Origin of the sequence: Erwinia aeris (genome assembly GCF_041224955.1) — a bacterium.
GTDB lineage: Bacteria > Pseudomonadota > Gammaproteobacteria > Enterobacterales > Enterobacteriaceae > Erwinia > Erwinia aeris.
The window spans coordinates 55,161-136,386 of sequence record NZ_JBGFFX010000015.1; the positions used below are offsets into that span (position 1 = coordinate 55,161).

Below are 81,226 nucleotides of genomic sequence, written 5' to 3' on the forward strand. Positions count from 1 at the left end.
TGACGCAGGTTCAGACTCGCCCAGACCAGTCTGAGCCAGACCGGATCATCAATAACGCGGGGGCTCACGCCCTGACGAAACAGCGGTGTATCAGGCGTGGACAGATGGCGGGCCGGACTGAACTTTAATCGCCCCCATCCCCAGCTTTCATAATCAAGCATAAAACGGCGAATGGCATAAACAAACCGGCTGCGGGAATGCGGCATCAGGGGTTCTCCTGAGCGTTTTGATTGTCTGCCCCCTTTCTTTGTATCCAGTGACAGCTCGTCTACTTTCAGTCTGCCGACCATTGCAATAAAGCTGGCGCAGGTTTCCATTGTCCAGTCAGAGGGCTCGCATATTTCCGGCTTTTCCCGGGCAAGCCACAGGCCACAGCGGAGAATAAAACTGTACTGAGTTTCTCTGGAGCGGGGGCGGAGTACCGACGTTTCCCGCCACATCCGGCACCACCGCGCCCAGTCAGGTGCGATACCTTGTGTTGGCTTTTCATGCCATTCCTGATAGTTACGCATTCTCAGGGGGCTCTCTATAATTCCCATAGCAGCAAGCGCACAGGATATTTTCCCCGTAGCTCTTGCGATTCCCCGGTCGTGGCAGTTCTGCCCCCGCCACAGGAGGTCTGTCGTAAAAGTTTCAAGACGCGGGTCGTTGTTCATCAGCATCAGTACACCCAGCATACCGGACATATTGTGCTTCTGATTCTGCCCGGCATATCCCATTGAGATCAGAACGTCTGTCAGCCGGTTAATTTCATGACTGACAATACTCCGGCCATATATAGCACTGGCGTACAACGACGGTGCGCCATGCACTGGCAGGCTGAGCGGAGAAGAAAACGGACCGAGATGAAAGGCAAAAGCAGCAAGCAGGGGCCTGCCGGAACAGTGTTGCTCACAGAGCGTTAACCATCTTTCCTGCGTCCACTGCCAGCAGGGCTGACCCGACCGGTGCGTTTCTGCAAGAACGGCAAGGAGGGTAATTCTGGCAAGTCTGACACTGATACTGCTTCGTGAGGCAATGTCCTGCAGAGGCAGCAGCAAATATGGCAGGGAATCTGGCCGATCGAGCGCAGCAGACCGCCGGTAGCCTGTACGTATCGCGTCTTTTTCCTCAGGACTCAGCGCATCGCTCAGCTGATAATCTGTGCGTTTGAAAGGTATATAAGTGACTGTGTTTTTTTTTCCACTCATCAGTAAGCCCCCGCCTGAAAAATAAGGCCAGCGATTTTCCTGTCGGTTTCAGCTACGGCTGCGGTTATCCGGCCAGACAGATCGGACCCTGACAGATGGATATAAATCTGTGTGGTGCGCGGATCTCTGTGTCCAGCATAAGTCGCCAGCTCATGCAGCTTCCAGCCGGCCCGAGCCAGATGGGTCAGGCGAAGATGGCGAAAGGTGTGGGTTGTAATCTGTGGAAGCCCCGTATCCAGAGCCCATCTGCGCACGGTTTTACTCCAGCTCCACACAGAAAGAGGAGTGCCGTAATTACGATCAGAAAATGAACGGAACAACGCCCCCTGTGTCCGGCCAGCCCGCTTCAGCTGCCGGAAAAGGTTTGCCAGTACCGGCGTAATGTCCGGACCATAGCACACAACCCTTTCACGCCGGCTTTTCGTTGTTTCCGGGCGGATACGGATCAGGCGATGAGCAGGGTCGATATCCTCAAGCGTCAGGGCTGTCACCTCTGCACGGCGGAGTGCACCAAAATAGGCCAGTGCGAGCATCAGCCGGTCCCGCAGGGAAGCAGCTGAAACATGTTTAAGAAATCTCAGCCATTGTTCATTGTCAGGTATTACAGGTAAGCGGGTGATACGCGGGACAAGCCCCCGCCCGGTATAAATGGCACCCGGTAAACCCGCGCGGGGTAGCGGATTGAGACTGCATATATCCTGATAAACAAGAAAGTCATACCAGAGACGGATAGCAGACAGGCGCAGCTGGAGCGTGGCACTGGCCGCAGGGTAAGGCATGCCAGGCAGCTGAGGGCGGATGTAGGCGGCGAGGTCTTCAAACCGGGCTTTTTCAGGTTCAATTTCGTTCTCGCTGCAGAACGAAAAGTAATGATGAAGGGCGCTACGGTAGGCGGTGAGTGTGCCCTGCGCCCGCCCGAGATCGGATAACAGTTTCAGCCAGCGCTCTGCCAGCAATAGGCTTTGTTCATTCGGTGGGATCAGCATCGTGTTCTCCTCTGACAGCAATATCGCTGCTCAAAGTTTACTCACTCAATGTTGCATTCCACTTAACTTACTAAAGAGCATAATTACTGGAGAATATATGAACACCTTTCTCCCGGAAAAAACGCTCATTTTTGAAAAGTGGATCGCCCATCTTGATGCCTAAAGCCTTCGCTTCTGCGGAACGGGCTATCACGCAGCCGTCATTGTTTGAGACCACACAGATGGGTTTCCCGCGCAAATCTGGCCTGAAGATCGTTTCACAAGAGGCATAAAAGTTATTGGCATCAGCAAGTGCAAACATAGTTAGATTCAAATTCATACTGTTTATAATTACAGTATTTATCGAACCACCTTTCTTTGCAAGTTACTCGTTTGGTAGATCCATGGCTGCAGACTCAATCTGAGAGAAACCTAATCCAGCCAAGTCAGTCAATGCATAGGCTATAACGCCCCAGATTGGCGACTCATTGCCTTCTTTGATGGGAATGATCGTACTTTGACCTGTAAGGGTCTGTAGAGCTGGATCTGGCGTTAGAATGAGCCTTCGGATTACTAATTCATCATCCACACTTGCAATGACTAAATTGCCATGTTTAGGTTTCAAGCTGCGATCTACCGCAAGCAAAGATCCTTTTAAGATCCCGCATGCTGGATAATCGCTTGTGCATTCCCAAACGTACGCAGAGTTGGGTGAAAGTGAAACGAGATTTGTGAAATCGATACGCTTTTCAGCATAGTTTGTGGCAGGAGATTGAAATGCCATAGCCTCCTCCAATATCTATAATTTATCTTTATTTATTGCGTACTTAGATGCTAACTCTTTGACTCGCTCAGCTTCTTTTTTTGGAAGCCATAAATTAACCAGTTCTAAGTCTTCGCCATCATTGAGAGTAAATTGCTGGTATAACTCCCAGATCCTTTTTACAGCATTCGCTACGTTTTGCTTTGTACGGTCAACACGGACAGCAACATCAGCTTGCCGTTCTCCTTTAACCAGAACCGCATAACCAATTTCTGTGGTGATATGTGCAAAAGTAGACATTATGGGTGAAAGTCGATCCCATTCCTGTTGCGTCATTTGTCTTTTCTGCGCCATAACTCACCTAAGTATCTACATATTTTGAAGGCTAAGTGTAATGCTGAATCTGGTCAACACAAGTATAAAGTAACTGTACTTGAATGTTTTCACTAGACGGCCTTTAGCGAAAACCTCTCGGCAGTACAAAACTTGTTTTGTGCTGCCGAGAGGTTGACCGACAGAGCAAAGCGGCGTCGGTTTCAATGCCAAGGTGACTTATCCACTTATCCACAGCCCTAAATTTTAAAAGCTTTTTAAATGGTATTTTAAAGCTTTTTTAAAGCTTTTTAGAGATAGTTAAGCCATTGAATCTAAATAGGAAATAAGAGGTAATTCTGGGAATTACCCCTACTTTATATGGGAATCAGCCCTACATCTTATGGGAATCAACCCTATTAGTTATGGGAAACAGCCCTACTAGTTATGGGAATCGGCCCTAGTTCACATTGAAGTTAATAATTAGTTGACTTGTGTGTACTGACTGGTATTGTGGGGGTCATAAATTAACCCACAGAAGGCAACGGATATGGCTAACGCTCTGAAAAAAAAGATAAATGTTAAACAGTCTAACGAGCTAACCGAGGCTGCTTATCATTTATCTTTGAAAGCAAAGCGGGTTTTGTGGCTCTGCCTTATGCAGACTTATTTCACAGATGAAGACGAGTCTGCTAACCCTGTTTTTACCGTTGCCGTCTCGGATTATGAAGATATTTTCAACGTAACCCGAAACCAAGCAAGCCGTGATGTTAAAGAGGGTGTGTTTGAACTATCACGTTCTTCCATCATTTTTTATCCTAAAAGCGGTCGTCATGATGTTATCGCGCGCCCTTGGCTGACTGAAGCTGGCGGAAGATCGAGTAAAGGTTTATGGGAGATCGAGTTTAACCATAAAGTTTTGCCTTACCTATATGTTCTTGGCAATCAATTCACAACCTATTCCTTAAGAGATTGTGGAAGTCTCAAGAACCCACGGACCGTTCGGCTTTATGAAAGCTTATGTCAGTTCAGAAGCTCTCAGATATGGGTTACTTCACATGATTGGTTATCTGAAAGGTTCATGTTACCTGACTCTCAGAAAGCAAATCTTGCAGAGCTTAAGCGTACGTTCCTTGAGCCAGCTTTAAGGCAGATAAATGATAAAACTCCTTTGCGCGTATCTTATCAAGCTGACTCTAACGGTAAGTTGATATTTAATATTCATCAAAAACAATGAGTTAACATTAATTCTTGGCCTTGATGCATTAACTCTGTTCTCCTCCTGACTAATTAAGTCCTGCTCAAAAAGTAGGGCTGTTCCCCATAATGGCACCAACATGCCAGCTGCAGCGCTAGATGTTTTGTTAACTAGGGTTGTTTTCCATACTAGGTGCCTGCGCATCAGCTGCAGCACCATCCGGCCCGCGATGTAGGGCTGTTTCCCACATCAGGTGCCCGCGCATCAGCTGCGTCGCCAGGCGGCCCGTAATGTAGGGCTGTTTCCCACACCGGATGCCGGCGCGTCAGCTGCGTCGCCAGCCGGCCCGTGATGTAGGGCTGTTTCCCACACCGGGTGCCGGCGCGCCCACTGCGACACCAGGCAACCCAGAATGTAGGGCTGTTTCCCACCTCGGGTGCCTGTGCATCAGCTGCGGCGCCAGGCGGGCCGCGATGTAGGGCTGTTTCCCACCTCGGGTGCCGGCGCCCCCGCTGCGGCGCCAGGCGGCCGCAATGTAGGGCTGTTTCCCACATGGGGCGACTGCGCGTCTGCTGCGGCGCCAGGCAGCCGGAATGTAGGGCTGTTTCCCACATGGGGCATCGGCGAACTCGTTGCGGCGCCAGGCGGCCGGAATGTAGGGCTGTTTCCCACATGGGGCACCGGCGAACCCGCTGCGGCGCCAGGCGGCCGGAATGTAGGGCTGTTTCCCACATGGGGCCCCTGCGTGTCCGCTGCGACGCCAGGCGGCCGCGATGTAGGGCTGTTTCCCACATGGGGCGGCTGCACGTCCGCTACGACGCCAGGCGGGCCGCGATGTAGGGCTGTTTCCCACATGGGGCGGCTACACGTCCGCTGCGACGCCAGGCGGGCCGCGATGTAGGGCTGTTTCCCATATGGGGCGGCTGCACGTCCGCTGCGACGCCAGGCGGGCCGCGATGTAGGGCTGTTTCCCACATGGGGCGGCTGCACGTCCGCTGCGACGCCAGATGATCCGGAATATAGAGCTTTTTCCCACTTGGAGAGCAAGGCGGCCCGGAATTTAGGGTTGTTTCCCACATGTGGAGCCGGCGAAGTAGGGCTGTTTCCCACACTAGGTGCCGGCGCGCCCGCCACGGTGCCAGGAGATGCGGAGTGTAGGGCCGTTACGCACACCGGGTGCCAGCACGCCCGCTACGGTGCCTGACGATGCGGAGTGTAGGGACGTTTCCCACATCGGGCGCCGGGCGGGCCACGAAGTAGGGGTGTTTCCCATACCGGGCGCTGGCGCCCCGCTGCGGTGCCAGGCGGACCGGAATGTAGGGCTGTTTCCCACATGGAGCACCGGCGCGCCCGCTGCGATGCTTGGCGGGCCGGAATGTAGGGCTGTTTCCCACATGGAGCACCGGCGCGCGCGCTGCGGTACCAGGCGGCACGCGAAGTAGGGCTATTTCCCACATGGGGCACCGGCGAACCCGCTGCGGCGCCCAGCGATCCTAAATGTATGGTTGTTTTTTTATTCGGACATTATTGCGCGCTGCGCTGCTTCCCTATGAGATAAATATGGCTATTTCTCATGTTAAGGGCTGTCACGCCTACTAAATATAGCTGACATATTTAAATGCCAGCTTATGGCTTATAAGGTGATGTTTGCAGGTAAGTAAGATATAAATTTATGTAATATAGGAATCAATTTTTTCTAATTCTTTAGATGTTTTTTCATGTATTGAATCGTTTATAACTTTAGATAGCTCATTAACTTTATTAACCTGCCAAGGCCAGATCCAACATGTATCTATAACAGCCAATACAATAATCGCCACAATGCTTAATATTGAAGATAAAGAAGCAGATAAATAGTCAGTATCTACAAAGTTTTTTATCAGAGTGTATAGCATGAATACTATCGCTCCAATCAGTAATGTGAACAAAGTACATTTAAGGTAAGACGAGTCTTTCAGTTGTTCTGTATTTACTACTATGTCAGTGTGTCTATGATTGACCGCTGTCTGATCTGTTGGGTTGGTATCTACATTTTCATTTTCATTTTCATTTTCATTTTCATTTTTATTTTCGATAATAACTTCTTCTTTTTCATCCTTTGCTAATGACATTGCCAATAAAGACTTTTTGATCAAAATTAGTTGTTTTGCCTCTAAGTTTGTAGATGAAACTATCTGGAGGAAAATTTCTGCTTCTTTTTTTTCCTTTATTCCTGTTAAATCATGTAATACAGCGAGGCGCATTTCATTACTTACAGCTTCCTTTATATATTTTTCATTAGAAATAGATGCTGGGAGCGATTGTATATCCTTGAGGGTAGATATTCTCTCGTTAGAGAAACGCTTTTTTCGAGCGCGAGTGGTTATTATAAATCCACTTATTCCTATAGTTAAAGTAACTAAAGGTGCCAGCCATGTCTTCATATCTTTTAATTGAGCAAGGTCAAATTCCATTGTTTTACCTTTATGAATTTATATTGTTAGGTTAAAGATATCATTATGAAATCATTTTGACATGTTCCTCAATAAATTGCTAAGCTCATAAGTGAAGTAAGTCGTCATTGACGACCACCAATGGTCCATTAGCTTGAGAGGATCGCCTTCGGGTAGCTACAAAAACACTCCCGTAGCCTGCAAGGGAGAACGCAAAAGCGTGGTAAATCTGCTCACCTTTGGAAGCGGATATCGTCATTAACAGCGCACCTATGTCGCGGCGATGAAGGTTTATTTACACATCTTAGCTAGGGCTTTTACAGACGCCAGGCATCTTACGAACGGCATAGCTTATGCTGTTTCGCACACTTCCGTTATGAAGCTTTTCAGGGATATGCCCTGAGCTGCATCCGACTTTTGCTATGACGCATAAGCCCATTTGGAACATTTGGGCGCTTGCGGAAGACGCATTAGGAGCATGAAGCTGCGCGGCGTCACTTTGGTTCGAGTGAAACGAGAACAAAGTGACGCGCGCAGCGCATAACGTCCAAACCCACGTACAGTGCGGTTTTCAACAGGCCGGTACAATATGACGTGCACGTAGTACGTGTTTTCAGAACAATTCTGGCTATTTATTAACCACAACGCGGCGCTGACGAACGAAACGTCAGGGGCGTTTAACTAGAAGGAGAATGATCGACTCGGTATCGATGGCGACATCAGGAAACTGGTGTACGGAGGCAGACTGACTCACGTCAGCACGGCGAAAGCCGCAAACAGGTCAGAGACCTGGGGAAGCCTCGCAAGAACTCAACATTTCGCCGCCCCGATGCACAGATACCAATTGAGCCGCATGAAGCGCAAAGGCAACCATGCCGTCGGGGAAGAGATGTAAGCGTGCAGAGTGACAGAACGATCAGCACGTGCGTGCTGAATGTTCTGGATTCTGACAGAGGTGAATATGTCCAATAAACTAAGTAAACAACTCGTGACACTGGCACGTCAGGGCGGAGGAAGTTTTAAAACTGTTTCAAATCGTTCAAAGATTGCCAGCCGCTTTTCGGAGCGACTGGCAACCCTGAATATTCAGATTCGGGACGTAAGTCATATTAAAACAAAACACATCGAGAATTACATAAGAAGTCGGCAGGAAGAAAATATCTCTTCTCGAACGTTGCAGAATGAAATGGCCGCTATTCGTTCAGTGCTTTCACAGGGAGGCAGAAATATCCTTGCTAATCCCTCACATGAAAAGTTAAGCAACGAGGCGTTGAAAATTTCAGGGGCGAGCAGGGAAGGAAAGAAGATTGCAATTACTGATGAAAGGCTGGCCGAAGTCGTTGCTGCAGTCTCGCTCAAAGATGAAGGGGTTGCGCTCGGTATCCAGCTTGCAAGATATATAGGTCTTCGTGCAGAAGAAGTTGTTCAGTCAGCAAAATCATTGAAAACATGGAAGCAAAATTTAGCTGCCGGTGAAAATAAAATCAGCGTTGTTTTTGGATCAAAAGGTGGAAGAGCAAGAGACGTCACAATCTTTGAGCCAGAAAAAGTTATGTACTTATTGAATCAGGCCATTTCTTATACGAACGAAAATAATGGAAAGCTGATTAACAAGCCCACTCTTCACCAGTCCCTTGACCGTTTTCATAACGTTCTGAGAGAAAATGGTATGACCGGCGTTAACTCCCCCCACAGCCTGCGATATGCTTATTCCCGTGACGCTGTTAATTTTCATGTTGAAAATGGAATGAGTCGTAAGGAGGCTGAGGCGCTTGTATCAATGGATCTCGGGCATGGTGACGGGCGGGGCGCATATGTCGCCCGAGTTTATAATCGCATGATCAATGATGAATAATATTCTCTTGAACTAAAAGTACAATAAACGTTATTATTAACCTGTTTCTTACGTTGTCTTCGGGCAACCACCAATGGTCTCGTAGCTTGAGATGACCGCCTTCGGGTAGCTGCAAACAACACTCCTGTAGCCTGAAAGGGAGAACACATCAGTGTGGTAAATCTGCTCACCTTTGGAAGCAGATATCGTCAATTACGGCTCCTACTGCTTGGCGATGAAGGTTCATTTAACCATTCGGCTTCGGCCTTTGTCCTTCGGGTAAACATTCCCGACAGGGCTAATGTTTCTCGATTTTTCTGGAGAAACTATGTCCATCATCCGCTCGTTCCTGACTGAGCTGCGTACGCCATTCGATCTGGCCCTTTCCGTTGCAACCCGTGTTGCATCTGAATGTCCTGACCTTAAGGCTGCACTCAGGAGAACATTGTGGCTCGCTTCACCTTCCGGTCATTATGAATTTCGCGCCCGTGTCTGGTTTGACGATCAACGTTATCACGCCATTGTCATGGCAAGAACGATGATCAACGGCCAGCCAGGTGATGAGTTCATTTTCAGCCGGCACGGTAAGCATTTTACACATAAAGCTGCTGCGAAAGCCGCTCAGCTTGCTGCGTCTGACGCTGCGACTTTCAGGGTGTTCACCGCTCAGAAGTAACAGCACAGAGTTCTGAACCATACATTCGCTCTGCGAATGCCCACCGGGAAACATCTTCCCGACAGGGCAGGTGTTTCCCTCTTAACCGGAGAAACACCATGTATTCCCTTTCATTACCAACTTCACTTTCCATAAAAGGCCTTTTTTCTTTGTCCTCCTCTGCCGTTCTGTCCCTGTTGGATCGAATTGCAGCCAGGAACAGGAAAGAGGAGTGGATAACAAACCGTGCCGGCTCAATGAGCTTTAAGGTTCAGGTTCATCAGTTATCTTGCGGAAAATGGACGTCCGGCATACTTACACGATCCGGCACCTTTTACGGCAATCATCGCTTTAGTTCGCTGAAACATCCTGCTGAAGTGTTCCGCTCGTACCGGCAGGCCCGCCGCTTTGCACTAAAGCTGGCGAACCAGATGGCAACACTGCGTTATGCTTACAAGTGAGGAGAAGCGAATTATGGCCTTATCAACCAACATAAGAGATTTGTTCAATTTAGCTGATTTTGAAAGCGAAATGCTCGTGGCATTAGCTTACAAAAAACTTGGTTTAGTCGAGCTTGAAGATGAGCGTGATGTTGATGTCCAGATCACTAGAGAAGTTGCTATGTTCACCCTCGAATACGGTATGGATTTGGGACATTATCTCAATTCCAACTGTGCAGCGATGGTGTACTCAATACGAACAATTGAGCTGGAAATTGCACGATTAGAATCTCTCTAATCTGACTTAACCCTATGGGGATTTATTCCCCATCAGGAGGATAAATCCCCTTTTAAAGAGGATTTATCATGACACCTATTTCTGTACAGCCTCAGCACGTCACCTATAACGTGAAGCAGATTGAATGGATCTCCCTGAGCCAGTGGCAGAGTTTTACCCTGGCAGTCACTGAAGCATTCTGGCTGCTACCGGTACATCTTCGCCCGTGCTCGCCAACAAATGGCGCGCGTATGGAACGCGCTTCTATGATGTTTCCTTCTCCACGAATATTTTCATTCGGAGGAAAAGATGAAGGAAATTACGTATCTAAAGGCGTGATGTTCAATCAGGATCTGAGTATCGCATTTTGTATTGAAACTGAGGGGCAACCCATAGATTTCTTCACGCGCATCGTACTGATACTCCTTTATCAACATTGTGAAGGCTGCTTTGAGATAACGTCCTCTGCAGGCGGCGTCAGTTGGTCACTACCGGTTCGCTGGGCAATACGGCACCACCTGATCGCTGACAGTGGTTCACCTCAGCCCTTTAGCACCGAAGGTTTCATTACCGGCGCAGCTGATGAACTGCTTATCAGAAGCGTTTCCGGCGCTGAACGACCCTTTACGTCGGCTGACTGGGGACTGGTTTCAGAACTTGAGTTCGCACTTGAAGAACTTAAAACCGGAAAATGATGATCCTGCGATCGTTTTAACTTAACCCAACGGGGATTTACCTCCCTGTGGGCGGTAAATCCCCTCTGAAATGGAGATTTACCATGTCACATACCTCAACCGATCCTCTGGCCTTTCCGGGCGTTTACCAGCTGGAGCAGGGAGCATCCATAAATTCTGAACAGTGGTTCAGATTTACCGACGCGGTTAAAGAAGCCTTTTGGCTTCTACCCGCTCAGCTCCGGCCTTATAAGCAGCTGGGTTTCGATATGAATCGCGCTTCAGAGCTGTTTGACGAAGAGGGTTCGGTAACGTTCAACCATAAGGACAGCGCGGGCTACTGCTGTAATCCGTTCTATCTCAGGCAGACGCTTTCGGATAATTTTCAGACATATCGCAAAGTGGAGAGCCAGCGATGCAGACAGGATCTGTTTGTACGCATCGTACTGGTACTTCTGCATAACATATGCCCCGGCAGCTATCACATAACCAGTTCCTGTCCGCAGAGCTGGCGTTTCGCGCAGCGATGGCTGGCGTGGAACATGGACATGTTTACCAAAGCACCTGAAGACATTCCGGCATCGTTCGTTATACCCGGCGCGGTTGAACACCTGTTGCTGGTCAAAACATCCGGTCCCGGTAAGCAGATCACCACTGAAGAGTGGGAGGCAATATCAGGTATCGAGCTCTGGCTTGTCCAACAGCACGACGACTGATGTAGGTTGCGGCTTAACAGCATAACCGCCGGCGGAAAAATCATTTCTTCGGTTCGTTAATCACTTCCCCCTGACGGGCGTATTTCTCGCCCATCAGGGGAGGGATGCGCCCTTTTTTTACCTGAGGAGCATCCCATGACTAAACCAACGAAAAACCGTCGTACTAAAAAAACTGAGAGCGTTGATCTGTACCAAAAGGTGACAGACCGCATCGTTGAGGCACTGGAAAACGGCGAGGCGCCCTGGAAAAAACCGTGGCGTACCGTCGGCAGGTGTGCCGCTTCGGGTCCGTTGCCGGTCAACGCGTTAACGGGTCGGCCTTACAGCGGCATAAACGTACTGCTACTGTGGCTGGCCGCCGAGGAAAGAGGGTACAGCACCGATCGCTGGGTAACGTATCGACAGGCGCAGGAACTGGGTGGTCAGGTCCGCAAAGGTGAAACCTCATCAGAGGCCATAATCTTCAAGCCTTTTGAAAAGCAGGCTGAAGATCTCAGTGGAAACAAGCTGTTCGATGCTGAGGGCAAGCCCCTGATGGAATCACGGGCCATGATAAAGTCTAACTTCCTGTTTAACGTCGAGCAGTGTGACGGATTACCGGACAGTGTTGCTGCCATACCGCATGAATCTCCTGTAACCGAACACCCCGGCACGATCGACTGGCCGACGGAAAAACGGATATGTGAGATTGTGCATATGGCGGGCGTTAAGGTGGAGTTCAAATTGCAGAACCGCGCCTGTTACGCCAGACACACTGATTCGATACTGATGCCAACGGCTGAACAGTTTTTCACCCACGCTGACTACTTCAGCACGCTGCTACATGAAGTGGTACATGCCACCGGCCATGAGTCACGTCTGAACCGCGAAGGCATAACCAAACCAGCGAAGAAGTTTGGCGATCCAGTTTATGCCTTTGAAGAGCTGATAGCGGAGATGGGCAGCGCGTTTCTGTGCGCCCAGCTCGGTGTATTAGGTGAAGTTCAGCACGACAGCTACATAAAATCGTGGCTTGAGGTGTTGAAGTCCGACAAAAAGGCGCTTTTCCGTGCCTGCCGGCACGCAAGAGAAGCCTCTGAATTTTTACTGCAATTAACAGACAGCGCGGCGAAAGCTGCGTAAGACACTAACCCGGCAGCGTTAAATAAACGCGCTGCCGCCCCGTGAGGGCATTGTTCCTCACGGGACAGTGCCCTCTTTTTTTACGTAAAGAGAGGAATTAACTATGTCAGACTGGTGCCGTAACCGTTTAGAAATCACCGGAAAATCCGCGCTTATCAGCATTATGGAAGAGTGGATCACTGGCGAAGCTGTACCGCTTTATCGTCACGCCGTTATGCGCAGCATAAAGCTGTTTCTGGCAGGATGTGGCGGCCTGTTGCGCCCGGTAAAAACGGAGTCATTTGCGCCGTTTCCTGAGCTGATGCAGAGCGGAACGGGACAGGGTACGCCGGCAAATCTGGCGTTTGACCAGTGGCTCGGTTTGCTTCGCAGCGATGTACCGCTTGACGGTGAGCATCTGCGAAAGATCGAGCGGCTTTACCATCAGTCCGGTATCGACGCGATCCGCTGGGACAGCATTCCGGACGTTTCGCGCAGGCATATCGCGCGACTCATTGAGGAGCGCTATGCAGACTGGTTTGGCGTTGCCACGCTTTCCCGGGAAATTGATCCGGGCCAGTGCTGGGAACGGCTTAGCCAGCTGCCTGAGCGGGCCCAGCCCTGCGATATGCTGCAGATAATCCCCAGTCGTCTGGCCGCCGAGCTGAACGGCACGGGAGGTTTGCTTACCGGGATGTCAACGATCAGCAGTCTTTACTGTCGTCAGTACGGCATGGAGTGGCCGGCAGGTCACAACGTCAGCTGGCAGCGTGAAGGTCTGAGCAGCATAAAGCTGACGTTTGATTCTACCTGGTTCCCTCCGGCAGGAGAGATCATTGCGGCGTTGTCATCCATGTTTGACTGTGAAATTCGTCACTGGTACAGCGAGCCCGTCCACGACCTTGATGGTTACGACTGTTACGATCGGGGCGAGCACGTCTGCAGCGCAGAGGCGATTATTGACGAGTTGGACGACGGCAGGCCCGGGCTTCACTTGGTGCCGTCTGTTGAGCCCGGCGAATCACAAACTGCAACAGCCGCACACCAGGTGGTGCAGGCATGAGTGACAACCGGGAGTATCCTCGCTGCCGCGCTGTTTCAACGGCTCATCTCAGTGCTGACGACAATGCGCTGCTGGATGAAATCACGACCCGTGAAGTCGATATCGGTGAGTGGATCCACTATATCGGCGGGGGCTATCTTCTGCGGTTAACCGCGTGCTCCGCACCGGTTCTGCGGCTGAAAGAGGCCGGGTTATCGAAAGAGGCCCGCCGCGTGATCGCTTCTGTGATGCGTTTGGATGCCGTGGAAATCCTGATTTTCGAATCAGGAGCTCCTGATGCTGAAGGATTCACCACGTACAGCTGGTAACTAAATAAGGCGAGCCGCCAGGCTTGCCTTACACCCTGAGGGGAACACCTCCTCAGGGGCGTGTTCCCTTTTTTTATGGAGAACACGCATGACTTTTACCAACCATCGCAACGCATTCCTTAAAATTTTCAACGCCACGGCCCGTTATCATCACAGGCATAAGGTGTTTGAAGACTTTGTCAGCTGCGCGGCCATTGCGCTGCACAATGGCGTTATGCACGATGCAGAGCTTGAAAAGCAGTATCTGAGCATAATTGCCGGCTACGAGAAGCAAGACGCCATTCAGATGGCTGAGTTACTGGGTCACGTCGTGATGGCGCTCGACGAGGAACGTTGTGATTTCCTTGGCAGCGTTTTTATGGAGCTTGAGCTGGGAGATAAGTATCGCGGCCAGTTTTTCACGCCGTGGGACGTATCGCGAATGATGGCATCATTGCAGCTGTCCGGCATCGATGCGCTGATGCAGGGAAAAGACTTTATTACCCTGCAGGAGCCGGCCAGCGGCGCGGGCTGCATGGTCATCGCCTTTGCCGAAGAGTTCGCTCAGCGCGGTTATACGGTTTCAGAACAGCTGTGGGTGTCGGTGACGGATGTTGATCCACTCGCCGCCAATATGTCCTATATACAGCTCTCGCTCTGCGGCATTGCGGCAGAGGTTGTAACCGGAAACGCACTGACGCTTGAGCGGCGCCGCACACTTTACACCCCGCTGCATTACACCGCCAGGTGGGCAGCAAAACTCGGCAGCGCAAACCAACGCGCCGCCTGACCATGACGCCTCTCCGGAGGCGTTTTTTTTTTGCCGGTCGGTATAGAGTTTGCGATAGATACCTCATCCCTGACAGGGCATGGTTCATGGCATGACATGACGGAGGTACTTCATACATGCAACCCACACAAGAGCAGGCACAGATAATTGCCTGGAAAGGCACGAAACTTGTCGTTACGGCATTTGCCGGTACGGGTAAGACGTCCACGCTTGAAGCCTACGCGCTGGCAAACCCCCGGGAACGTATGCTGTATCTTGCCTACAATCGCGCGATCAGGGAGGAGTCTGAGCGGCGTTTTCCTTTTAACGTGGAGTGTAAGACGTTTCATCAGCTTGCGTGGCCGACGTTCGGGCGGCACTTTCAGGCGCGTCTCACCACGTCTCTTCGGGTAACAGATATCGCGCAGCTGCTCAATACTCGTCACTGGCTGCTGGCACGGACTGCGCTGAGCACGCTTAACACTTTTCTCTACAGCGCTGATGAAGAAATCTCACCTCTGCATCTACCTGACGAAAGCGATCGGGGCGGGCTGGATGTAGGTAAAATATTCGGAGCGGCACAGGTCGTATGGCATGAAATGACCCGGATGAATTCACATTTTCCGGTGACGCATGACACCTATCTTAAACTTTATCAACTGTCAGTTCCGGAGCTGAACAAGAGATGGGACGTTATTCTGTTCGATGAGGCGCAGGATGCGAATCCGGTTACCAGTCAGTTTGTTCTCAGCCAGCCCTGCCGCATCATCCTTGTCGGCGACCGTTATCAACAAATTTATCGCTTCAGGGGAGCGGAAAACGCACTCGTTGCCCCGCAACTGGAGGCTGCAGACAGGCTCTGGCTGACGAACAGCTTCCGGTTTGGTCCGGCGATTGCAGACGTTGCGAATGCGCTGCTTTCCGAGGCAGGCGAATCCCGACGGATCTGCGGTCTCGGCGGAGAGGATCAGGTTACACCCGAAATGCCCGCCGGGACCACGCACTACTGTGTTATCAGCCGGACGGTAGCGGGCGTGATTGGTGCTGCCCTGATGGCGAGTCTGACAGGGAAAAAGGTGTACTGGGTAGGCGGCATGGAAGGATACCGCATTGGCGAACTGGAAGATTTGTACTGGCTATCGGTTGATATGCCTGACCGCATTCAGTCGCCCCAGCTGACGCGCGATTACCGTGACTTTGAAGAGTACCGGTCGATCGCCAAAGCAACGAAAGATCCGGAAATGGGGCAGGGCATCAGACTGCTGGACATGTACTTTCCACTTCCAATGCTGCTGGCTGTACTGAAAAAACAGGTCGTAACGCGCGAAAGTGAAGCTGACGTGACAGTAGTGACCGCGCACCGCAGTAAAGGGCTTGAGTGGAACACGGTCGGTCTCAGCGACGATTTTGTTGATATTACCGACCCGCTTTTGAACCCGCGTGAAAAAGAAGATGAGCTGAATCTTCTGTACGTATCGGTTACGCGCGCGCGTAAAGTTCTGGTGCCAAACGAGCTGGTCGGTATCGTGACCGGCTGCCTCGGAGAGTTGAGTGAATCCACTGAAACACGACGATACTGACTCACTGAGTGCAGGAACAGCCCTTAACGACAGCAACAGTTCAAAATTATCAGGAAGTTAAAATGTTCAGTAGGCTCATTACCATGATATCCGGGGGACCAGTCTCCGCAAAGCCCGCGCAGGCTGGCGGAAAGATTCCGCCAGGATATTTCGTACCGCAATCTGCCGCGCAGCTACTCTCTTCGCCGCAACGCAAGCTGCTGTTGAGGCAGATCTGGGATAACACCTCTTTGCCGGAGGAAGTCTATAACCGGCTTTATCTGGCACCGCTGAAAATACTCGCTGAGAGCGTGCAAAATGTACCGGCCAGCGCTGATGGTGAGTGGAGTAAAGAAGGCGGGTACATTGATCTTACTCTGAAATTTACAGCCTGCAGCGTCAGGCTGGCAAAAGGTCATATGTTTCCTCCGGGCGCGGCACCCGAAGAACAGGCCGCAAAGAATACCCTCTGGAACGCGATCGTTTTCTGGACAGCGCTCACCGCGCATCTGCCGCAACTTACGCAAATCGAGGGTGAATTGCTGGACGGACGATGCTGGATGCCCGGCATGATGCAGCCGGCTGCGCCATATCGATTCCGGATAAGCAATGCAGTCCATTCTGGTGCTGCGCGAATGATTGCCGCGAGGCTGTTACCTGATGACGGCGTTACATGGCTCAGCGGTGACCGCGAGGCCATGCAGATGATGGCTTCACTGGCTGGCGGGGACGCAGCGGCCATGCCGCTCATTAAAGAGATTCTCGACAAAGCGCGAGGCATCAGCGGTTCGCCCGCCAGTTCTCCGCAGGCGGGCTTGCCAGCAGTGGCCGCTGATGTGCCGGCACCGGCTACCGAACAGCCGGTGCTGGCTCTCCCTGACGAAATCATTAGTGCCGGCCCTGCACTCGCCGGTATCGGATCGGAAGGTGTAACAGAGCTGGCCTCGGGGCTCGCGCCAGTGAACGCTGAACCTCCATTAACCGCGGCCGACGAAACCGTATCTTTGTCCTCTGCATTTTCAGAAAACAGCGGCGCAATGCCTGAGCAGAAAGAGGTCGCAAAAGCGGCAGATGATGATACAGCCGTCCTTCTCAGCATGTTTGCTGCAGCTGAACCGGCGGCCATCGATGTGGATGATCAGGCGCAAAGAGCTGATAAATCTGTTTCAGATAACTGTCCACCTGTTAAGGATGTTTATGAACAAATAATCGCGGTTCCGGATGAATGTGTTCAGTTCACTCCCGACTCAAAGCCTGATGACGCATTACCCGTCATTGATTCGAGGCTGGATAAGGTCAATGATGAGGACAGCCCCTGTGAAAAAACAGTTATTACCGCTGCGCCTGAAGAGAGTGAGGGAAATAACCTCGGGGAGCAGTTCTTATCATGGCTTAAGATGTCTGTTAATAATAAAATGCTTAGCGTGAACGAGAAAGACAGTCTGCTTCATGCAGTGAGCGGTTTTATGTTTATATCCCTGCCGGGAGCGGCTTTTAAGTTCATTGAAGCGACAGGAATAGATAAAGACCGCAAAGCTGTGCAGGCATCATTTGAAAAGAGTGGGATATTGCATATGCGTAATGATAAGCGGTTTTTCAAAGTCCGTATATATGAAAGTGAAGGGTTAGAAGGGAAGTATCAGAAGCGCAGCGGATATTTAGTTAGGCTATCTTTATTTTATCAACCAGGTAAGGCTAAAGTTAAGGACAGTCCTTATATTTTTATTGAAAACTAATGCGGGAACCCTGAAGGGTTCCCTTAGTACCTTTAGGCTGGAATAGCATTTTTCACAGCGTCAGGAACTGTAGGTCTGCCGTTAGCTATGCAGGTGGCTGTAAATACGGCTTCTGCATACACGGTATCGTTGACCAATATCTGCTGAACAAAATTGACGCGGCTACGTTTCTCGTTCGCTTGTAGGCCGCATGTTACCTGCATTTCATCCCCTTTCTGCAGACTCTTTTTAAAGCGCAGCGTGTATTCCAGGATCATGTGAAGGCGTCCTTCAGCAAACTCCTGTTCCAGGTCCAGCCCCAGTTCTTCTTTCATAAACGCGTGGCGCGTCCATTCCATATAGAAGGGATAATACAGGCCATCCACAACACCCTGAAAATCAACGTGATTTTCGTCTACGGAATAGGTTTTGGTAAACATCATAAGTCCTTAAAGTAGTTCAGAAGCGCAAATCGCATAGGGAGCATAAGGTTCTCAAACTCCTTTTGGGATGTGTCCTCTCCAGTGCAGACATTGAGAGCCATACTCATATTATCCTCAATGCCGTATATAAAACTAATGCCATGATAAATATTATGCGCGCGGCGCTGTTTGTCAATGATGTTATTTTTGTCTATTTTTAACGCCTCATCCCATATTACCGTACTTACATCGCCTTTCCTCATTTTAGTGAGTTCAATCCCAATTTTTATGAGAAGACTGTCTTTGTACTTCCCTTCATAATAAAACTTATTATCCCAATCTGCATAGCCATTGCTTTGATGGGCTGAGATAACATTGTCTTCTACAAGCAAGGTAGAGATGTACGTGGTTTTCTCAAATTTATCTAAAAAATTAATAACCTCATTACTGAATCGATGGAAATTAATTTTTATTTCTTTTGAATCCACTTTATTCTCCGACACTCTAAAATATTATCTTTTTTTATAGTTATAAGTTCTTTGCCATGAATCTGAATGGTATTTTCATCCAAAACTAAGACAACCCCTATCTTAATGCCATCATCATATCTGATATAACATAGTTTACCATTATTAGGGTCGATAGTTATCTCATTAGATACAATACAGAACTCTCCGAAATTGACGTACGGTTCGCCATATACACCGCCAATCTGGATCAGCTCGACATTAGGCATCTGCCTGCTGGCAAGTATGAATAAGGTGTCTTCATCGAGCATCGTATACTCGGTAAACTGAGGCGGAAATCCCTGCCCAGTCAGAATCCAATTTGTCTCTACGTGAAGACCATGCTTGTTGAAAAATTCAACAATGGTATTGAGCGCCTGGAGTTTTTTTACCGGAAAAGCACTACCAGCTTCCCAGCGCGTGTAGGAGGTGTAGGACAGGTCCATGTTTTTTTCATGAACGTAGGCTACTAGCTCTTGAGGTGAAGTACCTGTAGCGGCTCTGCAGCATTTTAGCCGCTTCCCAATCGTATCTAACATAAATACACCCTGAGGCAAATTAATCTGATGATTCTAAAGGAAATTCTTAAGCTATGAAGGTAAATAAAAAACTATCAACGCAAATAAATTGCGTTTTTTTCATCAGAAGTGTTAATATGTAAACACTAAAGTTATTTATTGTTAAACATTACCATAACTTAGCTCTTTCTAGACACCATGCTGTTTTAGTGAGGGTTGGTAGCGGCCACGTGGACGCGCATTGAAGATTTTCAGGGGCTCAATTCGTTTTCATAGGGAATTTCACTTAAGTGAGATTCCACAATAAAACTTATCATGGAGTTAGTAGCTATGCCCTCGCAAGAAAACGATAAAAAATTAGCCCCTCTCGTGTATATAGGCCCGGCAAGGCGTGCCAGGACAGAACAAGCAGCTATGTCAGCTGGCTGTGTTATCGGGAGAGTCATGACCTCGTCAAAGATCGTACAAGGACTCATTGACTGTTATTTGGACATTTACCTTAACGAAATAACGGCCCACAAAACTAAATAATCGTCTGCTCAATTTTTTACATCCACCTAACGGTGGAGGGGATTTTTCATGCCTGAAAAAGTCGCTGACGTTCCTTTTTCTGCTGAAGCAGAACAGTGCGTGCTGGGGGCGTTGATGCTTGATAACGATCGATGGGATGAAGTTAATTTGCTTTTACAGGAGGATGATTTTTTCCTGGCGGTACACCGCATTATTTATAAAGCAATGTCTCTGTTATCGGCATCTTCGCAGCCTTTAGATCTGATTACTCTTACTGAGAAGCTTGAGAGCAGCGGTGATATTAAACGCTGCGGTGGGTTCGCTTATCTCGCTGAATTGTCAAAAAATACTCCATCTGCTGCCAATGTCATGGGATACGCCGCCGTTATGGTGGAGAAAAGCCGCTTACGGGCTCTGCTGGTTGTCAGCAATGCCATTGTGGCCGATGTTCATCGTCACCGGCTTAGCGCGCTAGAAGTTGCACAGCATGCTGAAAATGCCCTTTTTAAACTTAGTGAGCGAGGCAGCAGCCAGCACGCGCAGGAAATCGAGGTAACAGAAGCGCTGGGGTTACTTCTCAGTAAGCTTGAGGTTTCTACGGCTTCAGACAATTTTATAACCGGCACGCCGACAGGAATGGAAGCACTGGATTACATGTCCTGCGGACTTCAGCCTGGTGACCTGATTTTGCTCGCCGCCAGGCCATCAATGGGTAAAACCTCTATGGCGCTAAGCTGGTGCATTGGCGCATTACTGGGACGTCCGCAAAAAAGCGTCTTTATCTTCAGTATTGAGATGCCTACCGAACAACTGATGATGCGGTTACTTTCCATGCGTAGCCGGGTTGAGCTTAGTCGTCTGCGCAGTGGAGACCTTGGTGATCTGGAATGGGATCTTATCAGCAAAGGGGCACATGAACTTACTGAATGGCGTAATCGCCTCATCATTGATGACAACAGTGCTCAGACCCCGGCCACACTGCGTACCCGTGCACGCCGCTATATTCGCAAATACGGACAGCCTTCTCTCATTATGGTCGATTACTTACAACTGGTCCGCTGTCCTGGCATGGAGAATCGTACGCAGGAGATTGCTGAAATTTCACGTTCGCTAAAAGCATTAGGTAAAGAGCTCGGCTGTCCTGTGCTCGCGCTCTCCCAGCTCAATCGTCAGGTAGAACAGCGCGCCGATAAACGCCCTAATAATGGCGATCTGCGTGATTCAGGCGCACTTGAGCAGGACGCGGACCTGATTAGCTTCATCTACAGGGATGAGGTTTATAACGCGGACACCAACTATCCAGGACAGGCAGAAATTATTATCAGCAAACAGCGTCAGGGTCCAACCGGCACCCTGAAAGTGCAGTTTGATGGCAAATACACACTGTTTTCTGAATACCCTGAAGGCAGTTATGACCTCGGATACGATGACAGGAAACAGTCCCGATGAATAAAAACTTTCCTGAGAGCTCACTTGCTGGCGTAGAAAGCACTGTTACTCGGTCGTTTACGCTGGATCAGTTACGGCCTAACCCTGATAACCCGCGCACGACGCGCAATCCGCGCTTCGACTATATCAAGGAATCAATCCGGGCTCGCGGGCTAGCTTCTGTGCCGATTGTGACCCTTGATCCCCGCCTTCCTGAGGGTATATGGACTTTCAGCGATGGAGGAAATACCCGGTACGCAATCCTTACAGAGCTCTGGGAAGAAACAGGGGAAAGCCGTTTTTATGAAATTTTATGCGTCGTTAAGCCCTGGCCTGGCAGGCTGAACTGCCTTGTTGGCCATCTGGCTGAAAATGAAGGTCGCGGCTCGCTAACCTTTATTGATAAAGCGCTTGGCGTACAGAATGTACGGAAAATTCACGAAGAAACGTCCGGGAAAAAAGTCTCGCTACGGGAGCTGTCAGCTATTCTGGCGAAGGAAGGTCTGCCCGTTCACTATTCCACAATAAGTCGAATGGAAGATACTCTGAAGTATCTTTTTCCCTGGATGCCGACACTGCTGACATCCGGATTCAAACGAGAAAGTATTAACCGGCTTCTGTCTCTAAGGCAAAGTGCCGAAAAAGTCTGGGACAACTGCTGCCTTAATAATGGCATTGAGCCCGTAAAAACCTTCGAAGAGGTATTCGGCGGCTGTTGCCAGAAATTCGACGAGCCTGAAAGCTGGTCTCAGGACATGTTCCTTGACGAGCTTATTGGTGATCTGACTGATGCGCTGCCAGATGATGAAATGGACTATGACCGCTGGCTGCTGGAACTTCGGGATGCAAGAAAACCAATGTTGCACCCTGAGGATATCGAGCAGGATGTGTCGCCTCAACCTCAAGTGTCAGTCATGCCACTTGTTGACGCTAACGATAAGGCAGTAGCAGAGAAAAAGATTATTGCTGCAGATATACAGCAAGAAAATGGTCTGCACATTGCAGCAGAAGCAGAAAATGCGCCCACTCAAAACACTGACTTGGTGGATAATTTTCAGGATGAGCTACCTTCTGTTACGCACTCAGAAGCTGCCTTATCAGAGAGCGAAACGCACACGTCGGCTGATTCTTCATCCTCTCAATCCGCTGAATTGGCTGGTAAAGACGAGCCAGAGGCCGCTTTCTGGCAAATAAATACCCTTCAGGATGATATTGAGCATCTGCAAAGCATAGCCTATCGACTGTGCTGGAATATCAGCGAAGCGTTGGGCTGTGCTGAAGGTTTCGAGCCGGCCTGCGAAGACGAAAACGCGTGCGGTTATCGTCTGGCCTCTGCAGAAGCTTCACATCCGGCTGCACTGTTTCTGGCTGCGCTCGCTGGCACCGGAGCGGATACAGTGAATATGGAGCTCGCTGTTGATCTGCTGATCGGGACATCAGAATCTCATGCCCCTCTACTTAATGACGATATGACCCTGACGTTATTTCGCCTGGTCAGGGTGCTTCGGCGCCTCCGCGAACTGCAGCGACAGGCCGCTGCTCCGGCTTCTGCCTTAACAACTGAAGGGTTGCACAATGAATACTAATTTATCCCGCGCTGCTAACGGTTTTCTGCTCGATCTCGTTATGGAGCTAAAAAATGGTTTCATTCGTCGCTGCGACAAAATGGGGTTGACCGGGGAGGAAATCGCCGCGCTCAAGGATATGACCATCGAGGATATTCACTACATCTGTAACAGTGAGGTTTCTGTGCTGTCGTTTCAGATAAATCATGAAAACCTCAGCCGGCTGTTAAACCAGGCACGGGCAGAGCAGACCCGGCTTAAACGGCTCGATCGTGCCCTGGCTCTGGGAGGATCCATTGCGCTGCTGTCACACTTCTTTGGCCTTCCAAGCAGCGAAGTCGCTACCCGCCGCCGCATTGCCGGCATAAAAGTTCGTGCCGGTCGTGGAATGGTCATATCTGACGATGAGAGCGCCCGGCTCTGGTCAATTTGGGATAACAGCGGCAAGACGGTCTCCTGCGACACGGAGGAAGGTCTTGAAATCATGCTGCTTGCGGCTGAGGAAATGAACATTCCGCTGACCGCCGTCTGGAATACGATCCGTAAGTGGGAAAGTGAAAGGCTGACCGCTGCGAGTCGAAAAATGGCATAAGAGCCTGCCCGCGGCTTGAGGCAGAGCGGGCATGAATATTCACTGTAATAAGTTGAGGAGATTCACCGTGAAGCTAAATGAAATTATTCCGGGTCTGAAAGCCCCGGTTACAGCTCCATCTGCCATTTGCAATAAGGCCGCCAGAGCCGTACACGGTTTCTATAAGGGAGAACGTAACTTTAAGCGCCTCAACGAAAATCGGACCGGTTATTACAAAATAGATATTGGTTCGTTCTGGCGCTTACTCAGCAGGGATGAAGGGCAGACCTGGATAATGATGAATCATGAAAGATACAACACTGCGATTCGTAACTGAATGCGAGAGGGAGAATGCTTAGCTGTACGCTTCAAGGCATAGCGCTAAGTGTTTTTTATAGCCACGATCCGCATAAGGGAGAGCAATGAAGCTTCCGGATGACAGCCTGATTAGCCATGCTGTCAAAAAAATGAATGACCGCCTGCAGGCGCGTGAGTCGGGAGAGCAAAGTAACTTTGCACGCGGCGGACTGCTGTTCATGGGTAACGTGCATGATGCACTTCCCCGGCGACTGTTGCTGGATACACGTCTATCTCCTCTCGATAAGATGGCCTGGATAATTATTCGCCTGCACGCCCAGCATAACGGCGGTGCAGTATTTCCTTCTTATGACGATCTGCAGCTTCAGCTGGCAACGCCGGGTAAAGGTAAAGCCTCCAGAGAGACCATTAGCCGGGTACTGCTTATGCTGCGCATTACCGGCTGGCTGAGCCTGTGTAAGCGTGTCCGTGATGAAAAGGGGCGGATAAGAGGAAACATTTATGCGCAGCATGACGAACCGCTGACATTTGCCGATGCAGAGTTACTTGATCCTCGCTGGCTTCAAACGGTAGCGGAGGCGTGCTTTAGCGGCAATAAGACGATAAGCCAGACGGCGCAAACTGTCATCAACGATGTCTGCCTTGATCCCGCCATGCGGCATCACCGAAGCCACCTGGCCGTCATAGAAGGGCGCCTGGGCGCAGTGCAGAATCCCTCTGACATGAAAAATCGCATGCAGGTAATGCACCCGGGTTCGGAATCCGAACTTGGTGAAGAGAGGCAAAAATTCTTACCGGATTCGGATTCCGAATCCGGTAAGAAAGCCTCTGGAAACAACAGAGTTCGGGAACCGAACGGTTACGTACGTATTGTTAATAACAATATTAAAAATACATACGTAGAACGCGCATCTGTTTTGCCGGAGAAGTTTGCCAGCCTGCTGAGCGAGCAGGACCGTAAGATGCTGAGCGAACAGCTTCAGGCACTTCAGACAGATCAGGCTCAGCTGGTTTTACAAAACCTCGCTAGGGCCATGAAAGAGGGCAGTCTGCAGAATCCGGTGGGGTGGATGCTGACCGTGCTCAAGAAAGCCCGAAAGGGCGAGCTTTACCAGCCGCAGAAGGAACCAATCGTTAAACCCGTACCCGCCCGCCCTGAGTACCGGCCAGTTCAGCCCGGACGGCCTTTGCGCCGGCAGGTCACAAATGACGCCCGCGTGCGGGACATTATTCAGCGTGTGCGCTCTCACATTCACTCTGACAGATCTGACAATGACTAAGGTCGCTTACGAAGGTACGCATAAAGCGCTCAGTGTGATGCATCGCAGAATAGTACAGAAAGCGAGCAGTGTTGCAGTCTGCAACAAAGTACAAAAAGTGAGCGGCATTACAGTTTACAGCACCTGCTCCTGCGGAAATTTTCTATTTCTGAAAACTGATTTTGAATTGTTCATTCGCTCCTCAGGAATGAGGATGCCCCTTCAGCATAATCGATGCCTTTGCCTATCAGGAGACAGCTATGGCCGAACAAACTACGCCTCAGGCCGCACCACGCCGCTCGGGAGCCCTGCAGTCCTCACTTTCCATCGACCTGCATTCACACTACGCCATCCGCCTGTGGGAAGGCCGGCGCCGGGATGAAATACCGAAGCAGGGTAAAAAAAGACCGGAGATTATCGGCATGCCTCAGGCTATCGCCCGCGCAGGTTTGGCCGGGCGTGATTCTGCAGCCGGCAACCCTTATGCCGATCAGGTTCTCGTACGTCTTGAGGATGCGCTGAAAGCCGCTACCACCCGGGTAAGGGAAACTATTGAAAAGGTTGAACGCGTATTGACGGCGATCCCGGCAGGTATCAATCTGTCTGATGTCTCATCCGTTGAGCCTCTGAATCTGGATGTCTTCAGCCGATCGCCCCTTGGCTACCGCTGCGTGTGGCTCCTGGTGCATTTTGACCAGCTGGCCCTTAAGGTTTTTCAGGCATTTCATTACGGGCTGATTTCCCTGTCAGAACGCGACCAGTACCTGAACGTTGGTGGTCACGCCGTGCGTCAGGTTTACGGCGTCATTCAGGGATACAAAACCGTGCCGGTGACCTATGACGATATCCGCAATAACACCGCCCGGGGCATGGCCGCCACTGAAAAGCTTGGCGAAATCGATCCGGCCATTCTTTCCGGTGAAAAGCGATCCTCTTTTTCCCCACTTCTGACAACCCCTGCTGAGAAAGTCTGACATGAAAAATATACTTATTACCGGCGCTGTTTGCGCACTTCTTACCGGCTGTGCCGGCACCGACCTGGCCGCCATAAACAAGAACATCAGCGATACCGCCTTCAGCGTCAGTAAAACTCTGCGTGGCGGTGGCGGAGATTCAGGCAATGGCATGCCTGTAATGACAAAAGCTTCCACAGGGGCAACAGAAAGTGTCAACCGCGAATTCAGCCTGCCGGTTGACATCGATACCGCCGCCTCCCGTCTTAAGCGACATTACGGCTATGTCACCCCTGATGAGATCGCCCATATTCGCAATAAAGACCGTAACAGCCGCTGGGCGGCCGCCGCGATAGAAGACAGCCATCCGGTCTGGGAAGCCGTGCAGGGCAGCTCTTACCGCATGGGCAGTGATGTGGGTGATAACGACCATATGGAGATTGAGCTGGAGAAAAACGGGTCCGGCACACGCGCTTATGTCACGTACCGGTCGCCGTCGCCATCGCATCTGACCGGCAGCGCATTTGAACAATTGATGACGGAAGTTAAGCAGGTCGCATCAGGCAAGGTCAGTTAATCCGGGGGGTCAGCTGTGCAGCTTTATCTTTGTGAAAAACCGTCGCAGGCAAAGGATATCGCCAGAGTGCTGGGCGTCAGCCAGCGCGGGCAGGGATATATTTCAGGCGAGAACGTCACCGTCACCTGGGCGGTGGGGCATCTGCTGGAAACGGCCACGCCCGAGGCTTACGGAGAACAGTTCGGGCGGCCATGGCGGGCAAACGTGCTGCCGGTGATCCCCGAAACCTGGCAAATGGTGGTTAAGAAAGAAACAGCCGATCAGTTTGCCGTGATTAAAAAGCTGATGAAAAAAGCCCGCGAGGTGGTGATCGCCACTGACGCAGATCGCGAAGGCGAAGTGATTGCCCGGGAGCTGATGACGTACTGTGGTTACCGCGGCGCCATTCGCCGCCTGTGGCTGTCCGCGCTGGACGAGGGCAGCATCCGGAAGGCGCTGCAGAACATGCTGCCCGGCGAGAAAACCGAAAAACTGTATCAGGCGGGTGTCGGCCGTTCGCAGGCCGACTGGCTTATCGGGATGAACCTGACGCGCCTGTACACCCTGAAGGCTGGCGAGGCCGGTCACGCGGAAATGTTTTCCGTGGGGCGCGTACAGACGCCGACGCTCGCTATAGTGGTCAACCGCGACAATGAGATCGCGAACTTCACTCCCAAACCCTGGTGGCAGGTCAGGGCACAGCTGGAAAAAGACGGCGTGACGTTTCACGCCGAGTGGGTCGGCGCAGAACAATACTGCGACGAGGAAAAGCGCTGCATCAATCAGCCGATTGCCCATGCCGTTCTGCAGCTCTGCCAGAAAGCCGGATCGGCTACCGTTCTGACCGCGGAGAAGAAGCGGGAAAAAACGCCCGCGCCGCTGTGCTTCGATCTCGGCACGCTGCAACAGGTATGCTCCCGAAAGTGGGGAATGGGGGCAAGCCAGGTGCTGACCATCGCGCAGGCGCTTTATGAAACACATAAGGCGACAACCTATCCGCGTACCGACTGCGGCTACCTGCCGCTGTCCATGCGGGACGAGGTGGAGGACGTTCTCCGGGCCGTTCAGGCATCCGATCCTGCGGTTGTCCCTGCGCTGGCACGCCTGGACAGAGCCTTTATGTCCCGGGTGTGGAACGATAAAAAAATCACCGCGCACCACGCCATCATTCCCACGCGCCAGGCATGTGACCTGGCGCGCCTCAGCGCCGACGAGCTGAAGGTTTATCAGCTTATTCGTCAGCACTATCTGGCGCAGTTTCTGCCGCTGCAGGAGTCTGACGTCACCGAGGCAACGTTTAACCTGGGCAACCAGCTGTTCCGGACGCGCGGACGCGTTACCGTGGCGCCCGGCTGGAAAGCGCTGTTTGGCGGCCAGCAGGACGATGACGAGGCGGAAGGCGGGGAGGACGCGCCGGCCAGCCTGCCGCCGCTCGATAAGGGCGACGCGTGCCGCGTGACGGGCGGGGCCGTAAAGGACAACGTGACGAAAGCGCCCGCGCACATGACCGAGGGCACGCTGATTGCGGCCATGAAAAATGCCGCCAGCCTGGTCAGCGATCCCCAGCTCAAAAAGGTGCTGCGGGAAAACGCCGGGCTGGGCACGGAGGCCACGCGCAGCGGCGTGCTGGAAACGCTTTTCAAGCGCCGATACCTGGAGAAAAAAGGGAAACACATTCACTCCACGCAGATGGCCCGCGAGCTTATCGCCGCCCTGCCGGAAACGCTGACCAGCCCCGGCATGACCGCGCTGTGGGAGCAGGCGCTGGACGATATCGCGCAGGGGAAATCAGATCTGCACAGCTTTATGCAAAAACAGGCGCAGTGGACGCGTCACCTGATTGAAAAGGGGCGCACACAGCCTTTTCACGTCACGGTGCCGGTCGGGCCCGACTGTCCGCTCTGCGGCAAGCCGATGCGTCAGCGAACGGGTAAAGAGGGCACATTCTGGGGCTGCGTCCAGTACCCGGAATGCAAGGGGATCGTTGGTGAGGCCAACCGCAAAACAAAACGCCGGGCCGCCGGGAAGCGCAGAGGCAGCGGGCCAAAAGCCCCGGGCGTTTTAGCGGTGGACGGTTGACATTGCGGGCGCACGGCTTAAAAATAAAAGGGCTTATCCGTCGTCTCTGACGACCACCAATGATTCATCAGCCTGAGAGAATCGCCTTCGGGTGGCTGAACAGAAAGCTCCTGTAGCCTGAAAGGGAGCGCACATCGTGTGGTACATCTGCGCACCTTTGGAAGCAGATATCGTCAACATACGGCACCTACTGCCTGACGATCAGGGTTTATTCAACTAACCAGACAGTCAGACTCACCTGAATCTGACTCCCCGACGGGAAGACTTCTCCCGTCCGGGCCGAAGTTTTCTCCGTCGATTTTTTTTGACCCCCGGAGATAACATCATGTCTGTAAACAACGCGCAGTCCGTCACCACCACGTCCGCCGCCAGCCGCAACGATTACTTTAACCTGACCATAAAAGGCCTGGGTTACCTGAGTAACGTCCGGCAGGTTAACGCGCAGTCAGGCACCTTCATCAGCTGCGTGATCAACGCGCTGTCAGGCCCGAGCGAAAGCCCTTCCTACGTGCGTTTTGACGTAACGGTTGCCGGCAAAGAGGCCAGCAGCCTGATTAACCGCTGCCAGAAGGCGGTTGATGAGGATAAGAAGGTGCTGATTGGGTTTTCCCTGAGCAACCCGTCTACCGACATTTTTCAGCTGAAAAACGGTGAGCACGCCGGCGAAAGCCGCGTCAGCCTGAAGGCCCGACTAATCAAGGTTGACTGGATCAAAATTGGTCAGGAAATGGTCTACAAACCGGAACGCAGCGATGCGCTGCCGGCACAGAGTGGCTCAGTGCAGGCGCCGTCCTACGCTGACAACTCGTTCTGATTTTATCTTTCCCAATCTGCCCTTTCATGGGCAGTTTTGCAGCGTTTGCAGGGTTTTGACTGCCGCTGTAATCTCCACCATAATCCCCTAAAGGTTACTGACGATGCCTGTCATACTTCGGCTGAACGGTTTTCGGTTCTTTTTCTATTCCAACGAAGGCAATCCGCTTGAGCCCGCACATATCCACGTTTCTAAAGCCGGCGCTGAAGCTAAATTCTGGCTTGATCCCGTGGTGGCGCTGGCAAGAAATGATGGATTTGACTCACGGATCCTGAAAGAGCTGTTCATACTGGTAAAGCTACACAAAACGACACTTCTGGAGGCCTGGAATGACTATTTCAGCTAGAGACGTCCGGTTCGATGACTCCACGATGTGGGTAGAACTCACGGACGATCGCACGCTTGGCGTACCGTTGTCCTGGTTTCCGCGGCTGCTTGACGCCACGCCCGAGCAGCGCAACGAGTATGAACTTTCTCCCCGTGGCATACACTGGGACGCCCTTGACGAAGATATCTCCGTTGAGGGGCTGATACAGGGGCGCGGTGACATTACGCACCCTCCTCATCAGGTCGCCTGACGCGCCCTCCCTGAACGCTGACTCCGGTCGGCGTTTTTTTTTGGATCCGGAAAAAGAGTTGTTCGTGGAAGCCCGCTGAAGAGTTCCGCACAGTGATGCCTGTTCTGTCACCTACAGGAATCCTCAGATGAAACTATACGCCCTCGCCGCCGTTCTGCCCTTCGTGCTGCTGACGGGATGCGCCACGCCGCCCCAGAAACTGCAGGAGCGAGCGCCCGCCCAGCCGACGCCGTCGGTCAGCGTTTCCCGCAACGTCCAGACTCCTGCCGATGACCCCTACGGGCGCGCGCCGGAGGTGGTGCGCTACGACCGCTACCTGCTGGTCAGCACCGATCCGCTTGCCGCCCAGCAGGATCCGCTTTCCCAGATTATCGATATCCGCATTCCCCCGTCCGTACAGCCTACGGTCGCCGACGCCATGCGCTATGCCCTGAAGCAGTCCGGCTACTCGCTCTGCCAGACCGGCCCGGCCAACGGCGTGCTGTACTGGCAACCTCTGCCGGCGGTGCAGTACCAGCTCGGCCCGATGCGCCTGCGCACCGCGCTGCAGGTGATGGCCGGCGCGGCCTGGCAGCTTGAGGTGGACGATGTACAGCGCGTGGTGTGCCACAGCCTGCGCGCCGGCTATCAGCTTCCGGCCACCCAACTGTCGCCGCACACCGCCGCACTATCTGAGGCGTCCGCCGGCACCATTGCCCCGTCGGCAATCCAGGGTCAGCCCGTACACGGAGGGTTTCTGACAAAATGAGTAATCCCACCCTTGATGAAGACGATTTCGCCGGTGAACCGCAGCAGAAGCCACGCAAAGGCACGGCGATCCTGCGCCGGCTGCCGCTTTACGGCGGCGGCGCGGTGGCGCTGGCCGTGGCCGGCCTGATGTTTATCTCCCTGAAAAGCGTCAGCGCGCTCGATCAGCGGCTCACCCACGTCGAAAAACAGCAAAATGTGGTGTATTCGCAGGCGCTGGCCCGCTCCGATCTGACCCCCCTGCAGGACAGCCTGAAGGCATACGGCGGGGAGCTGAAGCAGCAGCAGATCGCCGCCCTTCAGGCAGCACTGAAGGCAGCGCAGAGCAGCCCGGCGCTGGCCACCCTGCAGCAGGCCGTCGGCGATCTCAGCGCCGCCCGGCAGAGCATGCAGGCGCAGCTTTCCGGGCTCGACGCTCAGCTGAACGCGCTGCAGGCCACGTCGAAAAAGACGCCCGAGGCCGACACCACGCCAGCCGTAAAAAAGCCGGCGCCCGCTAAGCCACACCGTGCCGCCATGAAAGTGGCCCGCAGCGCGCCGTTTGTGCTGACCGGCGTGGAAAAGCGGGGCACCACGTCTTTTGCCGCCGTAGCCCCGCAGGGCTTTAGCGACCTGTCGCAGATCCGCCTTATCGGCGAAGGTCAGTCCGTGCAGGGGTGGACGCTGATCAGTGCCGGATACGGACAGGCGCAATTTCGGGTAAACGGGCATTTAACCACCGTTAACGTTCACTAACGGAGTCGAAATGAAAATAAAAACACTGATTCTGTTGCTGCTTACTTGCGGCGGCACCGCGTACGCGAGCGTCCAGACCACTGACACCCAGGGCCAGGCCACGGACGCGCAGCGCACCGGGCAAAGCGCGGTTCAGGATCTGCAGCAGCAGGCGGGGCAATGGGGGCTGAACCAGCAGGACTATCAGCGTTATCAGCAGCTGATGAACGGCCCCCGGGGCACGCAGTCGCCCGGCCTCGATCCGCTCTCCACGCTCGGCATCGAGGCGCGTAGCGCTGAAGAGCGCCGTCAGTACGCCGAAAAGTGGGTGAAACAAGAGTTTGCCCGTACGCAGAAAGAAATGGAGTTTCAGCGCGAGGTGAACAGCGCTTGGCAGCGCCTGTATCCCGACACACTGGCCGTTAACATGGGCAACGCCGCAGGCATTGCTCACGACACAGGCGGGCGGCTGGCTTTATTCGTGAAGTCCGTCGGGTGCGCGCAGTGCGACGCCCGGCTGTCAGCCGTGCTGGCGGATAACCGCCCGGTCGATATCTATCTGGTTGACAGCCAGGGTGACGACGACACGCTGCGCTCCTGGGCCAAAGCGCATCACATCCCGCTGGACAGGGTGCGGAGCCATCAGATCACGCTTAATCATGACGGCGGCCGCTGGATACGGTTCGGCAGCGGCCTGATGCCCGTGGTGCTACAGCAGGGGGAAAACGGATGGCAAATCGCGGCGTACTGACCGGCGCGGTCCTGCTTCTGCTCACGTCGGCAAACGTCTGGGCATCCGGCATGCAGATCGTTCCCGAAGGCTATACGAAGGTGGCGCGCGAGCACGACGTGCCGCCTGAAGCGCTGTATTCGCTTGCCCTGCAGGAGTCCTCCCGCAAGCTGTCCAGCGGGGTACGTCCCTGGCCGTGGACGCTGAATGTGGCGGGCAAAGGATATCGCTACAAAACCCGGCTTGAAGCCTGGCAGGCACTGCAGACCTTCATGAAAACCTATTCTCTTAAGCGGATCGACGTGGGCCTTATGCAGGTTAACCTGGGCTGGAACGGAGCTTACTTTTCATCCACCTGGGAAGCGCTGGATCCTTATACTAACCTCAACGCCGCCGCGGTCATCCTGCGTGAATGCTGGAACCGCAAGCCCGGCAGCTGGCTGGATGCAGCCGGGTGCTATCACCATCCCGCCGGCGGACAAGCCGCCGCGCGCTACCGGTCCTTTATCAGAACAAAACTTGCCACGCTGCAGCCGCCGTCTTCGCTGCCGGCAGCGGCCCCCGTGCAGCTGGCTGACAACGCCCCGGCGCCTGCCGCCACCTCCAACACCGAATTCGTCTGGATTGAACCCAGGAGCACGCGACCATGAAAAACGCACGCTTTCTTGTCATGCCCATCATGCTGTTGGCGCTCTCGTCCCACGCAGAACTGAACGTTCTGGCCGACCTCGGCGGACAGAGCACGCAGGCCATCTTTGACGCGGTAAACCGGCAGGACTCGCCGGCGGTCGCACTCTCGCCGCCCGGGCAAGGCGAGGCGGCCATGCTGCCCGTCACCACGCCGGAAATGTCGCCGGGCGCGGTCAGCCCCCGTGACCTGCAGCTGCCTGGCATTGGCGCGCTGTTTATCGTTGGAGACGATGATTTTTCCCGGACCTGGCTGCGGCACAACGCGCAGCGGCTGGCCGCCCTGCGCGCCGTGGGCCTGGTCGTGAACGTGGACAGCCAGGACGCCCTTGAGGGACTGCGCAGCATGGCGTCCGGCATGACCCTTGCCCCGGCCTCCGGATCGGATCTGGCGCGGCGCCTGCAGCTGACGCATTACCCCGTGCTGATCACCGACGGCGGACTGACTCAGGAGCCCGCGCCATGATGGGTACGCCACAAACCGTTGCCCTGCTGCTGTCGATCAATCCGCTGCTGGCCGTAGGGCTTGTCGTCCTGCTCGTCGTCGTCGTGTGGCTGCTTCGCAAGGAGACGGCCAGCGCCCGCCGGCACCGTCGCTATCGTGCCACCGCGGCGCGCGTGTATCAGCGCCTGCGGGAGCTGAACGGCGACGGCCAGCGGATGAGCTACCTGCGCAAGATTAATCCTTACGTCTTTGAGGAGTTGCTGCTGCTGGCTTTTGAGCAGCAGGGGCTTAAGGTCGAACGTAACACGTCCTATAGCGGCGACGGCGGGCTGGACGGTAAAGTGTTTATCAACGGCGAGTGCTGGCTGATACAGGCTAAGCGCTACAGCCGGGCCATTTCCCCCGGGCACGTCCGGGATTTTGATGCGCTACTCTCCCGCGCCGGCCAGCGCGGCTTTTTCATCCACACCGGCAGAACCGGGAAGATGAGCCAGGCCGTCTGCCATACCTCTTCCCGGCTCCGGATCATCAGCGGTCAAAACCTGCTGAGGCTGCTGTCCGGCATTTCACTGAAGGAATGGTCCCATAAATAACCGCTACGTTATTGAGGCGCTGCTGCGCCCGCCCGTGCAGCTGAACAAGGCAGCTGTACAGAAAGACTGCAACGGCACTATGGCATTGTCATGTGCATACGGAATAAGGATGGCAGAGACAACTGATGGGGTTGTGTGAAAAGGGAACTTTGAGGACTCAAAACTCCCTTTCTGAAAGAAGCGAGACACTAATTTATGACATTCACCTCGGTGACTTTAAAACTGTCTGGCTTGATTTCAATGCTGTTGAAAGGAGCCTGAATTTTAAAGCTCTGGCCGGGTTCAAGGTTTTCAACCATGGCAATGGTTTGACCAATAACAGTATCATTTTCAAGTAAATTGAACTTTACGAAAACGTGTTTCAACGTTTTCCCTGTGGTATTAGTACCAATTCCTTCAATATCTCTTAATCCATTAGGTGTGTTTTTAAACTGCAAATCAGACAGAGAAACTTGCTGGTTATCACTTGCGGCTAAGGCAAGGCCTGAAAAAGATAAAGTAAGAATTAATGATGCAACGAGCTTTTTAGTCATACCGATCCCTTTTTCCTATATTGAAACACCATGATACATCAAGTCCGCTAATGTTTTAACCTCGAAAACTATTATTCATTAAATTTCTATCTTCCAAAATGAGTTATGTATATCGCCAGCCTTCGGCTGCTAATAAGCTGTGAGTGTTAGCTCAGATATAACTATCCATAAACCTTCTTTGAAAATTTCACTTTAAGACAGAATAAGTATCAGGATAAAGCCCATGAGTAACCGCTACGTTATTGAGGCGCTGCTGCGCCCGGCTGTAGAACTGAACACGGCCGCCGTGGCCGGCACTGCCGCCGTGGTGTGCGTTACCGCGCCTTGGGCGGTGGCACTCGCGCCCTCCGTCAGCTACGTCACGGCAGGTGGCTTTGCCGTGCTGTCCATCATGCGCGCGCGTCAGGGCATGCAGGTGATCCGCTACCGGCGCAACCTGCGCCGGCTGCCGCGTTACGTGATGACATCCCGGCAGATCCCGTTGAGCAAACGACGGCTCTTTCTCGGCAGGGGGTTTCGCTGGACGCAGACGCACACCCAGCGCCTGCGCGACACACTGCGCCCCGAGGTAGCCCACTACCTGCAGCCGTCCAGGTTGTACCAGCTGGCACGCCGGGCAGAGGAGGCAACGGAAAATCGCCTGCCGGCGCTGAGCAAAGTGCTGAACGCCGATTCCGTTCTGAATCCGTTCCGCCCGCTGCCGCCGGTCGGCGGCAACCCGGCCATACACGGCATCGAACCCGACGAAGCTGATGTCACTCTGGATCTGCGCGAGCGCGTGGGGCACACGGTGGTGTACGGCACGACGCGCGTGGGCAAAACCCGTCTGGCCGAGCTGCTGATCACCCAGGACATCCGGCGTGGCGACACGACGATCGTGTTTGACCCTAAAGGGGACGCCGACCTGCTGAAGCGCGTGTGGGCGGAGGCGCACCGCGCCGGACGCGGCGACGAGCTGACCATCTTCCACCTCGGCTGGCCCGACATATCGGCCCGCTATAACGCGGTGGGGCGATTCGGGCGCGTTTCTGAGGTAGCGTCGCGCGTGGCCGGCCAGCTGAGCGGCGAAGGCAACAACGCTGCGTTCCGGGAGTTCGCCTGGCGGTTTGTGAACATCGTGGCGCGGGCGCTGGTTGCCCTGGGCGAACGTCCTGACTACACGCTGATCACGCGCTATGTGAACAACATCGCTGACTTGTATCTGCGCTACGCGGTGAAAGTCATTGCAGACAAACTTCCCGACCTGAATAAGCAGATCGAAAACAACCTTAAACTTTTCGGTGAAGAGGACGTGCCCCGTAACATGCAGGGACAGGCAGACGCCGTGCGCATCTGGGCGTATGAGGTGGCGCTGAGCTCCGAGAAGGGGCAGCAGCTGTACGATCCCATACTGGATGGTCTGCGCTCCGCCGTACGCTACGACCGGACCTACTTCGACAAGATAGTGGCGTCCCTTCTGCCGCTGCTGGAGAAGCTGACGACGGGCAAAACCGCCGAGCTGCTGTCGCCTGATTACCTGAACATGGACGACCCGCGTCCGATCTTTGACTGGGAGCAGGTGATCCGTAAAAAAGGCGTGGTGTACATCGGCCTCGATGCGCTCAGCGACAGCGAAGTGGGCAGCGCAGTGGGCAACAGCATGTTTGCCGACCTGGTGAGCGTGGCCGGCCACATTTACAAGCACGGCATCAATGCAGGCCTGCCGGGTGCGGACGAGCGTAAAAATCCGATTAACCTTCACTGTGATGAGTTCAACGAGCTGATGGGCGATGAGTTTATTCCCCTGATCAACAAGGGCGGCGGCGCCGGGATGCAGGTCACGGCCTACACGCAGACGTCCTCTGACATTGAGGCGCGTATCGGCAGCGCGGCCAAAACTTCCCAGGTGCAGGGCAACTTTAACAACCTCATCATGCTGCGCGTGCGTGAGAACCGGACGGCAGAGCTGCTTACAACCCAGCTGCCGCAGGTTGAAATCTACAGCAAAACGCTGGTCTCCGGGCACCAGGATTCAGCAGACGTTACCGTTAATCAAGACTTTACTTCCAGCACACAGGACCGCGTGGGCACCATCAAGGTGCCGCTGCTGGAGCCGTCGGATATCGTGTCGCTGCCGAAGGGCCAGGCATTCGCCCTGCTTGAGGGCGGGCAGCTCTGGAAGATCCGCATGCCGTTGCCCGCCGGCGACGCCGCTGACGAGCACATGCCAGACGATATCACCCGCCTGGCAGAAGAGATGCGCAGGAACTATCACAGTAGCGAAGGGTGGTGGAACGGCGGCGCGGCCGGTCACGGTGCCCTGAAAGGAGAGAAAAATGGCTGAGCCTCGTCGCAACGTCACGCCACAGAATCCGCAGCAGCAGCCGGTTCCGCCGCGCGAGCACGGCCTGATTTACAATCTGGTCTGGGGCTGGCCCTGGAAGCTGGTCGGCATGATCCTGGCCTCCCTTTTCCTGAGCCTGATTGTGGAATACATCGGAATTGCGTTCTTCTGGCCGGAAATGGGCGCGGCGCATAGCCAGCAGGTGATGACCACGGAAATGGGCTACCTGTCGTCGGATTTTACCCGCAGCTTGCTGCTCTCGGAGCCTTCCGTCACCGTCACGCACTGGATCACGTTCGCCTATCAGTGGGCCTTTGTTGACAGCGGTTTTGTTGGCTGGGTGCAGTCGATGTATGAATCGGAGATGAACAGTGGTAACGAAATTTCCCGCCAGCTGAAGTCGGCCAGTGGCTGGCTCGCCGGCTATCTGCAGCAGTATCTGCTTGCCAGTGTCTGGGTGGCCGTCGTGACGCTTATCCGGGTCACGATACTGACGCTCTCCATTCCGTTGTTTGTGCTGGTCATTGCCGTGGCCGTGGTGGAGGGACTGGGGCGCCGTGATCTGCGTCGCTACGGCGCCGGCTACGAGTCGTCGTTTTTATATCACCGGGCGAAAAGGCTGATTAAGCCGGCGGTATACATACCGGCAATGGCGTACCTGTCGTGGCCGTCGGCAGTTTATCCCAACCTGCTGCTGCTGCCCGCAGCCATCATGCTGGGGTTTGCCATTACGGTAACCACCGCATCGTTTAAAAAGTACCTCTGATTTCCCCAGGCCCGCTTCTGCGGGCCTTTCAATTGCTTCTGGTCACTGGCCTTCTTCTTTCTGATAGACCGGGTCAGTCCCCCGTGGATACTGCTGTCCTATTTTTCTGTAGTGCTGAAGTCGTTCATTAAAATATTCCCTGAGATCAGCCGGCTGTTGCTGCTCCACCTCTCGCGGGATCACCGGCTGGTTCAGGCGCTCTTTGTAAGCCACGCCTGAAGCAGCTAAATCCACATTAATACGCTCACGTTCTTCTTTGGTACGTGCAGCCACGTTATGCGACATGGATGTGTCCTGTTTTAGCTACTAAATGTATCCCAGTGAATGCCTCAACAGCTTACCACTGCTTTTACCAGGCTGGACGACGTTACCTGAACTCGTTTCGGGTAACGTCGTCAGCGGGCAAGCCGCGCAGCGGTGCGACAGCAGGAGCTAATAGTTACAACACTCTAAAGTATTTAGACCACTTCACTCCACATCAGCACCTCCAATTAATTTTCATTTTCGGGTAATGAGTTAACGGCTGACCCGTCCGACCGAATTCCGCATCCTTACCGCACCAAACAACCACTGGAGGTGCATATGAAATCTTTTCGCCCGGTAGCCCGAATTTTTCTGTACGGCGGCGTGCTGGGCCTTTCATCTCTCACGGCCCTGCCCGCTCAGGCATCTGAAAAGGATGAGCTGGCGTCCGCCCAGCGCATGATCGTTCAGGTGCAGGCGTCTCTGGAGCGCGCCCGGGTCGCCGCCGCCCAGGAAGACGGCGCAGAGCGTGGCCGCTATTTCTTTGACTACCCGCGCGCGGCGGCCGACCTGCGCACCATCAGCGCCGGTATCGATCGTTACATTGAGCCGTCCCGGGCACAGCCTCGCGATCTGTCGGGCGTGGCGGGAAATTACCGTCGGGAGCGCCCCTGATGGCAATGACTCAGGCGCAGGTGACGGCCTTTAAGGCAGCTTCGGGCGATCTTGACCCCGCAGCGATGCATCTCTTATGGATTGGTCTGCTGTTCGCCACGCTGTTTTCCTGGGTCGCCTGGGCCGCCGTTGACCTCTACTCGGGCTGGGCCAACCAGCGGGTAAGGGAATCAGCAGTAAAAAGCCTTTTTATACGGGGCATCGTTTTAGTCGTAATCAGTATCTGGATGTTCGGAAGTTAATTTAATCAATCACTTAAACAGGAAATATCATGTCAAACATTGCTTCTTTAGTTTCCCTCACGCGTTCCGGCGTTCGTAAAAGCTGGGCCCGCACCACCACGCTGATCACCCTGAGTGCCCTGTCGGTCGGCAACGCCATGGCGGATCTGCCTACGGTTGAACAGCCTACCTCAGGCGGCGGCGGCGGGCTGATGGATACCATTAAGGGCTATTTCCAGGACGGCATCACCCTGATTGGCCTCGTTATCGCCGCAGTGTGCTTTCTGAAGGTGGCGGAAGCTGCCATTACTACCTTCAGCGAGGTTCGTGAGGGCCGCGCAACTTGGGGTAAATTCGGCGGGATCGTTATCGTGGGCATTGTGTTGCTGGTTATGGTCATCTGGCTGCTCGGCAAATCTGCCGAAATTGTTACCTGATAAGGAGCGGTGTGAATGGCGACTATCCGAGATATGCCGGATCGTCTCAATTCAGAGCCTGTCGTATTCCGGGGGTTCACCACCCCCGAGTTATTTATGGCGGCCGGTATTGGGGTCGTGCTGGGCTTGATCATCTCACTGCCTTTTTCACTGTTTTTCAGCTGGCTGATTATCCCCACGGGAAGCCTGCTTTTTCCCCTGGTGTTTATCAGTTTTGGCGGAAAGTGGCTTGCCCGGAAAAAACGTGGCAAGCCCGAGAACTATATCTGGCAGATGTTCGCGCTCAGAAAGCGCCGCATGGGGATCGGTGATCCACAGTTGATCATCGATTCCCGGTGCTGGTCTGTGCGCCGGAGTATACCAATCAGGAGTACCAAATGAGTCGTTTTCGCCACGCGGTTAAGGGCCGCGATCAGCATATTTTTACCCTGAGGGCGGCCTGCGTCGTGTTGCTGATACTGCTGATGACCGCCCTAGGTGGCTGGATGCGCGCCCCGGAAATGCTGACCATTCATATTCCGCCCGATCTCCGTAAGGGCAGCACGCGTCCCGTGTGGGAGGTGCCGCCCCCGACCGTTTACAGCTTTGCTTATTATATTTTTCAGCAGCTTAACGCCTGGCCTAAAAACGGTAAGGTGGACTATCCCGCCCGTATCGAGGCGCTTTCACCGTACCTGACGCCGCAGTGCAAGGCATTTCTTAAAGAGGATTCAAACCAGCGGGATAAAAAAAGTGAGCTGATTGACCGCGTGCGCGTGGTTTATGAAATTCCCGGCCGGGGTTACACCACCAAAAGCGTGGAAGTCGTCGACCGGGATAACTGGGTCGTCAGCCTCGATCTGATTGCGGATGAATACTACCTCACCGAGCCGGTCAAACGCGCAACGGTGCGCTATCCGCTGAAGGTCGTCCGCTGGGAAGGCGATTCCGAAACCAACCCCTTCGGGCTGGCACTGGACTGCTACGAGGGTATCCCGCAGCGGCTCTCAAAGGCAGAAAATAAGGGAACATTGTGATGATTTGCTCAAAGATGACCTTCAGCTCGCGCGCCTGCCTGGTGGCGCTGTCGCTCACACTGCTGCCCGCTGTCATTCTCAGCGCCGCGCCCGCCCGGGCCGACGAGCTGATGAAGTGGGAGCGAGTGCCCCTGCAGATCCCGCTGAAAACCGGCGCCGAGCGCGTCATTTTTGCCGACAAAAACGTGCGCGTCGGCTTTCCGCCCGCGCTGAACGGTAAGCTGCGCGTGCAGAGCACCGGCGGCGCTGTCTACCTCAAGGCTGACAGCGACTTTCCGGCAACCCGACTGCAGCTGCAGGATATGGAATCGGGCGAGGTCATTCTGCTGGACGTCCGCGCCGCCGGCACGGGCCCGACCGAGCCGGTCAAAATCATCTACAGCGGCGACGTCAGCACAGCCAACAGCGCCGCACCGGCATCCGACGCAGACGCCGGTAAGCAGCCGGCCCGGCGTAAAAAAGTAAGCTACAAGGCGCCCATTCCTGTACTGCTGACGCGTTACGCCGCGCAAAATCTGTACGCCCCCGTACGCACGGTTGAAGGCGTTCCAGGTATTCATCCGGTTAATCCGCACCTGCCGTCGCGTATCACTACGCTTTATCCCTCGGCACCCGTGACCGTGTCACCCGTAGCGGGCTGGGGCGTGGCCGGGCGTACCGTGGTGGCGCTGCGGGTGCGCAACGACTCCTCGCAAAAGATCGTGCTCGATCCGCGCGAGCTGCAGGGCCAGTTCGTCGCCGCCACCTTCCAGCACCGCTGGCTGGGCGCCGCTGGCACGCCTGAGGACACCACCACGCTGTACCTGGTTACTGCCGGCCGCGCCGATGAGGCATTCGTGCGCGAGCCCTCCACCGCCCGCAAGGCCGCCCGTTCTGCCCAGAAGGTGATCCGCTATGAAGATTAAATCAAACGGCCTGGTCAAGGTCCTGGTGCCGGCTGTACTGATTGCCGGCGTCTTTGTGGTCGTTAAAGGCCACAACAGCAGGCCGTCCGAAACGGCGCAGACACCGGCGCAGACCGCGCCGGCGCTGGCGAACCTGACGCCGCAGGAGCTCAAGGCCATCGGAGTTGAGGGCGACACGCCGCAGGACACGCTGCGAACCATCGTGGGTTCGCTTAACGCCGTGCGCCAGCAGCAGGCCACGCTGAATAAACAGAACGCCGACCTGATGGAAGAAAACCGCAAGTTGCGCGATCGCAACCAGAACGTGTCCGGCCAGGTCAATGAGGCGGTGCAGGGCATACAGAAAGGGTTCAGCGAGCGCGAAAAACAGCTGCGCCAGCAGCAGAATACGCTGACGTCAAAAATCAATGACCTCACCTCCCAGCTACAGAGCACCGGCAAGGGGCTGGCGGACAAGGCTACCGGCCAGGATGGTGACATACCGTTAGGCCTCGGGCTAGACGGCATGGGAAGCGGCAGCGGCAGCCCTGCGGCGGCGGGCAACGACGGTCTGATGTGGGTGACCCCGCAGGACGGCAAAAGCGCCGCATCCGGGCAGGGCAGCGGCAGTAACAGTGCCAGCACGGGCGGCACCACGGCCTTCCCGACTTCATTCATGAGTGACAATGCCATCACAAAGCAGAAGGCCAGCTACGAGCAGCAGGGGAAAGGATCGACCAGCGAAAAGGGCGAGGAAGACGAGGCCGAGCCGGTCTATACACTGCCCGAAAACTCCACGCTTATCGGCAGCCGCGCTATGACCGCCCTGCTGGGCCGCGTGCCGATTAATGGCACCGTGACCGATCCCTATCCCTTCAAGGTACTTATCGGCAGGGACAACCTGACCGCCAACGGTATCGAGCTTCCGGACGTGGAGGGCGCGATCGTGTCCGGCACGGCCTCGGGCGACTGGACCCTGTCCTGCGTCAGGGGCCAGGTCAGCAGCATTACCTTTGTGTTTACCGACGGCACGGTGCGCACCCTGCCGAAGCCCGAGCGCAGCGGGCGCGCCGGCAACGGTCAGAACGCCCGTAACGGCGACAAGGATACCGGTACAAACGGCGGCATCGGCTGGATCTCTGACGAGAATGGTATTCCGTGCATTTCTGGCACGCGCAAATCAAACGCGTCCACGTACCTGCCGACGCTGGGCCTGTTGGGCGCTGCAGGCGCCGCAGGCGATGCGGTGGGTCAGAACCAGCAGACCAGTCAGACCAATGCCTATGGCGGCGTCACCTCCATGCTGACCGGCGACGCCGGACAGGCCGTGCTCGGCAAGGCGATTTCCGGCAGTTCCGACGAGATAACCGAGTGGGTGAAGCAGCGCTACGGCCAGACCTTTGACGCCATTTACGTTCAGCCGGGTGCGCACCTCGCCGTGCACATCACCCGCGAGCTGGCAATTGACTATGAAGACAAGGGCCGCAAGGTGCGTTACGACTTCACCCTTCCCGGGGAAGACGGCAGCACCGGCGGGCTCGACTGAGGAGAAATGACATGCAGATTTCAGTAACACTCGGTGTTTTTGTGCTGGTCGCGGCCTCCACCCTCGCGGGCTGCTCCACGTCAAAAGATGAGATGTTGCCTGCGGGCAACAGCAACATGCTGGAGCTGTGGAAGGGCACAGACGGCGAAAGCGGCCCGGCGCGCGGCGTGGAGGAGCGCGCCGCCTTGCGCCGCGCCCTGACCGATGGCGAACAACAGGCGGCCGCCAGCGACGATCGCAGCTATAGCCGCACCCAAGAATCGGAAATAAGTCAGCAGTTTCCGCGCCTGCCGAATCCCGACATGGTGATGTACGTTTTCCCGCACCTGGCACAGGGCAACACGCCTGTGCCTGGCTACAGCACCGTTTTCCCTTTCTATGACCAGACTCAGTACGCGATGCCTGGCGAACGCACGGAGGCGCTGTGATGTTCGGACTCTTTAAAAAAAGCCGGTCTGCGCGGCAAGACTCACCTGAAAAAAGCGGCCCAGATCCTCTGACGCGTCCGGGAAATATGACGCAGGACGACGAAAGGCGTGTTTACGCGCATAACCCGTCCGTCGTGGACTACCTGCCGTGGGCGGAATTTCTGGACGAAGAGCAGTGCCTGCTGCTGGACGACGGCGTTTCGGTTGGGGCAGTGTACGACATCACCCCGGTTGCAACTGAAGGACGCCCCGACGCACGCCTGGAGCAGATCCGGGATGTGGTTGAGGACGCCCTGCAGGACAGTTTTGATGACATCGAGGCCAACCCCTGGATCGTGCAGTTTTTCTGCCAGGACGAAAACAATGTGGACGCCTATCTGGACAAGCTGCGCGGTTACGTAAAGCCGCACGCGCAGCACACCGAATTTACCGAGGCGTGGCTGAAGGAAACCGAAAGTCACCTGCGCGGCATCGCCCGGCCGCAGGGACTTTTTGAGGACAAGCTGATCACCGGCCAGCCCTGGCGCGGCCAGCAGCGGCGGACCCGCATGGTCGTGTACCGCTGGGTGGATAAAAACAGCCGCGACCTGATGCCGCCCGTCAGCATGCTGAACCAGGCGTGCGAAAGGCTGTGCGGCGCGCTATCCAGCGTCAACATCGGCTGCACGCGACAGAACGGCCTGCAGGTTCACGCCTGGCTGCTGCGCCTGTTTAACCCGGCGCCGGAGGGCATGGACAGGGAAAGCTTTTACCGTGCGGCGGCTTACGAGGACAGCCGCAACACGCCGGACGGCACGATCCCCGTGGAAAACGACTTCTCCGAAACGCTGCTGTTCACGCCGCCGCGTTCGGACGTGGAAAACGGCGTGTGGTGGTTTGACGATTTAGCGCATTCCGCGCTGTCGGTTGAGCGGCTGCGTAAGCCGCCCGAGCCCGGCACGCTGACCGGGGAGAAAAGCCGGGGTGAGAAAAAGGTCAACGCCCTGATGGATATGTTTCCCGAAGGCACCATGCTGTGCATGACCATCATCGCGGAGCCGCAGGACACGCTGGAGGAGAAATTTAACCGGCTGGCAAAGAACGCTATCGGGGAAAACACCGAGTCGGGGCGCGTGCGCCAGGACGTGGCCGCCGTGAAGGAGCTGCTGGGCAGCCGACACAAGCTGTACCGCTCCGCCATCACGTTCCTGCTGCGCGCAAAAGACATGTACGACATGAACCGCAAGCGCATTGAGCTGTCCACGGTGCTGCTCAACGAGGGACTGCAGCCCGTCCGCTCCGAGCACGAAGTCGGCCCGCTGAACGCCTGGCTGCGCGCGCTGCCGATGTGCTTTAACCCCCAGAGCGATAAAAAGCACTGGTACACCCGCCTGACGTGGGTTCAGCACCTGGCCGGCCTGCTGCCCGTCACCGGACGGGAAACCGGCACCGGCAACCCGGGCTTCAGCTTTTTTAACCGGGGTGGCGACGTGCTTAACTTCGATCCGCTCAACAAACACGACCGTTCGCAGAACGCACATATGCTGTTGTTCGGGCCAACCGGGGCGGGCAAATCGGCCACCCTGTGCTCGATGCTCTGCCAGCTGATGGCTGTACAGCGCCCGCGCCTGTTTATCGCCGAGGCCGGCAACAGCTTCGGCCTGACGGCGGACTACTTTGAAAGCCTTGGCCTCACGGTGAACAAGGTCAGCGTCAAGCCTGGCAGCGGCGTATCGCTGCCGCCGTTCGCCGACGCGCACAAGCTGTTTGAGGTAGACGCCCCGGCGCCGGCGGTGAATGAAAGCGATCTGCCGGAGATCGACGAGGACGACGGGGACGACGGGGACGATGAGGGGGACGGCAACGAGAAGCGCGACATCCTGGGTGAAATGGAAATCTCTGCCCGCATGATGATCACCGGCGGCGACCCAAAGGAAGACGCCGCGCTCAGGCGCGCCGATCGCGCAATGATCCGCGAAGCGCTGCTGATGGCCGCCCGCCAGAGCCTGAATGAAAAGCGCCAGATGCTGCCGGGCGACCTGCAAAACGCCCTGAACCGCATCTCCGTGGATGAGGCCGGCGAAGGCGGCCAGATCCGCAACGAGTCGCGTCGGGCAAAGGCGGCTGAAATGGCGGAGTCGCTGGGCATGTTTACCCAGCCCGGCAGCTTTGAGGCTGAGCTTTTCAATCAGGAGGGCGCGCTGTGGCCGGAGGCGGACGTGACGCTCATTGACCTGGGCCACCTTGCCCGCGAGGGGTATGAGGCCCAGATGGCGCTGACCATGGTGTCCCTGACCAATACCGTTAACAACATTGCGGAACGCGACCAGTACCGTGAGCGCGACATCGTGTTTACGGTGGATGAGGCGCATATTGTGACCGTCAACCCGCTTCTCGCGCCGTACATGACCAAAGTAGTCAAAATGTGGCGTAAGCTAGGGGCGTGGCTCTGGCTTGCCACCCAGAACCTGGAAGATTATCCGGCGGCGGCAGGCAAAATGCTGAACATGGCCGAATGGTGGATCTGCCTGACCATGCCGAAGAAAGAGGTGGAGGACATCGCCCGCTTCCGCACACTTTCCGAGGAGGAAAAGGCCGTGCTGCTTTCAGCCAGCAAACTTTCCGGGTGCTACACCGAGGGTGTTGTGCTGTCGAAAAAAATGCAGGCGCTCTTCCGGGCCGTGCCACCCAGTTTGTTTCTGGCACTGGGCATGACGGAGAAGGAAGAAAAAGCCGAGCGCAAGGCACTGATGCGTAAACATAACTGTTCAGAGCTCGATGCTGCTATTCTCGTGGCAAGAAAACTGGATCGTCTGCGTGGACTGATGACGGCTGAGTCGGCTGGGATGCCGGAATACAACGATAAAAGAGAGAAGCTGACCGCATGATTAAGCTTAAATTCGCGTGCCCTTTAACACAAACTCCCGCGGCTGACGAAACGCCTACGCCGACGCTTTTCGGCCTGTATCCTCAGGGTGAACCTGTCGCCACGCAGAGTACCCAGGAGCGGCTTGAGGCGATGAAAGGCGCGCTGAAGGACCGCCTGCAGCCCCCGGTCGCCATTACCTGTAACCCGCACCGGATCGGGAAAAACAGCTGTGTGGCCATTCATCTGGAGGATGGCCGGGGAAAGCGCGCGGACATTCTTCTGACCCAGGAGGGCCGCGCCAGCCTGCCGCTGGACAATGAATTTGACTCGCCCCGCTGGTACGTCAACGTGCCCGACGCGGCGGATATGGTGTATATGACGCTCTGGGTTAACAGCGTATTTGAGGACTAATGCCTGTTGTTATCTGATAAAAATACCGGCCTGCAGGGCCGGTTTTTATTAACCATTAAAGCCAATGGCTGACAGTTACCAACTGCCTTATTCAGAAACTGAAATGTCCTCTAAGAGCGAAAAGCGGACATCGTTCTCATGTTGGTTATCCCCAGCAGCTTTAAGAGATCATATTTTTAGCCATAGCCAGCAGGAAAGCGGTAACTGAGGTGGCGTCAGTGATTTGGCCGTCACGTATTAATTGAGTGAAAGCGCTGATTTTAATTTTTTTCACCGTCAGGCCGTACTCTTCCTCCTCCAGTTGCTGGCCGGTAAATGTCAGTTCCGTGGCAAGGAAAATATGATAACCCTGGGCTGAATAGCCCTGCGCGAGCTTCTGATAACCGACATACACCATTTTTCCGGCGCTCAGTCCGGTTTCTTCTTTAAGCTCGCCTCTGGCAACGTCTTCAGGTGCAACCTCGTGAGAACATTCCCAGCTTCCCTGTGGCAGTTCCGTGGTTCTGTGGCCCAGTGGGTAACGGTATTGCTCAACCAGGTAGACTTCATCATTCTCAACCGGAATGACCACCACAAAATCCTCTTTTTCAATAACGGAATAGAGCCCCTCGCTGCCATCGGCTCTCAGAATCCGGTCTTCCTTAAGCGACATCCAGCGGTTACGGTAAATTTGTCTGGATTCCAGTGTTTTTATCTCTCTCTTCACGCTAAACCCCTTATTTCTTTGCCTGTTACCCTGCAACAATCACGTTAACGCCTTCGCCCCTGAACAGCGAAATATAGTCAGCGGGTGCATCGCCATCGGTGATGATGTCGCTGATTTCTGCTGGTGATGCATAAGAAAAGGGGGAATGCTTTCCTATTTTTTCTCCCGAAATAACGCACACGCTGCGCTCAGCAGCTTGTGCCAGGCCGCGCTTAACCTGAGTTTCGTCATAGTCGATACTGCTGAAGCCGGTTTTGATATTCGCCGCCGCCGCACCGATAAAGCAAATATCAAAAGCCATGGTGCGTAACTCTTCACACACTTTATGACCCGTCATATCCATTGCGGGCTTAAATAATTTACCGCCCAGTACAATGACTTCCACATCCGCATGATCGGCCAGCGCCATAGCGGCGGGCAGGTTGTTTGTGACGACGGTGCAACGCAATCCGGGCGGGATAGCCTGTGCAATGGCAAGCGTGGTGGTTCCTCCATCCAGTCCGACGACATCATCCTGTTGAATAAGAGAGACTGCCATCGAAGCGATTGCGCTTTTTGACGCGCCCGTTCTGCCCAGCCTTTCCTGGTGATGAAGCGGTACCTGTGTACGCGGAATCGCGCCGCCACGGACGCGACGTAGCAGGCCAATAGACTCGAGTCGTATTAAATCGCGGCGAACCGTATCCTCTGATATCCCCAGCTTTTCAGCCAGTGCAGAGGCCTGTAACTCCCCATGATGGCTTAATAAATCGAGAATTTTCTGCCGCCTTGCATCAGGTAATTTCATATCAATGCGCCACGTTGCAATATTTGTTGCGTTAATATGCATAATTTTGCAGAGTAATGCAATGTTATGACAAGCTGCGAGGCGCAGAATGAGAGCAGAGCTTTTCAACCAGAAGGGCAGGACTGTTATCCCGGCATGCTGGCGAATTGTGCCAGCCGTAGCGTGGATAAAACGCATCGCTGATGAAACCTCTGACGGCGTATACAAGTTCAACAGCCAGGAGGCCAGATATCATGATTAAGGCATTATCTGTCCTGGCCGCAGGCGCGTTTGTTTCGCAGACAACTGAATATTTGCCAGTCGGGCTGTTAAATCAGATAGCAGAGCATCTGAGGATTGGTGGGGCGAAGGCTGGCTTGCTGATTACCCTATATGCATGGGTAATAACCCTGTCCGTCATCCCCGTCACGTTGCTTACGCAAGAAATTGACAGAAAAAAGCTTTTCGTTTTTTTACTCGGCCTTATCGCACTGTGTAACGGTTCAGTCATGCTGACAGACAATTTCGTTATGCTGCTAGTGCTCCGGGTTATTGCAGCACTGGGACACGGTGTGTTCTGGGCCAGTATCGCCTCTTATGCTATCAGCATGGCTGTCGCCATGCCTGCCAGCAGGGTGACAGCCATCGTCTTCTCAGGCATATCGCTGGCGATAGTGATGGGGGTGCCGCTGTCGACTGCTACAGGGAATTATTACGGATGGCAAAAGGGGTTTGGTCTGTTCGGCTTGTTTTCATTAATTATTATGTGCCTTGCTGTCAGATGGTTGCCTCGCGCTCATGAACCTGGAGCGAAAGCGGGCCCATCTGACCTGCTAAAACCTGCCTTTTCCGGATTGCTCTGTCTGCTGGCAGGCGTAACGCTTTTAATTATTACGGCACACTTCATGAGTTATACCTATATCACCGTTTTACTACAGGCGATACCGGGAGTGAATGCTGATGTTCTGACCATATTGCTTTTTGTTTTCGGCGTGGGGGGAGCCTGCGGTACGCTGCTGGTAAGTCGTTTTTCCCTCAGACCGTCGTTACTGACGCTGGCGGGCGGAGCAGGTATCGCACTTGCACAGGCCCTTCTGCTGATAAAGCTGCCGGGTCCTCTCAGCGCTGGCGGGGTGATGTTTTTCTGGGGCTGCGCAATATCATGGGTTATCGTCGGACTCCAGTCCTGGGTAATCGAAGCGTCAAAAGATCATCCCGAATTCGCTTCAGCGCTTTATGTCATGTCATTCAACATTGGCATCGGGTCAGGAGCGATAGCAGGAGGTTATTTTACCGGCATCCGGGACAACAGTGATTTATTTCTGTGCGCTATCTTGCTGTGTATCACCGGATTATTACTTGCCGGGGTTATCGCTTTCAAAAAAGCAGGCAGACACCACCGTAAAGCGTGAAAGTAACAAATCTGAGGTTATCGTATCCTGGCATGATAGCGTCCGCTTCTGGCACTAAGTGGACATTCGCGGTTCACTTTTCATAGTGCTTCAGGCAATGCCGACAAATTTTCAAAACCCGAAATAGAGTTTACTGCTGAATCCCTGAGCACGCGCTGTCACGCTGGCATCCTGATACCCGTGACGGAGATTTGCAATGCGCATCAGGACACTCCTGTTTTTTTCCCTGCTGATACCGATCCAGGTAATGGCAGGCACCGTCGTTTTTACCGACGCTCAGCACCCTCCCCTGAACCTTACCGCCGATGCTGAAGTCGTCTGGCTGGATGGGCCAGATCGTCTGCAGCAGGCTATTTTCAGTGATCTGTCGTCAGATCCTCAGCAGGCCGCCCTGCAGGCTCAGCAGGTCATTCAGTCACCCGACTGGCCCCGGAAGCAGGCGCAAATTGCCGGCGCTTACAGTCAGGTGGTCCACGCCAAGGAAATCGGCCTGCACAAGTATCCAGCCGTCGTATTTGATGATCGAGACGTGGTATACGGCACTGCTGACGTGGCGCAGGCCAGCCTGCACCGCATGCAGGGGACAGACTAATGCCTGGATCATTCAGAAAGCACTTTTACGCCGCCGGCACGGCCTCTGTTCTGGTCGTGGCTGCCGCTCCCGCTACAGTAGCCGCCATCAATACCGCCGGCATTATCGCAAGCGCGGTATCGCAGAACTGTATCAGCTGGCGCGTGAGCGGCATCTGTTACTGGCTGATGTGCACGCCCTTTGGCTGCTCGGTCAAAACCTCGGTCAAGGTGACGCATTACATCCCCGAAGTAGTGGTATCGACCTATACCGGCCCGGGCGCGAATCCCTGGCATGAAATGGCCTTTATGAGCGGCGCCGCCGGCGCCGTTGACGGCGGTCTGACCGGTGGCGGTGGCGCCGGCGGGGGGAATGCCGCCGACATCAAGGACGCAGGGCACCGTCAGTCAAACATCAAGTTCAAATACGCCGACGCCATCGGGCATCCGGCCACCTCGCTAATTGGTGGGAGTATTGCCGGCTACTCCTGCGACACGGCGGCCCGGGCATTTAACCCTTACTTCCTCAGTACGCTGGACTCGCTTATGTGGCGTTCGGGCCTGCCGGAGTCGCTCTATCCGGAGGCGCTTATCCCCGGACAGCGCGAGCTGGGTAGCCAGGCTCGCGCCAACATGTGGGGCAATCTCTATCCGCGCTCGGGCTTCGTCAGCCAGACCGACGATGACAAGGCTTCAGCCGTGGTCGCCCAGCGCGTGGCCGACATCATCACCCGATCCGGGCAGATCCACGTTTATCAGCAGCTGAAGGGCGCCCGTAAGCCGGGCTACTGGCCGCCTGGCGAGGTGAAGGAAAACACCGGCACGGCGAACCATAAATGGCAGCGGCTGTCCCCCACGCTTTCGGCAACCTGCGCCGTATTCCCCGACGGCGCCTATCCCACGGCGCAGGACGGCAACGAGGCGTACGCCCTGTGGCAGCCTTACAGCTGCTGCAAGCGTCGCGGCCAGACCTTCCTGTATGCAACAAATTTTTAAGAGGCAACCATGACAACAACCACACTGAGCCCGGTTTTTCTGGCGGTCCTGGTCAGCGTATCAATTGGCCTTGCACAGGCTGATGATGACAACCGATCCGGTGTCTTTGGCATTTCGCTGCCGTCGGTCAACAACAGCGCTATCGGCTACGGTAAAAACGTCAGCGGCGCGGTATCCGACAAGCTGTATTACACCCTTGGCGGCGGCTCCGTTATTTCCCAGCCGGCCACGCGCAGCAGCATGCGCAAGCTGGGAATGGATATCGGCTGGAGCAGCGATCTGATGTGCGGCAATTTCGATCTGAAAACCACCGTAGGTAACCAGTTGAACGGCTTGACCAGCGGCTACAAAAACCTGATGAGCGACGTCATTCAGGGGGCCACCGGCGCGGTCGCCAGCCTGCCGGCCATGGTCATACAGCGCGCCAATCCGGGCCTGTACGATATGCTGACCAACGGCGTGCTGCAGGGAAGCGTGGCGTTTGATAAGGCCCAGCTTAACTGTCAGAACATGTCCAAACGCATGATGAACTTTGCCGGCAACAACAAGTGGAACCAGAGCGCGGTCATGGACGAGTACAAGTCGCTGGTCAACAGTGGCGACGCTGACGCAGTACGGGTTAACAACGCCTCTGAAAAGCTGCAGGGCAAGTCCGGCCAGAACTGGATAGGCGGACAGAAGCGCGGCGGACAGAATCAGACCGCCATTCGCCCCACGCACGACCTGGCCGCCGCCGGCTACAACATGATGAACAGCCTGCCCGTGCTGAGCACCGCGCCCGTCAGCGACAGCAGCTGCAACGGCGGCGCCTGCGCAAAATATGGCAGTGCCGAAGAGGCGGCCAAAGCCGTGGTGCAGGTGGTTGGCGACAGTTCCCTGCGTACCTGCGCCGATGCATCCCAGTGCACCAGTGGCGATGACGAACAGCAGCCCGGTGCCACGCAGGCCGGCACCGGCTTTGCCCCCATTCTTGAGGAAACGACAAAAGAGAATACGGAGCAGCTGGTTAAACTGGTTAACGGCAGCGAGCCGCCCAACGCCACTAACCTGGCGAAGCTGAAAACCGGCAGCCTGCCAATCACCGCTGGCGTCATCAGGGCGCTGCAGCGTGATCCGGATAATGCCGCCCTCACCGCCCGGCTTGCGGGCGAACTGGCAATGGCTGACACGGTGGAAACGGCGCTGATCATGCGCCGCATGATCGTTACCGGCATGTCAGAGCCGAACGCCGCCTCTCAGACTGCCGCCATCGAGGAAGGTGACCGCCGGGTAACGGCTATAGACAGGGAAATCACCGCGCTTCGTAACGAAATGGAGCTCAAGCGCGAGCTGTCCCGCAATTCCGTACTGACAATTATCGAGCGCGAAAATGGCCGAGTGAACAGCAACCCGCAGACCCAGAGCGATGACAACACGGACAGCCGCATGAACCGCCTGGCGGTGCCCGAAACGGAAAGCAAATGAGCGAGGTCCACACCATGAAACCTGTAAAGGAGGCGCAGCGCGCCTCATTTATCCGTCGTCATCCCATTCTGCAGCGCACGCTGATCATTGCCGGCACGCTGCTAATTTTGTTGCTCACCGCGCTCGTTATTGCGGATAACGCGATCAAAAATCCTGACCAGGCGGCCGCCCTCAGCAAGTGGATGGAGCAGGCAAAATACGGCTGGCTGATGTGGCGGCTGGCGGTATACGGCGGCCTGACGTGGGGGTTTGTGAAGATCCTGCGCGCGCCGGGCTTCAGGTCGCAGTACAGGCAGCCGCTTATACGGATCGCCGCCGTCAGCGTAGTTTTTGCCGTGGTGTGTGAACTGGTGCTGCTCAGCGGCACGGGAGCATCATAATGCTGACTAACAGCTACCTGGAGTATTTCCTGACCCTGCTCGGCTGGGTCGTTAATAACGGTTTGTGGAATATCCTGCTCAGTACCGGCCTTTTTGCTGCCCCGGTGGCCTTCCGCCTTATCGGCATCTGGCTGAAGGTCCGGGAGGAAGGTGAAGATGAGGGAAACAAGGGCGCGTTGTCCATTCCCCGGATGGAGCACGCCATTTACACCTCCTTTCTGGTCATAATTGCCTGCTGTATGCCGCTCATGAACGTGGACATGAGCACCATCAAGTATGACGCCACACGCGCGCAGACGTGCGGCACCTGGACGCCGAAGGCGCCGGATGACACGGGCTATTCGCCCGTGATTTCCAGCCTTAATGACCAGACCGCCGCCGCGCCGATATGGTGGTATCTGATGCATAAGCTGGCAAAGGGCATCACCCAGGCGTCCGTCGCCACCATCCCCTGCCGGCCCGACATGCGGCAGATCCGCTTTGAAGTGCAGCATACGCGTATCAATAACAAGGGGCTCGCCGAGGAGCTGCAAGACTTCAGCAACGATTGTTACTCGCTGGCGCTATACATGTGGAAGCGTGAAGACCAGGGACAGACGAAGGATAAATCCACCCTGCGCGACATTGAGTGGATTGGCAGCAAGACGTTCCTGGGCAGCTATTACGGCAGCCTGCAGTCGAAAACGCCCCGCGCGGCGTTTCCGTGGAGCGAAAGCCGGGACAGCGGGCGCCCGGACACTGGCCGGGGCGGCTATCCAACCTGCAGCGAATGGTGGAGCAAGGCCGAAACCGGACTGCAGGCCCGCGTGGTTGACCAGGCTGACCCGGGCTTATGGACCCGTCTTTCCGCGGCCATGTCCATGATCGGCGGCAATGCGACCGACTACCGGGAGGCCGTGATACGCCGCCTGGTGAGTCCTGAAAGCCTGACGGTTTCACAGGGCGGCCACGTTTATGCCGGCTATGGCGGCAACGCGGATTTCACCCTGGATAACTCGGTGTCGCGCGTCGCGGCGATCGGCGGCACCGCGCTGGGAAGTCTTGCAGCATTTCCAGCTTTTGATGCCATGCGCCAGGCGCTGCCCATGGTGCAGGCGGTGCTGCTGATGGCTGTGGTAGTCATCCTGCCGCTTGTGCTGGCGTTCTCCGCGTATGAGGTAAAGACGGTTATCACGCTGACGTTTGTGGTCTTCGCCCTGAACTTCCTGACGTTCTGGTGGGAGCTGGCGCGCTGGCTGGACAGCTGGCTGCTGACCGCGCTGTACAGCTCGGATACGCACAGCAGCTTTAACATGGCCGGCTTTCAGAACAGCTCGGATGACCTGATCATGAACTTTGTGATGGCATCAATGTTTCTGGTGCTGCCGGCGTTCTGGATGGGGGCGCTTTCATGGGCGGGTATCAGAGTGGGTGGTGCACTTGATGGTGCGCTTAAAAACGGAAGCTCTGATGTGCAAAAAGCAGGCGGTAGTGCAGTCGAAACCGCTAAAAGAGCCGTGAAATTGTAATGCTAGTGAAGATTAGAGGCATGAAACTTCTAATCTTCATCGTCATCATTATCTACACGATAAGAAGGTCCGGGACCATGTTCCGGGCCAGTATAGATCCCAGTGCCCTCGCTACCATTTCGCCACTCTGTCCCATAGGAGGGGTTATGCTCACTGTTATAATCGTCCTCACCACTGATAGTTATGTTGCAAATCATATAAAGGAACGCAGCTGCTATGACGATTATGGCGCCCACAACTAAACCGCAAAGCAGAGCTGTAACCAGTAAACAGCATATTGTTATTGGGACGGGTAATCGTCCCAAAATGCTTGGTAGCCCGTTTTTCTGGGCCCAGTTTATGCAGGCATCATTTGATAACCTCATTGTTTTTGTTAATTTCTTAAACAGACCTGCTACCTGAGCTCCGCGCTCATATGCTGTGTGCTTCATCATCTACCCCTTTCCCTTCAAGATCAGTGTCACTGAGATGGCGCTGCGTAATCCGAATCACCTGACGCTCTGAGATGCCGCATATTGAAGCTGTCTCCCTGATACTCATCCCGTTTTGCAGACGCAGCTTAATGACATTTTGATGCATCTGCAGATTCGGCTGACGGCCTTTGAATTTTCCACTTTTTACTGCCTTTACTATCCCTTCACTCTGCCGGCGACGTCTGTCCTGATAGTCTTTGCGCGCGATAGCTGCAAGCATATCCAGCATCATTGCGTTTATAGCACGCAGCATGGCGGCCGTGAATTCGTCTCCGCGATGGTTCTCGAGCGCGACATAACTTGTAGGCAGATCCAGGCTGATAATCGACAGACTTTTGCTGCTTATAAGCTCTTTAAGTGTTTTCCAGCCATCATCATCAAGGCGGGATAAGCGATCAACCTGTTCAATCAGGATCGCATCACCCGGAGCCGCGTTCTCAAGTAATTGCATCAGCTCAGGTCGTCTCAGTGACGCGCCGGAAACATTCTCAACGTACCAGCTGGCAATCCGGTGTCCACGTTCGGCAACAAACTGCTGAAGACGATTTCTGGCGCGTTCGGCGTCCTGCTCTCGTGTGGAAGCACGTAGATAAGCAAAAATGTACATTTTTTATCCATAAATGACTTTTAGGTTATGACTAAGGATAGCATGACTTTTATATCATGACTTAAGGATAAAAACGCATGATTTAAGGGGGTGACATTTGGGTATACTGGGCCGATTTTCTCCGCTTTATGCCATACCTGCCGAATTTTAAGCAGAATTCACGTAGCGTGATCGATTGTCAAGAGCGCTTAACTACCCTCTTAATAAATCTCATATCACTATGTAAAGGAGCCATTTCCCGTTCCAAGCCTCATTTAAGGTGCTTTTTAGAAACAGCAGCTATCGATGGCTGGTACTGTTTAAATATCCAGATTAAACCTTTCCCTCCGGGTCAGATGAGTGATAAAGTTTCACCTATAAGACCCATTGGAGGCATTATGTCTGAATTTGAATTACTGGCGCAGGATCTGCTTGAGAAAGCAGAGATAGACGAAAAGCTCCGGCAGGAAAATGATAAAAAGCTAATTGAGCAGGTGCTGGAAATCTATGATCAGAAGTACGTGGCCGAGTTACTCAGGAAAGTCGGCAAAAACGAGTGGACTCGCGAAACTCTTAATCGCTGGATTAATGGTAAGTGTTCACCTAAGTCGCTGACGTCAGCCGAAGAGGCACTTCTGCGAAAAATGCTGCCGGAAGCGCCAGCGCATCACCCGGACTATGCCTTCCGGTTTATTGACCTGTTTGCCGGCATTGGCGGTATACGAAAAGGCTTTGAAGCCATCGGTGGTCAGTGCGTTTTTACCAGTGAATGGAATAAAGAGGCTGTGCGCACGTATAAAGCCAACTGGTTTAACGATGAGCAGGCACACACGTTTAATCTCGATATCCGGGAAGTTACGCTCAGTGACAAACCTGAAGTACCAGAAACTGATGCCTATGCCTACATTGACGAGCATGTGCCGGATCATGATGTACTTCTGGCTGGTTTCCCTTGTCAGCCGTTCAGCCTTGCTGGCGTGAGTAAGAAAAATTCACTCGGTCGGGCGCACGGTTTCGAATGTGAAGCGCAGGGAACCCTTTTCTTTGATGTCGCGCGCATTATCCGCGCCAAAAAGCCGGCTGTCTTTGTGCTGGAAAACGTTAAAAACCTGAAGAGCCATGACAAGGGTAAAACCTTTAAAGTCATCATGGAGACCCTGGACGAGCTGGGTTATGAAGTAGCGGATGCGGCTGACATGGGCAAAAGCGATCCTAAAGTCATCGACGGAAAGCATTTCCTGCCTCAGCACCGTGAACGTATCGTGCTGGTTGGTTTCCGCCGCGATCTGAATATTCACCAGGGTTTTACCCTGCGGGACGTCAGTCGTTTTTATCCGGAACAGCGGCCGTCATTTGGCGAACTGCTGGAGCCTGTGGTGGACAGCAAATATATCCTGACGCCAAAGCTCTGGGAGTACCTTTACAACTACGCCAAAAAGCACGCGGCTAAGGGGAACGGCTTCGGTTTTGGCCTGGTAAACCCTGAAAACAGGGAAAGCGTTGCCCGTACGCTTTCTGCCCGCTATCACAAAGACGGATCTGAAATTCTGATTGATCGTGGCTGGGATATGGCTACGGGTGAAACAGATTTCGCGAACGAAGAAAATCAGGCGCATCGGCCACGCAGGCTGACGCCGCGTGAGTGCGCGCGCCTCATGGGCTTCGAGAAGCCCGACGGCAGGCCTTTCCGTATTCCGGTGTCGGACACGCAGTCTTACCGTCAGTTCGGTAACTCCGTAGTGGTTCCTGTGTTTGAAGCGGTTGCGAGACTGCTGGAGCCTTACATCCTGAAAGCCGTTTCTGCCGATGCTGAGAAGGCGGATAACATCTGAGTGCACCTCCCGGCAGGGTATGCCGGGAGATTATTTAAGGAAGATCGGCGTAAAGCCCTGTGAGCTCGGCAATAAAGGCGCCCAGCGTCATTAATTCTGCCCTTACCGCTTCCGGGTATTTTTTATGTAATGACGACGGCACGACCAGCCTGACCCCTTCCGCCTGCATTTCTCTGTACTGTGCCTGTGATACGCCCTCCTGCAGCGTAAACAGATGAACCGGAGAAATTCTGTTGGCTTCATTCAGTATCTGGCGCCAGCGATCTTTACAGGTGGTCTTAACTGCCAGCATTCGCAGATTTTCTGCGGGAAATTCGGCGTCGTGGTAAGCCTCTGCGGAAGGGAAAAGGAAGTCAGGTTTTTTATTGCCCTCCGTAACTGCCTGCGTGGCAAAGTGCCGTAGCCCGTGCTCAATGAAGAGATGCTCCAGGTGCAGCTCCAGTGACTTTCCGGCCCGGGATTTACGACGATTACTGACAGAGTTGGCCAGCGCAATGAATTCATCCACGGAGCCAAATCCTTTCCGGATTATGTCCAGAACATGGAGTTCCTCAACCAACAGAAAAATGTCGTACTCGACGCGCCGACGGTCAATAAGCTGCTCATCCGGATTAAGGGAATTTTTCACATAATGGCCGGCGGCATACTTAATAATTTCATTTCCGGACGGAAAGCGCTGCTGCCAGTCCTCCGGGATAGTGTATTTATGATTAACGGGCATTTGCTGCAGAGACAGGCCGCCTAGGATTCGCCCGGCAGGCCCGGATATAAGCGTTCCGGGGATCACTTCACCAATAGCCGTCTCAATGATGTCCTCTTCATCAGGGCTGACGCAGACCCAGATGTCCACAGCCGTACTGTCCCCGCCGTGCTCATTAAGCCTGAAAGCCAGAAGCGTCAGGGCTCCGGTATTTTCAGGATCCTGAAGCGGGCTGCCTCTTCCCCAGCGTGTGATCCTCTTCTCGTTTCGGGTTTTACCAAAATGACGGCTGTTGTAATAAATTGCCCGGGCTTCGCTGTCCGGGCAGTCATGTGATGACACATGTGCTGTGATAAAGACTGAAGGGTTGAGCTCACGGGTATGGTTGATAGACGGAAATAGCTTCTCAACGATACCAGAAGGGATATAAAGCCCGACCTGATGACCACCTGTTGCGCCAGTGTCATTGGCGGAAAGGCGTTTAATGTAAACGAAGTAATTCCCGCCTGCGATCTCAAGTAGCCAGTTATGAAAAGCCGACATACATATCCCTCTGTTGTCCTGAAATTCAACTCGTCATTTTTCCACAGTCAGACAGAAGCTGCTAGGAGGGCTTTTGTAGATGCTCTGCCTGCAGCTGAAACCGACTGTAATCAGAAAAAAGAAAAGTATCCTTCTGGACTCCTCCGGCTCGCCAAATTCTGATGGTGCAAGGCAAGGTCAACTCCTGCAGCTGGCTTAAAGTCTGCTATGAGCGAGGAGCGGACCATTCAGCTTCCGCTCATGAGTAGAAGAATGGCTTTAAAAAATGAGGAATCTGAACTCTATATAAAATGCTTTAATTCCTCAGCATTTATGTTCGCCAGCATTGAGGCTTTCAAATGTGGGGATACTGCAAGATATCTGGATATCAGGTTGAACCCTGCGGTATATCCCAGCCACCTTGGCAAATCTCCGGTTCCGAAAAACCAGGCATTGTGGTCATAGTCAGTGCGTTGCCAGCTGTCGTGCAGTTGTGAAGTGTAAGGCTGGACTATATCTGAGCTAAGCCTTTCCCAGAGTTCAGGTTCACCTCCAAAAAGCTCAAGAGAAAAATGCCCGGCCAGCCCCTCAGAGACTAAAGCCTCCCCTAACGTTGAGCCATATCCAGGTCCTTGCCACCTCGCAGCATGGTGCAGTTCATGAGCAAACATACGTTCAATAGAGTGCGCATAGTTTTTGCAGAATGCATTATTTTCAGGATCGACAGTTACATAGACAACGCCAGCTTCAGGACAAAAACCGGCATGCCCTTTTTCAGGGATAACAGACGCCCCGGCTTTCACCACCACATCCAGTGGAGGAAGCGGCATCAGCCTTTTGGCTTTTACGTAGGTGCTGGCCAGGGTGGCCTGAAGCCATTCAGCGTGAGCGGTAAGTTTTTTCTGAGCATTAAGAATATGAATGGTTATTTTAGTCATGTTAGCATCACTTAGAAGCCACAGTACACGTCCGCATATTAGCAGACATATAATGAATGTCATGGTGCTGCTCGGTAGTGGCAGACCAATAATCAGGGATGTTCGCTTTTGGCACAAAGCGGACGGTAGGCGCTAAAGGTCTGCTATGAGCGAAAAGCGGACGTTGTAGCTTCCGGGCACGGTATAATCAGCTGTTGTATCTATAAATAAAGGTATCGTCAATCACTCCCGTGCTGTCGAGTCGATCAGAAGCTAATATGGCTTCAAGTTTGAACCCACACTTTAATGCAACAGACTGACTGCGAACGTTACGTCTGGCAGTACGAATTTCGATTCTTATAGCGTTAAAAAATTCCGAGGCTATTTTTGTAGCCAGCTTGCATGCTTCGGACATTATGCCTTTTCCCATCGCATCCGTGGCAAGCCAGTAGCCTATCTCGAAATAAGGAATAGCACTATTCCTTATGAATAAGCTTATACAACCTAATAGCTCATCTGACGTACGCTCAATAATTAAAAACTTATATTCCACCCTGTCATTCAGGAAATTATCTGCTGCATCCAACATATTATCCCTGACTGAAGAAAAGGAATGAAAGTTAGGGGACCAAAGCAGAAACTCATGATGAATCGAAGTAAATCCATTTAGTTTAAGTTGCATTTCTTCTGAGCGACTCAGGTCTGGAGCAGTCAGATAAAAACGGTCGTGTTGCAATAAATAAGCAGGAATTTCATCAATATGCATCCTTATCCTTCCATTTATACAAGCTTTTTATTTACTTAACACATTCCGGGAAAAATTGCATCCGATTTATATAGGTCAGGCTATTGAAAGAATGGATTACTCAATGACAAATGAGAGCAGTGTACAGCTAAAAGTATTATCGAAAATTTTAATCCAATGGGTGGGTAGCAACGTCCGCTTCTGGCACAAAGCGGACATCAGGAACAACGTCCTTCTGTCCCTTTCCTGCATTGCCCGCCCGTGTGTCCTGGTGAACTAACCGACAAAGCCAGCTAAATTTCCCAAGCCGCATGAGCACGGTCTGGTCAGGAAGGGGCATGTCCGATTACTGACAGACTGCACCCTGTGGTCAATTTATTCGCTGGCCTCCTAAGACCAAAAGTTGAAAAAGCGTTCAATAAATGATTTTATAATTCATTAATAATTATTCACTATTGATGCATAAGGTCAGATACGTTGTCACTAGAGTCTTCAGAATGGTTTAGCCGAAATGGCATAGAGTGTTCGCGGGTCAGAGCCCGTAATTCGGGCTTTCCAAAACATCTTCATGATGAATATGTCATCAGTGCAAACCTGACGGGGGTAGAAGAAATCTGGCTGGCAGGGAAAACTGCCTATGTTAAAAGTGGTCAGGTTACCTTATATAATCCGGGAACCATTCAGGCTTCGCGTTTTGAGACTCAAGCCGTAGAATTCATCAGTGTGCACATACCCCAGACAGTGATAAAAATGCTTGCAGATGAGGACAATCTCAATAGCGCTCATGAAGCCCCTGTTCTGCGAGAAGGCATAATCAATAACACTCCCCTGTTTGACGCGCTGTACCGTTTTGCACTATCAGCCCGACTGGAGCGGGTCATGGATGAGGAGCAGGAACTGATTTTACTTTGTGGTGAGCTGCTTGAGACGCCAGCTGTACTTCAGAGATCTGACAAACAGAAAATCAATGTTGTTATCGAGTATTTGCGGGAGCACCTCAGCGTAAAACCGCAGCTGGAGATGCTCGCGCAGCTGGCGGGGATGAGCAAATATCATCTTGTTCGCTTCTTCACCCGGCATACAGGTATGCCGCCTCTGCAGTATCATATGCAGCTTCGTCTGCACTATGCCCGCGACTTGCTTCGCAGAAACGTGCATCCTCTCGATGCGGCGATAATGCTGGGATTTTACGATCAGAGTCATTTCATTAATGCATTTCGCAAAGTGATGGGAACAACCCCCCATCACTATGCTTCGCAGGTCAGATCACCATAAACTCCCGGTACCCTGACACAATCACGTAAAGCGCAAAATAGCTGAATATGAGCGCTGAAGCTATGTAGGAATATTTAAGCAGGCGTTGACCAAGTAGTCTGCCTCCAAAACTTCCAACCAGGCACAAGACACAGGTCCAGAACATTCCCGCAATGAAAAAGCCACTCAAAAACCAGGACGTTGCCGTAACGCTGTGCTGGCCCATCCGGGATATCAGCGCACCGCCTACTGTCGCAAACCACAGAATGGCCGTGGGGGAGGACATGGCAAGCACCACGCCCCGGCCAAATTCACGCAGCAGGGGACGATACTGATGGGTTTCGCTCACGTTAAGTTCCGAGGCCTTCCTGAAAGCGGCAAACAACATTTTGCCCGCGAACCACACAAGCATCGCGCCACCGCCAATCCACAGTATCCAGCGTACTGCTTCATACTGAAGCAGTACGGCCATTCCCGCCAGTGCCAGTAATGCATATGTCAGGTCACCCACACAAGTCCCCATTCCCAGCCAGAAACCATGAAAATATCCGCGTTGCATGGCAAGGGTAATCATGGCGATATTGGCAATCCCGATATCAAGACAAAGCGAAAGGCTCAGTAAGAAACCATTTGAAAACTCGATCATAACGTAAAGCCTTTAATCTTCTGGTCGTACTCGATCATGTCGACAGTTTTACCCAGCCGGTTCAGCAGCAGATCTGCCTCTTCACGCTGATGATGAGGTGAATAGCATTGTAGGAACGCCAGGGCTGCCTCTGTATCACCCTGCAATACAGAGCGTGTCATTGCTGTTGCCAGTGCCGTCAGAGCAGGCTTCACCGCGCTGAGGTCCACCACATAATGCATCCCATTCCAGTTCAGACACCGATGTTCAGTTAGCCACTTGAGCTGTATATAAGCCGCCCCTGCATCAGGGTAATCACATGGGCCGCGGCGCAAATATCTCAGCATTTCCAGCAGAAAAATTTTTAACTGCAATGTCTCATTCAGCTGTAGGGCGTGCCGGGAAGGCTCTGTCAGGCACATCAGTAGCCCAAACACATCGGCCAGTGCTTCCTGCACAACCATTGATCCCCATCTGTCCTGTTTACTTAATTTACCAAACATCATCTTTTCAAGGACAACGGAATGCCCCAGATCATGACCGCGGAACCAGGCGATCAGGTGGCGGGCACAGAGAGTGCTGTCCGGGATAGCTTCATGCTGCCAGCCAAGCAGAGAAGCCTGGGGCCGGGCAAAACGTTCAAACAGGTTTAGATAGGTATTTGCAAACACAATGGTGCGCTTCTGGGGGGCGTATTTCACCCCTTCATCTTCAGGAAAGAAATAGGCGAAATGCTTGGGATAGCTGTTAGCTTCGCCAGCAATGGCAAACAGATCGACAATTTTGTACCGGCATCCAGGCAGCGCAACCAGCCGCTGGTCGATATGAATTTGCAGCCAGCACAGGTTGTCCGGAAAGAGCACATCCATCACATCCGAAACTTCCTGCAGCCCGCGATCGGGTAACCCAAACCAGGCGGAATAATGCTGCGTGCGAGACTTACCAACCCATGTGGACATGTAACCTATTCCCTGCACCAGCTCCTGTTCATCCAGCCCTGCTATCTGCGGGAGAAGTTCTTTTGCTGTGCTGGCGTCAGAGAGGATTTCTGCACGTAACTGCAACGCTTTGCAGGTATCCGGATCGTCAAATTCCTGAGCAAGCTTGAAACAAATAATGCTGAGCTTTTCTTCAACAGACTGAAGCAGCATACTTCCGGCCCGTGTAGAAACAGGGTGAATATGACTGGCCGCGTCTGCAAGACGAGTAGCCTGGTGGATAAGGTCCAGCGCAGCGGGCGAAAGTGAGTCAGGCAGAGGGATATCCATCATGTGGATATGATATGAGTCAGCAGCGGGCCAGAACGGTGTCGTAAACATGAAATTACCTTCCATTATCAGTAACGAGAGATTTACTTAACCATTGCATCTGTAATCGGTATTGGAAGGAATTGCGCGAAGGGGTCAGAAAGAACGGTGTACTTCAGAACCATAACCGACCACTTCGCTTAGCAGTAAGTAGAAAAAGGTGATAAAGCGGGACAAGGGGCGTTATACACGCGAGAAATGCCCTGCACCGCATAAATCAACAGGGTTCGGTACAGCAACGTCCGCTTTGGCACAAAGCGGACAGACATGAAGGGCAACCGTCCGCTATGAGCGAAAAGCGGACATTGAGTGCTCAAAGATTGATTGCATCATTCTGGTTTACCTGTGTAGGCATACCGTAAACGAATAGTCACAAAATGAGCCACTGCCAGATAAACATATCTGAATTAACGAATATATAATTGACTCACAAATTGCAGGCAGTGAGAATGTCCTCAATTCCGGACTCAGGAGTCATCATGCCTCAATTTCAGCCTCTTCAGCTTTTCAAAAATCTCTCTGATGAAACACGACTCAGTCTGGTACTGCTGTTGCGCGAAAAAGGAGAGCTTTGCGTCTGTGAACTCACGTCAATGCTGAAAGAAAGTCAGCCTAAAGTTTCCCGGCATCTGGCGTTACTCAGAGACGCCGGTCTGCTTATCGACAGGCGAGACGGCAAGTGGATCTATTACCGGTTGTCACCGCACATGCCCGCCTGGGCTGCTGCAGTGATTGAGCAGGCTTACCTGTGTCAGCGCGATGATATTCTGAAACTCAGCCAGCAGGCTGAAAGGAATAACGCGACCACCAACGGCAAGCCTGTCTGCATTTAAAATTTACACAAACACATATGATTTTTCATACTTGTGAGTAGGACTGTCTTTAGTCCCGTTTACAGGCTTTATATCCAAAGGAGAAAGTATGTTTCTGGCGGGCGCTATATTCGTCCTGACACTGGTGCTGGTTATCTGGCAGCCAAAGGGACTCAGTATTGGCTGGAGTGCAGTTATCGGGGCCGCGCTGGCGCTGTTGACCGGCGTAGTACATATCGGGGATATTCCGGCCGTCTGGCAGATTGTCTGGAACGCCACGGCCACGTTTATCGCGGTTATTATCATCAGCCTGCTGCTTGATGAGTCTGGCTTTTTTGAGTGGGCTGCACTGCACGTTTCCCGCTGGGGAGGCGGTAAAGGCAGGCTGCTGTTCACGTATATTGTTCTGCTGGGTGCGGCAGTGGCGGCCCTGTTTGCCAATGACGGGGCGGCACTTATCCTGACGCCTGTTGTCATCGCCATGCTGCTGGCGCTGGGCTTCAGCCCTGGCGCCACGCTGGCGTTTGTGATGGCGGCAGGCTTTATCGCGGACACATCCAGCCTGCCGCTCATCGTATCGAACCTGGTCAACATCGTGACGGCGGACTTTTTTAAGCTGGGCTTCAGCGAATATGCGTCTGTCATGGTGCCGGTAAATATCGCGTCCGTGGCGGCCACGCTGGTTATGCTTCACCTCTTTTTCCGTAAAGACCTCCCGGTCACTTATGACCTGGCGAAACTGAAGGTGCCACGGGAAGCCATTCGTGACATGCGTACCTTTAAAGCCGGATGGCTGGTCCTGCTCCTGCTGCTGGCCGGTTTTTTTGCCCTGGAGCCGCTCGGCGTTCCGGTCAGTCTGGTGGCAGCGGCGGCGGCATTTATTCTGTGGCTTGTTGCCCGGAAAGGGCACGTAATTGACACCCGTAAAGTGCTGAAAAGCGCGCCCTGGCAGATCGTCATCTTCTCGCTGGGTATGTATCTCGTGGTGTATGGCCTGCGTAACGCCGGACTGACGGATTACCTCTCAGCCATCCTGAACCGGTTTGCAGAGCACGGCGTCTGGGGTGCCACACTCGGTACCGGTTTTTTGACGGCCTTTCTGTCATCGGTAATGAACAACATGCCTACCGTCCTGGTCGGTGCCCTGTCCATTGATGGCAGCACGGCTCAGGGCGCGGTGAAGGAGGCGATGATTTACGCCAACATCATCGGCTGCGATCTCGGCCCGAAAATCACACCCATCGGCAGCCTGGCGACCCTGCTGTGGCTGCACGTGCTGGCGCAGAAAAACATCACCGTCAGCTGGGGCTACTACTTCCGCGTGGGCATTGTGATGACCCTGCCGGTGCTATTTGTGACGCTGGCCGCGCTGGCCCTGCGCCTGTCTGTTTACCCTTAACCCCGGGGCTGCGTCTGCGCAGCTCCGTAACAGAGTATCGTTTATGACTGATATCACTATTTACCACAACCCGGCCTGCGGGACGTCGCGTAACACCCTGGCGCTTATCCGCAACAGTGGCGTGGAGCCAGCAGTGATTTTGTATCTGGAGACGCCACCATCCCGCGACGAGCTGAAGAAGCTGATAGCAGATATGGGTATCAGCGTACGCGCCCTGCTGCGCAAAAATACAGAGCCGTATGAGCATCTGGGGCTGGCAGAAGACCGGTTCAGCGATGATGAACTGCTGAATGCGATGCTGGCTCACCCCATCCTCATCAACCGCCCGGTGGTTGTGACGCCGCTCGGTACAAGGCTCTGTCGTCCGTCTGAAGCGGTTCTGGACATTCTGCCTGACCCGCAGCAGGGAGCATTTACGAAAGAGGACGGCGAAAAAGTCATTGATGAACACGGAAACCGGATCAGCCACTGATTTTTTCAGTGTGCTGCCGGCAGAAAGGGAGTCGCAAAAGCAGAAGCCGGCATCTGCCGGCTTTTTTTCATATGCTGCGCTGATTAACCCGCTCAGACAGCTGCGCGGCACTCTCCTTCCTTTCGCTGTAGCGATCGGTCAGGTAGTCACTGCGCCCGCGCGTCAGCAGAGTGAACTTCATCAGCTCTTCCATTACGTCCACGATGCGGTCGTAGTAAGGCGAAGGCTTCATGCGACCATCTTCATCAAATTCGGCCCATGCTTTTGCCACGGATGACTGATTCGGGATAGTGATCATACGCATCCATCGCCCCAGAATGCGCATCTGGTTAACGGCGTTGAAAGACTGCGAGCCGCCGCTGACCTGCATGACGGCCAGGGTTTTTCCCTGCGACGGGCGCACCGCCCCTGACGTCAGCGGTATCCAGTCAATCTGCGTCTTCATGATGCCGGTCATGGCGCCGTGACGCTCCGGTGAGCACCAGACCATACCTTCCGACCAGAGAACCAGCTCGCGCAGCTCTGCAACTTTCGGGTGCGTCTCCGGAGCGTCGTCGGGCAGCGGCAGGCCGGACGGGTTGAAAATTTTCACTTCGGCGCCCATTGCCGTCAACAACCGGGCCGCCTCTTCCGTAGTGAGACGGCTGTATGAGCGTTCCCGCAGCGAGCCGTAGAGCATCAGGATGCGGGGTGGGTGCGCCACTTCTGCAGCCCTCAGCTTATCTTCCGTCAGCGGCACGTCCAAGAGTGAAGTATCGATATTTTTCAGGGTATCGTTCATGTTGTTCACAATGAGGTCTCTTCATGAGTCGTCACGGTTGACAGGCTGCAGTTGCCACCTGCACAGCATTCTTCTGTCAGAAAGGCCATCAGCTGTTCAAGCTGCGCATAGCAGGGTCTGCAGAACAGGGTACGGCTCTGCCGCTCCTGGCTGACCAGCCCGGCCGACATCAGCGCGGAAATATGATGACTGAGCGTGGAGGGCGGAATACCGAGGCGCCTCTGCAGAACACCGACCGGCAGGCCGTCATGACCCGCTCTCACCAGCTCCCGGTACACGCTGAGACGGGTCGGGTGTCCCAGCTCCCGAAGCGCATTTGCTGCTGTATTTAAATCCATGCGGCCTCCTTAAACTATATTTCCAGAATAATGGAAATATAGTCAGCGTCAAATATTTTTCCCCGGAATGGATGGCACGTTCTTATCCCGGCTCTGTCCAGCAGAGGAAGGAGGGCGACGCCAGATCACTATGGAAATCGCCGTGATGAACAGGGTAAGGATGGCAGATAAAAGCAGCGTGCCGGGTATGCCGTATCGCTCCAGCAGCATAGCGTAAGCTGACGGAGCGAGCGCCGCGAGCAAAAAAGCTGGTGACAGCAGTACGCCTGTTTTACGGGCATACTGCTGCGGATCAAACAGCACAAGAGGTAGTACGGCCTTAACTACCGTACTCAGTCCGTTCACAGCTCCGTAACTCAGAATAAAGATGGCTGTAGCCACAGGGGTAACATTACCCGCAAGGCCGGCCAGAAAGCAAAATGGCAGCAGAATGCCGGTAATCAGGTTCAGACGGATCGCAGAGGTACATGCGCCAGAAGCCACGTCCAGCAGACGGGCGCTCACCTGTCCCACTCCCCACAACATACCCGCCACGGCGGGCATACCATAAGCGGCCAGTATCTGAGGAAAATGAGTGGACACGCCGGTGGAAACAAAGCTTATCAGCGCTATTAGCGTGGCGTACCACAGGCCGCTGATGAATGCTTTTCGGTCTTCTGCTGTTCCGATCGCCGGAAGAGCGGGCTGCCCGGCAACGGGAGGTTGACTCCGATGCCCTGCCGGAACGGTGGACAGAAAAAGCAGGCTGATAATGCCCGCACAGCCGTAAACGATAACGGCATGCCGCCAGTCGGTAATGTGCAGTAGCGCCGCGCCAGCAGGCCAGAACGCGGCTGAAGCGAGGCCACCCAGCAGTGTGACCAAGGAGACTGCTCGGCGGGCCCCTGCACCTGCGGTTTCTACAAGCAGAGCAAACGCGGCATCATACAGAGCAAGTCGCATGCCGGCTCCTGTCAGGAGCCAGACGGCAACCCACGATGCTGTTGAATGGGTAAAAGCCATCAGAAAACAACCGAGGACTATGGCGAAGGTTCCCGCCATCATCAGCGTACGTCCGCCGGTACGGGCCATCAGGGGACCGGTAAACGGCGAAACAAGTCCCATAACAAGCATGGCAATAGTCAGCCCGGAGAATGTCATAACTGGCGACCAGCCTGTCTCCGCCATGATGGCGGTCCCGAAGACCCCCGGCATATAGAATGTGATGCCCCAGTTGATAAGCTGCGTCATGCCAATGCAGAAAATGGTGCGGCCTGTCAGATGCCCGTCAGTCAACCTGTGCTCTCCGGAAATGTGGCGTCGCCCTGTCCGAGCGTGCGCTGCAGGATGACCGTATCAAGCCAGCGTCCGTGCTTGAAGCCCACGGAGCTGAGCGTTCCTGTAATGTTGAAGCCTGCCGCGCGATGCAGGGCAAGAGAGGCGGTATTTTCGCTGTTTCCAACTACGGCCACGAGCTGGCGAAAGTTACGGGCCTCTGCCCATGCGACCGCACTCAATAACAGCTTTTTTCCGATCCCCTGGCCCTGAAAGTTGGGGGCAATATATACAGAATCCTCCAGAGTGAATCTGTAGGCACACCGTTCCCGGTAGAGTGACAGGTAGCAGTATCCGCGGACATTGCCGTCCTCAACCGCCACAAACCAGGGCAGTGCTGCTGCACGCACCTTTTTCAGACGGGCTGTCATTTCAGCCCAATCAGGTGGTTCGGTTTCAAAAGTGGCGGTGCCATGCAATACGTGATAAGCATAAATCTGCTGGATAGCAGGAATATATCGTTCATCTGCTTCGGTTATTTCCATCGGTACGGCTCCTTCCGCGGTCAAAAGCAGAGACTAACCCGAATGAATAATTTCAGACAGGCAGCAGGACTTATCAGCGGCATAAGGAAAATTTTGGTATGGCAAACCTGAACCTCGATCACCTGGCTACTTTCAGACTGGTCGTCAGCCGGGGCAGTTTCTCCGGAGCGGCTGAAGCACTTGGTCTGTCGCAGCCGGCAGTGAGCCTGCAGATAAGACAACTGGAGCAGGCGCTTCAGGCCCGGCTTATCGAGCGAACCAGCCGGGGAGTAAGGCCCACGCCTGCCGGGCTGACTCTCGTTGAGCACAGCATGAAAATTGATGCAGTGGTAAATACAGCAGTTGAATCGGTGCGCCTGCATTCCGATGAGATAACCGGCACTGTTACTGTCGGCACAGGCGCAACGGCCTGTATTCATCTACTGCCCCCCTTACTGCAGCAACTGCGACAGGCCCATCCCCTGCTGAAGGTGGACGTACGCACAGGTAACACTTCCGATATTGTGCGGGGCGTGGAGGAAAACCGTATAGATATTGGCCTGGTGACTCTGCCAGCCGCAGGTAAAAGCCTGAGCATCATCCCGCTGGGTACGGATGAGTTTGTTGTCATCATGGAAAAGGATGCATCAGAGCAGAGCGCGAAAATATGGACTCCGGGCGCCTTGCTGCCGCTGCCGCTGATTATCTTTGAACCGGGAAGCGGGACACGCACCCTGATTGACCAGTGGTTCCGGGAGACGGGACATATTGCCTGCCCGGTCATGGAGCTTGGCAGTATTGAGGCTATTAAAAGAATGGTCCGTGCAGGTCTTGGCTACAGCATTGTTCCCCGAATGTCCGTTGCATGCATTGAGGAAAGATCGGGGCTCGATCTTTACTTTGTGACGCCCTCTCTTCACCGGACTCTCGGGGCAGTTATGCGGGAGGACCGGATTGTAAGCAGAGGGATCAATGAAGTGCTGAAAAGCCTAAACAGCAGTTTTGCAAAAAACGAAAACAGATAAATATTATTCGATATCTAAGCCGGACAGAACCGGTCTACTCTGCCCGGGGAAGTATCACAACAGCGTTTACCAGCTACCAATGTCCGCTTTTGGCACAAAGCGGACATACGCAGAAAAGCAACTCATGAACGAGCATCAGCGTCTTCCATTATCGCTTTCACTCTTAAAATGGTCTGCCGTGTGGTGTCAAATTCGCGGGCGATCGCGCTGATACTCTTCCCTTCACTAAGACGCAAGAACACCGCTTTCTTTTGTTCGTCATCCAGAGCCGGCGGGCGGCCGAAACGCTTTCCGGATGCCTTAGCCCGCGCAATACCAGCATGTGTACGTTCAAGTAGCAGATCGCGCTCAAATTCAGCAACCGCCGAGATTACCTGCATTGTCATCTTTCCGGCCGGACTGGTGAGGTCTACCCCTCCCAGCGCCAGGCAGTGTACCCGTATTTCTGACGCAGAAAGTAGCTCAACGGTTTTTCTGATATCCATGGCGTTTCGCCCGAGGCGATCCAGCTTCGTTACGATTAAAACGTCCCCGTTTTCCATTCGATCAAGGAGACGCATAAATCCAGGGCGTTCAGCAGCCGCGACTGAACCACTTATGTACTCTTCAATCAGTCGCTGGGGTCTGATGGCAAAGCCGGCCGCTTCGATTTCACGACGCTGGTTTTCAGTATTCTGTTCGAGGGTCGATACCCTGCAGTAGGCAAAAACTCGTGACATGTAGTTATTTTATGTACTAAATAGGTGTACTTATTATAACGCATGCCCGAAATTAAAAACACTAACTTTCGGACAGGCTATATTCTATATGTACGAAACCGGTCGGTTTGGTACATGCCATTCGAACATACGATGATGTCACAGACGGTCTTAGTTAGGTCTGTCTGCAAAAGCCAGGGTTACAAACCTTATCGAAGAAGGTTTTGATTGATTAAATTTCGCCAGCAGAAATTTTCTGAACATCTTGCTAAGATCTGCTATGAGCAAAAAGCGGACACGATCGTCCCATGGATTAAAGGCCAAAAATACAAACGTCACGGTAGCCGCGCATGGACGTATTGCTCTGGTCTTCTTATATTAAGGGTTCTGATAAAAGCGTTTGGCCTTGGCAAAGGTAGTAAACTCAAAAACAACATACCGTTCATGGGATTCTCCTTCAAGTTTTCATATTGCCCGAACCAGGCAATGATTTTTGGATCAAAAACCTGCATTGCCTCTCCGGCTGCTCGGGCATATTCAGAGTACTTAACAGGATCTGTTACGGTCATGTGAGCGATTAAACAGCCTTTATTAATTTCTTTTATTGGATTCATTAATAACAGTTTTCAAACCTACTCCGTTACAGGTTAGTTGAATAGTTAAGTGGAACCCATCCAAAACTATCATTCTGAAATAATATATGACCAACTCCGGGAAAAGAAAGATGCGCAGCAGCTATCAGGTCCCCTGGTTGGCTATTTTTTTAAATAATTTTTCGCGCGAATCTCTGGCTTGTTTCTCGTTACTATCAAAGCTTATTGTTACACCGGGCTGGCTGAACTGAACGGCACCGACATGGATGAGATCGCCGATGATATAAAGTCGCATACCCGCGCTTTCCACCTGATAGATAACATGGCCAGGAGCGTTAATGGCAATACACCTGGCGCGATTACGGTTTTACCGCTAAAAGGCTTTAACTGTCCTGAACGGACATAAGTATTAAGCGATGCCATATCGCCTTTAAAAAACCCCGAAGCATCGCCATTTTTCTTTTGGCTGGAAGGTGAAAGCCAATAATCAGTATCAGCTTTCTCAGCATGTATTATTGCCTTTGGAAATATCTGTTTTCCCGCCGACATGAGTCCTCCAACATGGTCAGGATGCAAATGCGTGAGCACAATATCGTCAATTTCTTCGGGATGATATCCGGCAGCGCGAATATTATCTGTGAGTTTCCCCAGCGTGGGACCTAATAATTGACCGGCACCTGTATCCACCAAGATAAGCTTTTCACCTGTATTAATCAGATAGGCATTGAATGATGTTTCGGCAGGCAGTCCAATAAACAACTTTTGTAACGCGGATTTTGTCAGTTTTTCTGGTTCAGACAGCAACTTTTCTACTGGCAGGGCCACTGTACCATCGCTTATAGCGCTCACTTCAAATTTTCCAACCATAACATGCAAATAGCCGGACTTTTTCTTTTGCATTGGTGCAGAGGCCAGAGACGGCAACGGTCCCAGCAGTACAGATATCAAAGTGAAAAACAAAATCATTGCTGGAGCAGGCCGTACAGAATAATACTGAAAATAATACATAGATTAATGTCCCATTTATGAAAGTGAAAAAATATTTTTCTGGAAATGATAAAGCAAAAGAGTAACTAAACCGATAATTGTGGTTCAAAGCATAAAAGGTTGCTCATTTAAGCGGTAAGCCAGCCTGTTTAGCAGAGGAACATATCTCAGCTTGCTTCCCTTAATGTTGCATCGTCATTTATTTTAGCGAGTATGCAATGAAGCATTCGAACATCTCACTGAGGTAGTTTTTAAGTGGCAGTTCGGATTGTATAATCTGCCATTACAGACCAGTCCCTGTCGCCGCCGCCTGCGCTCACCGCGTTATGCATTTGTCCATGAACTGCCTGAAGCAACGGTAAAGTGCGCCCTGCCACCGCCGCTGCTTCCTTAGCCAGCCGCAAATCCTTTAATCCCAACGTGGCTTTGAAACCGGGCTCGTACAGCTCATTGATGATATTTGCGGAATAGACCTGATAGGTTCGGCTGCCAAATAACGTATTGAGAATGAGATCAAAAAATCGTTCCCGTTCCACTCCACTGGCTTCTGTCAGCACAACGGCTTCCGCCATCGCTTCAATGGCCATGGTAATCATCATATTACAGGCGATTTTAGCGGCATGAGCCATCGGCGGCTTGTCACCCATATGCCAGATACGTTTACCGATGGCCTCCAGCACAGGCCGCACCTTTTCCATCGCCGCAGGATCACCGGCGGCGAGAATATTAAGCGCTCTTTTGGCAGCGACGTCTGGTCGTCCAAGCACGGGAGCAGCAACCAGCGCGATGCCTGCAGCTTCATGTAACTCGACCAGTGTCTGCGAGAAAGCGACGGAAATGGTTGAGCCAATAATATGCACCAGTCCGGGACGTGCATGGGAAAGAATCTCCGTCTCGATCAATACCTGCCGGATAGATGAGTCGTCAGAAAGCATGGTAAACGTCACCTCGGCCTGTAACGCCTGTTCGGGGGAATCGGCTCGCCGGACCCCTTCAATCTCACCGCCTGACCGGTTCCATGCGCAAACCAAATGCCCGTCAGCAACCAGGTTACGCGCGATTTCCCGGCCCATTGCGCCGGTGCCAATAATGCCAATATGCATAGGTTAATCCTTCAATAAAGTTGAACCGGAAAGGTGCTTTTCCAGCCACTGCAAAACGGGTACTAACGCTTCGTCAGAGTTGTTTTCGTAGATCAGCCCGTGCCCGTTGCCATACACGCCATGATCGGGCAGGTGAAGCAGCTCGGCCGATGCCCCCGCCGAGTTAAGAAAAGCCGCCGTTGGCGGACTGGCTGCGGCAAACGCCGATGCCTCCGCGGTCACGATTAGAATGGGCAGATCTTTCAGCGCAGGCAGAATCAGGCTGCCCGGCTCCGCATTGTGCACCGCATCAATGCTGTTAACGGCGGGTTCAAAACGTAGCGGGGCCGCCGTTATTCCCCAGGTCATGGTTCCAATATTGGGGATCACGGCAAAGGGTGGTCCCATCGGTTCAACGGCCACAATGGCTTTGACCCGATCCGGCCGGCGATCGGCCGTCAGCCAGCCGTCCGGACCGGAAGCGGAATGGGTCACAATAATGGCCGGTCCGATGCGATCCAGTAACGAGGCCATGCGATCGGCGTCTGAGGTTTGGGAAAGCGCCAGATCCTTTGGCAGCGGGCCGTAACCGGCAATAAATTCGTCCATGGCATCCTCATCGTCCACGGCGAAGGGCCACTGGGTGTGACGTTCATCGTTGCCAGGAAAATAGATATGCTGCCCGCCCTCGTAAGAAAACGGCGGGCCCATTTCGCCAAATGTCTCCACGTGAAAAGGCGAGCGGCCATGCCCGGGGCGGTCAATGACCAGCACGGCGTAGCCATTTTCAACGAACCGCTGCGCCCAGCCCGGCCTGCCGTCGGGCGTGTCAAACCACTCCGTGCCCTGAAATCCTCCGCCATGCATCAGAACAACGGGAAAGGGCTGGCTCACGGTCTCCGGCGCTTCCCATTCCACATACATCGGACCGCGCTGATACGTAAGGCCGTTCTGTTCAGTTCGCTCGCCGGCGATCCAGAAATGTCCGCGACGCACCACGCGAGGCGGCGTTATACGCCAGGGGGCATAATACTGATGATTTTTCATTTTTTCTCCAGTTAAATCAAAGGTCAATAGCGCGAGCTCTTGCCGGGGTGATATCGGTAAACCGTGCAACATCGGCCATGACTTCAGGCATTTCAGGGGAACTCAAAGCTGACTCCATCGTTTTTTCATCACGGAAGCGACATTCGCAAATGGCGAGCGTTCCTGCCTGCCGGACTGCCGGAAAAAAAGCGATCGCACTGAGCAGGCCATGCTGATGCCACGCCTTCATTACCAACGGAAGGTGCTCGCTGACGTAATAGTCGCGATCAAACCGGCTCTGCGGATCGCCGTGATAGGTTACGTACAGGGTTACGGGTAAATGGTTCATCTCTCTGCCTCTTTGCAAACTCTTTTGTCAGGCTTTATCGCGCGTTAAGGAAGGTGATAACTGCGCTGTTCAGTTCAGCCGTGCACTCTTCCGGCAGCCAGTGGCCGCAGTCAGGAATTACCTTGCCCGTTACATTGGTTGCAAAGCGTCCGATCTGTTCGATTTGATACTTGCCCATACCGCCATGGCCGCCTCCGCCAATCGCCAGCACCGGCAAGGCAATTTTGTTCTGAGACAGCAGTTTGTTATCCGCGACGTCCTGATTGAGTACGCGGTAATACTCGAAAGCGGCGTGGAGGCTGTGTGGTTTGGCATAAGAGCGCGCGTAGAGATCCAGCAGCTCCGGGGTGAAAACTGCCTTGTTGGTGGCATGCTCTTTAATGAAATGTTCAAAGAAGAGGCGCTCTTTGCCGGCAATCAGGGTTTCAGCAAGATTATTTTTGGCGCTGAAGAAGCTGAAGTGCCATACCAGCGATTCTCCTTGCGGGGTAAATGCCGGAAATGACCAGATGCTTTCATCCGGTATCGGTGCCTCCATAAAGACCACGCGGCGCAGCTGGCTGGCATGTTTCACCACGAAGGGGTAGGTGTTCCAGTTCCCGATATCATGGGATACCAGATCGAAAGGCTGATTGCCGCTAAACTGCAAGGCAAGCTTGTAGAGCAGCGGCGCGACGTCAGTGGCGCGGTAAGAATGCGGCACGGCCGACTCCCCCAGTCCGGGCAGGTCTGGCGCCACGACCGTATGGTTTTTGGCCAGCTCAGGCATCAGGTGATGCCACTCATACCACGACTGACCGAACCCATGGACGAGGTATACCAGCGGCCCCTTTCCACCCTTAACGTAATGCAGGCGCACGCCGTCAATGACCTTATACTCGCTGGTAAAACCTGCCGGAACGGGAAATGCGTCGGCGGCGGATGACGGGGAAGTGACGAGCAGCGAAAACAGCGAGAGCAGGCAGGCCATAATGTGTTTCAACATAGATTTATTTCCTGTAATAAGAAGTTAAATTCAATCCGCAGCGTCGCGGTTAGCTGGTATGAGGTTGCCGCATGCCGGGCATAAAGCCGTATGCCTTCGCACGCCAGGCAATAAGCAGGGCCGCTGCCAGCAGAACGAACATCACCGGTGAGAACGCGCGCGCCCCCCAGGCGTCCAGCAAAATGCCGCCCACAATGCCGCCGCCGGCAATCGCACTGTTCCAGGCGACCACGTTCATCGACAGGGCGATGTCTGCGCCTTCTCCGGCGATATCCGCCAGCGCCGTCTGTAGCAATGTTGCCGCGCCACCAAACGTTAATCCCCAGATCGCCACGCCCGTGTAAATCACGACCGGCGCGCGCGACATCCAGATGAAAAGCAGGGAGACTACGGCAAATGTGGCCAGGCAGGTCAGCACGCTTAACCGCAGATGACGATCCACCACACGACCGGTGATCCAGATGGCGATCAGCGCAGCAAGTCCAAAGACCAGCAGCACGAGATCCACCCGACCGCTCAGGCCCGCCTGGGCTACAAAAGGCGCGATGAAGGTATAAAGAATGTTGTGCGCCAGCATCCAGGTGATGACCACGCTCAGCACGGGCCTGACGCCCGGCGTTATAAAGACTTTATGCAGCGGCAGCCGTTCATGGCTGGCCTGACCGGGATAGTCGGGCACTTTGGCGAGGACCCACACAATCAGCACCAGCGTCAGACCGGAAATCATCGCGAAGGCACTGCGCCAGCCGATGGCAGCGCCCAGCCAGGTGCCCAGCGGCACACCCAGCGATAAGGCGATCGGCGTGCCGACCATCGCTATCGCCATCGCTTTTCCCTGTTGATGAACCGCAACCATACGACGCGCATAGCCCGCCAGCAGGCTCCATGCAAGTCCTGCGGCCACGCCGGCAAAAAATCTTGCCGCCAGGGTGAGCCAGTAGCTGGCAGAAAAGGCGGTGATCGAATTGAAGAGAAGAAACCCGACGATGGTGAGTAACAGCACGTTTCTGCGGCGCCATCCCTGCGTGGCGATGGTCAGGGGAATGGCCGCAAGTAGCGATCCCAGGGCATAGGCGGTGACCAGCTGCCCGGCCAGAGCCGGTGAGATGTCCAGGCCCGAGGCCATTTGCGGTAACAGGCCTGCCGGCAGCGTTTCGGTAATGATGCAGATAAAGCCAGTCATTGCCAGCGCCAGAAGAGCCGCAATGGGAAGCCGCAGTTCTGCTGACTGATGCTGTTTCGTAAACTCAACCTGCCTTTGATGACAGTGAGTGTTTTTCTTATCCATAGCGCATTGTTACCTTAATTATGTATCAGTTGGTATGTATTTATATGTAAAGCTTCCCTCATCATCTTTTCAGGTCGGTTGAGGTAATGGGCACTGAAGAAAGATTAGAGCGTTTAATCTTGCTGATTGATCTGTACTGATTGATACATTAGTGGTGGATAAAATAGTTGTCAACTACTTGTGTATCGTTTGGTATAATAGTTTTATTTCTGATTTAATACCGGAGTCACTGCTATGGCAACAATGGGACGTCCACGAACCTTCGATCGGGACAAAGCTATCGAAGAGGCAATGTATCTTTTTTGGGAAAAGGGGTATGAGTCAACTTCACTCAGTGAGTTAAAAGCGGGCATTAGCAACGGGATTTCCGCCCCAAGCTTTTACGCCGCCTTCGGGTCCAAAGAAGCACTCTTCCGGGAATGTGTTCGATATTACCTTTCAACTTACGGTAGGGTAACGGAGCCGTTATGGAATGACGATCTGCCGCCGCGCTACGCTATTGAAACGACATTACGGCTTTCAGCCAGCATGCAGTGTGAAACCGGACATCCTAAAGGATGCATGGTGGGCTTAGGCGTAATGAGTGCAACATCTGCCGGGCATGCATCTGTTATCGAACCTCTGGCGAGGTCTCGAGAGCATACACGAGCAGGCATTACGCGTAATATTCAGCGTGGAATAGATAGCGGTGAGCTTAGCAAGAAAACGGATATCATCGCGTTAACCACCTCTTTTGATGCCTTTTTACTGGGGTTATCCACACTGGCGCGCGATGGCGTATCGCTCTCTGATATGAATAATTCCATAACAACAATTATGTCTGTATGGAATTCATACGCGATAAGGGACTAAAACGGTTATGCCTGAGACTTATTTAGAGTTAAAAATCACATTTCATCAGTTTACAATCAAGCACATAAACCTATTGACCTGCTCCCCGTTGAATAACAAAGTGTAAGCGTCCCCCTCCTGGCACAGGGCTGCTGTTGCAGCCCTAACAAGTTAGACTTCAATCGACTCTGATATCTCCAGAGCATCATCTACTTCAATACCTAGATAACGTACGGTGCTTTCGAGTTTTTTGTGGCCCAAAAGTAACTGGATCACTCTAATATTCTTTTTTTTATAGATCAGATATGGCTTGGTTCTGCGCATGGAATGGGTACTGTAGAGCGTTTCATCGAGTCCCAGCGTCTCAATCCATCCATGAAAAATACGATTATATTGTCTGGTCGAAATGTACCGTGAAGAACCAACGCGGGACTGGAAAAGATAGTCGCTACTACGTAGATGTGCCATTTTGATCCATGCGGCTACAGCCTCTCTGGTTCCCTTAGTCAGCTCAAACTGGCAGGGCTGCCCGTTTTTTGCTGCAGCACTGTCGCTCTGCTCGAAACAGAGTGTCCATAGGCCACATCAGAAACTTTTAACTTAACCAGATCACAGCCCCGAAGTTTACTGTCCAGAGCCATGTTAAACAGAGCCAAATCGCGGACTTTTCCTTCCAGCTCCCGGCGGATACGAATTCCCCAGATATGAAAGATCTGAAGAGGTCGCTTCTGGCCAATAATGCGGCTTTTGTTCCAGGGGGATATTATCATGTTCAGTCTCCATTAGGTTAGGAGATGTGATTATGGTTGTCCCATATGAGCGAGGAGCGGACGTTTTAGCGGATATCGGGTGCAGGCCTGGGGAACTGGAAACTTCAATTTTCTGTTCATGACGGTTCAACAGATAAAGGTAAAAAATTAGCGACTATCACGAAGGGTCTGGTGTGCAAACGACCATGAACCAAATGAAGTGAACCCTACAAAGTTTAAACGTTAGTGCTGGCTCCCCTGAAAGGAATTCTTAACGCGGGATCCTGTATTGACAGCAAGAAAAGGCTCCGATACCCTTAACTCCAGACATTTCAGATTCCCTGAATTGCGTAAGCGTTAACGTCAACCAACGCATTATTTACGAGCATATAAACGTATCGTATTTACAAGGTTGACTCAGTATGTCTGTTATGTCAGATAAAACGCCTCACGTTAAAAAATCCCTTTATTCACTGACCTTTATCGGTATTCTGCTCATTGCCTCTAACCTGAGAGCGCCAATAACCGCTCTGGGGCCAGTTATTCATGAAATCGCGGCTTCGTTTAACCTGTCTGGTGTCTATACAGGACTCCTTAACGCGCTGCCTTTACTCATTTTTGGGCTTGCCTCCCCCTTCGCACCCCTACTCACACGCAGAATAGGACTGGAGAAATCGCTTTTAACCGCAATAGTCTTAATAACCGCAGGATGTCTTACACGCTCGTCCCTAGGGGGAATGGGGTTGTGGACAGGGACATTCATTATCGGCCTGGGAATAGCCGTTGCGAACGTGCTGATTGTGCCGTTAATTAAACGTGACTATCCAGGCCATACCGCGCGCTGTATAGGGCTATACGCTGCCACCATGGCTCTGACCGCAGCTTTATCAAGCGGAATAGCTTTCCCGTTGTCAGCACTCAGCAGCGCAACATGGAGAGTGTCATTGGGTATCTGGGTAATCCCTGCAGCTTTTGCTCTTATCATCTGGATGAAAGTATGCGCCAGAACGGATAAAGAGGCGGATTTAACCACGAAACCTGTTGTCAGGAGCATAAGCTCCGTCTGGAAAAGCGGCGTGGCCTGGCAGGTTTCAATGTTTATGGCTCTGCAGACGATGGTCTTTTACACGCTTATTGACTGGTACCCTTCAATGGCGAATGAACATGGCGTCAGCTCATCTGCGGCAGGTTTCCATCTGTTCATCTATCAGGCCGTTGCCGTCGTCGCTAATCTGTCTACTGCCCTATTCATTACCCGGCTGAAGGATCAGCGATTGCTGGGACTGGTGTGCTCATTATTTATTACTTCTGGCGTTGCTGGTCTCCTGATAATGCCGGGAATATCAGTACTCTGGCTCATCCTTGCAGGAATCGGTGCGGGTATGTCTATGGTCACTTGCCTTACCCTTTTTGGGCTGAGAGCCCGGGAGCATCACCAGGCGGGACAGCTGTCGGGCAAGGCACAGTGCATTGGCTATCTGATTGGTGCTCTGGGACCCTGTCTTGCAGGCATACTGCATGGCCATACCCATACCTGGAGTTCAATCCTTCTCTGTTTGATTCTTATTTCGCTTGTTCAGGCTTATTTTTCATGGCAGGCGGGCAGAAACAGATTTGTTTAAAGAGTATGTGCCCGCCCTGATTCAGATATATTTTCTATCATGTAATGCAAATAGCAGGAAGGGACGTGGATAGGGTATTGGTTCGAAGAAAGTTGAATAAAGGACTATCAGCTATTGCCATGAAATATTAAATAAACCTAGCTGGCCATCATTCAATAGTTATGTCCGCTTCACGCCCTGAGACATTTGACAAGCTTTCTACGGCATTAGTAAGGGCGATTTTCGCGCTTCCAGTGCCAGCAAATATTTCGCTTCGTCATAACGGGTTCTGATCTTCCAGCAGCGGTAAATAATCCTTATCCATTTGAATGCCAGAGCCCGGATCGCTGATTGATGAGATTTTCCTTTTTCTCGCAGCCCCTGATAATCCAGCTTGGCCCCGTATGATGAGTTAACCGTCTTGGCAGCCCATTCGACAAAGGTTTGCCTGACGAACCTGGCACACTGCCATCGCCAGTGAACCCAGGATTTCTGGCCACTTCGTTCAGTCACCGGTGCAATACCTGCGTAGTTTTGAATTTCCTCAGCGCTGTTGAAGCGGTCGCGGTTATCACCCAGTGCGGCAAGCATACGTGGGCCCATACACGGCCCTATGCCCGGTAGTGATTTGAACAGCCCTGCATCCGGAAGCATATCGAATAACGATTCGATTCGTTCGTCGTAGGTTCTGATAAGTTCACTTACAACTTTGATTTGTGATGCAAGAGCTGTTGCCATTAGCGCGTTCGCCTCGATGACACTTTTATCAGTGGTCAGGGGAATCGCGTTGGCAATGCTTGTAACCCGCTGTTCTGTATACGCAACAGCGGGACCACCTCTTGCGTTCATAAAATGACGGACGGTATCACTCCGGGCACGTTTGAGCTGCTGCAGGCTTGGCCAGCGGATTATGAGCTCACAGAACAATGAACTGTCCCGATGCGAGAACCATTCCAGGGGTTGAGGATAATACTGCTTAAGCGTGTTAATGAACCGATTAACAAAGCGGCGTTTGTCTTCTACCAGCAGCCTACGCTGCTCGACTAGTTGTAGAAGTAATCGGATATCAGCATTGTCGGGTTCGATGGCTTTTATCTTTTGGGGATAGCGAAGCATCAGATCTAACGCCAACTCGGCATCCTGAGGATCATCCTTCGCACCACTTGGCCAGAAGGTCTGCCGATAGCGGGCCAATGATAACGCGTGTACAGGAAAGACAGTCATAAAGAGGTACTTCTGGAGAGCATACACTACCGGGCCTTTCTTCAGTTCAAGGTCGATAGCGATCCTGCCTTTGATCTTCTGGTGCAACTCATTGAGCCAGGTATCAAGCGCTTCCGGCGTATGGTGAATCACATGGAATGTGCGCTCACCGTTTTTAAACTGAACGCAGAC

The 81,226-nt window shown here is 53.5% G+C and carries 86 protein-coding genes and 3 pseudogenes (1 of these 89 running past the window's edge); 56 read left to right on the plus strand and 33 right to left on the minus strand.

Translation table 11 applies throughout. The features are described 5' to 3' along the window. The 5 genes and pseudogenes from AB6T85_RS20250 to AB6T85_RS20270 all read right to left on the minus strand — a co-directional run. A protein-coding gene (locus AB6T85_RS20250) for a tyrosine-type recombinase/integrase (RefSeq protein ID WP_110412210.1) crosses the window boundary here: on the minus strand, positions 1-1,190 show its 5' portion. Its footprint begins 928 nt before the window's first position; the window shows 1,190 of its 2,118 coding nt (coding positions 1-1,190); it begins with the start codon at positions 1,188-1,190; its stop codon lies beyond the left edge, outside the window. Further along, positions 1,190-2,176, minus strand: a complete 987-nt coding sequence (locus tag AB6T85_RS20255) for a tyrosine-type recombinase/integrase (protein WP_147194358.1) — start codon at positions 2,174-2,176, stop codon at positions 1,190-1,192. Before AB6T85_RS20255 ends, AB6T85_RS20250 begins: the two co-directional genes overlap by 1 nt. Before the next feature lie 73 nt (positions 2,177-2,249). After that, positions 2,250-2,477, minus strand: a pseudogene (locus AB6T85_RS20260) (Y-family DNA polymerase); the annotation flags it as partial. Between the two features lie 63 nt (positions 2,478-2,540). After that, on the minus strand, positions 2,541-2,939 hold the full coding sequence (locus tag AB6T85_RS20265; protein ID WP_369896479.1) for a S24 family peptidase: 399 nt from the start codon (positions 2,937-2,939) through the stop codon (positions 2,541-2,543). 15 nt (positions 2,940-2,954) lie between these two features. Continuing rightward, a complete protein-coding gene (locus AB6T85_RS20270) occupies positions 2,955-3,254 on the minus strand; it encodes a TrfB-related DNA-binding protein (RefSeq protein ID WP_369896480.1) in 300 nt (99 codons plus the stop codon). Between the two features lie 526 nt (positions 3,255-3,780). On the opposite strand from AB6T85_RS20270, the gene AB6T85_RS20275 reads away from it, so the two are divergent. Beyond that, positions 3,781-4,467: a replication initiation protein gene (locus AB6T85_RS20275; protein WP_369896481.1), complete on the plus strand. Its 687-nt coding sequence runs from the start codon at positions 3,781-3,783 to the stop codon at positions 4,465-4,467. A 1,631-nt stretch (positions 4,468-6,098) separates the two neighbouring features. Here AB6T85_RS20275 and AB6T85_RS20280 read toward each other — a convergent pair. Next, positions 6,099-6,881, minus strand: coding sequence for a hypothetical protein (locus tag AB6T85_RS20280; RefSeq protein ID WP_369896482.1), 783 nt, complete (start codon positions 6,879-6,881; stop codon positions 6,099-6,101). A gap of 940 nt (positions 6,882-7,821) precedes the next feature. On the opposite strand from AB6T85_RS20280, the gene AB6T85_RS20285 reads away from it, so the two are divergent. The 12 genes from AB6T85_RS20285 to AB6T85_RS20340 all read left to right on the plus strand — a co-directional run bounded on the left by AB6T85_RS20285 (position 7,822) and on the right by AB6T85_RS20340 (position 17,971). After that, positions 7,822-8,715, plus strand: a complete 894-nt coding sequence (locus AB6T85_RS20285; RefSeq protein WP_369896483.1) for an integrase domain-containing protein — start codon at positions 7,822-7,824, stop codon at positions 8,713-8,715. A gap of 307 nt (positions 8,716-9,022) precedes the next feature. Continuing rightward, positions 9,023-9,370, plus strand: a complete 348-nt coding sequence (locus AB6T85_RS20290; RefSeq protein WP_369896484.1) for a hypothetical protein — start codon at positions 9,023-9,025, stop codon at positions 9,368-9,370. A 98-nt stretch (positions 9,371-9,468) separates the two neighbouring features. Continuing rightward, positions 9,469-9,810: a hypothetical protein gene (locus tag AB6T85_RS20295; protein WP_369896485.1), complete on the plus strand. Its 342-nt coding sequence runs from the start codon at positions 9,469-9,471 to the stop codon at positions 9,808-9,810. Positions 9,811-9,823: 13 nt separating this feature from the next. Further along, positions 9,824-10,087, plus strand: coding sequence for a hypothetical protein (locus AB6T85_RS20300; RefSeq protein WP_369896486.1), 264 nt, complete (start codon positions 9,824-9,826; stop codon positions 10,085-10,087). 68 nt (positions 10,088-10,155) lie between these two features. Then, positions 10,156-10,761 (plus strand): hypothetical protein, encoded by a 606-nt coding sequence (locus tag AB6T85_RS20305; protein WP_369896487.1) that lies wholly within the window; start codon positions 10,156-10,158, stop codon positions 10,759-10,761. 83 nt (positions 10,762-10,844) lie between these two features. Beyond that, on the plus strand, positions 10,845-11,456 hold the full coding sequence (locus AB6T85_RS20310) for a hypothetical protein (protein ID WP_369896488.1): 612 nt from the start codon (positions 10,845-10,847) through the stop codon (positions 11,454-11,456). Between the two features lie 135 nt (positions 11,457-11,591). Next, positions 11,592-12,578 carry an ArdC family protein gene (locus AB6T85_RS20315; RefSeq protein WP_369896489.1) on the plus strand — a complete coding sequence of 329 codons (987 nt, stop codon included), beginning with the start codon at positions 11,592-11,594 and terminating at the stop codon, positions 12,576-12,578. 103 nt (positions 12,579-12,681) lie between these two features. Further along, complete coding sequence (locus tag AB6T85_RS20320) at positions 12,682-13,620, plus strand: DUF1281 domain-containing protein (protein WP_369896490.1); 939 nt, start codon at positions 12,682-12,684, stop codon at positions 13,618-13,620. After that, positions 13,617-13,928 carry a DUF5983 family protein gene (locus AB6T85_RS20325; protein ID WP_369896491.1) on the plus strand — a complete coding sequence of 104 codons (312 nt, stop codon included), beginning with the start codon at positions 13,617-13,619 and terminating at the stop codon, positions 13,926-13,928. The genes AB6T85_RS20320 and AB6T85_RS20325 overlap by 4 nt, the downstream gene beginning before the upstream one ends. A gap of 88 nt (positions 13,929-14,016) precedes the next feature. Next, a complete protein-coding gene (locus AB6T85_RS20330; protein WP_369896492.1) occupies positions 14,017-14,697 on the plus strand; it encodes an N-6 DNA methylase in 681 nt (226 codons plus the stop codon). A 116-nt stretch (positions 14,698-14,813) separates the two neighbouring features. Further along, positions 14,814-16,256, plus strand: coding sequence for a UvrD-helicase domain-containing protein (locus tag AB6T85_RS20335; protein ID WP_369896493.1), 1,443 nt, complete (start codon positions 14,814-14,816; stop codon positions 16,254-16,256). A 62-nt stretch (positions 16,257-16,318) separates the two neighbouring features. Then, positions 16,319-17,971, plus strand: coding sequence for a TraI domain-containing protein (locus AB6T85_RS20340; RefSeq protein WP_369896494.1), 1,653 nt, complete (start codon positions 16,319-16,321; stop codon positions 17,969-17,971). Positions 17,972-18,003: 32 nt separating this feature from the next. Here AB6T85_RS20340 and AB6T85_RS20345 read toward each other — a convergent pair whose 3' ends face one another. From AB6T85_RS20345 to AB6T85_RS20355, 3 genes are read right to left on the minus strand one after another with little or no spacing between them, the layout of a single operon-like run. After that, on the minus strand, positions 18,004-18,390 hold the full coding sequence (locus AB6T85_RS20345; RefSeq protein WP_369896495.1) for an acyl-CoA thioesterase: 387 nt from the start codon (positions 18,388-18,390) through the stop codon (positions 18,004-18,006). Continuing rightward, the gene (locus AB6T85_RS20350; protein WP_369896496.1) at positions 18,390-18,860 is read right to left on the minus strand and encodes a hypothetical protein; all 471 of its coding nucleotides are present in this window, start codon (positions 18,858-18,860) and stop codon (positions 18,390-18,392) included. The genes AB6T85_RS20345 and AB6T85_RS20350 overlap by 1 nt, the downstream gene beginning before the upstream one ends. Beyond that, positions 18,842-19,417 carry a hypothetical protein gene (locus tag AB6T85_RS20355; RefSeq protein WP_369896497.1) on the minus strand — a complete coding sequence of 192 codons (576 nt, stop codon included), beginning with the start codon at positions 19,415-19,417 and terminating at the stop codon, positions 18,842-18,844. Before AB6T85_RS20355 ends, AB6T85_RS20350 begins: the two co-directional genes overlap by 19 nt. Positions 19,418-19,975: 558 nt before the next feature. On the opposite strand from AB6T85_RS20355, the gene dnaB-PI reads away from it, so the two are divergent. The 17 genes from dnaB-PI to AB6T85_RS20440 all read left to right on the plus strand — a co-directional run bounded on the left by dnaB-PI (position 19,976) and on the right by AB6T85_RS20440 (position 33,943). After that, on the plus strand, positions 19,976-21,355 hold the full coding sequence (dnaB-PI, locus tag AB6T85_RS20360; protein WP_369896498.1) for an SPI-7-type island replicative DNA helicase: 1,380 nt from the start codon (positions 19,976-19,978) through the stop codon (positions 21,353-21,355). Then, positions 21,352-22,920 carry a ParB family protein gene (locus tag AB6T85_RS20365; RefSeq protein WP_369896499.1) on the plus strand — a complete coding sequence of 523 codons (1,569 nt, stop codon included), beginning with the start codon at positions 21,352-21,354 and terminating at the stop codon, positions 22,918-22,920. The genes dnaB-PI and AB6T85_RS20365 overlap by 4 nt, the downstream gene beginning before the upstream one ends. After that, positions 22,910-23,491, plus strand: coding sequence for a DUF2857 domain-containing protein (locus AB6T85_RS20370; RefSeq protein ID WP_369896500.1), 582 nt, complete (start codon positions 22,910-22,912; stop codon positions 23,489-23,491). Before AB6T85_RS20365 ends, AB6T85_RS20370 begins: the two co-directional genes overlap by 11 nt. 67 nt (positions 23,492-23,558) lie before the next feature. Next, positions 23,559-23,807, plus strand: coding sequence for a ParE family toxin-like protein (locus tag AB6T85_RS20375; RefSeq protein ID WP_369896501.1), 249 nt, complete (start codon positions 23,559-23,561; stop codon positions 23,805-23,807). A gap of 85 nt (positions 23,808-23,892) precedes the next feature. Beyond that, positions 23,893-25,068, plus strand: a complete 1,176-nt coding sequence (locus AB6T85_RS20380) for an STY4528 family pathogenicity island replication protein (RefSeq protein ID WP_369896502.1) — start codon at positions 23,893-23,895, stop codon at positions 25,066-25,068. 239 nt (positions 25,069-25,307) lie between these two features. Then, on the plus strand, positions 25,308-26,021 hold the full coding sequence (locus AB6T85_RS20385; RefSeq protein ID WP_369896503.1) for a PFL_4669 family integrating conjugative element protein: 714 nt from the start codon (positions 25,308-25,310) through the stop codon (positions 26,019-26,021). A 1-nt stretch (position 26,022) separates the two neighbouring features. Next, positions 26,023-26,577 (plus strand): hypothetical protein, encoded by a 555-nt coding sequence (locus AB6T85_RS20390; protein WP_369896504.1) that lies wholly within the window; start codon positions 26,023-26,025, stop codon positions 26,575-26,577. A gap of 15 nt (positions 26,578-26,592) precedes the next feature. Beyond that, complete coding sequence (locus AB6T85_RS20395; protein ID WP_369896505.1) at positions 26,593-28,635, plus strand: DNA topoisomerase III; 2,043 nt, start codon at positions 26,593-26,595, stop codon at positions 28,633-28,635. A gap of 325 nt (positions 28,636-28,960) precedes the next feature. After that, the gene (locus AB6T85_RS20400) at positions 28,961-29,449 is read left to right on the plus strand and encodes an STY4534 family ICE replication protein (RefSeq protein ID WP_369896506.1); all 489 of its coding nucleotides are present in this window, start codon (positions 28,961-28,963) and stop codon (positions 29,447-29,449) included. A 103-nt stretch (positions 29,450-29,552) separates the two neighbouring features. Continuing rightward, a complete protein-coding gene (locus AB6T85_RS20405) occupies positions 29,553-29,795 on the plus strand; it encodes a DUF4160 domain-containing protein (protein ID WP_369896507.1) in 243 nt (80 codons plus the stop codon). Next, positions 29,779-30,027 carry a DUF2442 domain-containing protein gene (locus tag AB6T85_RS20410; protein ID WP_369896508.1) on the plus strand — a complete coding sequence of 83 codons (249 nt, stop codon included), beginning with the start codon at positions 29,779-29,781 and terminating at the stop codon, positions 30,025-30,027. Before AB6T85_RS20405 ends, AB6T85_RS20410 begins: the two co-directional genes overlap by 17 nt. A gap of 127 nt (positions 30,028-30,154) precedes the next feature. Continuing rightward, entirely contained in the window at positions 30,155-30,775 is a 621-nt protein-coding gene (pilL2, locus tag AB6T85_RS20415) for a PFGI-1 class ICE element type IV pilus protein PilL2 (RefSeq protein WP_369896509.1), read from the plus strand. Further along, positions 30,772-31,509: a DUF2275 domain-containing protein gene (locus tag AB6T85_RS20420; RefSeq protein WP_369896510.1), complete on the plus strand. Its 738-nt coding sequence runs from the start codon at positions 30,772-30,774 to the stop codon at positions 31,507-31,509. Before pilL2 ends, AB6T85_RS20420 begins: the two co-directional genes overlap by 4 nt. Positions 31,510-31,519: 10 nt before the next feature. Continuing rightward, the gene (locus AB6T85_RS20425) at positions 31,520-32,239 is read left to right on the plus strand and encodes a TIGR03759 family integrating conjugative element protein (RefSeq protein ID WP_369896511.1); all 720 of its coding nucleotides are present in this window, start codon (positions 31,520-31,522) and stop codon (positions 32,237-32,239) included. Then, positions 32,218-32,868 carry a transglycosylase SLT domain-containing protein gene (locus AB6T85_RS20430; RefSeq protein ID WP_369896512.1) on the plus strand — a complete coding sequence of 217 codons (651 nt, stop codon included), beginning with the start codon at positions 32,218-32,220 and terminating at the stop codon, positions 32,866-32,868. The genes AB6T85_RS20425 and AB6T85_RS20430 overlap by 22 nt, the downstream gene beginning before the upstream one ends. Beyond that, positions 32,865-33,371 (plus strand): integrating conjugative element protein, encoded by a 507-nt coding sequence (locus AB6T85_RS20435; RefSeq protein ID WP_369896513.1) that lies wholly within the window; start codon positions 32,865-32,867, stop codon positions 33,369-33,371. Before AB6T85_RS20430 ends, AB6T85_RS20435 begins: the two co-directional genes overlap by 4 nt. Beyond that, positions 33,371-33,943 carry a restriction endonuclease gene (locus tag AB6T85_RS20440; protein WP_369896555.1) on the plus strand — a complete coding sequence of 191 codons (573 nt, stop codon included), beginning with the start codon at positions 33,371-33,373 and terminating at the stop codon, positions 33,941-33,943. Before AB6T85_RS20435 ends, AB6T85_RS20440 begins: the two co-directional genes overlap by 1 nt. Before the next feature lie 188 nt (positions 33,944-34,131). Here the strand turns inward: AB6T85_RS20440 and AB6T85_RS20445 are convergent, their stop codons facing one another. Beyond that, positions 34,132-34,476, minus strand: coding sequence for an FxLYD domain-containing protein (locus tag AB6T85_RS20445; RefSeq protein ID WP_369896514.1), 345 nt, complete (start codon positions 34,474-34,476; stop codon positions 34,132-34,134). A 223-nt stretch (positions 34,477-34,699) separates the two neighbouring features. Here AB6T85_RS20445 and traD point away from each other — a divergent pair, with 223 nt between their 5' ends. Together traD and AB6T85_RS20455 are read left to right on the plus strand one after the other, a co-directional pair. Beyond that, positions 34,700-36,799 carry a type IV conjugative transfer system coupling protein TraD gene (traD, locus tag AB6T85_RS20450; protein WP_369896515.1) on the plus strand — a complete coding sequence of 700 codons (2,100 nt, stop codon included), beginning with the start codon at positions 34,700-34,702 and terminating at the stop codon, positions 36,797-36,799. Continuing rightward, a complete protein-coding gene (locus AB6T85_RS20455) occupies positions 36,792-37,565 on the plus strand; it encodes a TIGR03747 family integrating conjugative element membrane protein (protein ID WP_369896516.1) in 774 nt (257 codons plus the stop codon). The genes traD and AB6T85_RS20455 overlap by 8 nt, the downstream gene beginning before the upstream one ends. A gap of 42 nt (positions 37,566-37,607) precedes the next feature. On the opposite strand, the gene AB6T85_RS20460 is transcribed toward AB6T85_RS20455, so the two are convergent. Beyond that, on the minus strand, positions 37,608-37,850 hold the full coding sequence (locus tag AB6T85_RS20460; RefSeq protein WP_369896517.1) for a DNA polymerase III subunit theta: 243 nt from the start codon (positions 37,848-37,850) through the stop codon (positions 37,608-37,610). Positions 37,851-38,147: 297 nt separating this feature from the next. Between AB6T85_RS20460 and AB6T85_RS20465 the strand changes: the two genes are divergently transcribed. Genes AB6T85_RS20465 through AB6T85_RS20510 form a run of 10 tightly spaced genes read left to right on the plus strand, consistent with a single transcriptional unit; the run spans position 38,148 to position 46,274 of the window. Continuing rightward, positions 38,148-38,483 (plus strand): integrative conjugative element protein, RAQPRD family, encoded by a 336-nt coding sequence (locus AB6T85_RS20465; RefSeq protein WP_369896518.1) that lies wholly within the window; start codon positions 38,148-38,150, stop codon positions 38,481-38,483. Continuing rightward, complete coding sequence (locus AB6T85_RS20470; RefSeq protein ID WP_369896519.1) at positions 38,483-38,725, plus strand: TIGR03758 family integrating conjugative element protein; 243 nt, start codon at positions 38,483-38,485, stop codon at positions 38,723-38,725. Before AB6T85_RS20465 ends, AB6T85_RS20470 begins: the two co-directional genes overlap by 1 nt. A 29-nt stretch (positions 38,726-38,754) precedes the next feature. After that, positions 38,755-39,141 carry a TIGR03745 family integrating conjugative element membrane protein gene (locus AB6T85_RS20475; RefSeq protein ID WP_369896520.1) on the plus strand — a complete coding sequence of 129 codons (387 nt, stop codon included), beginning with the start codon at positions 38,755-38,757 and terminating at the stop codon, positions 39,139-39,141. A gap of 15 nt (positions 39,142-39,156) precedes the next feature. Continuing rightward, the gene (locus tag AB6T85_RS20480) at positions 39,157-39,522 is read left to right on the plus strand and encodes a TIGR03750 family conjugal transfer protein (protein ID WP_369896521.1); all 366 of its coding nucleotides are present in this window, start codon (positions 39,157-39,159) and stop codon (positions 39,520-39,522) included. Then, positions 39,519-40,157 (plus strand): PFL_4703 family integrating conjugative element protein, encoded by a 639-nt coding sequence (locus AB6T85_RS20485; RefSeq protein ID WP_369896522.1) that lies wholly within the window; start codon positions 39,519-39,521, stop codon positions 40,155-40,157. Before AB6T85_RS20480 ends, AB6T85_RS20485 begins: the two co-directional genes overlap by 4 nt. Next, on the plus strand, positions 40,157-41,062 hold the full coding sequence (locus AB6T85_RS20490; protein ID WP_369896556.1) for a TIGR03749 family integrating conjugative element protein: 906 nt from the start codon (positions 40,157-40,159) through the stop codon (positions 41,060-41,062). The genes AB6T85_RS20485 and AB6T85_RS20490 overlap by 1 nt, the downstream gene beginning before the upstream one ends. Beyond that, complete coding sequence (locus AB6T85_RS20495; RefSeq protein ID WP_369896523.1) at positions 41,052-42,587, plus strand: TIGR03752 family integrating conjugative element protein; 1,536 nt, start codon at positions 41,052-41,054, stop codon at positions 42,585-42,587. The genes AB6T85_RS20490 and AB6T85_RS20495 overlap by 11 nt, the downstream gene beginning before the upstream one ends. Before the next feature lie 11 nt (positions 42,588-42,598). Continuing rightward, positions 42,599-43,015 (plus strand): TIGR03751 family conjugal transfer lipoprotein, encoded by a 417-nt coding sequence (locus AB6T85_RS20500; protein WP_369896524.1) that lies wholly within the window; start codon positions 42,599-42,601, stop codon positions 43,013-43,015. Beyond that, positions 43,015-45,882, plus strand: a complete 2,868-nt coding sequence (locus tag AB6T85_RS20505) for a conjugative transfer ATPase (protein ID WP_369896557.1) — start codon at positions 43,015-43,017, stop codon at positions 45,880-45,882. Before AB6T85_RS20500 ends, AB6T85_RS20505 begins: the two co-directional genes overlap by 1 nt. Continuing rightward, complete coding sequence (locus AB6T85_RS20510) at positions 45,879-46,274, plus strand: hypothetical protein (RefSeq protein WP_369896525.1); 396 nt, start codon at positions 45,879-45,881, stop codon at positions 46,272-46,274. Before AB6T85_RS20505 ends, AB6T85_RS20510 begins: the two co-directional genes overlap by 4 nt. Positions 46,275-46,434: 160 nt before the next feature. Here AB6T85_RS20510 and AB6T85_RS20515 read toward each other — a convergent pair whose 3' ends face one another. Both AB6T85_RS20515 and AB6T85_RS20520 read right to left on the minus strand, forming a co-directional pair. Next, positions 46,435-47,019 carry an NUDIX domain-containing protein gene (locus tag AB6T85_RS20515; RefSeq protein ID WP_502092370.1) on the minus strand — a complete coding sequence of 195 codons (585 nt, stop codon included), beginning with the start codon at positions 47,017-47,019 and terminating at the stop codon, positions 46,435-46,437. Further along, entirely contained in the window at positions 47,006-47,944 is a 939-nt protein-coding gene (locus AB6T85_RS20520) for a DeoR/GlpR family DNA-binding transcription regulator (protein WP_369896526.1), read from the minus strand. The genes AB6T85_RS20515 and AB6T85_RS20520 overlap by 14 nt, the downstream gene beginning before the upstream one ends. A gap of 56 nt (positions 47,945-48,000) precedes the next feature. Here AB6T85_RS20520 and AB6T85_RS20525 point away from each other — a divergent pair, with 56 nt between their 5' ends. The 6 genes from AB6T85_RS20525 (at position 48,001) to AB6T85_RS20550 (ending at position 54,076) form a co-directional block, all read left to right on the plus strand. Further along, the gene (locus AB6T85_RS20525) at positions 48,001-49,158 is read left to right on the plus strand and encodes an MFS transporter (RefSeq protein ID WP_369896527.1); all 1,158 of its coding nucleotides are present in this window, start codon (positions 48,001-48,003) and stop codon (positions 49,156-49,158) included. A 196-nt stretch (positions 49,159-49,354) separates the two neighbouring features. Further along, entirely contained in the window at positions 49,355-49,750 is a 396-nt protein-coding gene (locus AB6T85_RS20530) for a TIGR03757 family integrating conjugative element protein (RefSeq protein ID WP_369896528.1), read from the plus strand. Then, complete coding sequence (locus AB6T85_RS20535; RefSeq protein WP_369896529.1) at positions 49,750-50,724, plus strand: TIGR03756 family integrating conjugative element protein; 975 nt, start codon at positions 49,750-49,752, stop codon at positions 50,722-50,724. The genes AB6T85_RS20530 and AB6T85_RS20535 overlap by 1 nt, the downstream gene beginning before the upstream one ends. A 9-nt stretch (positions 50,725-50,733) precedes the next feature. Further along, entirely contained in the window at positions 50,734-52,188 is a 1,455-nt protein-coding gene (locus AB6T85_RS20540) for an integrating conjugative element protein (protein ID WP_369896530.1), read from the plus strand. Next, positions 52,185-52,568, plus strand: a complete 384-nt coding sequence (locus AB6T85_RS20545; protein WP_369896531.1) for a hypothetical protein — start codon at positions 52,185-52,187, stop codon at positions 52,566-52,568. Before AB6T85_RS20540 ends, AB6T85_RS20545 begins: the two co-directional genes overlap by 4 nt. Then, positions 52,568-54,076 carry a conjugal transfer protein TraG N-terminal domain-containing protein gene (locus tag AB6T85_RS20550; protein WP_369896532.1) on the plus strand — a complete coding sequence of 503 codons (1,509 nt, stop codon included), beginning with the start codon at positions 52,568-52,570 and terminating at the stop codon, positions 54,074-54,076. Before AB6T85_RS20545 ends, AB6T85_RS20550 begins: the two co-directional genes overlap by 1 nt. Positions 54,077-54,487: 411 nt before the next feature. Here AB6T85_RS20550 and AB6T85_RS20555 read toward each other — a convergent pair whose 3' ends face one another. Continuing rightward, the gene (locus tag AB6T85_RS20555) at positions 54,488-55,156 is read right to left on the minus strand and encodes a recombinase family protein (RefSeq protein WP_369896533.1); all 669 of its coding nucleotides are present in this window, start codon (positions 55,154-55,156) and stop codon (positions 54,488-54,490) included. A 377-nt stretch (positions 55,157-55,533) separates the two neighbouring features. Between AB6T85_RS20555 and AB6T85_RS20560 the strand changes: the two genes are divergently transcribed. After that, a complete protein-coding gene (locus tag AB6T85_RS20560) occupies positions 55,534-56,967 on the plus strand; it encodes a DNA cytosine methyltransferase (RefSeq protein WP_369896559.1) in 1,434 nt (477 codons plus the stop codon). A gap of 34 nt (positions 56,968-57,001) precedes the next feature. On the opposite strand, the gene AB6T85_RS20565 is transcribed toward AB6T85_RS20560, so the two are convergent. From AB6T85_RS20565 to AB6T85_RS20575, 3 genes are all read right to left on the minus strand, one after another. Further along, complete coding sequence (locus tag AB6T85_RS20565; RefSeq protein WP_502092371.1) at positions 57,002-58,210, minus strand: type II restriction endonuclease; 1,209 nt, start codon at positions 58,208-58,210, stop codon at positions 57,002-57,004. A 281-nt stretch (positions 58,211-58,491) separates the two neighbouring features. Continuing rightward, positions 58,492-59,127: a DUF2268 domain-containing putative Zn-dependent protease gene (locus AB6T85_RS20570; RefSeq protein ID WP_369896534.1), complete on the minus strand. Its 636-nt coding sequence runs from the start codon at positions 59,125-59,127 to the stop codon at positions 58,492-58,494. A gap of 187 nt (positions 59,128-59,314) precedes the next feature. Continuing rightward, the gene (locus AB6T85_RS20575; protein ID WP_369896535.1) at positions 59,315-59,872 is read right to left on the minus strand and encodes a GNAT family N-acetyltransferase; all 558 of its coding nucleotides are present in this window, start codon (positions 59,870-59,872) and stop codon (positions 59,315-59,317) included. A gap of 456 nt (positions 59,873-60,328) precedes the next feature. Between AB6T85_RS20575 and AB6T85_RS20580 the strand changes: the two genes are divergently transcribed. Further along, positions 60,329-61,126, plus strand: coding sequence for a helix-turn-helix transcriptional regulator (locus AB6T85_RS20580; RefSeq protein WP_369896536.1), 798 nt, complete (start codon positions 60,329-60,331; stop codon positions 61,124-61,126). On the opposite strand, the gene AB6T85_RS20585 is transcribed toward AB6T85_RS20580, so the two are convergent. After that, complete coding sequence (locus AB6T85_RS20585) at positions 61,113-61,751, minus strand: LysE family translocator (RefSeq protein ID WP_369896537.1); 639 nt, start codon at positions 61,749-61,751, stop codon at positions 61,113-61,115. The two genes, AB6T85_RS20580 and AB6T85_RS20585, sit on opposite strands and share 14 nt — an antisense overlap. Next, positions 61,748-63,049, minus strand: a complete 1,302-nt coding sequence (locus AB6T85_RS20590) for a DUF8614 domain-containing protein (RefSeq protein WP_369896538.1) — start codon at positions 63,047-63,049, stop codon at positions 61,748-61,750. Before AB6T85_RS20590 ends, AB6T85_RS20585 begins: the two co-directional genes overlap by 4 nt. A gap of 467 nt (positions 63,050-63,516) precedes the next feature. On the opposite strand from AB6T85_RS20590, the gene AB6T85_RS20595 reads away from it, so the two are divergent. The 3 genes from AB6T85_RS20595 to arsC all read left to right on the plus strand — a co-directional run bounded on the left by AB6T85_RS20595 (position 63,517) and on the right by arsC (position 65,720). Next, positions 63,517-63,870 carry a metalloregulator ArsR/SmtB family transcription factor gene (locus tag AB6T85_RS20595; RefSeq protein ID WP_102053981.1) on the plus strand — a complete coding sequence of 118 codons (354 nt, stop codon included), beginning with the start codon at positions 63,517-63,519 and terminating at the stop codon, positions 63,868-63,870. Positions 63,871-63,958: 88 nt separating this feature from the next. Continuing rightward, positions 63,959-65,248 (plus strand): arsenic transporter, encoded by a 1,290-nt coding sequence (locus AB6T85_RS20600; protein ID WP_369896539.1) that lies wholly within the window; start codon positions 63,959-63,961, stop codon positions 65,246-65,248. Positions 65,249-65,291: 43 nt separating this feature from the next. Beyond that, the gene (gene arsC, locus AB6T85_RS20605; RefSeq protein WP_369896540.1) at positions 65,292-65,720 is read left to right on the plus strand and encodes a glutaredoxin-dependent arsenate reductase; all 429 of its coding nucleotides are present in this window, start codon (positions 65,292-65,294) and stop codon (positions 65,718-65,720) included. A gap of 67 nt (positions 65,721-65,787) precedes the next feature. Here arsC and arsH read toward each other — a convergent pair whose 3' ends face one another. Genes arsH through AB6T85_RS20625 form a run of 4 tightly spaced genes read right to left on the minus strand, consistent with a single transcriptional unit; the run spans position 65,788 to position 68,638 of the window. Continuing rightward, positions 65,788-66,501 carry an arsenical resistance protein ArsH gene (gene arsH / locus AB6T85_RS20610; protein ID WP_369896561.1) on the minus strand — a complete coding sequence of 238 codons (714 nt, stop codon included), beginning with the start codon at positions 66,499-66,501 and terminating at the stop codon, positions 65,788-65,790. Between the two features lie 5 nt (positions 66,502-66,506). After that, on the minus strand, positions 66,507-66,839 hold the full coding sequence (locus tag AB6T85_RS20615; RefSeq protein ID WP_369896541.1) for an ArsR/SmtB family transcription factor: 333 nt from the start codon (positions 66,837-66,839) through the stop codon (positions 66,507-66,509). Between the two features lie 48 nt (positions 66,840-66,887). Then, complete coding sequence (locus tag AB6T85_RS20620; protein WP_369896542.1) at positions 66,888-68,114, minus strand: MFS transporter; 1,227 nt, start codon at positions 68,112-68,114, stop codon at positions 66,888-66,890. After that, positions 68,111-68,638, minus strand: coding sequence for a GNAT family N-acetyltransferase (locus AB6T85_RS20625; RefSeq protein WP_369896543.1), 528 nt, complete (start codon positions 68,636-68,638; stop codon positions 68,111-68,113). Before AB6T85_RS20625 ends, AB6T85_RS20620 begins: the two co-directional genes overlap by 4 nt. A gap of 98 nt (positions 68,639-68,736) precedes the next feature. Between AB6T85_RS20625 and AB6T85_RS20630 the strand changes: the two genes are divergently transcribed. Then, complete coding sequence (locus tag AB6T85_RS20630; protein ID WP_369896544.1) at positions 68,737-69,642, plus strand: LysR family transcriptional regulator; 906 nt, start codon at positions 68,737-68,739, stop codon at positions 69,640-69,642. A gap of 122 nt (positions 69,643-69,764) precedes the next feature. Here AB6T85_RS20630 and AB6T85_RS20635 read toward each other — a convergent pair whose 3' ends face one another. The 8 genes and pseudogenes from AB6T85_RS20635 to AB6T85_RS20670 form a co-directional block, all read right to left on the minus strand. Beyond that, a complete protein-coding gene (locus AB6T85_RS20635) occupies positions 69,765-70,361 on the minus strand; it encodes a recombinase family protein (RefSeq protein ID WP_033755777.1) in 597 nt (198 codons plus the stop codon). 360 nt (positions 70,362-70,721) lie between these two features. Next, positions 70,722-70,936 (minus strand): annotated as a pseudogene (locus AB6T85_RS20640) (DUF1330 domain-containing protein); the annotation flags it as partial. A gap of 225 nt (positions 70,937-71,161) precedes the next feature. Further along, on the minus strand, positions 71,162-71,941 hold the full coding sequence (locus AB6T85_RS20645) for an MBL fold metallo-hydrolase (RefSeq protein WP_369896545.1): 780 nt from the start codon (positions 71,939-71,941) through the stop codon (positions 71,162-71,164). A gap of 230 nt (positions 71,942-72,171) precedes the next feature. Next, positions 72,172-73,023, minus strand: coding sequence for an NAD(P)-dependent oxidoreductase (locus AB6T85_RS20650; protein WP_346568899.1), 852 nt, complete (start codon positions 73,021-73,023; stop codon positions 72,172-72,174). A gap of 3 nt (positions 73,024-73,026) precedes the next feature. Further along, complete coding sequence (locus AB6T85_RS20655; RefSeq protein ID WP_369896546.1) at positions 73,027-74,049, minus strand: alpha/beta hydrolase; 1,023 nt, start codon at positions 74,047-74,049, stop codon at positions 73,027-73,029. A gap of 16 nt (positions 74,050-74,065) precedes the next feature. Next, positions 74,066-74,377 carry an EthD family reductase gene (locus AB6T85_RS20660; RefSeq protein WP_369896547.1) on the minus strand — a complete coding sequence of 104 codons (312 nt, stop codon included), beginning with the start codon at positions 74,375-74,377 and terminating at the stop codon, positions 74,066-74,068. Positions 74,378-74,411: 34 nt separating this feature from the next. Beyond that, the gene (locus AB6T85_RS20665) at positions 74,412-75,362 is read right to left on the minus strand and encodes an alpha/beta fold hydrolase (protein WP_369896548.1); all 951 of its coding nucleotides are present in this window, start codon (positions 75,360-75,362) and stop codon (positions 74,412-74,414) included. Between the two features lie 49 nt (positions 75,363-75,411). Further along, on the minus strand, positions 75,412-76,545 hold the full coding sequence (locus tag AB6T85_RS20670) for an MFS transporter (protein ID WP_369896562.1): 1,134 nt from the start codon (positions 76,543-76,545) through the stop codon (positions 75,412-75,414). Between the two features lie 339 nt (positions 76,546-76,884). On the opposite strand from AB6T85_RS20670, the gene AB6T85_RS20675 reads away from it, so the two are divergent. Beyond that, positions 76,885-77,502: a TetR/AcrR family transcriptional regulator gene (locus AB6T85_RS20675; protein ID WP_369896549.1), complete on the plus strand. Its 618-nt coding sequence runs from the start codon at positions 76,885-76,887 to the stop codon at positions 77,500-77,502. Positions 77,503-77,652: 150 nt separating this feature from the next. On the opposite strand, the pseudogene AB6T85_RS20680 reads toward AB6T85_RS20675, so the two are convergent. Then, positions 77,653-78,251: pseudogene (locus tag AB6T85_RS20680) on the minus strand (tyrosine-type recombinase/integrase). Positions 78,252-78,652: 401 nt separating this feature from the next. Between AB6T85_RS20680 and AB6T85_RS20685 the strand changes: the two are divergent. Further along, entirely contained in the window at positions 78,653-79,852 is a 1,200-nt protein-coding gene (locus tag AB6T85_RS20685) for an MFS transporter (RefSeq protein ID WP_369896550.1), read from the plus strand. Between the two features lie 198 nt (positions 79,853-80,050). Here the strand turns inward: AB6T85_RS20685 and AB6T85_RS20690 are convergent. Then, the coding region (locus tag AB6T85_RS20690; protein ID WP_369896551.1) for an IS110 family RNA-guided transposase at positions 80,051-81,226 on the minus strand (1,176 nt) is incomplete at its 5' end.

Excerpts from the sequence above, each read along its gene's own strand:
- AB6T85_RS20255 (WP_147194358.1), bottom strand. The coding sequence starts at position 2,176 with ATGCTGATCCCACCGAATGAACAAAGCCTATTGCTGGCAGAGCGCTGG.
- AB6T85_RS20265 (WP_369896479.1), bottom strand. The coding sequence starts at position 2,939 with ATGGCATTTCAATCTCCTGCCACAAACTATGCTGAAAAGCGTATCGAT.
- AB6T85_RS20270 (WP_369896480.1), bottom strand. The coding sequence starts at position 3,254 with ATGACGCAACAGGAATGGGATCGACTTTCACCCATAATGTCTACTTTT.
- AB6T85_RS20275 (WP_369896481.1), top strand. The coding sequence starts at position 3,781 with ATGGCTAACGCTCTGAAAAAAAAGATAAATGTTAAACAGTCTAACGAG.
- AB6T85_RS20280 (WP_369896482.1), bottom strand. The coding sequence starts at position 6,881 with ATGGAATTTGACCTTGCTCAATTAAAAGATATGAAGACATGGCTGGCA.
- AB6T85_RS20285 (WP_369896483.1), top strand. The coding sequence starts at position 7,822 with ATGTCCAATAAACTAAGTAAACAACTCGTGACACTGGCACGTCAGGGC.
- AB6T85_RS20290 (WP_369896484.1), top strand. The coding sequence starts at position 9,023 with ATGTCCATCATCCGCTCGTTCCTGACTGAGCTGCGTACGCCATTCGAT.
- AB6T85_RS20295 (WP_369896485.1), top strand. The coding sequence starts at position 9,469 with ATGTATTCCCTTTCATTACCAACTTCACTTTCCATAAAAGGCCTTTTT.
- AB6T85_RS20300 (WP_369896486.1), top strand. The coding sequence starts at position 9,824 with ATGGCCTTATCAACCAACATAAGAGATTTGTTCAATTTAGCTGATTTT.
- AB6T85_RS20305 (WP_369896487.1), top strand. The coding sequence starts at position 10,156 with ATGACACCTATTTCTGTACAGCCTCAGCACGTCACCTATAACGTGAAG.
- AB6T85_RS20310 (WP_369896488.1), top strand. The coding sequence starts at position 10,845 with ATGTCACATACCTCAACCGATCCTCTGGCCTTTCCGGGCGTTTACCAG.
- AB6T85_RS20315 (WP_369896489.1), top strand. The coding sequence starts at position 11,592 with ATGACTAAACCAACGAAAAACCGTCGTACTAAAAAAACTGAGAGCGTT.
- AB6T85_RS20320 (WP_369896490.1), top strand. The coding sequence starts at position 12,682 with ATGTCAGACTGGTGCCGTAACCGTTTAGAAATCACCGGAAAATCCGCG.
- AB6T85_RS20325 (WP_369896491.1), top strand. The coding sequence starts at position 13,617 with ATGAGTGACAACCGGGAGTATCCTCGCTGCCGCGCTGTTTCAACGGCT.
- AB6T85_RS20330 (WP_369896492.1), top strand. The coding sequence starts at position 14,017 with ATGACTTTTACCAACCATCGCAACGCATTCCTTAAAATTTTCAACGCC.
- AB6T85_RS20335 (WP_369896493.1), top strand. The coding sequence starts at position 14,814 with ATGCAACCCACACAAGAGCAGGCACAGATAATTGCCTGGAAAGGCACG.
- AB6T85_RS20340 (WP_369896494.1), top strand. The coding sequence starts at position 16,319 with ATGTTCAGTAGGCTCATTACCATGATATCCGGGGGACCAGTCTCCGCA.
- AB6T85_RS20345 (WP_369896495.1), bottom strand. The coding sequence starts at position 18,390 with ATGTTTACCAAAACCTATTCCGTAGACGAAAATCACGTTGATTTTCAG.
- AB6T85_RS20355 (WP_369896497.1), bottom strand. The coding sequence starts at position 19,417 with ATGTTAGATACGATTGGGAAGCGGCTAAAATGCTGCAGAGCCGCTACA.
- dnaB-PI (WP_369896498.1), top strand. The coding sequence starts at position 19,976 with ATGCCTGAAAAAGTCGCTGACGTTCCTTTTTCTGCTGAAGCAGAACAG.
- AB6T85_RS20365 (WP_369896499.1), top strand. The coding sequence starts at position 21,352 with ATGAATAAAAACTTTCCTGAGAGCTCACTTGCTGGCGTAGAAAGCACT.
- AB6T85_RS20370 (WP_369896500.1), top strand. The coding sequence starts at position 22,910 with ATGAATACTAATTTATCCCGCGCTGCTAACGGTTTTCTGCTCGATCTC.
- AB6T85_RS20380 (WP_369896502.1), top strand. The coding sequence starts at position 23,893 with ATGAAGCTTCCGGATGACAGCCTGATTAGCCATGCTGTCAAAAAAATG.
- AB6T85_RS20385 (WP_369896503.1), top strand. The coding sequence starts at position 25,308 with ATGGCCGAACAAACTACGCCTCAGGCCGCACCACGCCGCTCGGGAGCC.
- AB6T85_RS20390 (WP_369896504.1), top strand. The coding sequence starts at position 26,023 with ATGAAAAATATACTTATTACCGGCGCTGTTTGCGCACTTCTTACCGGC.
- AB6T85_RS20400 (WP_369896506.1), top strand. The coding sequence starts at position 28,961 with ATGTCTGTAAACAACGCGCAGTCCGTCACCACCACGTCCGCCGCCAGC.
- AB6T85_RS20405 (WP_369896507.1), top strand. The coding sequence starts at position 29,553 with ATGCCTGTCATACTTCGGCTGAACGGTTTTCGGTTCTTTTTCTATTCC.
- AB6T85_RS20410 (WP_369896508.1), top strand. The coding sequence starts at position 29,779 with ATGACTATTTCAGCTAGAGACGTCCGGTTCGATGACTCCACGATGTGG.
- pilL2 (WP_369896509.1), top strand. The coding sequence starts at position 30,155 with ATGAAACTATACGCCCTCGCCGCCGTTCTGCCCTTCGTGCTGCTGACG.
- AB6T85_RS20420 (WP_369896510.1), top strand. The coding sequence starts at position 30,772 with ATGAGTAATCCCACCCTTGATGAAGACGATTTCGCCGGTGAACCGCAG.
- AB6T85_RS20425 (WP_369896511.1), top strand. The coding sequence starts at position 31,520 with ATGAAAATAAAAACACTGATTCTGTTGCTGCTTACTTGCGGCGGCACC.
- AB6T85_RS20430 (WP_369896512.1), top strand. The coding sequence starts at position 32,218 with ATGGCAAATCGCGGCGTACTGACCGGCGCGGTCCTGCTTCTGCTCACG.
- AB6T85_RS20435 (WP_369896513.1), top strand. The coding sequence starts at position 32,865 with ATGAAAAACGCACGCTTTCTTGTCATGCCCATCATGCTGTTGGCGCTC.
- AB6T85_RS20440 (WP_369896555.1), top strand. The coding sequence starts at position 33,371 with ATGGGTACGCCACAAACCGTTGCCCTGCTGCTGTCGATCAATCCGCTG.
- AB6T85_RS20445 (WP_369896514.1), bottom strand. The coding sequence starts at position 34,476 with ATGACTAAAAAGCTCGTTGCATCATTAATTCTTACTTTATCTTTTTCA.
- traD (WP_369896515.1), top strand. The coding sequence starts at position 34,700 with ATGAGTAACCGCTACGTTATTGAGGCGCTGCTGCGCCCGGCTGTAGAA.
- AB6T85_RS20455 (WP_369896516.1), top strand. The coding sequence starts at position 36,792 with ATGGCTGAGCCTCGTCGCAACGTCACGCCACAGAATCCGCAGCAGCAG.
- AB6T85_RS20460 (WP_369896517.1), bottom strand. The coding sequence starts at position 37,850 with ATGTCGCATAACGTGGCTGCACGTACCAAAGAAGAACGTGAGCGTATT.
- AB6T85_RS20465 (WP_369896518.1), top strand. The coding sequence starts at position 38,148 with ATGAAATCTTTTCGCCCGGTAGCCCGAATTTTTCTGTACGGCGGCGTG.
- AB6T85_RS20470 (WP_369896519.1), top strand. The coding sequence starts at position 38,483 with ATGGCAATGACTCAGGCGCAGGTGACGGCCTTTAAGGCAGCTTCGGGC.
- AB6T85_RS20475 (WP_369896520.1), top strand. The coding sequence starts at position 38,755 with ATGTCAAACATTGCTTCTTTAGTTTCCCTCACGCGTTCCGGCGTTCGT.
- AB6T85_RS20480 (WP_369896521.1), top strand. The coding sequence starts at position 39,157 with ATGGCGACTATCCGAGATATGCCGGATCGTCTCAATTCAGAGCCTGTC.
- AB6T85_RS20485 (WP_369896522.1), top strand. The coding sequence starts at position 39,519 with ATGAGTCGTTTTCGCCACGCGGTTAAGGGCCGCGATCAGCATATTTTT.
- AB6T85_RS20490 (WP_369896556.1), top strand. The coding sequence starts at position 40,157 with ATGATTTGCTCAAAGATGACCTTCAGCTCGCGCGCCTGCCTGGTGGCG.
- AB6T85_RS20495 (WP_369896523.1), top strand. The coding sequence starts at position 41,052 with ATGAAGATTAAATCAAACGGCCTGGTCAAGGTCCTGGTGCCGGCTGTA.
- AB6T85_RS20500 (WP_369896524.1), top strand. The coding sequence starts at position 42,599 with ATGCAGATTTCAGTAACACTCGGTGTTTTTGTGCTGGTCGCGGCCTCC.
- AB6T85_RS20505 (WP_369896557.1), top strand. The coding sequence starts at position 43,015 with ATGTTCGGACTCTTTAAAAAAAGCCGGTCTGCGCGGCAAGACTCACCT.
- AB6T85_RS20510 (WP_369896525.1), top strand. The coding sequence starts at position 45,879 with ATGATTAAGCTTAAATTCGCGTGCCCTTTAACACAAACTCCCGCGGCT.
- AB6T85_RS20520 (WP_369896526.1), bottom strand. The coding sequence starts at position 47,944 with ATGCGTTTTATCCACGCTACGGCTGGCACAATTCGCCAGCATGCCGGG.
- AB6T85_RS20525 (WP_369896527.1), top strand. The coding sequence starts at position 48,001 with ATGATTAAGGCATTATCTGTCCTGGCCGCAGGCGCGTTTGTTTCGCAG.
- AB6T85_RS20530 (WP_369896528.1), top strand. The coding sequence starts at position 49,355 with ATGCGCATCAGGACACTCCTGTTTTTTTCCCTGCTGATACCGATCCAG.
- AB6T85_RS20535 (WP_369896529.1), top strand. The coding sequence starts at position 49,750 with ATGCCTGGATCATTCAGAAAGCACTTTTACGCCGCCGGCACGGCCTCT.
- AB6T85_RS20540 (WP_369896530.1), top strand. The coding sequence starts at position 50,734 with ATGACAACAACCACACTGAGCCCGGTTTTTCTGGCGGTCCTGGTCAGC.
- AB6T85_RS20545 (WP_369896531.1), top strand. The coding sequence starts at position 52,185 with ATGAGCGAGGTCCACACCATGAAACCTGTAAAGGAGGCGCAGCGCGCC.
- AB6T85_RS20550 (WP_369896532.1), top strand. The coding sequence starts at position 52,568 with ATGCTGACTAACAGCTACCTGGAGTATTTCCTGACCCTGCTCGGCTGG.
- AB6T85_RS20555 (WP_369896533.1), bottom strand. The coding sequence starts at position 55,156 with ATGTACATTTTTGCTTATCTACGTGCTTCCACACGAGAGCAGGACGCC.
- AB6T85_RS20560 (WP_369896559.1), top strand. The coding sequence starts at position 55,534 with ATGTCTGAATTTGAATTACTGGCGCAGGATCTGCTTGAGAAAGCAGAG.
- AB6T85_RS20565 (WP_502092371.1), bottom strand. The coding sequence starts at position 58,210 with ATGTCGGCTTTTCATAACTGGCTACTTGAGATCGCAGGCGGGAATTAC.
- AB6T85_RS20570 (WP_369896534.1), bottom strand. The coding sequence starts at position 59,127 with ATGACTAAAATAACCATTCATATTCTTAATGCTCAGAAAAAACTTACC.
- AB6T85_RS20575 (WP_369896535.1), bottom strand. The coding sequence starts at position 59,872 with ATGCATATTGATGAAATTCCTGCTTATTTATTGCAACACGACCGTTTT.
- AB6T85_RS20585 (WP_369896537.1), bottom strand. The coding sequence starts at position 61,751 with ATGATCGAGTTTTCAAATGGTTTCTTACTGAGCCTTTCGCTTTGTCTT.
- AB6T85_RS20590 (WP_369896538.1), bottom strand. The coding sequence starts at position 63,049 with ATGTTTACGACACCGTTCTGGCCCGCTGCTGACTCATATCATATCCAC.
- AB6T85_RS20595 (WP_102053981.1), top strand. The coding sequence starts at position 63,517 with ATGCCTCAATTTCAGCCTCTTCAGCTTTTCAAAAATCTCTCTGATGAA.
- AB6T85_RS20600 (WP_369896539.1), top strand. The coding sequence starts at position 63,959 with ATGTTTCTGGCGGGCGCTATATTCGTCCTGACACTGGTGCTGGTTATC.
- arsC (WP_369896540.1), top strand. The coding sequence starts at position 65,292 with ATGACTGATATCACTATTTACCACAACCCGGCCTGCGGGACGTCGCGT.
- arsH (WP_369896561.1), bottom strand. The coding sequence starts at position 66,501 with ATGAACGATACCCTGAAAAATATCGATACTTCACTCTTGGACGTGCCG.
- AB6T85_RS20615 (WP_369896541.1), bottom strand. The coding sequence starts at position 66,839 with ATGGATTTAAATACAGCAGCAAATGCGCTTCGGGAGCTGGGACACCCG.
- AB6T85_RS20625 (WP_369896543.1), bottom strand. The coding sequence starts at position 68,638 with ATGGAAATAACCGAAGCAGATGAACGATATATTCCTGCTATCCAGCAG.
- AB6T85_RS20630 (WP_369896544.1), top strand. The coding sequence starts at position 68,737 with ATGGCAAACCTGAACCTCGATCACCTGGCTACTTTCAGACTGGTCGTC.
- AB6T85_RS20635 (WP_033755777.1), bottom strand. The coding sequence starts at position 70,361 with ATGTCACGAGTTTTTGCCTACTGCAGGGTATCGACCCTCGAACAGAAT.
- AB6T85_RS20645 (WP_369896545.1), bottom strand. The coding sequence starts at position 71,941 with ATGTATTATTTTCAGTATTATTCTGTACGGCCTGCTCCAGCAATGATT.
- AB6T85_RS20650 (WP_346568899.1), bottom strand. The coding sequence starts at position 73,023 with ATGCATATTGGCATTATTGGCACCGGCGCAATGGGCCGGGAAATCGCG.
- AB6T85_RS20655 (WP_369896546.1), bottom strand. The coding sequence starts at position 74,049 with ATGAAAAATCATCAGTATTATGCCCCCTGGCGTATAACGCCGCCTCGC.
- AB6T85_RS20660 (WP_369896547.1), bottom strand. The coding sequence starts at position 74,377 with ATGAACCATTTACCCGTAACCCTGTACGTAACCTATCACGGCGATCCG.
- AB6T85_RS20665 (WP_369896548.1), bottom strand. The coding sequence starts at position 75,362 with ATGTTGAAACACATTATGGCCTGCCTGCTCTCGCTGTTTTCGCTGCTC.
- AB6T85_RS20670 (WP_369896562.1), bottom strand. The coding sequence starts at position 76,545 with ATGACTGGCTTTATCTGCATCATTACCGAAACGCTGCCGGCAGGCCTG.
- AB6T85_RS20675 (WP_369896549.1), top strand. The coding sequence starts at position 76,885 with ATGGCAACAATGGGACGTCCACGAACCTTCGATCGGGACAAAGCTATC.
- AB6T85_RS20685 (WP_369896550.1), top strand. The coding sequence starts at position 78,653 with ATGTCTGTTATGTCAGATAAAACGCCTCACGTTAAAAAATCCCTTTAT.